Here is a 115,343-nt window from a genome sequence, read left to right on the forward strand (position 1 = left end):
CAACTGGTTTTGTTAATTATTTTTAAACTTATTCAAGACTTCCAGATTCTACCACTTGGGCTAAATCCTTGTTTCTCAACAAGTTTTAATCAACATCACCGCCGATGGATGTGCATTCTACAGCATTTCTAATCCCTTGCAACACCTTTTCTCAATAAATATTTCTGCATGTTTATTTTTCAAACTCATAAAAATATAAGTTACTGTTATTTATATAAAATATTATTTAATAAATTTATATACTTCCTAATTAGCGCCTTAAACCGCACCATCACATTCGCACAAATTAAACTTAATATATTGTTTTAATTCATTTAAATAAAAATATATCGAAATAATATTTAAATATTTTATTTAAATCGCTGTTTCTTTCTACTTTTTATGGTGAATATCCACTCACAATGCTGTTTTCTCAGTCAATTTCTATCTTAGAACCCAAAACAGCCATTCTATTTCTAGAATGGCTGTTTCCAATCATCACAATATATTTAGAACTTCATACTGATACGCGCCCAATAATTACGTCCAATATTATTGAATTGTTCGGTTGCAGCATAACCAAAACCTGAACTTCCAAGTTTATTCAAATGCTCGGCATAGTTTTTATTCAGCACATTATCTATTCCGACTGAAAGGTCTAGATCTTTTTGGATATTATAAGTCCCATTTAAAGACAAGGTTCCAAAACCTTTACTGTCTTCTAAATCGTATCCAATGATATTGCCTTCTCGATAACTGGTACGATCTTGTGCTGCCACCACACGCCATAACAAACCGAGATTATATTTCTCTTGCACATAGCGTAGATTGAAACGTCCTTCTAATGGTGCAATTTGCGGTAAAGCGGTGTGATCCGTTGTATTTTCACCCCATGCATACATGGCACTGATGTCCGCTTGAATTTGATCAGTAAACTGGTATGCCACACCTGCTTCAGCACCTGCAATGGTTGCATCGACATTTCGGCTTTTGGCTTCCAACCGCCCCATTGAACCTGTCGGAGTATATGTCACTAATATATAGTCTTGAATCAAACCTGCATAAACTGAAGCCCAAGATTTAAATGCACCCTGTTCATATTGATAACCTGCATCAAACTGCGCGGTTTTTTCATTCTCTAAATCGGCAAAGGTCGTACCTGTACTTTGATGGTATTTGGTACTAAACAATTCCCAATAATCAGGCACACGCTCTACATAACCTAATCCTGCGTAAGTTTTAACATGTTCCGCAAGTTCACTTTCAATTCGAACAAAACCACTTGGCAGGGTTTCTTTACGCTCTGTATCTGTGGCTAAGTTATCAATCTTCGCTTGATCGACGCGTGCACCTGTCACCAGTTTATGCTGATCATTGAATGCATAACTCAGCTCACCGAAAGCCCCATAAGACTCAAAATCCATATCTCCGACACGAGCTTTATTTTGATAAGGAGACATTAAACTGCCACTACGTTTAGTATGCTCATTTTTTTGACTATCAATACCTGAAATAAGTTGTAATTGCCCCCAGTCCTGCGTCATAGCAATCCGTGCATTTAAAGTCCTACGAGCAACATTTGAAGCCATCGGCATTGACATACCATCTGCAGGATTAAATTTTCGCAAACTAAAATTATCCATGACATGATCGTTATAGCTATAGTCCACTTGCGCTTCGACTTTCTTGATCACCTCACTAATGTTTTTCTTTTCAACATGTAAACCTAGACTTTCACGAGCAAACTTAGAGCCATCCATGCTACGTCCAGCATAGACTGCCTCACCATCACTCTTCCCACCTTTCAGCTCTACCCATGTGTCCTCATTCGGAGTCCAACCCAACGCGAGATCTGCATTCCACTTTTCCCAATCGGACGGAACCGTATTGCCAGCTCCATCTTGATAACTATCTGCAATCGAACGGTTGGCATTTAAACGTGCGTATTTCGTTTCATCACCAACAGCGGCTTCAACATTCTGATCCAAACGACCGTAAGAACCAAGCATGACACTGGCTTGCCCGCGATAAGGTTTCGCGGAAGTGAGCTGCTCCGGCTCACGTTCAAAAATAACAGTTGCAGCTGAACCGGTATGCGCATACTGAACAGTTTGTGGCCCTTTTACGACCGTGATTTTGTCGTAGCTTTCAGGAGAAACATAAGAAGCAGGATTATCCATACGGCTTGGGCATGCACCTAAATTTTCCGTACCATCTGTGAGGATTTTAATACGTGAGCCAAACATACCGCGGAAGGTGACGTCACCATTCGCGCCACCATTTTTGATTTGGTTAAAACCCACAATACTTTGTAGGTAGGCTGCACCATCAACCGCAGGAATTGGCTGAGTGGGTTGTTTAGCGTCGGCATGTACAATCAGACCATGGGCATCATTGCCCTGCTGAGCCGTCACCACGATAGGCGCTAAAATGTGTGCGCTGTCTGCGTCAGCGGCAAATACTACGCTTGAAAAACAAGCAAGGGAAATCGCAGCCGCAAGAGGCTGTAAAAAGAATGTAGGCTGAGCCATTTTTATTCTCACTGAATCTATAAATACAACTAGGCTAGAGTCCGTTAAGACCCGAAAATATATGTCTAGGTTTATACAAACAGTGGCGGTGCTCGCCCTTGCGGTAGTAAAAAGAGTTGTTGCAGTGCAAACCAAACATGCGCAAAGGCTTTTTGGAATGCAATTAAACGGACTTGAATACGGTCCAGTACCGCTTTTAACTCTAAATCAGGCGGCAGCACGAGATTGCCATATACCGTACAGTATTGGCATTGATGACTTGCATCATGATGATTGTATTCGGCAGATTTTGAACCGAGTTCATGCTGAGCCTGCATTTCATGATGATGTGTGGAATGCTTTTCAGCATGAGAACTGAGATGTTCAACTGGTTTGAGTAAAAGCGCACGCGAAATGGTTTCACAGACCGGCGCAATTTGATATTGCGTCGGTAGTAAAGGCTGTAAAAAAACAGCAATCTGTAAAAACACGGCTACACAAGAGAGTAGCAACGCAGCTCTAAAAAACAATCCATTCCATCCGAATTGAGAACGCGGCCAGTATAACAAAGCCCAATCGAAATTGGGCTCACTTTAAAGATGATTTTTAAGCAAAAAAAACTTAACCGCGTTTTACAGCTACTTTGTCTTTTTGGCGCTGACGAGTCAATTTTTCTACTTTTTCACGTGCACGTTGACGCTTCAGTGGTGACAAATAGTCGACGAACAATTTGCCATTTAAGTGATCCATTTCATGTTGAATGCAAACAGCGAGAAGTTCGTCAGCTTCGATCTCAAATGCTTGACCTTCAAGGTTAATTGCTTCGATCTTTACGCGTGACGGGCGCTCAACTTTGTCGTATATTTGGGGAACTGATAGGCAGCCTTCTTCATAGGGCTGCGTTTCTTCAGTCAATGGGGTAACTTTGGGGTTAATGAATACCAAAGGTTGATCTTTATGTTCAGATAAGTCCATGACAATCAGCTGAATATGGCGATCAACTTGTGTCGCGGCAAGTCCAATGCCTGGCGCTTCATACATGGTTTCAAACATATCTGCAGCCAGCTGACGAATTTCATCAGTAACTTCTTCGACGGGTTCTGCAATGGTACGAAGACGGGGATCAGGAAAACTTAAAATAGGTAATAAGGCCATACTGCGTCCTCAATTATGCCATTGATCAAAAAACCAAATGAAGGGAATGCTTGATCAAAAAAATGTGTGTAATATCGTTATTATAACGCAACTACATACATAATTTTAGGAATTATGATAATGAAAAAGGTTTTTATGGGCATGCCATCTTTTAGTGCCTTGGGGTTTAAGCAACACATGTTAGCACTTGCGGTTTGCGTAAGTGTTGGCGCAGGCGTCATTTCAACAGCTCAAGCGGCGCCTACACGAAATTACAATCCACCTGCTTTAAAAGCCAATGCACCGAATGTTTATGTGGTGAAAAAAGGCGATACCCTGTGGGATATTTCTAAACGTTTCCTAAATAATCCTGTGCGTTGGCCTGAAATTTGGGCCAGCAATAGACACGTCAAAAATCCGCATTGGATTTTTCCAGGTGACCGCTTACTGATGTGTACTCATGAAGGCCGTCCAATTATTGGTAAAGACGAAGGCGATGGCTGTGAAGGGATTATTCGTCGTTATACAGGCGGCACTAAACTTCAACCTCAAGCACGCGTTGAGTCTTTAAACAATGCCATTCCTGTCATTCCACTGGAATACATTAAAAACTGGCTTGAACACAGCACTATTCTTTCAGAGGAATCTTTGGAAGGTACACCGTATATCGTTGGTGCTGCCGATCAGCGTGTGATTGCAGGCAAAGGTCAAACCGTTTATGCACGTGGCCAAGGCATTGAAGTCGGTCAACGCTACGCGATTTACCGTGAAGGCGAACCGTACATTGTGACGGATGCAGAGGGCAAAAAACAAAATCTAGGTCTAGAATTGACTCAGGTTGCTTCAGCCATTGCCATTCGTGGTGAAAATGACATGTCCACTTTAGAAATCACAGATTCGTATAATTCTGAAGTACGTCGTGGTTATCGCGTACTGCCTGAATACGACGCCATGCTTCCAACCTTGTTCTACCCAACACATGCACAAGATGTGACTGGGGGTGGACAAGTGATTCGTGTTCAAGGTTCGATTGGTCTAGCTGCGAAGCATTCAGTTGTAACCATTGACCGTGGCACAGTGGATGGCGTTCAATCGGGTTATGTGTTCTCGGTTAGTCAAAAGGGTCAAGAAATTCGTGATCCGAAAACCAATGAAAAACTGACCCTTCCAACGGAGCGTATCGGCAACATCATGGTATTTAAAACCTTTGACCGTGTCAGCTATGCTTATGTGCTCGACAGCGAACTACCAATGAACTTGGGCGCGAAAATTTCTCCCTCTGTAGTGGATGAATAATCCGTTGCCTTAAGGTGTATATATGCTGAACTCTTTATCACATGAACAGATTGCAACAATCACCCTGTGGTATTTAGTTCAGCATTCTTTATCGAGCTTTCAAAAACTACAGCAGCATTTTGGCACAAGCACAAAAGCTGTTGCTGCCTCCAATCTTCAGATCTGGCCAAATCTCGGCTTACACAAAAGCCATCTACAACGTGTCGCAGAAATCCAAACGCCTGCTGGCCAACTCAAATTACAAACTTTACTGCAGGACGTCCAAGCCAGCTGTGATTTTATTTTACTTGATACTGACAGTCATTATCCCTCGCAGCTGCTGCCCTATGCTGACCGACCACCGATTTTATTTGGTCAGGGCAATCCACAAAGTTTACTCCAACCTCAAGTTGCTATCGTCGGCAGTCGAAAACCCAGTCCGCACGGCAAACAAGTGGCTTATGACTTTGCTTATTACCTCGCCGAAAAAGGCTTTTATATTTGCAGTGGTTTAGCTGAAGGCATTGATGCTGCGGCGCATCAGGGCGGCTTAAAATATCAACGTACCATTGCAGTGATGGGCACAGGCTTAAATCTCACTTACCCTTCCCAACATCAAGCCCTGCGTACGCAAATATTAGAAAATAATGGCTGTATTATTACTGAATTTTTACCACATACACCGCCTTTACAGCATAATTTTCCACGGCGGAACCGCATCGTCAGTGCATTGAGTTTAGGGGTTGTGGTTGCAGAAGCCGCACTCAAAAGTGGCTCTCTAGGAACCGCCCAAAGAGCTGCAGAACAAGGGAAAATCATTTTTGCGATTCCCGGTCATATTTACAGCGAACACCATCAAGGTTGTCATCAACTGATCCGAGAAGGGGCGATTTTGGTCGATCATCCTGAGCAAATCATTGAAGACTTGGCACTCCCCACTCAATGGCATAGCCAATCCCAGTCACAAGAAACCACCCCAAGTGCTAGTATTGAGATCCCATCTGATTTACTCGAACTTTATAATCAACTGGATTGGGTTGGACAAAATATGGATCAACTTAATTTCAAACTTAACATCGATATTGCCACACTCACTAGCCAGTTAATGGAACTGGAGATTTTAGGACTCGCACAACAACAGGCTGGCAATTATCTGCGTTGCCGTTCCAACCAATAAGGTTCACAATAACCCTTTATGAATCAATAAAAGGTACAAATTGTAATGATTACCACCTCTGTGACTGAAGCGGCGCAATGTTTAAAACAAGGTCAAGTTTTAGCATATCCAACAGAAGCAGTATGGGGTTTAGGCTGTGATCCGTATAACGAACAGGCCTTTTTAGATATTTTACAGATCAAGCAACGCCCGATTGAAAAAGGGGTGATTTTACTGGCTGGGCAAATTGCTCAAGTTGAACCACTTTTAGAACATTTAGATCCCCACATCCGCCAGCAAGTGATCGAGAGTTGGAGTGATCGCAGTCCATCAGAACGCGCAACCACGTGGTTACTACCAGCGAATGAACACATTCCGACATGGATTAAAGGCAATCATCCTAAAGTTGCTGTACGGGTAACCACACATCCGATTTGTGTGGCGCTTTGTAATGCCTTTCAAGGCTTTATTGTTTCCACTAGTGCCAACCCCGCTGGATTATCACCTGCCCGTTCACTACAAGATGCTAACCAATACTTTGCGCAACAAGTGAATTATCTGAATGGCGATCTAGGCTTGAGCCAAGAACCGAGTCGCATACTCGATGCCGAAACTGGCGCAGTGGTTCGTGCCTAAAAGCATGCTCTTTCTCAGGATTTTTACTGAAAAATAGACAAAAAAAAGCTCAGCCATATAGGGATGGCTGAGCATAAAAAAGGATGTGTAATCACATCCAGAGGGTCTGAAAACTGATGAGCAAACACTTAATACCCGTTTTGACATTGGCCTAAGTTTGCAGTGGGCGTATTATGTAGCAAATTGCATTTCTAAACAAATAGATTTTTTATATTAAAAACAGCGTTAAAACGCTGATTAATGGAGATAATTAAATTATAATTCAAATTATCTACCTATTTTTAATCAGCTTTTGCATACATTAAATACATAAACTATCTGAAATAGCATTAATAAATTAACTTATTAATGAATTATTCTATTAAAAAAACAACTCAAATGATCGTTTTTTAATCAATATCAATCCATCGAGTTTGCTAAAGGTGGCGTTTTTAATACTGTTTTACGCTGTGCCAGTAAAATACCACAGATAATGACCACGCCACCGACCGTATGATAAACCGTCCACGCCTCTTTCAACCAGACATAGGCAATCACTGCGGTAAAGACAGGCATCAAGTTCATGAAAATACTGGTTCGATTCGGCCCTAAATGGGTAATGGCCAACATCCACAGTAAAGGCGCAACCAAAGAAGGGAAAATACTGGCGTACATGACACTTGCCGCGTTTTGACTATTGATTGAATCGAGACCGAAATAGACAATGAAAGGTAAATGGTAAAGCAGTGCGAAAAAGATCTGCACATAGAGACTCAGCATCAAGGGAATTTGCAATTGCCACTTTTTCAAAAACACCCCATAAAAGGCATAGAAGAATACCGCAACCACCATCAGGACATCACCTAAATGCCCGCCCGATTGAACTAGGCCTGCAAGATTGCCCTGCCCAATGATATAAACCAAACCTGCAAAAGATAAAATACTCCCGATCATCGCAAAACGATTTGGAATATCTTTTAAGATCAGCAGTGAAACAAAAATCGTAAAGATCGGAATAAAGGCATTAATCAGCCCCATATTGGTTGCAGTCGTATAATGCGCTGCGGTATAGGCTAAACCCTGATACAACACCAGGCCAAATGCACTTAGCACTGCCAACTGACCTAAATGTGCTCGAATTAATACCCACTGCCGACATAAAGGTCGCACGACAAAAGGCGTTAACAGAATGAAAGCAAAGAACCACCGATAAAAACTAATACTGACTGGCGAAATGAAATCAGCTACATAACGCGTAACGACAATATTGATCGACCAAATGAGTACGGCAATGATAGGGAGACTCAAAGCCCAATACATACGTTGTGGTGTGGTACTCATTCTTTTTCCCGTTTAGCTTTTGTTTGCAAAATTTAAATGAATGGTAAAACATTTTTATGATTTATTCGAATATCATTTGGGTATCACACATAATTGATACATTTATCTTAAAATATAAAATTCATAAAAAACATAATATTAAGATAATGCAAAACTATACATTTCAATAAATTGATGCATTTCAGCAGCTTCACTCTACAAAAACACCATAGAACAATGTCAACGATCTCTGCATCGTATTGATGCTGTTCTAGCGAACGTATTTTTTAATTGATTGGTCATTGCTCTTAGACTCTGGCCTACAAAAACATATTTCCCGATAGAAGGATGTCGTTATGAAAAAGTTACTTTTAACCACAGTTTGTATGGCCACACTTACTTTGGCTGCGTGCGAAAAAAAAGGAACTGAGCCAGCCGTTGAACAAACGACGTCTGCATCTGAAGCGACCTCAACCGAAGCGACCACTATCGTTGCTAATCATAGCAATAATAATATTGCCGATATTCAAGCCGATTTGTTAGCCGTACAAACGCTATCGAATGCCAAAGCTCAAGAAGCCGCCGCGTTTCAAAAAGAAGTGAGTGCAACCTTAGAGAAAAAAGATCCCGCTCAAATTAAAAATATGGTTGAAAAAACAGAAACCTATGTGAAGCAATTTAATGATGAGTTAGATGCCTTAACCTTAAAAAGTGCTGAAGTAGATGCTTTACGTGAAAAAATGCAGGACGCCAATGATCTGGGTGTCAAGCTCACCAAAGAAAGTACAAAAACAACGCCAGATAGCGCGAAAATCACCGAACTTCAAAACAAAGCCACTGAATTGCAGAAATCGATCATTGCTGACGTAACGGCTTTGGAAGCGAAAGTCAAAGCGGCTCCAGCGTCTTAATGACCTCCCTACCCTTTAAAGCAAGCCTTGGCTTGCTTTTTTGTTGCGATCAATCCGCAAATGGGCGTGACTTTGTCGAACGCTTCCAACACAATAAAATGCACATCGTATAAGGACACGCAAATGAGCACTTCGATTTATAATATTCCAGTCAAATCCATTCAGGGCGAAGACATCAACTTAAACCAATACCAAGGTAAAGTTCTCTTGGTGGTGAATGTGGCATCTAAATGTGGCCTCACACCGCAGTACGAAGGTTTAGAAAAACTCTATCAAGACAAAAAATCACAGGGTTTAGAGATTCTAGGTTTTCCTGCCAACAATTTCTTGGCACAAGAACCGGGTTCAGACGCTGAAATTCAAGAATTCTGCTCTTTAAACTATCAAGTGGATTTCCCGCTTTTTTCAAAAATCTCGGTTGCTGGGGATGATAAGCATCCGTTATATGAAACGCTCACCCAAGCGGTGCCTGAACGCATTGGTGAAGGCCCTTGGTGGAAAGACTTGGTGGACTATGGTTTAACACCGAACGAACCACCTGAAGTGCTGTGGAACTTTGAGAAATTCTTAATCAATAAAAATGGCGAAGTGGTTGCGCGTTTTGCACCAGACATTACGGCCAATGATCCGCGTATTGTCGATGCTATCAATGCTGAATTGGCCAAATAAGCCGAAAGCTGTTTATAAGCAGTCAGATTTAACGGCTGCTTATATTTTATTTTTTAAATGAATAATGGCACTCGAATCGGTTCGATCTTCATGATTCCTTCGTTATTTTGATGATTTTACAACACTTCATTCACGATCAATCAAACACTTCACTCTATGATGCATCTATCCGCTCAAGACAACCCGAAGTAAAGCTCATGAATACATTTATAAAAGCAGCTATTTTATCTATCCCAACCGCATTGATTGCCCTTCCTGCACTAGCAGCACCACAAGAACAACATCAGCAACATCAAGCAGCTCAGTCACATGGACATGCGCAAAAGCAGACATCAAATGGACATCAACAGCCAGCCCATGCCACTGTCAAAAAAGCCAACCGTCCATCTCAAGACTGGAAAGCAGGTCAAAAACTCCCAAGCGCTTACCATAGCAATGCCTATAAAGTAGATCACCAAAAATACAAAAAACTCAGTAAACCAGGTAAAAACCAACAGTGGATTAAAGTGAATGGCGACTATGTACTGACAGACATTCGCAATCATTCCATTATTAAAATCATTGCTGGCTAAACTGCTGTAAATGAAGAGTGCTCAGGCACTCTTTTTATTTTAAAAAGTTTTGTTATGACTTTGAAACCCAGCATTTTATCTACACATTTTGCCCTTATATTAAAAAACACATAGCCCAATATTGATTTGATGATGAAAAAGCTTTTACAAAACTTGGTTCTTCCTTTTGCACTGTTTAGTTCAGGCATCCTACTCATTGGCTGTGAGCAAGCAACAGAGCCGAATCAGCAAGACATCCAGACTGAGTCATCTGAGCAACACCAATCAGCGAATACACAAAGTCCTGAAAAAGCTGAACTGAAAAGTGGCAACATGCTCTATATCGTGCGTGATGTGGCAGATATGCAATTAAAAGCAGGCGAATATGTCACTCAGCTGCAAGAAACCCAAAGTGATTTGCAGTCCGCAATTGAACAGCACGATCAGCAACAGTTGCAACACGCCGCGACAGCTTTACAACAACAGCTCACAGGTTTCAATAATGCCTTGAATGGTCTGAATCTTAAAACCCAAGAAATCAATGATATCCGTGAAAAATTACTGTCTGCCAACCAACAAGTGTTAGATTCACCTTTTTTAAATGGACAGGTGGATTTTAGCCAAGTCGACTTTAAAAAGATGCAACAGCAAATGGGCACTATTCAATCTGAAATGTTGAAATTGGCTTCAATGATGATTCCTCAGCAAGCTGAGAATGATAGCTCAAACACAAACCAATCTTAAAACATTTAAATAGTGGTGCTTTCAACAATAGAGTAGGAGAAAATGACTGCAACCATTTTCTCCTAATTTGATTGAGGCACGATTTCACACATGCAGCTGATTATTTTTATGGGTATCCAAGCTTCGGGAAAATCGAGCTATTATCTGCTGAATTTGGCACATAGCCATTTGCGCATCAACCTCGATATGCTGAAAACACGGCATCGTGAAAAAATCATTTTTGAAGCAGGACTGGCCTCAAAAACCAAAATGGTGGTTGATAATACCAACCCTACGCCAGCCGATCGTGCGCGTTATATTGCCAGTGCTCAGGCCGCAGGCTTTGAAATTGTTGGCTATTTCTTTGAGACTGAGCTTAAAGGTGCACTGGAACGCAACCGTCTACGTGAAGGCAAAGCCCGCATTCCTGAAGTCGGAATCAGAGCCACCGCTCAAAAGTTTGAACCTCCACACTATGCTGAAGGCTTTGATACACTGTATAAAGTTCGTATTCTCGGGCAAGGTGAATTTTCAATTTCACCCATACAGATTTGAAGCTTTAATGAAAAAACATTAACTATTTCTCATTTTTAAGCTACCATGTACAAATAAGAAACACAGAAAAACATTTTTATAATGAAAAAAGTCATTCTTGTGATCGCCTGTTTAGCAATCATCGTCTTTGGCGGGATGCACTTTTTAATGCCTGAAAAAACCACGCCACACTTAACCCAGTTTTTTTCTAAAGAGCATAAAGAAGTTCAACGTATTCAGGACTGGCTCAAATACAAACAACAGCAGCAGTTACTTTTGGTAGATGTTACAAGCCCTGTCAGCCCCAAACAACAAGGCGCTTATGCTGAATACATCAAACAAAAAATTGAGTTCAACCGGCAAAATATTCAGCGCCTGCAGCTCAGCCGCTATCAAAGCAAAGCGTTTAAAGAGCTACAACAGCTCGAAATTCATGCGCTAGAACAATGGAATACCTTATTCCAAACGCATATTGTAGATGCCTTCATTGAACAGCAACATTTCACTGAAATTCCAGCCGAAGAATACCAACAATTTGATGCTGAAGCGCGCTATGCCTTACAAAAGCAAGAAGTTTTGGTTCTCGAACACTTACAACAATTGCTGCAACACAACAGCCCATATCTGTCTGACATCGATCATAGCCTACTCAGCGATTGGCTTTATTACCAACTGATGCAACATGAAATTCATCCCGTTATCTCTGAATGGTTGGAAGTCGAAACAGATATGCCTCGACGAAGCCGTCAAGATGCAATGCAAGACTTAAGAATTTATAAACGGTTTAACCCAAACACTGATGAATATAAGTACATCATGTCACTCGAAACACAGCTTTGGCATGCCGAACATCCATCTTCAAATTTGCTTGCACAACCATCCAATACCATGTCCAATTCGGATATCGAAATCGCCCCAGAGATTGTGATTCCTGAAGATGAACCTCAAGTTGAGCAAATCAAAAAGTTGATTGAGACTCAACACAATAGCGTTAGCCGCATGATGTTCAGCCAATTGCGTCAAAGCTTTTTGAAATAAATTTAAAATAATGCTTTGAGCTCACACCTCATCAAAACGAAGACTGTTCTTGAGTTTTGCTCTGTGCTAACCAATCTTTAAAAGCCTTTTGCATGGCGTGACGCTCATATGGCTTGGCTAAACGTGCTTCCATCATTGAGAAATCACCTTTGTAAGCTGCTTCAATCATGGCTTTGGTCAGCTCCTGAATACTCTCGCGACCTCGATGTTCATATTGTAATATTTCTTCTGAAGTCAGTACCAAGTCCCAACATGACACCACTGAGCTCATGTCGACTGCAATACTCAGATAATAATGCTCAAAATCTTGGTAAAGTTCCCAAAAGTGGGATTCATGCGCAATCAGGTTCATCTTCATCTTCGCTTACAGAGAAGTGTTTAAAATATAACTTCTGTTGAATAAAAGATATGCAACTTTAGATAGTCGTGCCCCTGCTAAACGAAATATATCAAGCATAGGAGCGCTGGTTCAGCTGAGTTTCAAAAATTGAGTATTCAAAGTATTCTACAAGCCAGCGTACAGTTAAAGGACGAAGCACTATCATGCAAAACAAAGATTGCATGTATGCAGCAGACCAATCCAGTCCATTTGAACAATGACAGCTAAGAAACCAACAAACTCATCATGAAATAAACAATTGACGCATTTTTATCAACAGACATAAAAAAAGCCACCTTTCGGTGGCTTTTTTTAATCTCAAACCGTCTCTTATTGAGCGCGGTTTTTGATTTTGCGGATGGTTTCCAACTGAGCAGCAGTTTCTGCAAGAGCAGCCAAAGCAGCAGCAGAGTCCAAGTCGCTCTTTTGATTTGCAAGCAATTGTTCAGCGTGTTTACGCGCTTCAAGAATTGCTGCTTCATCTAAGTTTTCTGCACGGACTGCAGTATCTGCAAGAACCGTAACAACATGCGGTTGAACTTCTAAAACACCACCAGATACATAGATTAACTCTTCTGTACCGTTTTCAAGCAGAACACGGATTGTACCCGGCTTGAGTAAAGTTACTAGTGGCGCGTGACCAGGCATAATACCCAATTCACCACCAGCACCTTTAGCAATTAGCATCGTTACAGTGCCAGAGTACAAAGACTCTTGGACACTTACAACATCACACTGCATAGTCGACATGAGAATCTCCTAAATTAGGTAACTAATTAAAGTTTCTCAGCTTTAGCAATTACTTCGTCAATACCACCAACCATATAGAACGCTTGTTCTGGAATGTGGTCATATTCACCAGCTAAAAGACCTTTAAAGCCACGAATCGTTTCTTTAAGCGGTACAAGTTTACCAGGAGCACCAGTAAACACTTCAGCTACGTGGAACGGTTGAGAGAAGAAACGTTGGATTTTACGCGCACGGTAAACAGTCAACTTATCTTCTTCTGCAAGTTCGTCCATACCAAGAATCGCGATGATGTCTTTCAATTCTTTATAACGTTGAAGAACGTTTTGAACTGAACGAGCAATCTCGTAATGCTCAGCGCCCACTACTAGTGGATCTAACTGACGTGAAGTTGAGTCAAGTGGATCGATCGCTGGGTAAATACCAGAAGATGCGATGTCACGGCTCAATACTACAGTTGCATCTAAGTGAGCAAACGTAGTTGCAGGCGATGGATCTGTTAAGTCATCGGCAGGTACGTATACCGCTTGGATTGACGTAATCGAACCAGACTTAGTCGATGTAATACGTTCTTGAAGAACACCCATCTCTTCTGCAAGTGTCGGTTGGTAACCTACTGCAGATGGCATACGACCTAGAAGTGCTGATACTTCAGTACCTGCTAGTGTATAACGGTAGATGTTGTCTACGAACAATAATACGTCACGGCCTTTGCCGTTTTCGTCTTTCTCGTCACGGAAGTACTCAGCCATCGTCAAACCAGTCAACGCTACGCGTAAACGGTTACCCGGTGGCTCGTTCATCTGACCGTAGACCATTGCTACTTTGTCTAGAACGTTTGAGTCTTTCATCTCGTGATAGAAGTCATTACCTTCACGAGTACGCTCACCAACACCAGCGAACACAGATAAACCTGAGTGCGCTTTCGCGATGTTGTTGATCAACTCCATCATGTTTACAGTTTTACCAACACCGGCACCACCGAACAGACCAACTTTACCACCTTTAGCGAACGGGCATAGTAAGTCGATGACTTTAATACCAGTTTCTAAAAGGTCAGTAGAAGCTGCTTGTTCAGCATAAGAAGGTGCTTGACGGTGAATCGGCAAACGCGCTTCAGTCGCAACTGGACCAGCTTCGTCGATTGGGCGACCAAGAACGTCCATGATACGACCCAAAGTCGCTGTACCCACTGGTACAGAGATTGGCGCGTTAGTATTCGTTACGTTCAAACCACGCTTAAGGCCTTCAGTAGAACCCATTGCAATAGTACGAACTACGCCATCACCAAGTTGTTGCTGAACTTCTAATGTAGTTTCAGTGCCATCAACGTGGAGAGCGTCATAGATCTTAGGAACGCTGTTACGTTCAAACTCGACGTCGATAACCGCGCCGATGATCTGAATGATACGACCGCTACTCATTGCTGTCTCCTCAATTCAAAATAATGTTAAACGGCAGCGGCACCACCAACGATCTCAGAAATTTCCTGAGTAATCGCGGCTTGACGCAGCTTGTTATAAATAAGTTGTAGGCTCTTGATCAAATCACCTGCGTTGTCCGTTGCAGCTTTCATTGCAACCATACGAGCTGACTGCTCACACGCGATGTTTTCGATCACGCCTTGATATACCACAGACTCGATATAACGAACCAATAAGCCATTTAAAAGCTCTTCAGCTTCAGGCTCATAGATATAATCCCAACCGTATTGACGGTTAAGGGTCTTGTTTTCTTCAGCAGTTGCTAAAGGAACAAGTTGTTCGATTTTTTGATTTTGAGTCATGGCATTGACAAAGCCGTTTGACACAAGATAAATACGATCTAACTCGCCTTTATCAAATGCGTCTAACATCACCTGTACAGAACCAGATAACTGTTCAAGGCTTGGTGTATCACCGACATTTGTCGTAGCACCCAGCACTTTACCGCCGTAGTTTTTAAAAAACGAAACCGCTTTTTGACCAATTAAAGCAAATTGAACTTCAATTGACTGCTCTTGTTGCTGTTGTACGTGTTTAACCACTTTTTTGAACAAGTTAATGTTCAAACCACCAGCAAGGCCACGATCTGAAGACACAATGATATAGCCAACGCGCTTAACCGGGCGTTCAACCATATAACGGTGTTTGTATTCAGGATTCGCTTGAACCAAGTGAGCAATTACACGGTGCATATTTTCGGCATACGGACGGCCTTGAGCCATGCGCTCTTGCGCACGACGCATCTTAGAAGCTGCTACCATCTGCATCGCGCGAGTAATTTTCTGCGTGCTTTTGATACTAGCTACTTTGGCGCGAATTTCTTTTAAATTTGCCATACGCTTAACCTAGTATTCGAAGGCCCTTTCGAGCCCTCGAAGGTTGATCCGTGAACCAAACCAAAACTAAATCCAACTGAAGTTGAAATTAGTAAGTTTGAGTCGCTTTAAAGCTTTCAATACCTGCTTTGATTGCAGCTTCGATGTCTTTGTTGTAATCACCAGTTTCATCGATGTTTTGCATTAACGCAGCATTTTCTGAACGGAAGTAAGAGATTAACGCAGCATCAAAGTCTACGATTTTCTTCACTTCAACGTCAGCCATGTAGCCTTCGTTAGATGCATAAATTGAAACAGCTTGGTCAGCAATTGAATATGGAGCATATTGTTTTTGCTTCATTAATTCAGTTACACGTTGACCATGTTCAAGTTGCTTACGAGTCGCTTCATCAAGGTCAGAAGCGAACTGAGCAAACGCTGCCAATTCACGGTATTGCGCCAAAGCAGTACGGATACCACCAGACAATTTTTTGATGATCTTAGTCTGCGCTGAACCACCAACACGAGATACCGAGATACCCGCGTTCACAGCAGGACGAATACCTGCGTTGAATAATGATGTTTCAAGGAAGATCTGACCGTCAGTGATCGAAATTACGTTCGTTGGTACGAATGCAGATACGTCACCCGCTTGAGTTTCAATGATTGGCAATGCAGTTAATGAACCAGTTTGGCCTTTAACTTCACCATTCGTGAATTTCTCAACATAGTCAGCAGAAACGCGCGAAGCACGCTCAAGAAGACGAGAGTGAAGATAGAATACGTCACCTGGATACGCTTCACGACCTGGTGGACGACGTAATAACAATGAAATTTGACGGTAAGCAACAGCTTGCTTAGACAAATCATCATAAATGATTAGTGCATCTTCACCGCGGTCACGGAAGTATTCACCCATTGTACAGCCAGAGTATGGAGCCAAGTACAACATTGCTGCTGGATCGGCTGCAGCTGCTGCTACAACAGTGGTATACGCCATAGCGCCAGTTTCTTCTAGCTTGCGCACAACGTTAGCAATAGTCGATTGTTTTTGACCAATAGCTACGTATACACATTTAATGCCAGAGTTTTTCTGAGCGATGATCGCATCGATCGCCATCGCTGTTTTACCAGTTTGACGGTCACCAATGATCAACTCACGCTGACCACGGCCTACAGGGATCATTGTATCTACTGATTTATAACCAGTTTGTACAGGTTGATCCACTGATTGACGCCAAATTACGCCTGGTGCTACTTTTTCAACAGCATCAGTTAATTTTGCATCAATTGGGCCTTTACCATCAATTGGGTTACCTAAAGCATCTACTACACGGCCTAAAAGTTCTGGACCAACCGGAACTTCTAATACACGACCTGTGCAACGCGCTTTTTGACCTTCTTGAAGGCTTAAGTAGTTACCTAAAACAACGACGCCCACTGAATCCTGTTCTAGGTTCAGTGCCATACCGTATAAGCCGCCGTCGAATTCGATCATTTCACCGTACATTGCATCAGCAAGGCCGTGAATACGCACAATACCGTCGGAAACCATAACAATGGTCCCTTCGTTTTTAGCGGTCGCGCTGGTGTCCAGATCGCCGATACGCTGTTTAATGAGCGCACTGATCTCGGATGGATTCAGTTGTTGCATTGCGCTATACCTCAATCTTTTTAAAGTTCAGTCTTCATATGCAATTAAGCAAGAAGACGAGTCCGCATTTTTTCTAGCTTGTTAAGCGCAGAATCATCTATCACTTGGTCGCCTGCACGAATAACAACACCAGCAATAAGCTCTGGTTTAACTTCTACAGAAACATTTACTGCAGCTTCGAATTTTTTCTCTAAAGCATGTGCAAGTAATTGTTCTTGTACAGAAGTTAATGGGAATGCAGATTCAATCACTACATCCACAGTATTGTTATTCTGTGATTTGAGCTGCTCGTATTCAGCAGAAATTTCAGGAAGAAGCGCCAAACGGTTGTTTTCAGCAAGCAATGTCAAAAAGTTTGACACTGCTGCAGTTTGGTCTTCGCCTAATACTTTTGCAAAAAGACTTACCTGCTCAGCAGGAGTAAGCTCAGGGCGAGTTAAGAAAGCTGAAAATGCTTCGTCTTGCACCGCAGCACTGAGCAAGTTCAATGCAGATGACCAAGAGTCAGTTGCATTTTGCTCAGAAGCGTAAGCAAATGCTGCTTTAGCGTACGGGCGTGCCAACGTCAAGAGTTCAGCCATAATCCGCCTCTCTTAAAGTTTAGCAGCCAGCTGAGTCAGCATGGCATTGTGAGCTTCAGCATCAACTTTTTGGCTAAGAATTTTCTCAGCGCCTGTTACTGCAAGATCAGCAACTTGTTGACGTAATTCTTCACGAGCAGAATTGATTTCTGTATCAACAGCTTCTTTTGCTTGTTGACGAATACGCTCACCTTCAGCTGACGCTTGAGTACGAGCTTCTTCTACCAATTGTGCACCGCGACGGTTCGCTTGTTCGATCAATTGAGCCGCTTGCGCTTTCGCTGCATCTAATTCAGCTTTCACTTGAGCTTGCGCATCCGCAAGATCAGCTTTTGCTTTTTCAGCAGCGTTTAAGCCATCAGCGATTTTACGCTGACGCTCACTAATCGCATTGATTAGTGGTGGCCATACAAATTTCATGCAGAATGCGACAAACATCGCAAATGCAATCGCTTGGCCAATCAATGTGAGGTTGATATTCATTGCTATTCCTCAATAGTTTAATTTAGGAATTAAGCTGATTAACCTACAAATGGATTAGCAAAGATGAAGAACAAGCCAATACCAACACCGATCATAGGCACAGCATCAAGAAGACCCGCGATTAAGAACATACGAGTTTGAAGTTGTGGAGCCAATTCTGGTTGACGTGCAACAGCTTCAAGGAAGCGACCGCCTAAAAGACCAAAACCAATCGCAGTACCTAAAGCACCAAAAGCGATCAAGATAGCAGATGCAATTGCAACTAGACCTAAAGTGAGTTCCATGATAATTCCTCAGAGGTTAGGTTTATACCAAATTAAATTAAAAAATTGTGCGCCCAACCATCCAGTGATAGTTAGGCATTACCATTAATGCTTTTCGCTTGCCATGCTCAAGTATACGATAGTCAGCATCATAAAGATGAATGCTTGTAGCGTGATAACAAGAATGTGGAAGATCGCCCAAGGCACAGACAACGCCCATTGGATCCAGAACGGTAATAATGCGATAAGGATGAAGATTAACTCACCTGCATACATGTTACCGAAAAGTCGCAGAGCCAATGAAACTGGACGTGCAAGGAATGTTACTAATTCAAGAATTAAATTCACTGGAATCAATAACGCTTTTGCAACTGGGTTACTTGGGTTAAATGGGTTAAGTGCTAATTCGCCAACGAAACCACCAATCCCCTTTTCGCGAATACTGTAGAACAAGATCAATACAAATACAGATAAAGACATACCTAGGGTAATGTTTGGATCTGTAGAAGGTACAACCTTGAAGTAAACGTGATGAGGATCCATACCAAATACACTTGCACCAATCAGTTGAGCTGTATACGGAATAAAGTCAACTGGGATTAAGTCCATTGCGTTCATGAGGAAAATCCACACGAAAATGGTCAATGCAAGTGGCGCAATTAAGCGTGATTTGCCATGGAAAGTGTCGCGAACACTTGAGTCCACAAACTCAATGATCATTTCAATTGCAGACTGGAACTTGGTTGGAACACCAGAGTTTGCAGCTTTCGCTACGCACCAGAACAACAAACAGAAAATCACACCAAGAGTGATAGACCAACCCATTGAATCCAAGTGAATAGCAGTGAACCCCATCTGTTGAGCTTCTTCAGCAGTCTCAGCCAACTTCCATGAACCGTCTGGCATTTTGCCATAAGTCATATTCGTCAAGTGATGCTTGATATACTCGGTCGAAGTAAGGGCATGTTCTTCAGCAGCCATAAATCACACCTGGTCAATGTCAAATACAAATAGAGAGAACGAACATCGCGTGCTGCTTGATATCTCGTCCATCTCCTAAAAAACTTTTCAATTTTTTGTAGTGCTTATTAAACTCGTTTTTGTTGACGCGACACCCAAAATGGAGCAACCCACGTCATGGTTTGAACGAGCATAAAACCACAAAACAACGCCACCGCTGACAACGGTTTGACATTGCTTAAAATTAAAATGAAACCAACAATCACAATTGCAAACTTACCCATCATGCCTTTATACATGTTCGCAAGAACTTGTTTAGAGGCGCGAGCTCCTGCTGCTCGAAACGACTGCCATGAAAAATAGCAAGTCGCAAGCCAACACACGAGCGCACCTAATGCTGCACTCAGGGCTGCGGTTGAGTCTTTCAGGACCCAGCCGATCAAGGCTGAAACAGGAATCATACATGCTTGTAAGAGGACTAAAGCTTTCGCTAATCGTCGGTCAATCAAGCGACTAGTTCGGCTCATTATTTATTCACTCACAACAATCATGCTTGACAAGTTTAGCTGATGATTATTTTTAATCGCAGGCATTATAGAGTTACACCCCTGAACATGCAATCTTTTCCCGACCTAAGTCGAGTTTTTTTCTATGTTTAAATTGCTTTTAAACTAATCAATTATTGTTTAATTTTTGCGTTACTTTCGCGCATTTAGCACACATTTATGCACATGATCGGCCAATTGCTTCCATGCGCTGACAAAATCCCCTGCCCCAGTCATGCTTTCGTCAACCGCTTGGAAAACCAATGGGTTCAACTTTTGATATTGTGCTTGACTGGCATGCACTTCGGCCAAAAGGCACATCTTTGAATAAGGGCGGCTGTCATTTAAGTATTTGATTTGCGCAACCGTAGGGGCAATATGTGGGTCATCTGTCAAGGCGCCTGCAAAGCGTAAGTTTAAAGGTCGCTCCAGGTATTGATAGGCATCATGAAAAGACCAATACGGGCGAGCTTGGGTACTTTGACTATATATAGCTGAGGCTTGCAACATTTTCTGAGCAAAGATTTTGGCATTGTTCCAGTAGCGCTCCTTATACTCAGGCATCTGCTGTGAACGCAGGCCTGCAATAAAGAAACCGATACGTACCGCATTGTTTGGGTCAAGCCAAACATGGGTATCAATGGTATTTTTTAAGGCATCACCACGGGTATTTCGTAGTGGTAAGGCATTGATAATGCCTGAATCTAAAATAGAAACTGCTTTATCATTGGGGGTCAGGAGTTTATCCAGCGGTGCTTCATGTGCTCGTCCCAACCAAATAACCAAGCCTGCATCCTGAATGATTTTACGATGCATTGGGGTCAAACTCACATCATGTCCAGATTGATCAGCCAACAATAAGGTTGGTTTTTCAATGCCTTTTGTCACTTCCTGTGCAATCAAGTAAATCGGCTGTGTAGAAACAACCAAGTCTTGCGTCCAAGCAACACTACTAAACAGCGCAAACGCAAAAAAAGCCAAGAAACGGGACATGGGGAGCAATCACTAGAAATACAATTAGTGTTATAATATAACAAATCGACAAAAATACCTATGCCTAATCGAAACTCTCTGCGCTTCATGTTAAGATTTAATGTCGTTTTTCTTTTATAAATTTTGCACTTGAGGTTTGTTATGAGCGCTTGTTCTCACGAACACCACCATGCTTTACATGATGTGCATGGTCATCACAACGTTGAGACGCGTTTGGCTGAAGCAGAAGTCTTGTGTGCAGCAACTGGTGCGCGCCTAACCCCCTTAAGAAAAGAAGTTTTGGCACTGATCCTAAATGCGACAGGCCCAATGGGTGCGTATGACTTGTTGGCTAAAATTAAAAGTAATGCCGACCGACCTGCTGCCCCACCGACGGTGTACCGCACCTTAGACTTTTTATTAGAAAAAGGCCTCATTCACCGACTCACCTCGATTAATGCCTATATTCCGTGTTGCCATCCCCGTGAAGGCCATCAAGCAGCCTTTCTCATTTGCACTGATTGCAAATCAGTGACCGAGGCCTCTGCACAAGGATTATTACAACAACTCGATGCACTTTCCGCAGCCGATGGTTTTACGGCACAACATAGCATTATCGAAATTTCAGGAATTTGTCAGCAGTGTCGCCACAAATAAGCCTCGATCCTGTTCTGGTCGAACTCTCCCAAATTAGTGTTCGTATCGATGAACGCGACATTTTAAAGCATGTCGATTTTGTCTTACATGAACGGGAAATTGTGACCCTGATTGGGCCAAATGGTGCAGGGAAATCCACGCTCATTAAAGTGCTGTTGGGTATTGTGCACCCTAATGCTGGCGAAATTAAAACAACAAAGCCACTCAAGTTTTCTTATGTACCACAAAAATTTAATCCCTCACATAGCCTACCGCTTAGGGTGAAAGACCTATTGGCTTTGGAAAAATGTGATCCTGTAATTAAGCAAGAAATTATCCACGATACTGGGATCAGCAAACTTGAAAATTCCAAAGTACAGCAGCTTTCAGGTGGGGAACGACAACGCGTTTTACTGGCTCGTGCACTGTTACGTCAACCCGATATTTTGGTTCTCGATGAACCGATGCAGGGCTTAGACATTCAGTCTGAGGCTGAGCTGTACGACTATGTGCGCAGTTTACCCGCCAAATATGGTTGTGCTGTGCTCATGGTTTCACATGATTTGCAGTGGGTCATGCAAGGAACTCATCGTGTGGTGTGTTTGAATAAACACATTTGTTGTAGTGGCCTGCCTGAAAGTGTGCAACAACACCCTGAGTATCAAGCCATTTTTGGTACTAACCGCGTGTTCTATCAACATCATCATGATCACTGCGCACATGGTGATAGTGCAACGCTTTGTCAGCATGACGCTCGCCCACACATTCACCCTGAACCGGAAGCTTAAGTCATGATGGAATGGTTACAACTGCTGTTGCCTGCATGGATTATGGGCACGCTTCTGGTCTTTTTGACTGCACCACTGGGCTGTTTGATGCTATGGCGTCGCATGTCATTCTTTGCCGACACCATGGCACATGGCACGTTACTGGGTGTCGCGATTGCAGGAGCAATGGCGTTGCCCCTGTGGATGGGTGTGGCTTTTATTGCGGGCTTGTTGGTGGCGATCCTTTGGGTTTTGCATGATCCACGGTTACCGAATGACGCATTACTCGCACTCTGTTCTGCGACCTTGCTCTGCTCGGGTCTGATGTTTATTCAACATATTCCAAGCTTAAGACCTGAGCTACTCAGCTATTTATTTGGTGATTTGCTCACGATCACATGGGCAGACCTGCCCGTTTTTGCCACAGTTATTGTTGTTGCATTGGCAGTGCTTTATAAAAGTTGGCAAGCTCAAATTCAAATCGCGATCGATCCTGATATGGCCGTCAGTGAAGGTGTCAGTGCGAAATGGCAACGTTTGATTTTTATGTTGCTACTGGCTTTATTTACCATTTTAGCGCTTCGTGCAGTAGGTTCTTTACTGATGGGTGCCTTGCTTGTCATTCCAGCACTTACCGCTCGACTGCTTGCCCACTCTCCAAAACAAATGGTGATTTGGGCCTTTGTGATTGCGCAAATTGGGGTGACGGTTGGTTTATGGTCCAGTGCAGGGCTAAATACTTCTACAGGACTCAGCATTGTCTTAACCATGTCGATTTTGTTTGCGTTGATTTTTATCGCGCAGAAGTTTAAAAAACTGACATAACTAAATGAGCCATAAACGTTATTTTATCAGCGCATGTCTACTCGGACAAAAAGTCCGTTATGACGGCAAAGACTGCTTAGTCACTCAGTTAGTTGAAGCCTTGCTCGATAAAAATTATGTCAGCTTATGTCCTGAAGTCAGTGCAGGACTTCCAACCCCGCGTCCCCCAGCAGAAATTCGCCACGGGTCAGGTGCTGATGTTTTATTAGGCCACGCACAGGTTTTTTCCTCAGATGGTCAGCAGATTAGCGATGTCTTTATTCAAGGTGCCTACAAAGCTTTAACATTAGCGCAAGCCAATCACGTTACCCATGCCGTGCTCAAAGCCAATAGCCCATCCTGTGGCAGTGATGGCATCTATGATGGCTCATTTACTGGGCAAAAAATTGTAGGGGAAGGAATCACTGCCGCCCTATTTCGTCAGCACGGTATACATGTGGTTACCGAACAACAGTTTTTAGTAGAATTGACGCAGACTAAACTTACTGATGAACCAAACTAAGCAGTCCCGCCGCACAACTGAACAATACTGCGAAAGTACGATTGAGATATTTTTGCTGTCGCGGTGATGTTAAGAGTTTTAAAACTTTCGCTGCCAATCCCGTATATCCTGCCATCACAATCAAATCAATCGTAACCATCGTGACGGCCATCACCGCATACTGACTCCACTGCGGTTTAGACAAATCCAAAAATTGCGGTAAAACTGCCAATAAAAATACGATTGCTTTGGGATTGCTCATATTGACCAAAAAGCCATACATCACCAATTTGGAACGCGATTTAGTCGGTTGTTCTTGTTGAATTTCAATCGATTGGATGGTTGCCATCCATTGTAAATAAGCCAAATACAACAAATAAGCCACACCAAACCACTTCACGGCCCAAAATGCCCAAGGCGTTGTGGCAAAGAGCACCCCTACCCCAGCCGCCACAATACCGATTTGTACCAACAAGGCGAGTTGTAAACCCAGCGCATTCCAATAACCATGCCGAAAACCGTAGTTGAGGCCACTTGACATTGACGCAATGGCCCCTGCCCCTGGAGAAATACTAATGATCCAACATGCGAGTACAAAGCCCAGCCAAATTTGAAATGACATAGTGGTATTGAGAAAAAAATGACCTTTAGATTATATGATCTTTCATGCTTTTAGGGTTTATTATTCATCAATGAATTTATCACTTAAGGCTATGAAGCTGAAACGGCATAAGGCACAATAAGTACAGCCAATAGAAATAACAATTTTTTTAGGAGCCATGAATGACCGCCCAATCTGTAATTCTACCATTACCTTCAGATCATGCCCGTTTTATTGTTTTACGTTTAAAAGATTTAAGTATTGATGAACTTAAAGAAAAATTAGAAGATTTATTTTCCACCCGTGATCGCCTTATTACACAACATCCACATGCGCAGATTAAAACAGCTGTTGCTTTTGGTCCTGAACTTTGGGCACAACTTCACCCTACTGCGCCTGCAGGGTTTAAACAGCTAGAGCCCATTTATGGCTCTTTCAATATGCCTGTTTCACCTGCGGATGTTTTAATTCATATTGCGTCTCAGCGTACCGATATTTGTTTTGCCCTTAGCCAGTCGTTCTTTGAAGGCATCCAAGATAAAGTTGATGTTTTAGATGAACGAGTCTGTTTCCGCAATTTTGATGGTCGAGATTTGACTGGTTTTATTGATGGTACTGAAAACCCGCAGTTCCCCGATGATCGTGCTGCAACGACTTTATTAAGTGAAGATGCAGGAGTATTCGCAGATGGCTCTTTTATCTTTGCACAGCGCTATTGTCATGATTTGGAAAAGTGGAAAAAATTAAAAGTTGATGCTCAAGAGCAAGTCTTTGGAAGGACAAAACTTGAAAGTATTGAACTAGATGATGACGTTAAGCCTGAAAATTCTCACGTTGCACGTGTCGTGGTTGAAGATGATGAAGGCGAAGAAATGGAAATCCTACGTCACTCGCTTCCTTATGGCGATGGTAAAGGTGAGCAAGGTTTATTTTTTATTGCCTATACGAAAGATTTAAACATTATTGATGCGATGTTACTGCGTATGTTCGGCACCAGTGGTGATGGAATTCATGACCGTATGCTTCATTTTGTGACTCCTGTTGACGGTGCTTATTATTTTGCGCCGAGCGAAGAGTTGTTGGAAGCAGTGTTGGAAGGGTGAGTTTAAATTAGGAGTAACTATCATTTTTAGTTACTCCTAATTTAATCAATTAACAACAAACTCTCCATTATTATTCAGAGTAATTTTCAACAACTTCCCATTCTTTGTATAAAAGATTTCATAGTTTTCATTAATTGTTATATTGTTGGAAGCATCTATAGTGATTTTTTTAAATAGTCCCAATGCATTTACTGAGGTAAGATTAATTACAGCGCGACCAGAGTCAGAAGACGATGGAGATGCTATTAAGATCACACCATTTTTTGATTCAGGAAAGATAACTGAACTACCATAATTTTCATCAAGTTCGTTATAAACTTTCAATAAAGCAGAAACATCAATTAAATTTACTTTATCACAACCAGTCTTACTATTTTTCAAAATACAGTTGATGTGATCATCACTATTATAAGGTAATAAAGTTACAGAAAATCCATCATCATTTTTTTTATTAATTGCTTTTAAAACTCTACCATTATCTCTTCCAATTTCATTTAACCTGTTTATGTATTCCCCCCTATAACACTCTTCCTTTACCAATCCAACACCCTCCCCTAGAGTATAAGATTTTTTACTCTCACATCTATTCTCAATACCTTTTTTCCATAGGGTAAAATCTTTTCTTTCATTGTTTTTTAATTTCTTCAACTCTTTTTCAAGAAGAAAATTTTCTTTTCTAATACATTGAAATTTTTCCTCAACATTATTTGAATTGCAGCCATTTGTGCTAGTTTTTGCACATGCCACATTCAGAAAACCTAATCCTATAAAAAAAATTAAATAAAAAAAATTAAAATTAAACATGGTATTAAATTCCTTTAAAATTATCTGGAAGTCTTAATTTAAATGGTTTTGGAATACTATCTTTTAATTCAGAAACTGTACCATGTGCATGAATTGCTTTTCCATGACCAAAAATTAGACCATCTCTAACAGCTTTATCATGAAAAACATTGACCCATGCTTTTCGATTATATTCATCAGAATAATATTTATTTGCATAATTCAAATGCCCCCCCACAATGGATGGGCGACCATTTGCTCTTTCAATCAAATAACTATTCACGAAATTTTTTATCCTTGAGCTAACAGCAGACATTGGCATATTTTGAACAGAACCATATGGCTCTAAACTTTTAGGTCCTGTTATTTTAGAGAACTGACGATGTGCATTGACAACATTTCTCACAGTACCTCCCCATACACCAGATTTCGTCCTATTTAATATAGTATCTACAACTCCAGCAGCTTGTTGTTTAAAATTATTTTCATTTTTAAATTTAATTACTTCAGTCTCCGTTACCTTCATAATATCAATAATATCTTGATTCGATAAAATCAACTCACTTTCTAAAATATTAGATTTAGGAGCTTCATTTTTAAAGATAATACCAGAACAACTGAGTAAAGATTGCTTATTTATTTCTTTTAGTAGAACAGAGAATAATTCTCCATTTAGATCTTTAACTGTTTTTTTAAAATAAATTTCATTTCTAGCAACCATTGAAAATTTTGTCACATCGTAATGTACCCATGTACTTGCTCCCGAAGAACCATCATTAAACTTTTCTGGCTCCATATAAATTTTATCATCTTGTCTTTGTTCTGAAGCATTCATCTTAGCTACTAATATTCTTTTACGTATTTTATTCATATCTTGAGGAGCTGTAGTTCTAACTCCATTTTTATTAAAATGTATATCTAAAGCTAGTCCCATATGGTTAACACTAGTTCTTTTCTTTTGTTTATTACTCTCGATACACCTATACCCGGACTCTATATATGCTACTTCGATATTTTCAGATTTAAAATCATTTTTTAGATAAAAACTTAATGCCTTCAACACCCATATTAAAGACCTATGTAAACCTGGATACTCATTTGCAGTATTTAATCCTGATTTCACCCCTCTAATATTATTACCATACCCTAAACACTCACCACACGGACAAGAAGCCTTCGCCATAAAACTTGCTATTGGATACTCATAGTAAAACTTATCCAAAGCGGATAAAACACTTCCACAAATTTTTCCAGTTTCAATCACCCCCATATAATCTCTCTGAAATTGCCTAATACAAGCAGCTGTTAAGTTAGTAAACTCATCTGTGGGTAATGCACCACCAAACCCAGCTAAACGAATATTAATTTCTCTAATTAATTCACTTTTACCTGATGAAATACATTGAGGATTGGTTTTACATAAATTTTCAGTATTCGTTTTGGGTGTTCCACTCTCTTGGCTACGGTCTTCAACTGTCGGGATTTTAGAGCCTAAATTGACAGTTTCATTGAGTATATTCTTACCCTCTTCATAAAGCTCATTCACCTTATTTAAGATTTCATTACCTAAATTTCCTGAAAAAAGCCCATCACCTTGCTTTTTTTGCGGGCTCGCCTGAGAAGGCTTTTTTGCTTTTTGCCTCTGAGATATTTTTGATGTTGTACTAGGGGACGATTGATTTTTTGGTTGTGTGGCTGATTTTGCTTTTTGTTGATGCACATGATTTCCTGCAGCTGGAATATTTACTTCCAACTTAATCACTTGACCAATATAAATCTTATTTGGATCATCTATCTTATTTAGGCGTTCTAATGCACGAACTGTCGTATTATTTTTCTGAGCGATATCAAATAAAGTTTCTCCTTTTTTCACAACATGTGTTTTTCTTTTATATTCTCCATTACTTCCCTGATTAGTAAATGTCGTTAAGTTTAAAAGAACTTTAGGGCTCGTAATCTTTACAATCATCCTATCTCTCGACATAACAAAGCTTTGGACTTTTAGCATTAAACCATCAAACATACTTTTGACATGAACATCTAATGCTGTACCTTTATCTCGGCTAATTTCAACAATGCACCCTTTAGAATTTGTTGCACCAGCTGCAATAACCTGTCCAGTCCTTTGGTTCGTCACTTTATATTGAACTTTAGGAATTGGGCTTCCAAATAAATCTAAAATTTGTATAGTAACCAATGATTTTTTATTCATTTCTAATCCTTATTATTTTCATTATGATTTATTTCTAAATTCTCACCATTTACATTTTTATCAATACTAAAATCATCTTCATCAAAACTTTCGACTCGTAAACCCCATTCACCATCAGACCCAACAAGTACTTGGACTTTTGTTGGGTCTGATGTGTTAATTTTTCCTGTACGGCCATGTTCATCTATTACCCCTGCAATAAATGCATTTGTCTCAGGAATAAAAGCTTTGTAACTGAGCTGATTAAAATCACTTGCCCAAAATAAATTATAAATATCTAGCCGATTGCTAAAAGTAGAAGAGCAAGGTAATTCAGGAACCTCATAAGATACTTTTGCACCACCCACAAAACTATGCTGACCCGCCTTACTTTCAAACTTTCCACCTGTTGTCGTAAAAATCCCATCCCCATTAATTTTGAGCTGTGAACCACCAGCAGTCAGTACAATTTCTTTCGGACTGGTTATTTCTATTTTATCTTCTGTTGAAATTAGCTTAATCACCTTACGCGCAATCGCCTCTATCGCATCATCTTGTGCCTGTAATTCGACTTTTCCTTTTGCTGCAAATGCTTTTAGCCCTTTTTGTGCAGCAAATAAGCTCACTTTATCCTGCGCATGCGCAATAATATTCTTCTGGGCACTTAAGTTAATGGACCCCTGTGCGCTTTCAGCAATGTCTTGAGAAGCTTGTAAAACAATATCTTCAGGCGTCGTTAAAGCAATACCATTGGGGGAAGCCAGCAGCATTAAAGCCTGACGAAAGATCTTCGCTTGAGCTTGATTCTGAGTATCCTGCGTTTGCTCTGCCTCTTGAGCATATGTCTCCATAAAACCTTGCATGGAGCCCAATGCCTGCATGGGATTAACATCCAATTTGCTGCCTTTATTAAAGCTTCCGCAAGCACTGGTCAGGTCAAAGTCTCTCATATCAACATTCGCAATCACTTTACCAACATCTTTTAAAGCGCCGAGTGGATCCGCATTCAATTTGTCTTTCACGCCTTGCAACTGACTTTTTAAAGCATCTGTACCATGTTCTTCGAGGTTATCAATAAAGGCTTTTAAATTTTCTATTGAAGCCTCTGCATCCTGAAAATAATCTTTAAATTCATTGATCAAATTGTCTGTGTCTTGACCAAATTTTTGAATATCCTCAATAAAACCACCACACGTTTTTAATGCCGAAATCGGATCCTGACTGACTGCAGTTTTAAATAAACCAACAGTTGCTTGGAGGGCTTGATTGGCCCCTTTTAGCTCTACAGACTGAATCAATTTAGGCAGACGATTGATCACATTCAGTGCATCAGTCTGTTGTTTAACAGCCAAAGTACTCAGCATGTGCATACTGTCATGACCTTGCTGCAAGATGGACTGGGCTTCGGATGCAGCCAAATGATCTGCGACCGCTTGATCCTGTGCATAGGTACTAATCAAGAGGCCTTTGCCTGCACGCATGGCTCCCCATTGATCCGTTCTTAGCTCAAACCCCTCACCACGCCCATCACTGTTCTCAGTTTCTTTTGGATGACTGAGGTTACCGAGATTGAGCTGACTCGCTCCATGACTGCTGTGTAGCTGCACACTAATTTGCCCTGTCGTATCATCAAAACGCAGTTGGTTAAAGCCTTGCCCTGCAACCTCTTGTGAACGAATCCCGCTGAGTTTTTTCGTCGCAGGCAATGTCCCTTTCACATCAAACATGGTTTGGTGGCGCTCGGCCTCATGAATGCGTCCTACTACAAAGGGTCGATCGACATCCCCCTCAAAGAAGTCGATGACCACAATTTCTCCAACACGCGGATGAAAACGTGCGCCATACCCCTCACCCGCCCATGGGGTCAATACATCGACCCAAGCCGAGTCCGTGTCATTGTCATTTGCACCCGCCCCACCATCATGAGCATGGTCATCACTACGTGTAAACATAAAGCGAACTTTAATCCGTCCCCATGCATCCACATAAATTTCTTCCCCTTCAGGCCCGACAACTTTGGCACGTAAAGGATAGGCTGCTGGACGGTGTATCCACGCTTGATATTCAGGAACAATTTTGACCTCACGGCGTACGACAAAGAGTTCATTGGCTTGCCGTTCCTCATTCAGACCTTGCCAGCGACTTCCTTTTAATAACAGATTGATTTGCTGTAATAACTCTTTGGGTAAATTATTTTGGTTATAAAAAACTTTGCCTAAAATGAGAAATTCACGCTCTGCGGACACATGCTGTTCTATTTCAGGATGATCCACCATTTCAAACCAATAGCCCACTTGCGCATCTCGAACGCTACTTTTTGCTGTGAAATATTTGGCCTGAAGCTCATGATATTGGTTCAGTTGTTGGTTGAGACGATCTAGTTGACTGCTATTAGCAGACGTGGCCTGATCCTCACCTTGTAGATCAGCCGTCCATGCTGGACTGACACACCAGACTTGTTCCAGACCCAAACTTTCATTGTCTTGTTGATCACTATGCTGATGTGCACTCAATACAGCCTGACTCTGATCTTGAGCTAAATGTTGCGCTTGCCAACGCTGCGTCTGTACCGTGGTGGATTGTAAGTGACGTTCAGCAATAAAACTGGTGATGCTATCAAAAGGCTCAGTGGCATGGCTGCGGTGGAAACGAATCTTTCGGCGGCCCAGTGCTGTAAAAGCTTGATTATCATCCATCAAACGAAGTTGCTGTGCCTGAATCGGTTCCGACGAACTGAGCACCGTCGGAGCTTGTTCATCGATCAACCAATTAATCCCTTCACTCCGCCATAGTCGAGTGAGAAACTCAGCGTCGGTTTCATTAGACTGCATGACAAAGGGTCGTACATCATAATCACGGCTCAAACCGTCTAAGTTCAGACTTAAGCTGGCTGCAAATAACGTACTGTGACTTTGCCATTCGCTAAACAGAGTTTCAGTGATTTCACGAACACTTTTACTCATAAACACGCGACTGTTTCTGCGCTTATGCCACAGTGCTGTTGCATCTTCAACGGTAAGTTTATAAACAGTTAGCGCACCATCACTTTGCCCCTGACTGGCACTGGTAATCACCCCCGTCAGACGAGAAAGCTGCCCCACATCCGTGACCTGATCAACCGCGACACGCCCACCAATAAACTGTTTTAAAGGCAGATAAGCATTGGTCGATAGACATAGAATTTCAGCTTTTAAGCCTTGATTGATTCTGTGCTCGCCCTCAATGCGCTGAATAAACACCTGTGTGTTCAAAGCCGAATTGGAAAAATGAATATGCAAAGCACGTTTTTGTGAGCCGAATCCAAAGGATTCCAGCATTTTATAAATAGAATTGAACATGATCATTGTTAAGTTATTGGTTTTTATACTTGTGCGCGGAGTGTACAAAATGTCTTTTTTTTAATCTAGTAAAATAATGTTAATGAAGCCGTAGCTCTCAAAAAACAAAAAGGAGCATCATGCTCCTTTTTGTTTGATCTCATTTTAAGCTTTAGAAGGCAACACGTTTATAGTGACGATACTCTGGCTTCCAGAAGTTTTTCTCAATCGCGTGTTGCAATTGCTCATCACTAATAATCGGGGCTACACCTGCATCCATTGCTGCTTTAGCCACTTTAAAGGCTATCAGCTTAGAGACTTTCTGAATTTCATCAATCTCAGGCAATAAATCTGCTGTAGGGTTGGTCAACATCGGTGAGCAATCTGCCAAAGCATTACTCGATGCAATCAACATCGAATCGGTCACACGGGTTGCATTAGCGGCAATCACGCCTAACCCAATGCCCGGGAAGATATATGAGTTATTGCACTGCGAAATATTATAAATTTTGCCTTGATAATTGACAGGGGCAAAAGGACTGCCTGTCGCAATCAAAGCTTTGCCATCCGTCCAGTGAATAATATCTGCTGGTACTGCTTCGACACGCGAAGTTGGGTTAGACAGTGGCAATACAATCGGACGATCACAGTTCGAAGCCAAAGTGCGAATTACTTCTTCAGTGAATAAGCCTGGCTGACCCGATACCCCAATCAACACGGTAGGTTTGGCATTTTTCACAACATCGAGCAGTGAAATCACTTCTTCAGCATTGCCCCATTGCGCTATCACATTTGGCTTTTGCGCCAATTTACGTTGGAAATCGAGTAGATTCGGCTGATTTTCAGTGATTAAACCAAAACGATCGACCATATACACGCGTGCACGCGCTTCGGCATCAGTTAAACCTTCAACTTTCATCTGTGCAACAATTTGCTCAGCAATCCCACAGCCTGCTGAACCCGCACCTAAGAAGGCAACGGTTTGATCTTTGAGCTGTTTACCTGCCGCACGTGATGCAGCAATCAAACTGCCCACAGAAACGGCTGCGGTACCTTGAATATCATCATTAAAACAACAGATTTCATCACGGTACTTATTCAATAACGGCATGGCATTATTTTGCGCAAAATCTTCAAATTGAATTAAGGCTTTCGGCCAACGACGCTTGATCGCAGCAATCACTTCATCAACAAAAGCATAGTACTCATCACCACTGATGCGCGGTTGATTCCAACCCATATAAATCGGGTCATTGAGTAACTGCTGATTATTGGTACCGACATCGAGGGTAATTGGTAACGTATAAGCTGGGCTAATACCCCCACACGCGGTATATAGCGACAATTTTCCAATCGGAATACCCATTCCGCCAATGCCTTGGTCACCCAAGCCTAAAATACGCTCGCCGTCGGTAATCACAATAACTTTGACATTTTTCTTATTGATGTTATGCAAGATGTCATCAATATGCGCACGGTCTGGATAGGAAATAAATGTGCCACGATGGCGGCGATAAATATCCGAGAAACGCTGACAGGCCTCACCCACCGTTGGGGTATAGATGATCGGCATCATCTCACTTAAATGGTTTTCAATGAGGTGATAGAACAAGGTTTCGTTGGTGTCTTGAATGTTACGCAAATAAATGTGCTTATTGATCGCATCATTAAAAGCACAGTACTGTTGATAAGAACGCTGACTTTGTTCTTCAATGCTTTCTTCAACATGCGGAATTAAACCATGCAAGTTGAAGCGAGTGCGCTCTTCTTCCGTAAATGCGGATCCTTTATTTAACAGCGGCAACTCAAGTAAGGTATTGCCCGCATAAGGGATGTATAAGGGTTGTTTTGTCTTTAAATATTCTGTCGTCATTACCTATCTCGTTATACATAGATTTAGATGAACCTATGGGGAGAATCTATGCATCTAATTCGGCTACTAGCTTAGCGCCATTTGCGCATCTTTTGATATTTATAAGCGTGATGCAATTATCAAAGCGATTTAGTCTGAAAATAAAAATCAAGTTTGTGGCAGTCTTTCAGCCAAATAGCGCATGGATAAAATTTGAACTTGAATAAAGCTCAAGCTAAGCTAGCTCTTTTATTTCTTCTTTATATGAAAAATGATCATCAAAAAACTGATGTTGTTAAGCCTTACATGTCTTTGCCTCACACAAATTACAGCATGCCAATCCATTTCTACAACGCAAAATACGCTGAGTGATAAAATTACAGGGGTATTTAGTCATAAAGAAAAATTACCTGAAATCGATCCCAAAGGCATTGTCGATATCAGTAAAGCCACCATCGAGCAATATGAGCAACTCAGTGCAAATTTACCCTTGAACCAATGGGTCTATTTGGAGAATGAAAAACAAGGGATTTATCAGCTACAAAACAAATCGACCGAAGGCTTTGTGCTCTCACTGCGTCTGAATTGTAAAATCAGCAGTCATCCGCCTACGTTTGAGCTTCAAGATGCGCAAGGCAAACGTATCTTATACGGCTATGCTAAAGAAGCAGGACAGATTCAGTTTTTACTCGACAACAAAAACTACGGCAATCCCTTTGATCCATTTCAACGCCAAACCCTGAGTCGTTTTCAACAACAGCTTGCCAGTGCCCAAGTGATTAAGCTCTTTCACGCAGGCAAACTGTATCGTTTTCAAAACCAAAATGCGGAACTCCTGAGCAAACCTGTTTCATGCCGTGAAAATAGCTAAAATGGGGCTTATTTGGGTGGGTTCAAATGTGACATATCGACAAATACACCAGTCAAACGGCGCACAATCGGCAGTACAATGAGCACGACAGGATAGGCCACCACCCAAGACATCATCCATGCGGACAGCCAAACCTGTAGGAAATTGTCCACCCAGCCCAAATTGCGCCAAAGATTGATCATCGAGATAATGCCACTCATAAAAAATGAGATAAAAAACGGCAAAATAAACATGGCATATTTTGCTGGTAACTTGGGAATATTGCCAATGATCATCTGTCGCTGTTCAGACACGTTTTATCCTTAAAAGTATGCGTTTTGGTTTTCATCATACTGCGCTTTTCATGTTTATTGCAGCGCAATCGTTAGCAGTTAGTGAACATTTTTTACTCTATAAAAATGGATTCACCTAAAGACGCGGAAATTTGCTATATTTAGCGTTTTTCTGCGACATTAAATTTTCGACTGAATATGAACACGGCAATCCAAGCAGCTCTCGAGCACGCAGTACAAAACCTTCAAGCTGAAGGTATCCTTCCAGCAGACTGGAACAACAGCAGTACTTTGACGCGTACCAAAGACCGAAGCCATGGTGACTTCGCGTCCAATATCGCGATGATTGCCTCTAAAGCTGCGGGTATGAAGCCACGTGATTTAGCCGAAAAAATTCTTGCTGCACTGCCTGAAGTGGCGGACATCAGCAAAGCAGAAATCGCAGGCCCTGGCTTTATTAACTTCTTTTTAAATGCTGACCAACGTTTTGCTGTACTTGATCAAATTCAAGCGCAAGGCAAGCAATTTGGTCGCACTCAAGCCAATGCTGCGAAAAAAATCCAAGTGGAATTCGTTTCTGCCAACCCAACGTCTAGCTTGCACGTTGGTCATGGTCGTGGCGCAGCCTATGGGATGACCGTTGCAACCTTGCTTGAGGCAACAGGTGCAACAGTAGACCGTGAATATTATGTGAATGATGCAGGTCGTCAAATGGACATCCTTGCAACATCCACCTATTTACGCTACCTCGAATTAACAGGCCAAGAACTGGTTTTCCCTAAAAATGCCTATCAAGGCGATTATGTTAAAGAAATCGCTCAAAGCATTATCGATGCTGATGGCGATGCTTACGTTCGCCCTGTAGCAGATGTGTATAAAGATGTTCCTGAAGATGTGCAATATGCAGAAGAACTCGATGCTGAAGGCAATAAAGTTGTCCTTTCAGGCGACAAAGAAAAGCACATTGATGGTTTAATCCATAATTCACAAAGCTTAATCGGTGAAGCTTACCGCGTATTCCACCAAGCAGCGCTGAATGCGATCTTAGATGACATCAAAGATGACTTGGGCGAGTTTGGTGTCACCTTTAACCAATGGTTCAGCGAAGCTTCATTGACAGACAAAATTGATGAAGCTTTAGAAACTTTAGAACAACGTGGTTTCTTATACGAAAAAGACGGCAACATTTGGTTCAAATCGACTGAGTTTGGCGATGAAAAAGACCGTGTTGTGAAGCGCCGTAATGGACAAACCACTTACTTTGCTTCTGACATTGCTTATCACCTGAACAAATTACAACGTGGCTATACCGATATCATTGATATCTGGGGCTCAGACCACCATGGCTATATTTCACGGGTCAAAGCCGCAATTGATGCCTTGGGTTATGACTCGAAAAAACTCACCGTTCTATTGGTTCAGTTCGTCAGCCTATGGCGTGGTGGTGAGATGGTACAAATGTCATCTCGTTCTGGTCAGTTCGTGACTTTACGCGACCTGCGTAAAGAAGTGGGCAACGACGCTGCGCGTTTCTACTACGTGATGCGTAAGTCTGAGCAACACATTGACTTTGACTTAGACCTTGCAGTTTCACAAAGCAAAGACAATGCGGTGTACTACATCCAGTATGCGCATGCACGTGTCAATCGTATGGTCGATGTGAAAGCACCTGAAAAAGGCATTAGTTTTGATCGTAGCAAAGCAGCTGATTACGATGCGACCTTATTAACTCTTGATGCTGAAACTGAAATTCTTGCCAAACTTGCGGCCTATCCTGAAATTGTGCTTCGTGCTGCAAATAGCTATGAACCACACCAAGTGGGTAACTATTTGAAAGAACTCGCAGCGTTATTCCATGGTTGGTATAACTTGGATAATACAAGAATTATCGACGAACAAAATGTTGCCCTTTCGCAAGCCCGTTTATTACTTTCAATAAACGTACAACAAGTTTTGCGTAATGGTTTAGAGTTACTAGGTGTGTCTGCACCTGAGACGATGTAAATAGCAAAGCAACGCTTTACACATCGTCGCAAGATTGAAAGCTAAGCTTAAAGTAGCCATATCAACCCTAATGTATTTCTCGCTTTGTGAAACTTGAATTTTGCAAAGCGATTCTTTATTTTACGACGACGCCTCTTTTAATTCCTTGAGGCCAAGTACTAAAATAAAGAAAAGAATGGGCCAGTCCCTCATATTGATTAGAAGAAAAGAGGTTTCCACGTGTTTGGAAAAACGCAGCGCGGTGTATCTGAAAGACCGAACAAACCCAAAAAGCCACTGATTCCAGCTTGGCTCGGTACACTTGTGGTCATTTTAATCGTGCTCTGTTTTGCTGTAGCACTGTTACTGTGGAAACCTTGGGCACCAGTGAAGCCGAAAGGGCAAATCACTTCGGAACATTATCAAGAAGAAACCAATAAAGACTACCGTTTCTATGACCTACTGCCACAGCAGCAAGTGACGCCGATTCCTGATCAAGCCATTCCTGAAACTAAAGATAATCCAAGCACCGTGGTGATTGTTGAAGCACCTGCTGCCGAAGAAAGTACCCCTACTGAACCGGGTTTAACCGAAACAGCGCCAGTACCACAAGCACCAAGTTTTATATTGCAAGTCCGCAGTTACCCTGACCCAGACAGTGCCGATGCACGTCGTGCAGAAATTATCTTAAATGGCCTCTCTGCCGATGTAGTCAAAACCGTTGAAGGCGGCCAAACATGGTATCGCGTGATTTCAGGGCCATATGACTCGCAAGAAGCCGCAGTGATTGCGCAACAAACCCTACAACATAGTGGCATTGACTCAATTGTGGTCAAACGCTAAAACAAAAAAAGGATGCCGAGGCATCCTTTTTTATACTCTGAGTTTGGTGAGAAAATTTTGAATCAATTGCGCAACATGCTCTGCATGCACATAAGCCAAATCATGTTGTCCCTGTGACACGATGTGCAATTCTGCATGTGGTATTTGACGGTGTAAGGCCTGCCCCACCGCAACAGGACTAATCGGATCTACATCGCCCCAAATCAACAAAACTGGACACTGGATACGCTCCAGACTGTCTGTCAAATCAGACTGATGCTGAACAAACCAATCAGGAACCGTAAAGCTCTGTTGATAATCCTCTCTCCAATCCGCCACCTGAAAAAAACTTAAATCAATGCCATCTGAGGTTGCCACGAGTACCAAAGCCTGCACCTGCTCAGGCTTTTGTAAGGCAGCTTGTACTGCAAAAATGCCACCCATCGATTGTGCAACGACCACAGAAGGCTGTTGGATTTGATTCAATACATCGTCTTGTAAGCTCTCAAAACTCTGCACATCCACATCATCAGCATAACCACCAAAGCTCGGATAAGCGACGACCATGCTTGAATTGTCCTGTGGAAGGCGCTGGATAACAGGTTGCCAAAATGCCGTATTGCCCGACGCACCGGGCAAAAAAATCAGGTTCAAACTAACCCCTACTAGAATCCACTGAGTTCTTTGGCTTTTTTAAATGCTGGCCGCTGCTGAATGCGCTGTACATAAGCAACCATTTGAGGATTATGGGCTTTTACCCGCTCTTTCATTGCCACCACAGGAAAGCTCATTTGAATATCGGCAAAGGAAAAATCACCTGCAAAATAGTCATGTTGAGACAAATAATTTTCCAAATATGCACTGTGCTCTTTCAAGCGTGGATTAATAAAGCCACCTTTCACCCCATCACAAATTTTATTGGCAAGCGGTTTAATTAGAAAGGGAACATGCTTGGGTACATTACTCATCACCAAGGTCATGACCAAATATGGCATCAACGAGCCTTCGGCATAATGCATCCAGTAGTTGTATTGCATTAAATCCTTTGGATTTTGCGGTTTAAACTTGTGCTCCGTATCGTAGGTGGCTTGTAGGTATTCTAAAATCACCGCAGATTCTGCTATGACCAAATCACCATCAGTCAAAACGGGTGCTTTACCTAAGGGATGAATGTTTTTTAACTCAGGTGGCGCAGCATAGGTCGGTAGGCGTTTATAAAACTTCACCTCATACTCAAGCCCTAACTCTTCCAAAGCCCATAAAATGCGTAAAGAGCGTGAATGTTCCAAATGGTGCAGGGTGATCATTGTTTTGCCTTTTGTTTTAATTGAAATCTAGCACTCACTTTACGCTAAAATTTGGATTTTGCACCTGTCGATACACATGAATATCCAGTCGCACAAAATCCTTTACCGCCTATAAAAAACCGGCAAGCGAGTTAAACAAGTGAGGTTTCAATCTCGACGGAACGTAATAAAGTTTTAGTGACTGGTGTTTTTTGACAGATGTCTAAGATTTTTTGGCGTACTTCTTCTGTCAATGTTTGCTCAAACGACAAACGACGGCTGATCCATTCTCGACCTTCTTTATTGGCATTAAAATCTGCTTCGACACTAAAAGCCCCCCACTCAATACCTTTGTGCTGCGCATACATACGTAGGGTAATCATGGTGCAGGAAATCAAACCTGTACAAATAAAGTCATAAGGTGCTGGGCCTTTATCTTGACCGCCAAAAGACGCTGGTTTATCGGTAATAAATTGGTGTTGTCCACTGCTTACTTCACCAGACCATGCTTCGACGCATGTTTTGACTTCTGCATTCGCAATTATTGCCATTTTTTTATTATCCTATTTTTCATTGATATTATTTTGAATAGGTTTCAAGTATTGAAACTGTCCACCTATTCTGTTGTTAAACGACTTGTCGCAGTATTCAATTTATTTTGAAGCACGCATTTGGTCTGGAAATGCTGGAGCTTCCAAACGTGGACCTTCATAGTCAGGAATGGAACCAAAACGTTCATCTTGTGCAATCCACTGATCACGCGCAATTTTCAATTCTTCTTGAGTACGACCAACAAAGTTCCACCACAGTAAAATTGGACTTTCAAATGGCTCACCACCTAACAGTAACAAGCGGCTGCCAGCATGGATTTCAATTTCAATCGCACTTACACCCTGCTCGAGTACCACCATATTGTCTTCTGTCAGTTCGTGCCCATTAACCGTGGCCGTTCCTTCTAAAGCCATAAAGCCATATTCAAAGTTTGGATTGAGTGTTAAACGGATTTTGGTGCTTTCTGTTGCGCTTAAGTCCACTCCTAACAGCTCGGTATAAACACTCACAGGTGAGGTCGTATTTAAAAACTCTCCGACCAAAACGGTAAATTCCACCCCATCTTTTTCCACCACTGGCAGTTCTGGATAATGATCGAAACGTGGTTCAACAGCAATTTTTGCATCGGGTAATGCAATCCACAATTGTGCCGCATGCATTTTAGTTTCTGTATCTGGTGCGACTTCCGTATGGGAAATCCCGTGTCCTGCGGTCATTAGGTTGACCTGTTTTGGACGAATCAACTGTTTGCTGCCCAAACTGTCGGTATGCATCATGGTGCCTTCAATCATCCATGTAAAGGTTTGCAAACCGATATGTGGATGTGGGCCAACATCTAAACCGTCCCCTTGAGGAAAGGTTACAGGGCCCGCGTGATCTAAGAAACACCATGCACCAATCATTCGTTTATGGCGACTTGGCAGCGCGCGTTTGATGACCGTCCCTTGGCCGATTTCAGCACTTCTCAGTGGAAACTCTTGAATGAATTGATTTACGTATTTTTCACAGTCATCCGAATGTGAAAGTTCAGTATAGTTATTATTCGTCATGTGCTTACTCATTACAGATCTATATGTCCTAGATCATAACAAGCAGATTCCCAACTGCACATCCCTAAAAATAGAATGCTGATTCTTAAACTTGGGACAATATCTTGTGTTTTCAAAACTTAACTACAAGGCAATGCATGGATGTAAAAATATTGTTACATCTTTATAAGGTGTGTTTTAGAGGCGATGGAAAGCAATGACTTAGGAAAAATCAGAAGTTTTCTTCATCAAAACGATCTTGATCAATTTTATAGATATGAAAACTACGCTCCACTTGAACACCTAAACCAAATTCAATCATGAGAGCTGTTAATTTATTACCATCAATTAAAACAATGCCTGATTTTTTAGCCGACTCCATCGCCTCTTTACTAAAATTGGAAGTTGTAATAAAGATACCTTTCTTAGCTACTTGATCTGCCAGTGCGCCTTTAAATTGCTGTATCTCAGGCCGACCCACTGTATTTTCCCAGCGTTTAGCCTGAATATAAATTTTGTCTAAACCTAAACGGTCTTCGCTGAGCATTTAAAAACCAGAAAAAAAGAAATATAATTTAATAACTTATAACCATATTCTTTCCTTAATGTTTAATAAAATTATCTATTCGGAATTCCCCCCTAAGCAAAAAGAAATTTATAATTTCCAGAAAATCTCGGCATATTTAGCAGACTACGGATTCAATTGTATAAAGTTATCAGATGATTGGAATGGCGCCGATTTTCTTGCATATCATTTAAACGGGAAAGACACCTTACGAATCCAGCTAAAAAGCCGCATTACGATTGATAAAAAGTATATAAATAAAAACTTACATATAGCTTTTCCAATTGATAAAGGGTGGTGTCTAATTGACCATGATACTTTAGTAAAAATTGTGCAAGAGAGTACTAATTGGCTTGAAAGTGCATCATGGGTAGAAAATGGTAAATATCACTCAGCAACATTAAATAAGAAGCTCTTTAGTCTCTTAGAACCTTACTTCTTCGTTCATTAAATTTCTGACGCTTTTAAATAAAAAAAGGACGCCTAAGCGTCCTTTTTCAAAAAGTAATTTTCGTCAACTGCCGCGAGCATAGCGCTTGGCGTAAAACTGGCAAGCAGCGTTGCTGCTTGAAACCCCAGTTTTACTCCCATTCAATCGTTGCTGGTGGCTTAGACGATACGTCATAAACAACACGAGAAACATCTTTAATTTCGTTCATGATGCGTGTAGAGATTTTATCTACAAGATCATAAGGAAGATGTGCGAAGCGTGCTGTCATAAAGTCAACCGTTTCAACGGCACGAAGTGCAATCACCCATGCATAACGACGACCATCACCTACGACGCCAACAGATTTCACTGGTTGGAATACAGCAAAGGCTTGCGCAGTTTTATCATACCAACCACTTGCACGAAGCTCTTGCATAAAGATGTCATCTGCAAGACGTAAAATGTCTGCATATTCTTTCTTCACTTCACCCAAAATACGCACGCCCAAACCTGGACCTGGGAATGGATGACGATATAGCATTTCAAACGGTAAACCTAAAGTTGTACCTAAACGACGCACTTCATCTTTAAACAAATCACGGATTGGCTCAACCAATTCAAAAGCCAAATCATCTGGTAAACCGCCCACATTATGGTGTGATTTAATCACATGCGCTTTACCATTTTTAGTTGCAGCAGATTCGATCACATCTGGGTAAATCGTACCTTGAGCAAGGAAGTTTACGCCATCAAGCTTACGCGCTTCTTCAGCAAAAACTTCGATGAACTCACGACCAATGATTTTACGTTTTTTCTCAGGATCAACTTCACCAGCAAGTGCAGTCAAGAAACGCTCTTCCGCATCGGCACGAATCACTCGGATACCCATGTTTTTTGCAAACATGTCCATCACTTGCTCGCCTTCGTTCAAACGAAGTAGGCCGTTGTCAACGAATACACAAGTCAATTGATCGCCAATCGCACGGTGTAAAAGCGCAGCAACCACTGATGAATCAACTCCACCAGACAGACCTAAAAGAACTTTTTGATCGCCAATTTGTTGACGTAATTGTTCAACGCGTAGGTCGATGATGTTTTCAGAGTTCCACAGGCTACGGCAGCCACAAATGCTGTGTACAAAGTTAGATAATAACTCTGCACCTTTTGCAGTGTGCGTTACTTCTGGGTGGAACTGAATACCGTAGAAACGACGAGTTTCATCAGAAACCATCGCAACTGGACAGCTTGGTGTGCTTGCAGTGATTTGGAAACCTTCAGGAATCGCTGTCACTTTATCGCCATGGCTCATCCAAACTTTAAGTTGGTCTTTGGTGTCTTCAAGATCACCAATCAACTTGTCACGAACTTGGATGTTTACTTCGGCATAACCGAATTCATGTACAGTACCCGGCTCAACTTTACCGCCAAGCTGTGCAGACATGGTTTGTAAGCCATAGCAAATACCCAAAACTGGTACACCTAAGTTGAACACAACTTCTGGCGCACGTGGGCTGCCTTCTTCGTGTACGCTCTCAGGACCACCTGATAAGATGATACCGTTTGGATTAAATGCACGAATGTCTTCTTCAGACATGTCATAGGCATACATTTCAGAATATACACCAGCTTCACGTACGCGGCGTGCAATAAGCTGGCTATATTGAGAACCGAAATCCAAAATAAGGATACGATCTTCAGTAATTTGAGTATTGGTAGTCATGACAAACAACTATGAAAGGCAAACGAATATAAGCGCCGTATTCTAGCATTTTTCCGCGCATAACGCACATAATTCGGACAAGCTTTATACAACGCTTAAAACCCAATGGTTTTTATATCAAAAAGCACGCTTTCGCGTGCCTGATGTTTATTTCAAAACTTTTTCTATTTTAACGACTTCAATATCGGTCGGTTTATAACGATGTGTATCCACCTCGCCCACAACCTGCACCTTATCGCCTGCTTTAATATTGGATGCTTTCCATAAATCGTCATCAATATCCAGCAAAATAACTCCTGTACCATCGCTAAACTCGTAGTGGTCTTCATTGAGATGTTTCAGCAGTGTCCCTTTTAAAGTGACCGCCGTTTCATCTTTGAGCTTTGAAATGGCTGACACAGAGACATGATTCTTTGCTGCTGCTTGTAAAATGATATGGTCATCCTTGGCCCATGCACCTGCGGCAAGACTTAAACTTGTAATACATAACCCTATTTTAAAAAGATTTTTCATCTTATTTTCCTCATGTTTTATTGATCTTGATCAAAACAAAAAATGGACGTCCACACCGTACTTTTTTGTAAATAAAAAAGCAGCATCGTGAATGCTGCTTTTCATTTTGAATTATTTTTCAATCAGATGATCTAGACTCATTTTTCCTGCACCATGCAGCATTAGAAAAAATAAACCACCCGCCATTGCAAAGTTTTTCATAAAGTTAATGCTGTCTTGCGCGCCATCGTGAAAAATAAATGCAGTAATCATACTAAATAGACCTAAGCCAAACGCAGCAAAGCGGGCTTGAAAACCAAATAACAGCGCTAAGCCACCACCAAACTCAACTAAAATGGTTAAAGGTAATAGCGCTCCGGGAACACCCATAGACTCCATATACCCTACAGTTGCGCTATAAGCTGAAATTTTTCCCCAACCTGCAACAAGGAAAATATAAGCCATCAGTACACGGGCAATTAAAGCTAAAACTGCATCGGTATTGGGTTGATTGACAATATTTTTGACCACAACATTTGGATTAAACATTTTTACACCTTTAAATACGTTTTATTTGAAGTTGTAGCTATCTTAATGTTCTCTATTTTTAGAATAAATATGCATTTTCATCACGCATCGTTTCAAAATAAGAACACCAGTAGCTAAATTTATTTACGTTTTAATACTGACTTCTGATAACGAGACTGCTAGGATTTCCGCACTCTTTTGCTTATTTGTGCCCCATGGAACTGATTGATTTTATATTACATGTCGATGACCATCTGCTTGAGTTTATCACCAACTATGGGGTTTGGATTTATGCAATTTTGTTTCTCATCATCTTTGTGGAAACAGGTTTGGTGGTCATGCCGTTCCTACCCGGCGACAGTTTATTGTTTGCCGCAGGTGCCTTAGCAGCATCCACAGGTGCAATGAATCCGTGGTTCCTTGGTGTTTTACTTTTTATCGCGGCCGTACTGGGCGATACGCTGAATTATCACATTGGTCGTTATATTGGACCGCGCGTTTTTGAAATCGAATCCCGTTTCATCAATAAACAGCACCTAATTAATACACAAAAATTCTTTGAAAAACATGGGGGTAAAACTATTATTTTTGCGCGTTTTATTCCTTTTGCGCGGACTTTTGCACCTTTTGTAGCAGGTACAGGAAAAATGGATTACAAATTTTTCCTGTCTTATAACCTAATTGGCGCATTCTGCTGGATTGGTTCATTCATTACTTTAGGCTATATTTTTGGTAATGTGCCTGTGGTCAAAGACAATTTCACGCATCTGATTTTCGGCATTATTATTATTAGTGTCTTGCCGGGGATCATTGGTTTTATTCGTGCCAAATTAAAGAAAAAATCAACCACTGAAGCTTAAGCAAAAAAGCGTAGAATCACGGGAAACATACACACCACCAACAACATGGCCGATCCTTTATATAAGAGATCGGCTTTTATTTGCTTGGACTCGCCCGATAAAATGGCACGGCCAAAAGACATCCAGAACAGTGCCGTTGGCAATAACACCAGACTAAACACCGCAAACACCAAAAAGAAATTGGTGGGATTATCCCAAGCTTCATAGGGAAAAATACCCGCAGCAAATAAGACCGCTTTCGGATTTTTCAAAGTAGAAAAAAATAATTGTTTAGGTCGAATCGAGGTAAAACGTTGATTATGTTTTTCTAAGTGCGAGCTTTTCCACAAATGAAAAGCCAACCAGAACACATAGACTGCGCTCAGTGCATGTAAAAGGTCTATCAGATAAGGCCAAGTCGGTGTACTGAGATGAATCAGGAGTGCCCATAAATTGATGGCATAGAAATACCCAAACAGTTCTGCGGGTACAAGTAAGCTGGTCTTCGCCAGACCTTGCTGATGTGCAGAGCTTGCGAGTAAAGCATTGGTTGGTCCCGGAATCATCAAGACAGCAATCATTGCCAATACAAACAGCCAACTCTCAATCATAGACATCCAACAACAGCATTAAAGATGCGCAATTTAGCCGAAAAAGAGCGGTTTCCTCAAGTCAAAGCGGGAAAAAACACAGAACCCATGAGGTAAAAAAGTGCGTATTAAAACGATAGTCCATTGTTTTATTGAAATTATTTTCGAAACATTTTGCTAAGATTTTAATGACTGCTGAAAGGTTGAACCCTTCAGCAGAATGAATAAATGCGGCATTAATTCGTCTTATTTTGCACAGTAATCGCACAGCCTTTGAATTTTGCAGCTTGTACAATCGCCTCTTGCTGACCCAAAAGTCGTGAAATTTCAGTTTTTTTGGTGTTCGATGATTGTCCCATATTGAGTGAAACGCTTGGACCAAAGCCCCAACCACCACCATGACTCCAACCACCGCCCAGCCCTACATCGACTCCCATACCAGTGCGTTTCGCAGTGGGTACACCTTCATCTAAATGTTGCTGAATCCTATTATATTCCGCTTGTAACTGTTGGCAGTTCAAAGCTTGATACTGTGTAGGAGAGACATAAGTTGGTTTAACCGTTGTGGCACAGGCGCTCAATAACAGCGTACTGCCCACTAAAAAAGCAATTGTGATATTTTTCATGCTGAATCTCGCAGTTTATTATTCTCAATCTCATTGAACAATGATTGATAGGCCTGCGTCAATTTATGATCGTGTGCTAAATGAATTAAGGGTAAATTTTTGTGGTGCGATTCTTTCATCAACACCGATGGGGGCAACATACTTTCTAGTACAGGAAGACCTTCATCCTTCAGCTGTTGCACCACTTCACGCGGCAGTTTGGCCTGCGCTTGGAACTGATTCACCACAATGCCTTCAATTTCCAAATGATCATTATGATCATCTTGAGTTTCGAGCACATTTTCGATCAAAGTTTGCAGTGCGCGTTTAGAAAAGACATCACAATCAAACGGAATCAGGACTTTATTGGCTGCAATCAACGCCGACAAAGTAAAGAAGTTAAAGGCTGGCGGTGTATCGATATAAACACGATCATATTTTCCAGCAAGCTGTTGTAACGCATCGCGCAGTTTATAAATTTTATGTTTTGACTCTAACGCATAAGCCAATGCTCCCAGGCTTGGGCTGGCTGGAATCACATCCAAATTTTTAAAAGGGGATTGGTGTACATAACTTTCTAAGCCTTTAGCTCGTCCTTTGAGGATCGAACCAATGGCACTGCCCAATAGACTTTTATTTTGAGCCGTTCCAAGCACTTCTTCAAAATAGTTTTCAATATTGGGTTCTAAAGCTGGCTTGTCTGCCGAATACGTTGCGTCATCGCCCAGCACATACTGACTCGAATTCGCTTGCGGATCGAGATCAATCAGTAAGGTTTTTAAACCTTGATGTGCACTTATTGCTGCCAAATTCACTGCAATACTGGATTTGCCGACACCACCTTTTTGATTAAATACCACACGTGTATGCATGAAATCCCCTCCCTCTTGTTATTTTTCCGCTATAGATAGCAGTGTAGCGCAGAACAATCGCTGTGCCGATAATTATGTCTAACAATTAGCCAAAGTTTGGTTTAATCATAACTAAACCTAAAATGGATATCATCGCAACCACCGCCAAGAATAAGCCCGCTCGACGCTGTGCAAGTAAAATGCTGTCTTCTTTTTTATAAGCTTTCGACAAAGAGGACAAGATCACTAAAAATAAAACCACTTTGGCATAAAACCATGTTTGCACATCAAAGTTTTTCATGACCAAAAGTGCAATTCCAGTCAGTACAATCACCAGCATACTTAAGTGCTGAAGGGCTACAAAAGCTGTTCGACCCGCTGGATTGGGCTGATTGCCTTGAACGCCTTTAAATAGCGTCATGGCACGCGCCAAAATCACGACACATGCCAAGCTGACCGCACTCATATGCACGATCTTAATCAATAATTGTGTTTCCATAACTGAATCTCTGCTTAGCTTTTCGGGGCATGTGCGCAATTTGGACTAGAAGTGTCTTGTCCTTGCCATTCTTCAGGTAGAAAGGCATGAATAGCTAAAGCATGAATTTTACCTGGACTGAGTAAGTCTCCTGCTACCGCATAAATTTTTTGATGGCGCTGAACTAAACGTAATCCCTCAAAAATATCACTCACCACGATTACTTTAAAATGTGACTCTTTCCCTGGAAAATAACCGCCATGACCAGAAGATTCATTCACAACTTCTAAATATGATGGGGAAAGCTGTTGTAAGCGTTCAATCAATTGCTGCTCCAAGCTCATACCTGTCTCCAAAAATAATGATTCGTTCAGAGTATACCTGTTCCTTCGAGATGTTGAATGCGTAAAACTCTTTTCACTAACATGAGGCACAACGTTTCGTGAACAAAAGTTAAAAAAGCTCAATACGCAGTCTAAAACTGGCTTTATTTTATGCAATTAAACTCAGCTTTTTCATAAAGCTATTGACCCTGAACTTGCTTGCTGTATCATACAGCGCTATGCGGGAATAGCTCAGTTGGTAGAGCACAACCTTGCCAAGGTTGGGGTCGCGAGTTCGAGTCTCGTTTCCCGCTCCAAATTTTTTTCAGTGTAAGTTTTAGCAAAAACTGCTCAATACGCGGGAATAGCTCAGTTGGTAGAGCACAACCTTGCCAAGGTTGGGGTCGCGAGTTCGAGTCTCGTTTCCCGCTCCAAATTCAAAAAAGCCCTCATCGAAAGATGGGGGCTTTTTTATGTATTTCTGAACCTTACTCAAATTATCAATACTAACTCTGACAATCAAAAAATGCTGAATTAAGACATCGAACCAATGAGGGATGTCTAAAAATAGAGCATCCCTTGTTGTAAGAATCCATCCTAATATTGCTGCTATACAATGAATTTGGAATTAGATTGTTCTTATTTGGAAATTCATCTCACGCATCCAAACATATTAAAACTTCACCAAATCCCCTTTCAATGCCACACCCGCCATCGCAGTGCCTTTCGCGCATTGGTAAGTCGTCGTACTCCGTGTTTCATTCGACTTATAAAAACTCACCAGATTGGTCACAGCATTTGCACCATTGGCTTTAGCGGTATTTTGGAATTGAATCAATGCTGAACGAAGTACATGATCACATGAAGTTTCCGCAGATTTGGCAAAACCATTGGTCTTTTTATTGGTCACTAAGCCCTTTTCAATCGCCTTTCCGCCCGACTTGGTGCCTGCCAAATAAAATTTTACTGAGCCATCTAGCACGCCATCTGCAACAGCACGGTTCACTGCTTCTTGAAATTTAAAATCATACATTTTGTCAGCCGCTTGAGCCGATGCGATTGCACCGAAAGACAACACAACGACTGCACAAATATTTTTGAATAACATCGTTCTACCCTTATCTAATTAGACACATTTAAAAATCAGGGAGGTATTAATTCCCCCAAAAGCAAAATTATTGCTCATCACCATTTGCGTTTCTGCTGAACGCATATCTGAAACGATATAATCCAGATCGCCACAAGCACTGTCAATCTGATCTAAATTCAGCGTCGGCACCAACTGATTGCGTCGCATCATTTCAATACTCAGCCAAGCCTCAATAGCTCCACACGCCCCGAGTGTATGACCAAAATAACTTTTTAATGAACTGATCGGCTTTTTCCCCAAGATGCGCGCGGTTGCTTGTGATTCAGCAATATCCCCCTGATCGGTCGAAGTGCCATGTGCATTGACATAATCAATATCCGCAGCAGTGAGCTGTGCATCTTTCAGTGCCAACTGCATACAACGGCCCATCATTTCAGAATCAGGTCGAGTTACATGCTGACCATCGGTATTACTGCCATAGCCAACGATCTCGGCATAAATGGTGGCCCCGCGTGCTTGGGCATGTTCATATTCTTCTAAAATCAAACAGCCTGCGCCTTCACCGACCACCAAACCATCCCGGCCTGCATCAAACGGGCGTGGCGTTGTCTCAGGTCGATCATTTTTCACACTAGTCGCCAACAGCACATCGAACACGGCTGAACCGGCAGCACTGAGCTCTTCTGCCCCACCTGCAATCATCACAGTTTGTTTGCCATATTTGATCGCTTCATAAGCTTGACCAATGGCCATGGAACCTGAAGTACAGGCACTTGAGGTCGGCAGCGTTAAACCTTTTAGACCGAAATACACCGTCATATTGACCGCACTGGTATGCGACATCATACGAATGTAGGTCGTGGCATTCAGTTGACTCATATTATGCTCAATCAACATCGCACCAAACTCACGCACCGCATCCACACTGCCCGCAGAGGAACCAAAAGCCACGCCTGCATCGCCACTTTTTAAGATATCAGCATGTAGTAAACCTGCATCTTCCAATGCTTTTTCAGCACATACAGCAGACATTAAAGCAACACGCCCCATGCCACGGGTCACCTTACGGTTAAAATGCTTCGGTACAGTAAATGACTCTACTGGACCAGCCAATTTACTGCGTAAATCAGGATAAATTTCCCAGTCAGGCATATAGCGAATACCGCTGTTGCCTTGTGCAAACTGCTCAAAAATTTGCTCTGCGGTTTCCCCCAAAGAGGTAATCCCAGACATGCCTGTCACAACAACACGTTTCATTAGATTAGGCCTCCATTGACGGAGATCACTTGGCGGGTGATATAACTGGCATCATCACTGCATAAAAACTTCACCGCTTTTGCGACTTCTTCCACCTGCCCCATGCGCTGCATCGGGATCATTTTCAAAGCATGTTCTTTCACTTCTTCGGTGACCATTTCTGTTTCAATCAAGCCTGGAGCCACACAGTTCACCGTGATTTTGCGTTTTGCTAGCTCTAGTGCCAATGCTTTGGTCGCACCAATCAAGCCTGCTTTGGCAGCACTATAGTTCACCTGACCACGATTACCCATGATTCCAGACACTGAAGACAAGGTCACAATACGTCCGCCCTTTTTCAAGCGAATCATCGGCATCATCAAGGGTTTCAGCACATTATAAAAACCGTTCAGAGAGGTCGAGACCACGTCATCCCAGTCTTCATCAGTCAGTGCGGGGAAAGCACCATCACGGGTTAGTCCTGCATTCAACACCACACCGTAAAAAGCACCATGCTGTGCCATATCTTGCTCTAAAATGGCAGCAATCTTTTCACGCTCATTCACATCGAACATCAACACATGGCTGGCCTGCCCAAGCGCTTGAATCTCCTGAGCCACGACTTCAGCCTCAGACTGTCTTGAACGGGCATGCACCGTGACATCAAAGCCTGCCTTTGCCAACTCCAAAGCAATCGCTTTACCTATTCCACGACTCGAACCCGTGACTAAAATTCTTCTGTTCACACTAATTTCCCAATGATTTCATTCATATTTTCAGGCTCAAATACGCTCAACATAGCGCTGAACAGATGTTCTTGATATTCAATTTCACAATTAAACTGCCCCAAACCTTCGTGCAGATAACTTTGTTCTACTCGAATCCGCACGGTTGTGCCCAAACTAAAATAAGCACAAGGCAACTGCATTTTACGCGTTCCCAATAAAAAGCCAATTTTCGGTGGCAAGCCCTGAGTTTGCCCTTTATAGCCTGCATAAGCACTAATGGTCTGCGCCATCAGCTCAATACTGCTCCATGTCGGCAAGCCTTCTGGCTCACAAAACATCAAATCAGGTGTGATGTGAAGTTCTGCAATCGCAAACTGATCATTGGCTTCAATCAAATGACTCACGAAAACCATCGGTTTCGCATGTGGAATAAACTGTACTGCGTCCATCATGACAACGCCGTCCCGAAAATTAAACTGATATTGCTGCCGCCAAAAGCAAAAGAATTACTCATCGCATAGCGAATGGGTGTCTTCAAATGCGGTGTAAGCACATAGTTTTGCCTAGCCAAAGCCTCGTCCAATTCACCGGCATGATGCAGCGGCAACCATGATTGATCTAATAAAACCTGCTGGCAAATAAAGGCTTCAATTGCACCCGCTGCCCCCAGACAATGCCCCGTTTTATGTTTGGTGCTGCTCAAGGCCACAACTGCATCAGAGAAAACAGTCTGTACAGCCTTAATCTCCATCGCATCATTTTGCGGTGTGGATGTGCCATGCAAATTCAAATAGCCGATATCATGGGTTTGAAGCTGTGCCATATCTAAAGCTTTTTGCATCGCCTCCGCAGCCCCCCGTCCTTCTGGATGCGGTGCTGAAATATGCCATGCATCCATTGACTCGCCACTCGACAGTAGCATCACAGCTGCAGGCGCTTTGGAGAGTAAAAACAGTCCTGCAGCTTCACCAATATTGATGCCGTCACGGCTGGCACCACAGGGCTGACAAATTCCGCTCGATAAGCTTTCTAAACTATCAAATCCATTTAAGGTCAGCTTGCATAGGGTGTCGACTCCACCGACTAAGACCGCATCAGCCAGATCTGCATTCAGCAGACGTTGCCCCACTGCCAGTGCCTTGGCTGCCGAGGAACAAGCGGTAGAAATGGTATAGGCAGGCCCTTCCCAGCCCAAATACTGTTGTAAGGCTTTCGCTAAACTGCCCATTTCTTGCTTTTGGTGCTGTACAGACTGCGATGTTGGTTGTTGAAACTGCGTTTTTAAGACCGGCTCATTATCCGCGATGCCTGAGGTTGACGTGCCGATAATCACCGCAAGGCGCTGCTTGGGAAACTGCGCAGTATAGGCACGAATCTCGGTTTCAATCTGCGACAAAGCCGTCAGGGCAAAGCGTAAATTCCGTGAGTCTGCACCGCTCAAGCTTTCAGGCACTGCTTGAACCAAGGCTTGGTCAGATGCACCGACCCAGACCCTACGCCCCGCAATCAGATCCTCTCGTTGGGATAAAGTATTTTCGGTGCTTGTTAAGGCATGTTGAAGCTCAGCGGCATTGTGTCCCAAAGCCGACAGCGCCGCACTGAACTGAATACCAACGGCTGAAATAGGTTGTACATTTTTAGTCATGATGGTCGCCTTGATCATCTTCTAAAGTATTGCTCACTGTACTAATGACCATCTGATAAGGCACTTGCAGATTATCCAGTTCAATTGCCCCCTCATTTTCCTGAATTTTCAACACAGGCTGCTGCTGTATATAAATGGTATCAGCTTTCTGTACGACCGCATTTTGAGCCGCATGTAACGCAGCAAAATTTGGATAGGTTGCATACAGAATATCGCGCACCACATAATCAAAAGGCAACAGTTTCATCGGCTCAATCCGTTGTTCAACGTCTACCTTTTGACCATCAAAACTGAGCTTAAACAACTGCTGCCCCGTAAGGCTGAGCGCTAACATGTCAAGCGACTGTCCCCGCTGTTGCTGGTACAGTAAAAAGCTGAAACTCTGGCTTTTCCACTGCACTTCGATTTGATCTTGGCGTTGGTAATTCTTCGCAACCCACTCTGGGGTCACGAGTCCTTGCGCTTTGGGAATCCAACTTTGACAGGCACTACAGAGCAAAGCACTGGCTAAAACCCAACTGACAGTTTTCAAATGCAGCTTAAGTTTCATCGGTCAGCGGCTCTTTCTGAGGTTGTTCTTCTCGGCAATATTCTGCCAAAGTACTTAAGCGTTGTTTGGCATTACGGTGCATGGGGTTGTTCGTATCCCATGCATAGCCAGCCAATAAAGAAGCTATCATGCGACGAATTTTTTCATCTTGTCTGTTCGAGAACACTACATCCTGAAATTCACCTGAATACCATAACTCGACATAGGCACGGAACACTTGAATGCCTTTACGCAGCGGCTTTTCATATTGCTCCATCCAGTCGATCGCCTGACCTTGCAGTACTTGCTCGACCAAAGGTACGGCTAGACTAGACGATTTTAAGGCAATGGTTACCCCTGAAGAAAAGACAGGATCGAGAAACTCCCCTGCATTGCCAAGTAGTGCATAGTTTTCAGATGCCAAATGTTTCACATCGGCAGAGTAGCCCACCAAAGTACGCACAGGCGTATCATGTTTAGCATGACGCAGTACATGCGACAAACTGGCATCATCGGCCAAAATACGCTTCTGCAAGGCTTCTAAATCATAGTCCGCACTGCCGTCATAACCATATTTTTCAAAGAAATCTTGCTCTGCCACGATGCCAAATGAAGAGCGTCCATCGGCAAAGGGAATCAACCAATACCATGCACGGTGGTCTTTTTCATGCACGGTAATTAAGATTTTCTCACGGTCAAACTCAGGATCATCCAATAGGCCATCTTCAATATGGGTAAAGACTGCACGGCGCACCGGAAAGTCCGACGGACTTTCTAAGTCAAGAAACTTTGGCAAAATGCGCCCAAAACCGCTGGCATCCAATAAAAATTCACCCTGAATTTGATAGTTGTTGCCTTGCTCATCTTTGACCGTCAAAATCGGCTGTGTGGATGCCACATCGACCGCCAAAACTTCATGACCAAAACGGATGTCTGCCCCCATTCTTTCGGCTTGCTGTGCCAAAAGCTGGTCAAAGTTGGCACGTCGTACCTGCCATGTAGTGCCTGGGCCTTCACTAAACTTTTGAGTAAAATCATAAAAACTACGCTGTGTGCCTCTTAAAAAAGCCGCGCCATTTTTAAACTGAAAGGCATATTCGTCAGCATGGGCACGCACCGTTTCCAATAAACCCGCTTCTTCTAAAAACACCATACACTGCGGCAATAAAGACTCGCCGATGGAAAAACGCGGAAAATATTGCTTTTCAATCACCGTAACCTGATAGCCTTTTTGGCGTAGCAAAGCTGCGGCTGAACTACCTGATGGTCCTGCCCCAATAATTAAAACATCTGTTTGTTGCATGGTGCTCATTGCACTGTACCCTTTGACTCAGCTCTTTGGCTGATATTGTTGAACCACCACATGTTTTGCATCGGAAGATGTAAAAAGTGTGGCGTAAATAAATGAAAAAATAACGCCCAATAACACCGTTAAGCCGAAACTATGAATGGCATAAGTATGACTAAAAGACAGCAAACCAAAGCCAAAGAACGTCGACATCATGCACAGAAACAAAGCCATGCCCACCACCTGCGGGTGATCATGTCCGTGACGGTAGAAAATCGCATAGTCCACCCCAATCCCAATGATCAGGAAGGTGCCCATAATGCTGAATAAATTAATCTCGACACCCAACCAGGCTTGAATCGCAAACGTGGTCATTAAGGCCATGCTGACAGGCAACACCAAAGGCAGAATGGATTTTTTGCCATACAGTGCCCCTAAGCCAATGGCTAAAATCAGCAAAGCGCTGAGCAATAGCCACTGTGCCTGCTCACGGTGCTGTTTAAACAATTCAGACAGTTGATGAACTGGACGTAACAGTTGTACATCCGCATTTTCAAGCTGTTGCACAGCATGTACATCATGCACATTTTGCAGCATCACTAAACGTTGTGTCGGGCTCATCTGCAAAAAATGCAATGGATGATCTTTAAAGACGGCTTCGGTCAGCAACGGTTGGTCTTTTAAATGCGCTTGCCAGTTTAAAACATCGGCTGCGTTAAGCTGTAGTGCTTGCGCATATTTCACCAAAGCGGATTGAGGAATCGCCTGTAACATCGCGATATTGTGTTTTTGCTGTTCAAGCGAGGGAATCCACTGCCCTAAGGCTTGCACTGTATCTAACTTACCAGCCTGTTGTAAGGGTTCAAGCTCTGCCAGTAGTTGCTGTTCATGCTGCTCTAACTCTGCTGGGATTCTGCCCTGTACCACAAAATATTCACTGCTTTGCTGTTGCATAAAGCGCGAACGAATATATTGATCTTCTTGCTTTAAGGTGGCATCCATACTTTGCAAATTACGGATGTCATCATTGCTTTTCAGCAAGGCGAGGCTGCTGCCTGTCCCCAGTACAATTAGTGCAATCATGCCATAACGCAGCGTATTTCGACTCTGCACATAACTGCGTGCTTTGCCAATAAAACCCAGTGTATGTATCGCGGGTTCCGCATTCAGCGCAGGCAAACGTGGCAGCAGTAAAATACTGGTCACCCATGCGGCACTCAGGCCAACCATAGAAAAGACTGCAATCTGTTTAAAGCCCGGGAATGGGGTAAAACTCAGCACCACATAGGCCAACAGCGTGGTCATTAGCCCCACAAATAAACTCGGCAATAATGGCTTTAGAACAGCAAATCCATCCACCTGTCGGTGCTGAGATTGCATGGCCATAAAGTAAAATGAAAAATCGACACAGACCCCAATCAGACTGGCGCCAAAGACCAATGTCATCAGATGAATTTCGCCGAAAATCCAATAGGTCACCGCAAAGGCCACCAAGCTGCCTGTGCCGACCGCGACCATTTCCGTCAGCATCGGTCGTATCGAACGGAAGCCAAACCAGACTAGAAGCAAAATCCCGATGGTCGAACCGACGCCAATGGTGGAAATTTCCTCTTTGGCAGAGTTAGTGCCGAACTGTGCAAACAGCAGCGTACCTGTCCAGTGCGGTTTAACTTGCAACTGGTTGAGCTGCTGATTGATATTTTGGATAAACGCAGCGGTCTGCTCTTGGTAGGCAATATTATAAGGGCTGTTATTGAGCTGAAGTACCATCAGGCGCGAGATACCCTGCTCATCACGAATCGTAGCAAAGCCCTGCTCTAAATTGATATCGGCATTGCTTTGTAAAGCGCTTAAACCCACTGCATAACGCGGGAACAGCAGCAAGGGATCTTGCTTGAGCATTTCAGCCGTGATCGGCATGCCGGGACTCATCAGTTGCAATAAGCCTTGCTCTATCAGTGCGGCATCATCCTGCTCCTGCACCATCCGCTGATCGGTCTTGGATAATAGCCCTGCTTTGTGTTGATACAGCGCTTGGGCAAATTGATCAGGATCAAGCTGCGGCCGAACAGGTAAAAACAGCCGACTTTGGTCAGCCTGGGTTTTGAGTGCTTGCGTTGCCTGTTCGAGTTGCTGATCCGTTTTGGCATCCAGCACCACAAAGACTTTGTCATTTAACTGCTGACTGACATATTGCTGTGCTTGTTCCAGATGCGCATCTTGATGTGCCTCAGGCAGCAAAGCAAAAATATTGGTCTCAATCTTAATGCCTTTATTCAGCCAAGCCGCGCCCAGTGCCAAAGCAATGACACACAGCACCAACAGCCACAGGGCGCTAAATTTATTTTGCCAATTGGAAAAGCGCATTTTCCGCAACCGTTAAAGTTTGAGGTTGAGCCGTTTGCTGGCTAAAACGAATGATGGTGCGGTTATTGGCTTGTTCCAAAATCGTGATACGGTCCACATAACGCTGACCTTGCGCATCGACTTGGACAAAAAGCTTTTTAAATAGACTGCTTTTCGGCGTTAAGCTGACATTCCACTGCATCGGGCTGTAGTTGGCAGATACCACATTAAAGTTTTTAGCGAGTGCCGCTTCGTTGCCCGACATCAACTGTAAAAACATTGTCGCTACAGAGCCATAGGGAGTCTTATCGACTTCAATTTGACTGCTAGTCCGCTGTGTCTTTTGTACCAACTTACGCGGTGTCACCACCAAATCGGCTTTGACTGGACTTTGAATCTGCCACAGCACGCCTTGGTTTTTGCTGAACAGCACCGTGCCTTTGGACACATAGGTTTTATTTAAAGAGGCCAGTTTTTTCTGTTGCTCAAATTGAGCACGCACCACAGGCGTTGCACCGAGCTGAGCAAACACCTGCTTCAATTCAGTATTTTGAGCATTCACTGTAGGAGCAAGCACAGTCATCATGCTGGCTGTACACGCAACCAAAATCGGCTTAGAAAATTTGTCTCGAATCATGCTCGCATTACTCCGCCTTAAACTCAGGCCATGTATTTAAACAGTCCAACAACACCTGTGGCGACTGGAAGCACATTTCACGTTTTTCAATGTGTACCGCCACTTGCGAGGTATAGCCCTTGGTCAGCTTTCTGCCCGAAACCGCATCGAAAATCAGATATTCAATTTTTAGGCGATTTTCCCATTCTTTTAAAATGGCACGCACGCGAATTTTTTGTTCAAACTCAATGCCTTGTACATAGCGGACATGACTTTCAATCACTGGCCATGCATAGCCCGATTCGCGCATTTGGTTATAGTTATAGTGAAATTGATCCAGCAGTTTGCAGCGCGCAATTTCAAAATATTTTAAATAATGCCCGTGCCACACCACGTTCATGGTATCGACATCATGAAAGGGCACTTCAATGATTACATCAGCATGCATGCTCATTTCCTATGAATATTGAACAGCAATGCTGTCTAACAATTCTAAATGCTCAAAGCGATTGACCAACGCCTGAAGTTCATATTGTAAAGGACGATCTTCCTCCACATAGGTGAAGCTCTGAAGCACCCAGTGTTGAAATGCTGTTAAAACAGGGCTGAGTTCTGTATCTACACCTTTGAGTTTAACCGCCTGAACTGCTGCACAGCTAAGTGCCGCAACCACTTGTTCGGTCAGAGTAATGACACGACTGGCATCACGCGCAGCAATGGTGCCCATACTGACTTTGTCTTGATTATGACATTCGGTTGAGCGTGAGAAAATCGACGCAGCGAGCGTCTGTTTTAAGGCTTCTGCCGTCCATGCCGAAACCCCGATTTGCACCGCTTTAAAGCCATGATTCAAGGGCAAGCGCTCAGGACTTGAGCCAGTTAAATTACGCGGTAAACCATTGTTCATTTTATAGTCCACCAACTGCGCCAACTGACGATCCATCAGGTCAGCAATATTCGCGATCATGATTTTTAGACTATCCATGGCTTGAGCAATATGTCCGCCATAGAAATGTCCCCCATGCAGTACCCGCAGGTTCACTGGGTCAATCAATGGGTTGTCATTACTTGAATTCAGCTCATTTTCAATAAACTGACGCAGCCACAGTTTAGAGTCTTCAAACACCCCAATCACATGCGGTGCACAGCGCAGTGAATAACGGTCTTGCAGGCGCGAACTTTGGTGTTCGGTTTGTACTTCACTGTTTAACCAGTCACGTAACTGCGCTGCAATATGTTGCTGTCCCGGATGTGGTTTCTGCGCAAACAAGACTTCATCAAAATGGCTTGGATTCCCTTCTAAAGCTAAAACATTCAATGCAGTAATCAAAGTACTGGCAAAAGAAATCTGTTCTGCTTTTTTATAATTCAGGCAGGCAATCGCGGTCATGACCGCTGTACCATTCATCAGGGCCAAACCTTCTTTGGGACGCATCACCAAAGGCTGCACACCTTTTTGGGCATACACTTGTGCAATCGGTACGATTTGGCCTTGATAGTACACATCGCGCTCACCGACCAATGCCCCAGCGATATAAGACAAAGGGGTCAAGTCACCACTGGCACCGACCGAACCCTCCGATGGAATCACAGGAATCACATCTTCATTCAACATCCAGACCAACCGCTGCAACAAGGCGTGCGAAACACCCGAATAGCCGCGTGCCAAAGAACATAAACGCACCACCACAACAGCACGTGCGGTAATTAAGTCTAAGTTTTGCCCCATGCCACAGCCATGAAAACGCGACAAATGTAGCGGCAGCTCATGCACTTGGTGGGCTGGAATTTCAACCAAGCACGAGTCTCCATAGCCCGTGGTCACGCCATAAATGACGCCTTCGTCTTGCAACAGCTGATCTAGGAAATCTGCGCCGCGTTGAATCAATGCTGTCCATTCAGCAGAGGTAGGCAATGCCACCTGTTTTTCTTTACGCGCTACAGCCACAACATTTTCAATACTGAGCGGAGTTTCCCCAACAATTAACACAAGACTTATCCTTTATTCCAAAAATTATAAAAATTAAACCATTGATAGGGCGCGCGTATGCAATGCTGTTCCAACAGTTCCACATACTGGCGTGTGGTCTGTTGCATGACCTGTAAACGCTCTTTACGTGGCCAATTTAACTGCTCCGCTACTTGGTGAATATGCACTTCAAAATGTGTATCGACCCGATAGCAAAACACCGCCAGCACAGGAGCTTTTAATAAACTGGCCAAAATCCATGCACCCTGAGGCCACAGCGCTTGCTCACCTAGAAAAGCAACCGATTGTACCCGATCCGACTGCACGGGTACGCGGTCTGCCGCCACAATCACCCATTCACCCTGATCCAATTTATCCTGCAAAATCAGTGCTGTTTCGATTCCTAGCTCATCCACCGAAACCAAATTAACATCGGCATGTTCATTCAGTTTTTTTAAAAATGCATTGAATTTGGTGGCATGTTTTTGATAGACCAACACATTAATTTTCTGCGGATGCTCTGCTTTGACGGCGCGCAGCAATTCAATATTGCCAAAGTGTGACACCACTATCACCGCACCTTTTTGATAGTGCGACCGAAAGTGCGCATGACCATGTAGCTTTAAGTTTTGCTCAGGAATATGCCCAAGCCAACCTTCAATTTTATCTAAAATACATTCGCCAAATTGCATCAAATGCGTATAGCTGTGCCACAGCTGCGGCTCAGCCTGAAACGGCGACTGCGCACCGGCAAAATGATGTAGTTTTTTTAAGTACAACAGGGAAGCCTGACGCGCGGTATTGGAAAAGAGCCAGTACCATAAAATCACAAAGTACAAGATGACTCGGCACAGCCAGCGCCCACCTAAACGGTAGAAACCCAGCATCAGCATCAGCGGTAACATCCCGCCCCGCTCTTTCACGGCGCTCCATTTCTGCATATGCTTCTCTGACCGCCTTAGCCTTTGACTTTCTGATAAATCAGCTTGGGGAGCCGCAGCAGCATGCCACCCAATAAGCGACTGTGCGCGCGCGCCATGCCCAAATTGTCACGCCAAACATCAAAATGTGAAATGCCACCTTCGGGGTAAATCACATGCGTGGGCAGATTGATAAACGGCACATTGTCCCATTTCAAACGCACCAAAATTTCCGAGTCAAAGCCCATCCGCGGTTGAAACTTGGCTGTATTTAAAATGTTCACCGTCTGTGCCAAAGGATAAACACGAAAGCCACACATACTGTCTTTAATGTCAAAAGACAGGCTATTAATCCACACCCAAATATGTGTTGCATAACGGCCATAGAGACGTTTTTTCGGCACAGTCGCATCAAAGATCGGCTGACCAATAACCATGGCATCAGGATGCTGGATAGATGTGTCTAAAAAGCGCTGTACATCCTGCCAGTCATGTTGTCCATCGGCATCCAGTTGCAAGGCATGGCTATAGCCGCATTGAAAGGCATGCTTGAGACCCGTGATCACCGCCTGCCCCTTGCCCTGATTATAGGTATGTTCAACCAAATCGACCCTTGGGTAGTCCTGCGCGAGCTGATCTAACACCGCCGTACAATCGGCATCACTGCCATCATTCACCATAATGATAGGCAACTCAAAAGTGCTTAAATGTGACAATAACGCGGCCAAATAATGCGGATGGTTATACACAGGAATCACAAAGCAGTGTTTCATTTTGTCTCTCGGCTTAAACGTCTGAAGGGACAGCAAACAGTAAGCGTCCTGATGCCAATATTTTGTCATGATTTTTCAGCTCAAAGCTGACCTTATGCGCTTTACGGCTAAGCACCAGTTCCACCGCTTGATAGGGTTGGATCAATCCTTGAAATTTTAACTGCTCAAAACCATTACACCACAGTAAATCCGCCCAGTTTTGTTTGGCAAAATGTTGAATAAATCCAATTTGCCCTACGCCCGGATAAATCGGGAAGTTCGGGAAATGCCCTTTAAAGCATTCCAGCTCAGGAATAAATTCCAAAGCATAACTGATCTGCGTATCCTGAGACTGCTGCGTCAATACCACAGGCAAGATCATCGGTTGAAAGAGTGATTTTAAATACTGTTTATTCAGCTTCGATTGTGCATTTTGTGGCATTTGCGTTAAAAACCGCCACTGCCGCGGAATCGCGATACTTTCCAGCTTCTGTTGTAATTGTTTTTTCAATTGTGCGGTAAATACAGCTTTGCCCTTTTCGGTGAGCAGTGCCCGAGCATCCTCGGTCAACACCGCCACCACCGCCAAAATCTGGCGCTGTTCTTTTTCATGAATTAAGACATGGCAGTGTTGTATTTCGACCAACTCAGCAATTTTTGCTTCAATGGCATCGAGACTTAAACGCTTTTCTTCGAGTTTGACAATACGGTCCAAACGCCCCAATAACTGAAACGGACTTTTGGGATTCTGTACATCTGCAACCTGCACTTTATCTCCAGTTAAAATCCAATCCGCGCTAAAGGCATGGTTGGTTTTGACGGCTAACTCTTGCTGATCGGCACAGTTAATTTCGACATTGGCAAAGGGTGTCCATAGCGCATCATCCGCCTGACGGTGGGCGATCCCGCCTGTTTCAGAACTGCCAAACACTTCGGTAATCGGGCGGTTCAGCAAGGGACGCACGCCTGTATCCAACTTTCCACCAGAAGAATAGACTCTATGGCAGTCCTGCAATACCACATCTGTAGTCCAGCGCTTCAACAACGCAGGACTTGAAATGACATAATTGGGTAGTTGCAGATGGGCTATTTTCTTTTGAAGATCGACCACATCTTCAGGGAAAGCCAGTTGTCTTTGATAGAAACTGCGCCCACTGGCTAAGGGCCACAACAACTTAAACAACAAACCATAAATATGTTGATGGCTCACCGTAGCAATCGCGACCGCCTGCTCAGGCAAGTCAAAGCTGGCCTCTAAACCGCAGACTTCATTGAAAAGCTGTTGCAAGGTGCGCGGAATCTTTTTCGGCTGCCCAGTTGAACCCGAAGTATAAAAATACAGCTGGGCCTGATTGAAAAAAGCAGCATCAAATTGAAGCACTAATGTAGATGGCACTGTCGACGGCAAACGTTTTAAAAAATAAATCTGCTGTTCAGCCAATTCTTTTTCTAAGTCGCTGACCCGATGCGGCGGCAACAGCACTTGCTTGCTTGCTTGCAATGCCGCAAACAATAATACTAAAAACTCATAACTGTCTTCTTGCCAAAGCGCCCATACAGACTGTTCCAACGGCTGAATTTGCGCAGCCTGTTCAGCCACATCTAGCCAAAAAGTGTGAAAGGAAACGAAACTTAAGTCCGCCTGAATACACAAGGGACGCGATGAATGGAGATGCTGCTGAAAATGACAAGACATATAATTTGTTTTTAAAACCGTATTTCTAATCGCTATAGTTCGGGGCCACTGTTTTAAGTTAACCTGACGGAGATGCTGTTATTTCTGAACTTGATGCAGTCGCTGCTGGCGTTTGCGCAACACAAACTCACCCAGTAACAGTCCACCCATCAAGACATAAGAGATCAAGCCGTTATACAGCACCCAAATCTTCATCGGTGCAAAGAAAACAGTGATCAAAGCAAGGACCGCATTGATGCAAAAAAAACCACACCAAACTTTGGTGACTTGACGGGTCCATTGTACCCCTTCTTCGGGCAAATTAGGTTCTGCCAAACGTGCAAAACGTTCAATCATTGAAGGGGGTCGAATCAAGGTGCTGGCAAAAATAAACAACGCCCCGAGACTCATAAAGACAGGATAGAGTTTAAGCCACGCATGATCTTTTAAAATCAAACTCAGCCCGCCACATAAAATGGCAAAACCCGTCAATGGCCACAGCAGGGCATTGCCCTTACTCAAGAGACGTAAAATGCCCAGTGCAATCAATACCGCACTGACCCAGACATACTGTCCATGCGCCAAAGCATAAGCCACAAAAAAAGGATAGAGGATCAATCCGACCCCTGCTATCCCTTTTAAAATGTTGTTCATGCAGCCGACATATTCTGAATCACGGCCACCACATCTTGAACGGTACGCACATTTTTAAAGTCTTCAGGATTAACTTGTTTACCTGTCAGCTCTTTAATTTTTACGACCAAATCAATGGCATCAATACTGTCGACATCGAGGTCTGAAGCTAGGTTTGATTCTAACTGCACATCTTCAGGCGCAATTTCAAACAGCTCTTCCATCCACTCACGTAATTTTTCTAACACGGTTTCTTGTGCAAGCATAGCAACCTCTTATGCTGTTTTCTGTGCTTCAACCAAAGCCACTAAGCTTTGAATTGATTTAAAATGTTCTTTGGTTTCTGCAGACTCTGCATTTAGATGAATGCCATAGCGCTTTTTCAATGCCAAACCCAGTTCTAAAGCATCAATCGAGTCCAAACCCAGACCATCACCAAACAAAGGCGCGTCTGTATCAATATCTTCAATACGGATGTCTTCAAGGGCGAGGACATCAATAATCATTTGCTTTAATTCATCAGCAAGATTGCTCATTTACGGATAACTCTTGGTTAAAAAACCACTGTAATTGTTGATTTAATTGACGCACATTTTTGGGATTGACCGTTACATCATCCAATACGTCTTCCACTCGGATCGCATCCAACACTTTCACATGGATATGAAAAGGCTGTTCTGGAATGTGATACCACTTTTCATTTTTAGTCAGGGTCGATGGCGTGCAGCTAATCAGCACAGGGCGAATCGGCACACCAGCACGCAAAGCAATATTGGCTGCACCACGCTGAAAGTCATTCAATTGCTCGCCTTTTGCTGTCCGTGTCCCTTCAGGAAAGATCAACAAGGACGCCGCATGATCCTGCTGTAATTTGTGTACACAGTCCTGAATAAACTGTTCAGAACCTGCATTTAAAATATAGCCTGCGCTTTGCACAGGGCCTTTGGTAAATGGATTTGACCACAGCGCCTGCTTGACGACGCAGTTTGCTTGTTCCATTAAACCAATTAAAACCACCACGTCAATCAGTGTCGGATGATTGGCAATGACCAACTCTTGTTGACTGTTTTGTAATTTCTCCAAACCTTCAACCGTATAGGTCATAATGCCCAGTTTCACCATCATTTCGGTGAAACCTTTAAAACTGTGTTTAATCACCTTTTGAGTACGTTGCTTGCGAAGCTCAAGGTCTGCTGAGCTCAGCTTGACCAGAGGTGCAATCAAACCACCAATCGCCACACCGCCTAAGCCAAAGCTGGCAAAACTAAACCCTGTCGCTCCAACACGCCAGACATAGTTGGCTTTTTGCTTGATTCGATTTAATTTCAGCATTTCGTCCACGCTTCAGATTCAGTTTGCTCAGGATTATTCCAAAACGTATTAAATGCTAAAGCCTGCTGATAAGTAGGCATTGCATCCGCATGCTTTGGCGCCAACATCAAATTGGCAGGCGCTAGTGAAATCACCGTGGCCATTGCAAAAGCAGCAAATGACTGATGCTCGATATAAATGTCCGGCAAGGCTTCATCATAATACACCAGCAAAACCTGACGAGCTTCTGGCCTTGTTTTTAACCATGCATAGGCTTCAATCAACCCATCATTCCACGAACCCGCCAAACTGGTCGCAGGTGTCGCATCCTGACATAAAATAGAATATAAGCCTGAAATTGCATTATGTACCGAGGTTGAAAATTGAGTCGGTGAAGGGGTTTGCTCGCGTAACACATCTGCTAAAATATTCAGTGTTTTTGCTTCATCGCCATATTGCGACACCCACACAATATAATCGACTTTGTGGGTATCTAAAGTCTGCATTGCGCTATTCAAAGCCAGCTTTGCCAGACGCGATAAGCGCCGGCGTTGCATCGCAGGAATGTACTCTATAGCTGATAATTCTTGATCAACCAAGCTCATATTCAAGCGGGATACGTGGAGTTGCATCATCATGATCAGTGTTTAAAAGTTGACAAATTATCAGGCGCGCAATTATAGCACTGAGCCACATTTTTCACAAAAAATAACAAGCGCTGATAGGTTCAAAAAAGGAGGATGCAGCAACACTGATCCCCCTCCTTAAAACAAGAGCAACTAGATATAATATTGCGTTCTTTTCTTGGCAAATTTATCCAGTTGTTTTAAAAAGCCTTCGAAATAATCCTTCTCTTTTTCCTCAGTACGATAGCCTGCATAAAGAGTACGACGCAAACCTTCAGGCGCTACGCAGTCCAAACGACGCGAAGTCACCCAACCCTTTTGTTCATATTCGTTCACCACCCAATCGGGTAATGCCCCAATACCACGCCCACTTGCCACCAGTTGAATCAACATTTGGGTGAGGTCGGTGGTGCGGATCTGTTTCGGCAGGATATTGGCCGGAATAAACAGACGCGACATAATATCTAAACGGTGCTTATCCACTGGATAGGTCACCAAGGTTTCTTCTGCAAGTTCTTGCACGGTAATGTCTTTGGCACGAACCAAAGGATGGGTATTGGATAAAACCAAACGCGATTCATACTCAAAAATCGGAAAATACTCCACCCCTTTTAACGCAATCGGGTCGGCTGTAATCAATAAATCAAACTCACCCGTCTGCAATAACTCATGCGGATTGGCCTCAAAACCTGAAGCGAAGTCCAGATCAACATCTGGATATTGTTGGCGATATTGATTTAATAACGGCATTAACCAATCGAAACAGCTATGACACTCTGAGGAAAAAGTAATACGTCCAGTTTGACCATGCACAATACGGGTGATGTCGCTTTGTGCAATTTGCACCTGCGGCAACACTTCATCAGCCAGTTTTAACAAACGCTGTCCCACATTAGAAAAGCTAACGGGACGGCTACGACGGTTTACCACTTCAACCCCAAACCACTGGTCTAACTCACGCAACTGGTGCGACAAAGCTGAAGGCGTTAAGCATAGGTCTCCCGCAGCAGCCACCAATGAGCCATGCTCTCTTAAAGCGGTTAAGGTTTTTAAATGGCGGAGTTCTAACATCTGGCGCGGCCCAATTTTTTAATCTTGATGAATACGGTATAGCTTAACCTATAAAAGTGAGATTCACTTATTTTTTTTCACCTTAATATATTTTTAATTAGTTTATTTCATTTTAATATCTATGATCTGCAACAAAAACACTCGCCCCATTTACAGAGAATGAAAAAATTTAAGCATTCAAATTCACAATCTTCATGATCCGTACATGTGCGCCAATCGAGAAGTAAGGCTTTCTTTTATAACTGTGGATGACTTTTAAGCCCATCTCTTAATCATGCCTAGGTTGAAGCGTGATTCCTTCAGTTTTTTGAGAGGTACAACGACCGAATCCAGCCCACCAACTGTCCTATTTAACTCGTGGCTATGCATCGAACTCTTGTGATATCTCTACTTTGATACAACGAAATCATGTGAGAGCAAGCAGCATGCTCTTGTACCTGAGTTAAATTCAGCTCAAATATTGAGAACTGATGATTCTGATCTTTCATCGAAATTGAGGGGCTAAGCGCTGAAAAAGCATACCGTGCTGACAGCAGAACTTCTCACCACCCTAGTCTTCGGGCTTTTTTATGTTCCACGTGAAGCATTATGTAAATATCGAATCAAAGTCGCTTGTCTCTCAAACTGATGAAATGCAAAACAGAGCATACAAAAACAAAAAAGCTTCCGACTAGGAAGCTTTTTTAGATCTTAGATTTAACCATCAATCGTGAGCTTTAAAATCTCAGCTTTGGTATAACCCCGTTCTTTTAAAAGATGTTGAATGGCTTTTTTCTCATCTTGATCTTCAAGGAATTTACAGCGTTGGATCAAACGCATATCGGTCTCATACTGAAAGTTATGACGACACTCCAATTCCTTATTGGAAGGCGTAGTAAAAAAATGAAGCACAGCTAGATACTCTCTTTCTTGCTGTTGAAGTGGCCCGCCTTCAACGAATACCTATCTAACACAACTGTTAAACACCCTTTGTGTAAATGATGACGAATCTCGCTCCATTATGCAAGTTTGGGCCTCTCAAATGTTCTCTCTCTACTCATCTTCAGCGCTCAATACAGGTCTTAATCATCGGCCAAAGTCGATTTTAATCATGAAAATTCATCAGCTCATCCTGAGAATTCTTCATCCAATCGCCGCTAATCCGCTCGTTAGACGTTTTAAACTGTCAGGTTTAAATAGATAAAAATCATTCAATATGTCGAAGCTCGAACGTCAGAAACTTAGCCTCCCCACAGGTCATGACAAACTGCTCTTGCATTCCTGCTGTGCACCTTGCTCAGGTGAAGTCATGGAAACCCTGATTGAATCAGGTATCGATTTTTCCATCTTTTTCTATAACCCCAACATTCACCCTGTAAAGGAATATCTGATTCGCAAAGAAGAAAATATTCGCTTTGCAGAAAAACATCATATTCCATTTATTGACTGTGATTACGACACAGACAACTGGTTTGCACGTGCCAAAGGTATGGAAAATGAACCAGAGAAAGGCATCCGTTGTACCATGTGTTTTGATATGCGTTTTGAACGGACGGCGTTATATGCAGCAGAACATGGCTTTAGTCTAATCAGCAGCTCTCTCGGTATTTCCCGTTGGAAGAATATGCAGCAGATCAATGAGTGTGGCCACCGTTCTGCTTCACATTATGCGGGCATTCACTACTGGGACTACAACTGGCGCAAACATGGCGGTGCGGTACGCATGCTGGACATCAGCAAACGTGAAGAATTTTATCAACAAGAGTACTGTGGCTGTGTGTATTCACTGCGGGATAGCAACCGCTGGCGCATAAGCCAAGGCCGTGAACGCATCAAACTCGGACAAAAGTTCTATTCCAATGCCATGGATCAGGACAGCTGATTTCAGCCCGCAGCCTCCACATACCAATTTTTCCAAGAGCTGGTTCCACGCACCGCAATCGACACGGTCGGAATCAGCTTTTCTTTTAAGATCTTGGTTTGTCCAACGGCTTTGGCTAAGCGTGCTTTGACTGAATGAATGCATTCACGGTCACCAAATTCACAGCGGTCTAAGCTGGTTCCACCACAGGGCCCATTGGCCAAGCCTTTGGGGCAAGTTTCAGGGCAAATATACAAGGTTTCGCCTAAACGGCATTGACCGCAACTTTCACAGCCCACCACCGCATGTTTACTCAAATGCTCTGTTTTCAGTAGCGCTTGATTGGCACGCAAGCGATCCCAAACATTAAAATTAAAAATAAACCGCCCCACGCCTTTGGCCAGTTTAGATTCGAATAAAACATCATGCATCAAATGCAGATGTTGGTATTTAATAATCTGACTTGAAGTCGCAGGCCGTGAATAATAAGCCAGCTTTGGATGAAACTCTGTACTGGTTTGCACCTGCCAAAGCGTATTCCAAAGTTGTTCACACTCAGCAAAACTCAAATGCCGATATTCTTCAATATAGCTTTCTAGCAACACTTGCTCTTCAGGCTGATGGCAAGCCGATAAATGCACCCCCGCAAAACCCAAATGTCGACACATTAGAATCTGTAATGCGCAGCGCACATAAACGCGATCACTTAAACCCTGTTCTTTTTCCTGTTGCAACACCTGCAACATATGCGGGGTGATCACAATGCCGGCCACATTATGCTTCAGCATAAACTTAGCCCGTGCCAAGGTCAGTGGCATGACACAGGCTAACATTTTTTGAGCATACTGATGCCGCGCTAAAAATGCATGTGCATCTTGCAAAGCAGCCATGTCATAGCCCAATTGGGTAATCACATAATCGGCCCCTGCTTTCATTTTTTTATGCAGTTTTAAATATTGCGCCTCTTTTTCCGCTTCCGCATATTTAAATGGATTAAACGCTACACCGATATGAAAACCGCCTTGGCGTTTGGCTTCCATGACAGCATTCACCGACTCCAAATAACGTGTTCGGGGTTCTAGGTCGTGGCTATAGCAGTGCTGTTTTAATTTATCACCCGTTAAGAGCAACAAGTTCTTTTGACCCCGTGTTTTTGCATCTTGCAAAAACTGCTCAAAGTCTTGTATATCGCGTGCCTTCCCCGAAAAGTGAATGACTTTCTCAATCTCTTGTGGATACTGTTTGGCGACTTGCAAAGGCGCTTCATCGTCATCCGCATGTACCCGATCAGCCAAAGTCATACAAGCAGGAAAACCTGCAAATTGAGTTTTCACAGGCCACTGGGCTTGGTGTGCGCTTAAGTATTCAACCAATACGCAAAATTGTTGCTGTGCAAAATATTGAGCAAGTAAGGACATCACAGGAGAAATAATCCAGAGGATTAAAAAAGAAGAATTATAGTACAAATCAAAAATAGATGACGAATCGTATGGTTTTTCGCGACGGCACATTCAATATTTTTTAACTCATCCTCTACCCGATGAGAGAACTCAAATATCCACCCCGATCTGATTCATCAGTTGCAGCACCCTGCTCAAAATGAACCTGATGGTCAATTTCAAAAAAAGAAGGTACTCTAGCGCTCAACCACACGCCGCCAATAGCGCAACATTTTTCTAGACTACCTATTCACTAAGCCGATTGATCTATTTTCGATAAAATTATTCTTTTTTATGCTTTTCAATTGCTTAAAGACTAAGCACATTTCAGCTTTTTAAAATAAAGGCATCTTTTCAAGCTGGGACTGACTGTGTATAACAATGGACGACTCAAGGAAATGATTCGCACATAGGCAAAAGCCAGAAAAAAGCTTAAACTATGTGCCAATGAAAACAAATGATATGTCGTCCATGGCGACAACGATGAAGGTGAAGGTTGATGCCGCTCAATACCGTTGAAGAGCTAGTTGCAGATATCCGTGCAGGTAAAATGGTCATCCTGATGGATGACGAAGATCGTGAAAATGAAGGTGATTTAGTTATCGCAGCGACCCATGTTCGCGCAGAAGACATCAACTTTATGATCACCCACGCACGTGGTTTGGTGTGCTTAACGCTCAGCCGTGATCGCTGTAAACAATTGAATCTTCCATTGATGGTCGATGCCAATGGCGCACAACATGGCACCAACTTCACGCTCTCCATTGAAGCGGCAGAAGGTATTTCTACAGGGATTTCACCTGCAGAACGTGCGCATACTATTCAAACGGCAGTAGCGGCACATGCAAAACCATCAGATATCGTTCAACCAGGACATATTTTCCCATTGATGGCGCAGCCTGGTGGCGTTCTACACCGCGCAGGTCATACCGAAGCAGGTTGTGATTTATCTCGCCTAGCGGGTCTAGAGCCTGCATCGGTCATCTGTGAAATCATCAATGAAGATGGCACGATGGCGCGTCGTGCCGATCTTGAAATTTTTGCTGAAAAGCATGGTTTAAAAATTGGTACCATCGCGGATCTGATCCACTATCGTATGACCAATGAACAAACCGTTGAACGGATTGATCAGCAAAGCATTGATACCGAATATGGCACTTTTGACTTATATCGTTACCGCGAATTAGGCAATCCAGATATTCACTTGGCTTTGGTGAAAGGCGAACCAAAAGAAGGGGTAACCACCGTTCGTGTCCATGGTTTCAACCCTGTTCGTGACCTGCTCAAACTCAACAAAAAAGACGGCGAGCCCGCATGGAATCTCGACAAAGCGCTGCAAGAAATCGCAAGCAGCGATCGGGGTGTTTTGGTTTGGATTGGCCAGCGTCATTTACAAGACTTAGGCCCAGCCTTAGACAGCCTTACAGCACCAAAACCAACCAAATCCAATGCTGCTTTATCTCAGCAGTACCAAACCATTGGGGTGGGCGCACAAATTTTACGTGATTTAGGCGTAGAAAAGATGAAGCTTTTGAGCTCACCTTTACGCTTTAATGCACTCTCTGGGTTTAATTTAGAAGTGGTGGAATATATCACCGCACATCAAACAACTTAAAAAATCATCGAGGTTGCTATGGCAATTCGCCGTATTGAAGGTATGTTACATCTCGCTAGCGAAGGCCGTTATGCGATTTTAGTGGGTCGTTTTAATAGTTTTGTTGTCGAACATCTATTAGAAGGTGCAATTGATACATTGAAACGTCATGGTGTATCAGAGGATAATATCACTGTTGTTCATGCACCAGGCGCGTGGGAACTTCCTGTCGTGGCTAAAAAATTAGTGGCGTCTGAACGCTTCGATGCCATCATTGCACTGGGTGCTGTGATTCGTGGTAGCACACCGCACTTCGACTTTGTTGCAGGTGAATGTGCCAAAGGTTTAGGTGTGGTTGGCCTAGAATCTGGTCTTCCAGTGATTAATGGTGTATTGACTACGGATAGTATTGAACAAGCGATTGAACGCTCGGGTACAAAAGCAGGTAATAAAGGCGGCGAAGCTGCTCTTACTGCAATTGAAATGGTTAACTTGTTAAAGGCTATTTAACGCTATGTCGCAAACATTGCAAGCAACTTATGCAGCAAAACGTAAAGCACGTCGCTTTGCTGTACAAGGAATTTACGAATGGCAAATGAGCCACAATCCAGTCCATGAGATTGAAGCACGTACGCGTGTGGAAAATGCCATGCACAAAGTGGATCTGAGCTATTATCATGAATTGTTAACCCAAGTGGTTGCCAATCATGAAGCATTGGATGCGCTCTTAATCCCTGTGCTTGATCGCGAAGTTTCTGCGCTTGATGGCGTTGAACTTGCGACCCTTCGTTTAGGCGCATATGAACTCAAGGAACATCTTGAAATTCCATATCGTGTCGTTTTAGACGAAGCGATCGAGCTTGCTAAACATTTTGGCGGTGCAGACAGCCATAAATACATCAATGGTGTATTAGATCGTTTAGCAACAACTTTACGTGCAGCAGAAAAGCAACAAGCGAACTCACAGTAGTAGATTTGTTGTATGGCTGAGTTTTCGATCATTGATACCTATTTTAATCGTAAGAGTCCTCATTCTGTCGATTTAGGCGTCGGTGACGACTCAGCCTTGCTCACCCCACCACCACAGCAACAATTGGTCATTTGTGCCGATACCTTGGTTGCTGGACGTCACTTCCCGCTTGATACTAGCCCACATGCGATTGGCTGGAAATCTGTCGCGGTCAATTTATCTGATATCGCCGCAATGGGCGCGAAACCTCAGAGTATTTTACTGGCTTTGAGCTTACCCCAAATTGATCATGACTGGCTCAAAGGTTTTAGTCAGGGTTTATATGATTGCTGTGATCAATTTGGCGTGAGTTTAATTGGTGGAGACACCACCCAAAGCCCACATCTCACCATTTCCGTGACAGCACTGGGTTGGGTCGATATCGGTCAAGCCATCACTCGCTCTGCCGCTCAAGTGGGTGATTTGATTTGTGTCAGTGGTACTGTCGGCGATGCTGCTTTTGCCCTGCAACACTTAGGCCACCCTCTCCAACACCGTTTGGACTACCCTACCCCACGCTGTGAACTGGGGCAAGCACTCAAAGGCTTAGCGCACAGTATGATTGATGTGTCAGATGGCTTAGCACAAGACTTAAGTCATATTTTAAAAGCATCCCATGTGGGCGCGACCCTACAGCTTGATCAATTGCCCATCAACACCACGCTACAAGATTTAACACGAGAACAACAATGGCAATATGCTTTGGCGGGTGGCGATGACTATGAATTATGCTTTACAATAAGCCCGCAGAATTATGAAAAACTTTTGCAACAACAAAACCATAGCAGCATCAGTGTCATTGGAAAAATTGATGCCGAAAGTGGTCTGCGTTTTCAACAAAATGGCTTAGACCATTCCTTGCAATTTAATGGATATCAACACTTTGCATAAGCCCCCTATCCTCTTTCGTCAGATGTCTTGGTATGACCGTTTCATCGTATTTTGTGGTGTAGGGTTTGGCTCAGGGCTAGCACCCAAAGCACCAGGAACGTTTGGTTCTGCATTCGCACTGCTGTTCGTCCCGATTTGGCTTGCAATTGGCTTATCGAACACCATTATTGCCATCATCCTCATGTCTCTAATTGGCATTTATATCTGTGGGCATACTGCCAAAGTGATGGGCGTCCATGATGATGGGCGTATTGTATGGGATGAGTTTGCTGGCCAGTCCATCACCTTTTTGCCTGTCCTGTATTTAGGGCAAATGAATTGGCTCTGGCTGCTGCTGGGTTTTATTTTATTTCGTATTTTTGATGTGTGGAAACCGTGGCCGATTCGTGTCATTGACCAAAAAGTCGAAGGTGGCTTTGGTATTATGCTCGACGACCTGATTGCAGGACTTTGGGCTGCACTTTGTATTTGGATTTATTTTTATTTCACTGTGGCTTAGGCCATTTTTAGGATTAGAACATGTCAACGACTGTTATTATTCTTGCTGCAGGTAAAGGAACACGTATGCGTTCTTCTTTACCCAAAGTACTACAACCACTTGCAGGACGTCCTTTACTTGGTCATGTCATCGACACTGCAAAAAAATTAAATGCAGCCAATATTATTACAATTTATGGGCACGGCGGAGCACGAGTTCAAGAAACATTTACTCATGAAAAGATTGAATGGGTGGAACAAGCTGAGCAACTCGGAACAGGTCATGCAGTGCAAATGACACTCCCAGTCCTTCCACAGGAAGGCAGCTCACTGATTTTATCAGGCGATGTACCTTGCATCTCTCAAAACACGCTACAAAAATTACTCAATGCAACTGCCGAGACAGGCATTGGTCTAGTGACTTTAACTTTAGCCGATGCAACTGGTTATGGCCGTATAGTGCGTGAGAATGGTCAGATTCAGGCGATTGTTGAACATAAGGATGCGACCACAGAGCAGCACCAGATTAAAGAAATTAATACTGGTATTTACTGTGTCAGCAATGCCAAATTACATGAGTGGTTACCTAAACTCAGCAATAACAATGCGCAAGGTGAATATTACCTGACTGATATTGTAGCAATGGCCTTAGCTGATGGGATGCAAGTCGCATCGGTTGAGCCTGAACAAGCCTTCGAAGTTGAAGGAGTCAATGATCGTATTCAGCTCGCCGCATTAGAACGCCAATTCCAAACCGATCAAGCCAAAAAGTTGATGCAGCAAGGTGTGCATTTAATTGATCCTAGTCGCTTTGACCTTCGTGGAAATTTAACCGTTGGACAGGACGTACGCATTGACATCAATGTGATTATTGAAGGCGAATGTGAATTCGGCGACCATGTAGAAATTGGTGCAGGTTGTATCATCAAAAACACCAAGATCGCAGCAGGTACAAAAGTTCAGCCGTATAGCATCTTTGATAATGCTATGGTCGGCGAAGATGCGCAGATTGGTCCTTTTGCTCGTTTACGACCAGGTGCAAAACTGGCTGCTGAAGTGCATATTGGTAACTTCGTTGAAGTCAAAAACACCAGTATTGGCCTCGGTTCAAAAGCCAACCACTTTACCTATTTAGGTGATGCTGAAATTGGTGCAGGCTCGAACATTGGTGCTGGGACTATTACCTGTAATTATGATGGTGCAAATAAATTTAAAACCATCATTGGTGATGCCGCATTTATTGGTTCTAACAGCTCATTGGTTGCACCTGTCACGATTGGCAATGGGGCAACCGTCGGCGCAGGTTCAACCATTACCCGTGATGTTGCAGAGAATAGCTTAGCGGTAGAACGCTCTAAGCAAGTTGAAAAAGAAAACTATCAACGTCCACAAAAGATGAAGAAATAAGAGGATTAAATTATGTGCGGTATTGTCGGTGGCGTTGCAGAACGTAGTATTACCAATATTTTAATTGAAGGTTTAAAGCGTCTTGAATATCGTGGCTATGACTCTGCGGGTTTAGCGCTGGTCAATCAAGGCCAAGTTTTACGCGAAAGACGTGTCGGTAAAGTTTCAAATTTAGAAGAAGCCGTTAATCAATCCAATATTCTCGGTTCTCTGGGTATTGCGCATACCCGTTGGGCAACCCATGGTAAACCCACTGAAGATAATGCACATCCGCACATTTCTGGCGATGTTGCTGTAGTCCATAACGGTATTATTGAAAACTATCAAGAACTTAAAGATGATCTTGAAGCTTTAGGCTATGTATTTACCTCACAGACCGATACCGAAGTAGTTGCTCACTTGGTTAAAGATGCCTTAAAGTCAACTCCAAGCTTGCTGGAAGCTGTGCAACAAGTCGTGCCTCAGCTTAAAGGGGCTTATGCACTGGGTATCGTACATACAGACCATCCAGATGAACTGATTACCGTGCGTGAAGGTTCACCTTTGGTCATTGGGGTCGGTATTGGCGAAAACTTTATTAGTTCAGATCAATTGGCTTTACTGCCTATTACCAATCGTTTTATTTACCTTGAAGAAGGTGATATTGCTCGTTTAACCCGCAATAGCATTGAAGTTTTTGTCGCTGGTCAACGGGTCGAGCGCCCAATTAAAGAATTAGATGCTGCGGTCAGCAATGCATCTAAAGGTGAATATAAACATTACATGCTCAAAGAAATTTATGAGCAACCTGAAGCAATTCAACAAACCATTTCTCAAGCCCTAGATGGCAATGCACTGCGTGGAGACTTTCTTGCCCATGCAGTCGCGGATTTCCAAAAAATTCAGCAAATCCAAATCATTGCCTGCGGGACCAGCTACCATGCAGGGATGATTGCCAAATATTGGTTTGAACAACTGATTGATCTACCGTGCCAAGTAGAAATTGCGAGCGAATTCCGCTATCGCAGCCCTGTCATTGTCAATCACACACTTTATGTCTGCATTTCACAATCTGGTGAAACCGCTGATACTTTAGCCGCACTGCGTGATACCCAAAAGCGTGCTGCAGCAAAAGGTACTGACATCACCACCATGACTATTTGTAATGTCGCAACATCGTCTATGGTACGTGAGACCAATCATAGTTTGCTTACACTGGCGGGTCCTGAGATTGGTGTAGCATCAACCAAGGCGTTTACCACGCAGCTTGCAGCACTGATGTTATTGGTCCTAAAAATCGGTACAGTTAAGAAGAGCATTTCTGTACAGCATGTGGCTGAGATTACGGCTGAACTTTGGCATACCCCTAAAGTAATTTTAGATACCTTACGTAATGACCCTGAAATTTTACGTTTATCTGAACTCTTCGTAGAGAAGCAGCACTGCTTATTCTTAGGTCGTGGCACGAATTTCCCGATCGCACTTGAAGGGGCATTGAAACTCAAAGAGATTTCATATATCCATGCTGAAGGCTATGCCGCAGGTGAACTTAAACATGGTCCGCTCGCTTTAGTCGACAATGACATGCCTGTGGTCATTCTCGCACCGAAAGATGATATGCTCGATAAACTCAAATCGAATATGGAAGAGGTTCAAGCTCGTGGTGGTGAGCTCTTTGTCTTTGCCGATGAAAATAGTGGCATTAAAGCCAAAGACCGTCAGCATGTGGTTTATGTACCAAGCATTAGCCCAATATTGGCTCCAATTGTTTATAGCGTACCTGTACAACTGCTGTCTTATCATGTTGCAGTCCTTCGTGGCACGGATGTCGACCAACCTCGAAACCTCGCTAAATCGGTCACTGTAGAATAATTATTTAAATAAAGGCTGGGTATCCAGCCTTTATTCTTTATCTAAATAGAGAATTGCATATGTCGCAACTTACCTGCTTTAAAGCCTATGATATTCGTGGCAAGCTCGGGACAGAGCTAAATGAAGAAATTGCCTATAAAATTGGCCGTGCATATGGGCAAATTTATCAACCCAAAACTGTGGTTATCGGTTGCGATATTCGTCTGACCAGTGAAAGTCTCAAACAAGCCACTATTCAGGGCTTAAATGATGCTGGGGTGGATGTCCTTGATCTTGGTATGACAGGTACAGAAGAGGTTTACTTTGGCGCATTTCATCTCGATGTTCAAGGCGGTATTGAGATTACGGCGAGCCATAACCCCATGGATTACAATGGGATGAAATTGGTTCGAGAACAAGCACGCCCTATTGGTGCAGATAGTGGTCTGGCAGAAATCCAAGCCTTAGCAGAATCGGGGGCATTTACAGAAGTCACGCAAAAAGGCTCAACCACACCATATAATATTCTGCCTGAGTTTATTGAACACCTTATGGGGTATATTAATCCTGCAAAAATCCGCCCATTAAAATTGGTCGTAAATGCAGGAAATGGCGCCGCAGGTCATGTCATTGATGCGATCGAAGAAAAATTTAAAGCCCTAAATATCCCTGTTGAATTTATTAAAATTCACCATGAAGCCGATGGCCATTTCCCCAATGGCATTCCCAACCCAATTTTAGTTGAAAATCGTGATAGCACACGCCATGCTGTACTTGAACATCACGCAGATATGGGTATTGCATGGGATGGTGACTTCGACCGCTGTTTCCTGTTTGATGAAAAAGGACAGTTCATTGAAGGTTATTATATTGTTGGCCTTTTAGCACAAGCCTTCTTACTCAAACAATCAGGCGAAAAAATTGTCCATGACCCACGTCTAATTTGGAACACCTTTGATGTCGTAGAGAAATATCAAGGTATCCCTGTTCAGTCTAAATCAGGACATTCCTTTATTAAAGACAAAATGCGTGAGCACAATGCTGTTTATGGCGGTGAAATGTCTGCACACCATTATTTCCGCGATTTTTCTTATTGCGATAGTGGAATGATTCCATGGTTGTTGGTTGTTTCCGTACTGTCTGAAACTGGACAATCATTGTCCTCATTGGTTGAAGAGATGATCACTAAATTCCCCTGCTCTGGGGAAATCAATTTTAAAGTCGCAGATACTCAAGCCACGATTCAAAAGCTTTTTGACCATTTCGCAGATCAAAATCCAAGTATTGACCACACAGATGGCGTAAGTTTAGATTTTGGTGCTTGGCGCTTTAACGTACGTGCTTCAAACACAGAGCCCCTATTACGTTTAAATATTGAAACTCGTTTAGACCAACATCCAAAGCCGATGCAAGACTATGTTGATGAATTGACTCGGTTGATTCAAAATTAATTTCTCGGTTTTAAATATAAAAATAGGCACCTTAAGTGCCTATTTTATTGTGCGGAAAAATCTTATAGAAAATTATGCTTTGTAGCCTGTGGGATTCTGCTTTTGCCAATTCCAACTGTCTGCTAACATATCTTCTAATGTCAATTCAGGTGTCCAGTTTAATTCACGATTGGCTCTTGAAGCATCTGCATAGAAGCATGCTAAATCACCAACTCTTCGCTCAACAAACTCGGAATTAACGATAACGCCATTCACTTTTTCAAAAGTCTCTTTAATTTTTAATACTGAAATTGGAATGCCTGTCCCAATATTCCACGCACGACAACCTTTATGCTTCAGTCTATTTTCAACAGCTAAAACATGCGCCTTTGCCAAATCAACCACATGAATAAAGTCTCTTTCACAGGTTCCATCATCAGTTGGGTAATCTTGTCCAAAAATAGACAGTTTTTCTCTGCATCCCACTGCAACCTGTGTCAAATAAGGCATTAAATTGTTTGGAATTCCTTGAGGATCTTCACCAATTTGAGCGCTTTTATGTGCACCCACAGGATTAAAATAGCGCAACAAGGCAATTGACCACTCATCATTTGCCTTTGACAGTTTTTCTAATAACTGTTCTACAATCAATTTGGTATAGCCGTAATTGTTGTTTGGCATCCCCAAAACCATATTTTCTTGATATGGCGGTGAGTTTTCTTCTCCATAAACAGTTGCAGATGAACTGAACACCAAGTTAAAAACGTGTGCACGCTCCATCGCTTGCACTAATTGTATTGATCCTGAAATATTATGATCAAAATAAGTTAGTGGTATTTGCTGGCTTTCACCTACTGCTTTTAACCCTGCAAAATGAATCACCGCATCAATTTGATTTGCATAGAAAGTTTGATCCAAATCACTTTGATTACGAATATCGCCCTGAATAAATTTAAGGGCCTTTCCAGTCAATTCTTGAACGCGTTTTAACGACTCTTCCGAGCTATTAGAAAGGTTATCGAGCACAATCACATCATGTCCAGCTTCAAGGAGTTCAACACAGGTATGTGAACCGATATAACCCGCCCCACCAGTCACTAAAATATTAGCCATCTATTTTTCCTAATAAGATTTTTAATAAACCCTGAGTCGAAACATCTAATGTAGATAGATCTTGTTGATGACCATTTAAAATGGGCAGTAACTGATTGGCAATTTCCTTGCCCTTTTCAACACCCCATTGATCGAAAGGGTTAATATTCCAAAGTACGGATTGTACAAATACTTTATGTTCATACATCGCGATAAGCATACCTAAGCTATAAGGATTGAGCTCCTGCATTAAAATAGTTGTACTAGGCTGGTTACCCTCATATTTTTTATATTCAGGCAACGAGGCTAATTCGCTCTGATCTAGCGCTTGATTGCCAAATGCCAATAAACGTGACTGTGCTAAACAATTTGACAGTGCCAAATGATGCTGTTCAATCAATGCCTCAGCATTATCCACATAGGTAAACTGATTTGCGTTATAACGTTGTATTGGTGCAATGAAGTCACAACTCACCGAATGTGTTCCTTGATGCAACAGCTGATAAAATGCATGCTGCGCATTCGGTCCCACCTCGCCCCATACAATCGGACAGGTATCCCATTCAACTTTTTCACCATTGCGTTGGATCGACTTACCATTCGATTCCATCTCAAGCTGCTGTAGATAGGATGCAAAGTACTTGAGGCGACCGTCATACGGTAAAACAGCATGGGTTTGAATGTCTAAGAAATTATTATTCCAAGCCCCTAAAAGCCCCATCAAGACAGGAATATTCTGCTCAAAAGGGGCATTTTGAAAATGCTGGTCAATGGTATAAGCACCCGCTAAAAACTGCTTAAATCCATTCACTCCAATAGTTAAAGCAATTGGAAGTCCAATACATGACCACAGAGAATAACGACCACCCACCCAATCCCACAATAAAAATTGATTCTCTGGCGCGATCCCCCAAGCAGTCATTTTTTCAGGCTTGGTCGATACCCCAATAAAATGATGCTTTAAGGTTTGGGCCTCTTGACCCAATGCTTTTTCAAGCCACTGACGTACCGTTTGAGCATTGGAGAGTGTATCAATCGTACCAAATGACTTTGACGAGATAATAAATAATGTGGTTTCTGGACGAAGCTTATGCAGAAGTTCTGAAAGCTGACTTCCATCTATTGTTGAAACAAAATGCAGATTTAAAGGCTTTTGTGTCGATTTTTTAAAATCAGATAAAGCATGGCTGACCATCAGCGGCCCTAAGTCAGACCCCCCCACACCAATATTGACCACATCTTGAATCACTTCACCAGTCGCGCCACGGTATTGGCCCTCGTGAATTTTGTTGACCAATCCATACATTTTTTGCAATTGTTCATGAACCTGATCAGCAATAGCCTGATGCTGTTGATCACATTTTGGTAAACGTAAAGCCCAATGCATGGCTGAGCGCTGTTCAGTATAGTTAATTGCTGTACTTGAGAATAAGTTTTTAATCCAGTTGGTTAAATCTCGTGTTTGCGCCCACTGTACTAAAGAATCAACTACACTTCGGTCAATACGATGTTTACTAAAATCAAAAATAATCGGCTCTAATACGACAGAGAGCTGCTCAAAACGAGTCGAATCATCTGCAAAAAGATCATTCAGATGATGCTGTTCAAAATGATCTTTCAAGCCCTGCAGTCGGGCAATGGCTGTATTAATATCTTCAACGGGATATGGTTTATTTTGATGCTTCATCGCCCTACTCCCTGATAGGCAAAGCCTTGGGCTTTGACATAGCATGGATCATAAATATTGCGACCATCTAGAATCAGTGGGTGCTGCATTTTTTTGAGTAGTTCTGGATAATTAGGGCTCCAATACTGCTTCCAAGCGGTTAATAAGCACAAAGCATGTGCTCCCTCAACTGCTTCATATTGATCGGTACAGTAAATCAAATCTTCTCGATGCCCATAATGTTTTTCAATTTCGGCCAATGCCTGAGGATCATGCAATTTGACCACCATATTTTGTGCCCAAAGCGCTTTTAACATGGCATGAATTGGAGATTGCTGAATGCGAGACGTGTTTTCTTTAAATGATGCACCCCAAATCGCAATCACCTTACCCGCCAAATCCCCATGATAATAATTCCATAATTTACGAAAGAGAATTTCTTTTTGCTGCTCATTAATATCCCAAACTTGTGCCAATAATTGGCTCTTCGCTCCAGTCCCCGAAACAGTATTTGCCAATGTTAAGACATCATGAGAGAAATTTTCACCGCCAAAGCCAGCACCTGGATAAAGATATGAAGCCCCGATTCGACTATCCGCCGCCAAGCCTTGACGTACATGCTCAATATCGATACCTAGCTTTTCAGCCACCACAGCTAAATCGTTAATATAACTGATGCGGGTTGCCAACATGCCTGAAACACTAAGTTTAGTAAACTCGGCATCTAAAACGGGCATAAACAAATATTGTTGTTCTCTTGGAAATAATGGGCGAAGTAACTCTCGAATTTTAATTTGACTCGTTTCACTTGAACAGCCCACTGTCAGTTGTTTTGCCTGCACTAGGCTTTGTAAAGCATTACCTTCTTGGATTACGTCAGGCAAATACACCCAATCATCGTCCGATAATATTTTTTCAAATTTTTCAGTGCCATGTAACCCTAAAGTCGAGGCATTGATCATCAATTTAGGATGAATAATAGGCCGCTGTTTGAGTTCTTTTAAAATTTCAATGCCTTGAGATTCTTCTGTCGGACTCAGACTAAAAAAGTAAGCATCGATATCGAGAGGAATCGCATTAAAATTGCAGTATTGCAGAAATCCACTTTTTTCTTGCTTATGGAGTAGATTGATCACAGCATCATCTTGGGTATAGGCTTGCTCTGAAGCCGACCTTTTTAAGATATCGCACCAAAAGACCTGATGTCCACATTCAGCTAGCAATGCCGCCATAACACCTGAATACAGGGTTTGTCCAAATACTGCAACTTTCATAAGAGTTTCCCGCTGATCATTAAAGCTCTTGGATAAGCGCTTTAAATGCCTCACCCAACGTCGGGTGATCAACCCCATAATGTAGAACGGCTTTTAAATAACCCAGTTTACTACCACAATCAAAAGTTTGACCTTTCATACGATAGGCTTCAACCGTATTGGTCTGTTGTAGCATGGCAATTGCATCGGTTAATTGAATTTCGTTACCTGCACCTTTCGGTGTTTGTTCCAAAAGTTGCATAATCTCAGCGGGCAAAATATAACGCCCGACCACGGATAAATTAGACGGTGCTGAACCCACTGCTGGTTTTTCAACAATACCTTGCATCACTATACTTTGACCTTCATTGGGTACAGAAGCTACATCAACAATACCATACTGATCAACCAAATGGTCAGGCACCGCTTCAACCATAATTTGTGAAGCATGTGTTTCATTGAAACGCTGAATCATTAAGCTCAAATCATTAGTTAGATCAGCATCTTTAACTAGAACATCAGGTAACAGCACAGCAAAATCATCATTTCCCACAATCGACTTTGCACATAAAACTGCATGTCCAAGTCCTAAGGGTTGCGGCTGGCGCACACTGACTACGCTGACATGTGCGGGCAGAATATCCTTAATCTCTTTGAGTAAATCAAATTTTTGCTTCTGCTCGAGCGTTGTTTCAAGCTCAAAGTTACGATCAAAATAGTTTTCAATCGATGCTTTAGATGAATGCGTGACTAAAATGATCTGCTCAATACCCGCCGCGACAGCTTCTTTCACAACGTACTCAATCGCTGGGCGGTCAACGACTGTCACCATCTCTTTCGGAATGGACTTACTTGCAGGTAAAAAACGGGTTCCTAGACCCGCAACAGGAAGAATGGCTTTTTTAATTGTCATCACAGATCCAGACATTTGCGTTCATTAAATCATTAAAGCTTAGTTTACCTTAACTTCTCGACTTCGGTGATAGCCATCAACATAATGTTCTAACTGAGTAAGTGCCCAGTCAATGTCTTGATCAATTGCAGTTAAGCCATAAATGCGTTCGAAAATCGGCAATAATTCATCTAAAGAGAAATGCTTTTCAAATGAACGTAAGATTCGACTATGCTCAGTTAACTGTGTATCTTCATGATCAATTAGCAACTCTTCATATAACTTTTCACCTGGACGTAATCCAGAGTATTCAATGGCAATGTCGCCAATATCCGACCCTTCTTCACGCATTTTTAAGCCACTCAACGCGATCATCTGACGGGCCAAATCTTGAATACGAACAGGCTCTCCCATGTCCAGTAAGAATACATCTCCGCCAGCACCTAGAGCACCAGCCTGAATGACTAACTGTGATGCTTCTGGAATCGTCATAAAATAACGCGTCACTTCAGGGTGTGTCACTGTAATTGGGCCACCTTTTGCTATCTGCTGTTTGAACAGAGGAACAACGGAACCTGAAGAACCTAATACATTCCCAAAACGAACAATACTAATTTGAGTTTGCTGCTGTGCTTCTGCCATCGCTTGACAGTAAAGCTCAGCCATTCGCTTAGATGCCCCCATTACATTGGTCGGACGCACAGCTTTATCTGTTGAAATCAGTACAAAAGTCTCTACACCTTTTTTAATCGCCGCATTCACACTAAAGGCTGTACCAATAGAGTTATTTTTTAGTCCCGCAATGGGATTACACTCGACCAATGGAACATGCTTATAAGCCGCTGCATGGTATACAGTTTGTACATTATACTGCTCAATCACACGCTCAAGTTTAGCTTCGTCGAGGACTGTTCCTAAAATCGGAATAATTTCTACTTGTGACTTAAGACGTAACTCTTTATCAATACTATACAGCGCAAATTCACTAAGCTCATAAATAACCAATTTCTGCGGGTTATTCTTTATAATTTGTCGACAAAGTTCTGAACCAATAGAACCACCTGCCCCTGTGACCATCACTACTTTATGTTGAATATTTTTGGCCAATAATTCAGGGATCGGCGGAACAGGGTCACGTCCAAGTAAATCAATAATGTCTACTTCTCGGATGTCTGAGACTTTAATGTCGCCATCTACAAGCTTGGTAAGGCCAGGAATTTCGGTAATTTTAATATGTGCAGGTTCAAGAAATTGAACTATTTCACTTTTGCGCGTACGCCCTACAGATGGTAAAGCAATGAGAATTTCATCAACTGTTTCTCTTTCCAGACGTTTAAGCGCATGTTCAGCATTATAAACTTTTAAACCACCAATAATTTGCCCTGATAATGACTGTTCATCATCAATAAAAAATAAAGGAAAATGCTCATCAGAACGATTCAACATTGCTGCAATTTGTTGGCCTGCATATCCAGCCCCATAAATCACGATTTTTCTTTTTGGAATATCCGTTTGCAAACATGCTCGCACAATAAATCGAATAGCACCACGGCTGAACCAAATCCAGGAAAACATAAAGAAACCAAACATCAAAGGAATTGATGTCGGAATAAAAGCCTCTGTACAATATGCCAGCCCAAAAAGTCCAAGAACGGTTAACCCTGTTGCAATCGCTAAGCGTGTAAAGAACACCTCATTGAATGTACGAACAATAAAATGATATGTTCCACAAATCAATAACATAGTGATTGCTAAAACACTTACCCAGAGTGATCCAAATGAGATATTAGGAACAACTTCTGCCCCTAGGTTAAATTCACGTAATGCGTAGCTCAACCAAATCAAGACAGGAAAAACTAAAAAATCCAAAAGGATTAAAAATAATTGTTTGGCATATCGTGGCGATGTAACCAAAGGCAGAATGACTGATTTCACAGGGTGAGTCTTCTCTATGCTATTTATATAAGTAAACTAAATGTGTTTTTAAGTTATTTGCTACCCACAAACAAATGTAAAAATGTAAAGTGAATGCAAAAGCGAAGCATTCACTTTACATCAGAGCATTTAAATTCTAGTAAGTACTTGTTCAATAGCAGAAATAGTTTGATTAATACTATCTTCACTCAAAGTTGGATGAACTAAAAACATTAAACTATTTTCACCTAGTTTTTGTGCGTTCTGAAGTCGTTGAGTAGGGCGCCAAGGCGTATTGTCAAAAGCATGCTCTAAATACACTTCTGAACAAGAACCACTAAAGCAAGGAACACCTAATTCAGCAATTTCATTCATAATACGATCACGAGACCACCCTTCCGGTAATTGATCTACATTTACTTGAACATAACACTTATAAGCAGCATGTACATAATCATTCGAAGGCTGAAAAAAGGTTATATATGGGGTCTTTTCAAATGCTGAATAAATGCGCTGCATATTTTGATTACGAATTTCAGTCCATTCAGTCATTTTTTTCAATTGAATGCGACCAATAACCGCTTGCATTTCCATCATACGCCAGTTGGTACCAAAAGAGTCATGTAGCCAACGAAAACCTGGTGGATGCTGCTTGTTATAAATACTATCGAAGTTTTTGCCATGATCTTTATAAGACCACATTTTTTTCCACAACGCTTCATCATTGGTGGTGACCATGCCTCCTTCACCGCCCGTTGTCATAATTTTATCTTGGCAGAAAGACCAGGCAGAAATATGCCCAATAGAACCCGCAGGTTTGCCCTTATATTGTGCGCCATGTGCTTGCGCACAATCTTCAATCACATATAAACCACGCTCAGCTGCAAGTTGCATGATTGGATCCATATCACACATCCAACCTGCCAAATGGACACAAATAATCGCTTTAGTATTGGGCGTTAGTACAGCTTCAATTGTCCGAGCCGAAATATTTTGTGAATCCAACTCAACATCTGCGAATATAGGATTAGCACCAGCAGTCACAATTGAGCTGGCAGAGGCTAAAAATGTCCGCGAAGTAACAATAACATCATCACCGGCACCAATATTTAAAGCCTTTAATGCAACATCAAGCGCTACTGTCCCATTTGCTAAAGCCACTGCATATTGTGTTCCTGCAAATGTTGCGAATTCTTTTTCAAATTCACGGCATTCTTGACCCGTCCAATAGTTTACCTTATTCGACAACAGTACTTTAGAGACAGCATCTGCTTCTTTTTGTGTAAAGCTTGGCCATGGTTCAAATGCAGTGTTTAACATATCTCTTTCCTAAATTGATTTTTTAAAAATCTTTATTTCTTCTCTAAAATTCGGGCTGGATTACCCACGACGGTAACACCTGCGGGAACACTTTTGGTCACGACTGCGCCCATACCAACCACAGCACCTTTACCAATTACCAATGGTTTATCTGGTGTGCCTTGTTTGATCACCGCACCAGTACCGATATAGGCATGGTCTTCAATATGAATATTGCCATTGCATTTTACACCTGGTGCAAAAGTAACATAGTCGCCAATGATGCAGTCATGCGCAACATAGCTATAAATGTTTGCATGAAAGAATTTCCCAATTTTAATATTTGAAGTAATACATGTAAAAGGACACAGTAAACTGCCCTCACCCATTTCTACTTCATCTAAAATAACCGTATTCGCTGCTTGAATTTCTAAATGTTGAACACTGTCCTGATCTAAACGAGCCACCAATTTTTCACGTACTTGGCTATTTGCGATTGCAATTGTCACGCGTTTATCGGTTTTAGAATTATTTATAAAATCAGTGTAACTTAATACTTGATATCCATTTAAATCTGTATTTGCCTGACCGTCATCAATAAATACAAAATGTTCTTTATTTAATTCAGTAAATTGCGCACGTACCAGAGGCATAACCTCTTTACCAAATCCGCTTGCACCATAAACACCAATCAATTTATCCGACATTATTCTTTATCCTTATGTTTCGATCCTATAAAGCGAGTCATCGTCGCTTCACCTTCTGCACTAATGTCATCTTTAGCAATCACTTTCTGTACAGTCTTCAACATGATTTTAAAGTCGAGCCAGATGGACTGGTTTTCAACATACCATGTGTCTAATTTGAATTTTTCTTCCCAACTAATTGCATTACGCCCATTGACCTGTGCGTGTCCAGTCATACCTGGACGTACATCATGACGTTTGGCTTGTTCTTTGTTGTATAAAGGTAGATATTCCATCAGTAATGGACGTGGACCTACAACACTCATATCCCCTTTAATCACATTCCAAAGCTCAGGCATTTCATCCAGACTGGTCGAACGTAACATTTTGCCAAAAGGTGTTAAACGCTCACTATCTGGTAATGGATTGCCCTGTTCATCCAGTGCATCCTTCATGGTACGAAACTTAATCATTTCAAACGGTTTACCATGCAAACCTGGACGAACCTGACGAAACAAGACTGGCGAGCCTAGGTTCTTTTTTACTTTATAAGCAACGAATGCATATAACGGTGAAAGCAGGATCAGGGCAATAGAGGCAATAATAATATCAAGCAATCTTTTCATTAATTGGAATCACTTTGGAAAAACAATACTTTCAAGTTTGGTTGCAATTTTGGAATAATCTAAATGTTGTAAAACGTATTCCTTCCCACGTAGCCCCATGTCTTGGCGCTCATATTCAGGTAAGTGGTATAACTGCAAGATTGATTCCGCAATCAATGCAGGATTTTCAGCATCGATAGTTAAACCTGCATCTGCCAGTTCAACAATGTCACCTTTTCCAGAAAAAGCATGAATCACAGGTTTAGCTGAAAAAAGATATTCAGGCAGCTTATTCGGTGCTATACCAAAGCGATAAAGTGAATTTTTTTGCCAGCCTATATAGCAGATATCAAATGTACTTAACATAGATTGAATTTGCTTCTTGGGAATGGCATCAATAAACGTAATATTATCCAAGCCTAGATCTAATGCCTTTTGAACCAAATGCTCTTTTTCTTTCCCTGAACCGACAAGTACGAAATGAATATCTTTATAAGCCAACAATAATTTAGCAGCATCAATTAGATCATCTATCGCATTTGCTACACCTATTGTACCTGTGTAGCCAACAATAAATTTATTCTTTGGTAACTGTGATAGAACTTCTAGAGATAATTCTTCTTTATTCATGACCTCATTTATTGATATTCCATTTGGAATCCAATTAAATTTTTTAGGGTTTAGTCCCCTACTCGTCATATGTTCTACAGCATTGAAGAGATTAGAGAATACATATTCTGACTTTTGGTATGCTCGATCTTCAATCCATTGCATGAATCTAACAAATGGATGTTTGGGAGAATGTCCACCTAGCTCTATTAATGTCAGAGGCCAAATATCACGGACTTCAAAAATAAATTTTGCCTTAAATTTATTTGCAAGATATTTAGCCCCTAAGTAACCTATAGGCGAAGGAGATGAATACAAAATTGCATCAGGTCGGTCTGTAATAACGGATGGTAATTTTGTGAGTGCCCAAGAAAATTTGAACCAATTCAGCACACGTTGTTTGCTGTGTGCTTCTTGGTATTCAGGTAAATTTACCCAGACAAAGAAAAAATTAGTATCAATTTTTTCTAACAGATAAGGCTCTGAAAATTGTTTCGGTTGACGTAGTAAATGACTATATCGACCCGCAATTAAATAGACTTTATATCCTTTTTTTGCTAATTCTTGTGCAAGATAATAATGTCTTCCGCCCATAGCTGTTTCAGGTGTTGAGCTATATTGGTTGATGAGCCAAATGGTTTTTTTATTATTCATTTTAAATTAACTGCTAGCTAAAACATTAGCGATATTTTGCGATGCTTTACCGCCGCCATATAAATTCGAGGGATCTTCAATGGTTTTATTTAACATGGCTTGTGTAAGATCAATAATTTTTTGAGTATCTGCACCGGCCAAAACATTAACCCCGTGCTCAATCAACTCAACCCATTCAGTTTGGTCACGCATAGTAATACATGGCTTTTTAAAGAAAAATGCTTCTTTTTGAACACCTCCACTATCTGAAACTACAGCATTACAATGCTTTAACAACCAGATCATTTCTAAATAACCCACAGGCTCTAGAACTAACATTTCCAATTGTAGCCCCAATGCTTTCACAACTTTTTGTGTACGTGGGTGTAATGGAAGCACTACTGGCAAAATCTTGTTATGAATGTAATTCAGTGCATCCACAATCGCTTTTAGGCGTACAGGATCATCGGTATTTTCTGCACGATGTAATGTAGCAACAATAAAATTACTTTCAGGTACATTTTTGAGTGTTTTACCTTTTACCGCACGTTCAGCAAAAAACATCGATGAGTCTTGCATCACATCACCCACATTTAAAACTTGAATCGACTTTTGGTCAAACCCTTCATTTTTAAGGTTTTTAACTGCGGTTTCTGTTGGGCAAAATAAAATATCGCTGACCTGATCCGTTAAAATACGATTAATTTCTTCTGGCATACGCATATTAAAACTACGTAAACCCGCTTCAATATGTGCAACAGGAATATGTAGTTTAGAAGCTGCTAAAGCTCCTGCTAAAGTAGAGTTAGTATCGCCATAAACCATTAAACGATCTGGTTTTGACTCTAAGCAAATTTTTTCAATCGCTTCTAGCATACGACCAGTCATAGAACCATGGCTACCGCTATTAATATCTAGCTGGTAATGTGGTTTCGGGATACCCAATTGATCAAAGAAAATATTAGACATGTTTGCATCAAAATGCTGACCTGTATGAATAATTTCTTCTGACAAACCCACTGTATTTTTAATCGCAGACGATACTACACTTGCCTTAATAAACTGAGGACGTGCACCAATCACCGTAAGAATTTTCATGCTAATTACCTATCTTAAAAATATTTTGATAAACATCTGACATTTTTTTTGCACACGATTGCCATGAAAAATTCGAATGTGCAAATTGTTTAGCTTCTACAGACATTGATCGTCTCAGCTCAGTATCTAAAATCAGTGTTTTAATAGCATTTGCTGCTTGTTGCGGATTTTCACTATCGACAATAAAACCTGTTTTTCCATTTTGCACAACTTCAGGTAAGCCACCTACATTTGAGACAACTACCGGAATACCCATAGCTTGAGCTTCTACCACAGCAACACCGAAGCTTTCCTGCCGACTTAGTGCAACATATATATCTAACTGATTTAATTCATTTGGAACATCATCATGGGAAACAGAACCAACGAAACTTGTTAAATGATCTATACCCAATTCAATAGCAAGTCTTTTAAGCTCGCTCATATCTATACCACCGCCAACGATTCTAAACTTTAATCGGTTAGATAGCTCAGGGAACTCACTTTTCATATCTTTGTAAACAATAGATAAGGCTTTTAATAAGATATCAATACCGTATACATGTTTAAGCGTTTTGACAGTACCAATACAAATCGTTTCGGCTCTTGAATTACGCATAAAATTGGAAGAACTAAATTTATCTAAATCCACACCAAAAGGTGTTATTTCAATTTTCTTGTTATCAATGAATAGTCGAGTCTGTGAGGCCATACTAAGGCTCGTAGAGGCTATAACATCCGCACTTTTGAGATTTTTCTGCAGTAGCTTTTTATGGAAAAATGAGCGGTAAGGAAATTCAAAAACGTCACTTCCCCAAACTGAAAGTACATAGGGATGAAAATTAACTAGCCGAGCAGTCGTACCATAACCACTAGCATAATGAGCATTCAAGAGATCTGGTTTAATTTCTTTTAAAAGCTTTTTCAAGGCAAACACATTTAGGAAATATCCAAGAAATCCTTGAAATGGAAGGATTGATAAAGGAATGTTCTTTGGAAAATCCGCGCCCATTGGTTGCTGAGAAACAACATGGACATTCATACCTTGTTCAGTTAAGTATTTTGCCCATTGTATAGTATGTATACTATTAGCATTAGAAAGTAATAATATCTTATTTACCACCAAGCTTACCCTCTTTATCAAGATGAACTATAGAAAGTGCCAAACCTACAACTGTCCAAGCAGTTAAATTGTAAACAATGGAACTTGGAGCAATAGATGCAAAAGGCATAATAACCAATGTATAAAAAATTGATAAAGAAATATTTTTGTTAACTTTATCAACTATTCTTAAACTTACTCTGTAAACATTAAAAATTAATTTAATATAAAAAATTATAAAAAATAAATAAAAAATAAAACCATAATTAATTAGAACTTCTAGGAAATAGAAATGAAAAGATTGAATTGGAGAATTCATATTAAGTAAAACATTTTGAATCCCACCCAAACCCAATCCCAGAATAGGGTTTTCGAATAAATTAATTATACCCAATGTATAAACTGAAGCCCTTACATCTGTTGAGTTTGAGTACAAGTCCACATTTTTGTTCAAAATATTATTAAAACCTGTTTGTATACTTTCAAAACTACTTGATATTCGCAAATCTGTAAAATCATAATTCAGAAATGGAATAAATAATAATACTCCAAAAATTAAAACCAAAAAGTAAAAGAAATTATTTCTAAAATTAAGAAAAAAATAGACCAAAAAAAATACAATACTTGCAATAAATACACCTCTAGACTGTAAGTAAAAATTAAAGAAAACAACAAAAATCAAGGACAAATATTTCAAATACTTATTATAAAAAAACAAAAAAGGGAATGTTAAAATAAATACGAATCCAAATGTATTTGGGTTACCATTAAAACCTGTTGGCTTACTTAAAATACTATCCAGCTGAAAAGTATAGAATTCATTCAAATCAGATTCTTTATATCCAAAAAAAGAGGCATACTGAGAATAAGGAGACATAGGCAGCCTAAATAAGCCCAAAGATTCACAAAAACCAATGATAAAATTAATTGTTGCAATAACTACTAATACCTTATAAATCTTTTGCAATTTTTCAGAATTTTTACTTGACAACACAGAAAAAACAACTGCAAAAAAACCGCAAAAAATATAAAATAAATTTATTAATCCTAATTCAATATTTTTCACCCACAAAAGAGTAATTGCAGAAAATAAAAAGAATATTAATACTGGGTATACGATCTTTAAAGTTCGAATGCTCAAACCTTTACTAGCAATAAGAGTGTAAATAAAAAAAAGAGCAATCACTAGGTGAAAAAAATAAACACTATAAAAACTTAATGCGTAACCAAATAGTGCAGATACAACACCCAATTGACCTATTTTATACTCAATATCTTTGATGACCATAATACACCACTTCAGAATTTTGTTATAAAAATCTGAATTTCAATAAAATTTCAGCAATTAAAATCTAAAGTGTTTTCCTTTATATAGAAAAACACACTTTATAATCATGATTCAACACATTTAATTATTATAATGTGCGTACTAAATTTTCTTCCTTACTTAATCTTTCATCCCATGTATTCAATCGTTCTTTTTCAACAATATATAATTCATCTAGCATATTTTTTCTTAATACATTATCAAAAACTAATGTCTGTATATCAATAGCAGCTTTATCAAAAAAAACATCATTAGGATTGTAAATTAGTCCATTTATTTGGTGCTTAATCCAAGATCCCGTATCGCCATTATCGAGTGTTACAATAACTTTATTAGCTCTTATAGCCTCTAATAATGGGTTTCCTACATTAGAAGAATCATACATCGAGAAAAATATCTGTGATTTCTTTAATCTATTTAAAGCCTCACCATGTGGCAAAGCACCCGAAAATTTCACATAAGGTTCAAGAGAGAGCGATTTCACCATTTGTTCTAATTTTTCTTTTAATTCTCCCCCTCCAATGATCTCGTACTCAAAATTAGTAAAACCATTAGCAACGAGTTGTTCTATAACCTTAATACATCGATCAACTCTTTTCCATCCTACCAATCTGGAAATAGATACAATCTTTATTTTGTCTTTAGATATGTCTGGCCAATTATTATGCTCAATTACATTTACACCATTTGTCCAAAATTTAATATTTCCTAAATTTTCAATACCTCTTATTTTTTTGAGTGCTTTATCACCCTCCGTACCATCATCTGTCATAATAGTTAAATCAGACTTCACTTTTAAAGCTAAAATCAAGTCCGCATTAAAAAGCAATCTCAACCATTGCTTATTTTCTAGCATTTCATTTACAAATGTTCCTTGGAATCTTGTTACAATTTTTTCATTTTTTAAAAATGGTTTAATAAGCATTAATGCAAGAACGCCATGTAGCTCATAGCCATACACTACATCATAATTACTTGATTTTATTTTCCTGTAGCCCTGTAAAGCTAGTGAAAGAATCACAATTAAGCTTGCTATTTTTGAAAAAATTAACTTTAAGTAGCGATTGGGCATCTGGCGAACTTTCACAAGTGGCCAATAGAAGCGAGAAACATTCACACCCTCTGGATTTATCTCTTTTTCATAAGAGTAATTTCCGCCGGCAACATTATCGCGAGCAACAATATAATCTACATTCCAACCAGATGAAGCGTAATACTCTGGTGTTTTCCTAATAACTTGAATAGATTTTTCTTTAAAATCAATTCCAGACAAAAAGAGTATTTTCTTTCGTTCATTTAAATTTTTCATTATAAACCTATAAATTTTTTATTGGCTTAGCGGGAATACCCGCTAAAACAACATTTCCATCAGGATAACTTTTTGTAACTACAGCTCCTGCTGCAACAATAGTTTTTTTTCCTAAAACTACTCCAGGCAAAAGCACAACATTCATACCTATCCATGATTGATCACCAATTACTACGTTTTCACCTTCTGTATGACCATCCAAAGAATTAAAATCATGATTAGCTGTAATTATTCCAACATTCGGGGCAATATATGTTCCACGCCCGATCTCAATTTTCCCTTTAAAATTCTGAAAATACGTACCAGGAGATTGAAAATTATTTATATCATCCGGATGAAAGGATAAGTTTTGAGGATTTGAAACAATTACATTCAATCCTGCTGGAAAAGGTAAAGGTGGTGCTAACCTTAATATGTTTCGGGTCCAAATAGCTCGTATTGACCATCGATATCCATTAAAGCCTTTATCGAAATGTCGACCCGTTAGATATTTTCTATCAAAAAAAATACTGAAAAAAACAATTAATAAAGGCCTAAATATATCCAAAATGCTTTTTAATGTTTTCTTAATACTCATAAATACCCAATTATAAAAGAAATGATTAAACCAGCAACGCTCCATATACCAACTATTGGTATTGAGGACGTGAATATGTTAAATACATGGCGCAAATTAATTTCTGAACATCTGAAAAATACAATATTACAAATCAAGTAGAATACTGCACCAGAAAAAATATACCATTCAGATAATGAATTTCGATCAATATTATATGCAATATATAAGGCGCCTATACGCAATATTAGTCCAAATACAGTTAAGGCCAACATGGGTCTTTGCCATCCCCGCACATGCATACACATAGAAATTGGCGATGCAATAAATTGCAATACCATCCATGGTATCATCCATAGTACCAACTCCCCCGCTCTCCTCCATTCATCGCCAAATACTAAGGGAAAAATGACAGGTGAAATAAAACCTATAAATATTAAAGGTCCTATACCAATCTTTGTAAGACTTAATACTACGTTCGCTGTAAAGTTACCTAAATTATTGATACGGTATTCTTCAGCGGCTCTTGATAAATAAACTTGAGAAATTGCTCGCCCGATTAGACCTAGCGGCGCACTCATTACTTTTGATGCTAATAGTAAATAACCCGCTTCTGGACCTATCGCCATGGCTGCAATTAATATTAAGGGTATTTGAATTGCAGCTGTATTTGCAAATGACTCAAACGTTGAATATTTAGGAAATTTTTCATATTCTTCCAGCTGAGTTTTCATACTTGTCCAACTTACAAGCTGGAATTTTTTATTGTCTTCTTGCCACGCCTTTTTAATTAATCCCCAAATTCCAGCCCCACTTAAAAAGAGTTGACCAAATAGCAAGCCAATTGGTGTAAAACCTAGCAAGCCTGTACCAATTTGTGCACCAGAACCAATCGTCGACTGCATTATTTTAGTTTGAGCAATAGAAGAGAAATCTTTTTTCCTTGTAGCCCAATTTTGGGCAGCTGCATATACAGCTGTTAACCATATACCTAATGGCAACATCCATAAATAGCTATATAGCTCTGGCGCTCTAAACAAGTTAGCTAATTCATTTGGCCAAATTACTAATACTAAAGAAAAAATAATCGTTAAAATTGTTGCGAACACTAAGGATAAAACAAATAGACTTGCTGCATCTTCATCTTTCTCTGGTAATGAGATGGCTATTTCTAATCTAAGACATGCAACAACTGAGCCCATTCCAACAATAGCAGTATAAATTGCAAATAGAGCAAAATCATTCGGACTATATAAACGGGTCAATATTGGTAGAGCTAAAAAAGTAATACCTTGTGCGAAGGCTGTGCTCCCCGCCAAAAGCCCTACTGCCTTCAAAAAGCCCCCTTGTGCATTTAACTTTGCATTAACTTTATCAAGAAGGCTTTTCACAACTTATTTACTCAAAAGTGACGCAACAATCTTTTCTTGAGCTTCTGCAGCCAAGTAAGGATGCATTGGCAAACTCATGACTCTTTCAGCAATTGCATCACCGACGGGTAGTATTACACTTTCATCAGCTACAGCAGGTTGCTTATTTAAAGGAATTGGATAATGTACCGCTGTAGGAATATCCTGCTCTTTCAACTTCGCTTGCACATCATCACGGTTTTCAACTTGAATGGTATATTGCGCCCATGCACTCTGATTATGTGCTTCAATACATGGTGTAGTATTAATACCCGCGTCATTAAACAATTTGGTATAGGTTTCTGCGACACGCTGACGCGCTTGCATTTCTTCATCCAAAATTTCTAATTTTGGTAAAAGAATTGCAGCCTGCAATGTATCCAAACGACTATTCATACCTACACGAATATGATGATAACGACGGTCTTGACCATGTCGTGCAATTTGGCGAATCACTTTTGCCAGTTCATCATCATTGGTAAAAATCGCACCACCGTCCCCATAGCAACCTAAAGGCTTACTTGGGAAAAAACTTGTACAAGCAACAGTGGTCAGGTTACAACTTTTACGACCTTTATACGTTGCACCAAAGCTTTGCGCTGCATCTTCTATTACTGGAATGCCATGCTTTGCAGCAATCGCGTTAATCGCATCAAAATCTGCACATTGACCATATAGACTAACAGGAATAATCGCTTTAGTACGCGGTGTAATCGCTGCCTCTAATTGTTCAACATCCAAATTATATGTTTTTGGATTGACATCGACATAGACAGGCGTCGCACCTAATAATGCCACCGTTTCAGCTGTTGCAATATAGGTAAATCCGGGCGTAATCACTTCATCACCCGGACCGATACCAAACGCCATTTGGGCAATTTGTAAGGCATCGGTACCATTTGCACAGGTAATACAGTATTTTGCCCCTACATAAGCAGCAAGTTTTTCTTCCAACTCAATTACTTCTGGGCCTAAAATGTATTGACCATGGGTTAAAACATTTTGAATACCCGCTTCAATCTTATCTTTTAAACGAGCTTGCTGAGCTTTTAAATCAATAAATTCAATCATGTTTATGCCTGTTCTTTGATTACAGTGCTACCAGATAATCGGTATATCGCACCTGTATGTGAACACACAGATTCTGCGTTACCGGTTAAAGGTAAATCTAACTGTTCACCAAACTCACTCATCCAACCAATTTGTTTTGCTGGAACACCCACCATCAATGCATATGCCGGTACGTCTTTATTAATTACCGCACCTGCACCAACAAACGAGTATTCACCAATCGTCACACCACAAACAATCGTACAGTTTGCACCTAGTGTGGCACCTTTTTTAACCAATGTATTACGATATTGGTCTTTGCGTTCAATTAAAGAGCGTGGGTTATACACATTGGTGAAAACCATGCTTGGTCCACAAAATACACCTTCTTCCAAGGTCACGTTATCGTATACCGACACGTTATTTTGAACTTTACAATGATCGCCAATAACGACTTTATTGCCAACGAATACGTTTTGTCCTAAAGATACGCCTTGACCGATTTTGGCACCGCCACATACGTGAACAAAATGCCAAACTCGTGAATCGCTTCCTATTTGCGCACCTTGATCAACAATCGCTGTTTCATGTTGATAAAAGCTCATGCTTTTTTCACCTTTGCCAATAATGGATGTGGATTTTCTGGGTTTTCAACAATAGGAGAAACACGAATGACTTCCACTGTTTCAATTGCTGCTCGGTTTTCTTCCACACCGTAACCTTTGCCTTCCAAAATACGTTGATAACTCTGCGTATGTAAATCTGTAAAACCGCCTGAAAATTCTAATTCTTCATTTTCAATCGTAATACTACGGTAAGTTAGTTTTTCACCTTGTACTGCATTGTCCGGAAGGTTATTCGCGTCAATAGACAAGAACCAACGCACACGTGCACGCTCATATTCTAAATAACCAGAAGAGGTTTTTTCATCACGGAAATGCACTTCATTTTTAACGATTTTTCCAAAAATAAAATGCAACATATCGTAGAAATGTACACCAATATTAGTTGCTACACCGCCAGATTTGTTGTCCACGCCTTTCCACGACTTTAAATACCATTTACCGCGAGAAGTTAAATAAGTGAGATCAACATCAAATACTTTATCTGTTGGTGCAGCCTGAACTTTATCGCGGAGGGCAATAATAGACGGATGTAAACGTAACTGTAATATTGAATTTACCTTGGCACCATATTGTTTTTCATATTCAGAAAGCATGTTTAAATCCTCTGAACTCAGTACCAATGGTTTTTCACAAATCACTTCAATGCCATTTTTCAACGCATACTTCATGTGCGGCGCATGTAAATAGTTCGGTGAGCAGATTGCAACGTAATCCAGCTTTTCTCCTTTTAATTTTTGGTCTTCTACATAGGCCTCAAATTCTTCAAACTCAGTAAAGAATTCCGCTTCAGGAAAATGACTGTCCATAATCCCGACAGAGTCATTTACATCCATGGCAACAGCTAAAGTATTACCCGTTTCTTTGATCGCTTTAAGATGGCGTGGTGCGATATATCCAGCCGCACCAATAAGAGCAAATTTTTTCATCGTTTCACTTCTTTTCAATTTTTAAATTAGAGACGGAATACTGTAAAACCTTGTTCAGCCAGAGTTGTACGATCGAATAAACCTTTGACATCTGCAAGAACTGGCTTATTACTACGCACATAGCTTTTTAACTCGGCTGCAGGCAAGCTACGGAATTCATTATGCCCAACAGCAATCACCAGTGCATCGACTGGGTGCTCAGCATTGACCTGCCCTAACTCAATACCATATTCGCCTTTCACTTCTTCAGCATCTGCCCATGGATCTGCAACGACCACTTGCGCACCCCAAGCTTCAAACTCTTTAATTAAGTCTGCAACCTTACTGTTACGGATATCGGGACAGTTTTCTTTAAATGTAACGCCAAGTACACCTACTTTTGCACGAGGGACATCAATACCATTTTGTAACATACGCTTGATGGTATTACGTGCCACATAACGTGCCATATTGTCATTAATACGACGGCCCGCCAAAATCACTTGTGGGTGATAACCGACCTCTTCTGCTTTATGGGTTAGATAGTAAGGATCGACACCAATACAATGCCCACCAACCAAACCAGGGCGGAATGGTAGGAAATTCCACTTACTGCCAGCGGCCTCAAGTACGTCAATGGTATCAATACCTAAACGATCAAAAATCACCGAGAGTTCATTCACTAAGGCAATATTTAAATCGCGCTGGGTGTTTTCAATTACTTTAGCTGCTTCTGCAACCTTGATACTTGAAGCTTTATGTGTACCCGCAGTAATGATACTGGCATAGACTGCATCTACTTTATCTGCGACTTCAGGCGTGCTGCCGCTGGTAATTTTCTTAATTTTGGTTAAGGTATTTACTTTATCACCAGGGTTAATACGTTCAGGACTATAACCCGCAAAGAAATCCTGATTGAATTTTAGGCCTGAGATTTTCTCAAGCACAGGAATACATACTTCTTCTGTAGCGCCAGGATAAACGGTTGACTCATAGACAACAATATCGCCTTTTTTTATCACCTTGCCTAATGTTTCGCTCGCTTTCTTTAAAGGCGTCAGATCTGGGCGATTTACCTCATCAACAGGGGTCGGGACAGTCACAATAAAAAAGTTACAACTTTTTAAGTCTTCTAAATTTGCGCTATAAGTTAAGTTTGTTGCTTGACTTAGTTCTTCTGGTGAAACTTCCAAAGTATGGTCTTGACCAATTTTTAATTCTTCAATCCGTGTTGTATGGATGTCAAACCCAACAACCGGTACTTTTTTACCAAATTCGACTGCCAATGGCAAACCAACATAGCCTAAACCAATCACTGCTATTTTTAGATCAGAGAGTTGTAGCATTTTAACGCCTTAATTTATTTCTGTTATGAACATGAATCAATCGGCAGAAATACTATCAGAAAAACATGAACTTTCTGTTATGATTTTTTACCAAATTCTTAGTGCGGTTCTGTTTGGTTATACTTGGAGACTAGATGGACCTTGCTATTTTGCTCAATACAGTAAAATCCGCAAAATTTGCATCCATAGCAATCAACAAAAATTCTTACTATAAAAATTGATTACAATTTGCTATATACCCAAAAGCTAAGTTCGGTAAAATGCTGTTTAATTGAAGTGATTTTAAAAAATCTAAAATGGGAATTTTTGTGCGACATTTTAAATCTATAATTCTATTGTCCTTTATCATGACATCCTCTGGATGCGCTCTGACATCTGGGCTACAAACTTATGATTTACCTGATGAAGGTATGTATCAAACAGAGTTAGGCACACAAGTCAATGTTGTGAAACTCACCCAAACATCATTACCAGCTGTCCAACCTGCCCAATACAATCAAGAATATTTTTCTCATTTGTTCAACATTCCTCAAAAAAATTACAAGCTCAGTGCTGGAGATATTCTCTCGATTTATCTCTGGGCATATCCAGAAATTACTCCACCTACAAATACCATCAGTAATGAAGAAGCCATCAAGTCCAATGGCTATCAAATTGATCAAAGTGGTTATATCCAATTTCCTATTATTGGTCGCTACAAAGCCTCAGGAAAGTCTTTAACACAAGTGAACCAAGAATTACGTAGCCAACTTTCACGGTATTTAAAAACACCGGACGTCATTGCTCGTGTTCTATCGTATCAAGGACAACGCTACTCTGTACAAGGCAGTGTCATGAAAGGTGGGCAGTTTACTTTAACTGACCAACCCACCAGTGTTTATACTGCATTAGGTTTAGCTGGCGGTATCAATACTCAGTTAGGAGATAACACCTCTATTACACTTGTCCGCCAAGGTAAAACTTATAATCTCAATAGCATTTCGCTTGAAAAGTCTGGTTATTCACTACACAATTTATTGATTCAGCCTAACGATACACTTTATGTAAACTCAAAAGAAAATCAGAAAATTTATGTAATGGGTGAATCGGGACAAAACAAACCGATCCCGATGCGAGATCAGGGTATTAGCTTAAGTGATGTCATTGGGGAAAGCCTCGGTTTGAATCCACTTTCAGGCAGCCGAAGCAAAATTTATGTGGTTCGTAGTCATCGAGATGCAGGGATCACTGATGTCTATCACCTAGATTTAACCAGTATTGGTGATTTTGGACTGGCAAATAAATTTCAAATGCAAAGCAATGATATTGTGTATATCGATGCCTCAGGTTTAACGCGCTGGCAACGTGTTATCAACCAAGTCATTCCATTCTCAAATGTTATTTATAATATTGATCGCATGGGACAATAATGCAATTCAAAAATATTTTGGTAGTGTGCGTAGGTAATATCTGTCGTAGCCCTATGGCAGAGTACCTACTCAAACAAAACCATCCACAGCTCACAATTCACTCTGCAGGCATTTCTGGCATGATTGGATATGCGGCTGATGACAAAGCAAAGCTTTGCATGCAACGTATAGGGGTTGACATGAGCCCTCATATTGCAAGGAAACTTAATGCTGAACTGATTAAGCAAGCTGATTTGATTTTAGTCATGAGCCAAAATCAACAGAAGCACATTGAGCAAACATGGCCATTTGCAAAAGGAAAAACATTTCGCTTAGGTCATTGGCAAGGAAAAAATATTCCTGACCCCTATCAACATGATCAAGCTTTTTTTGATGAAACTTCCCTGCTTATACAAGCCTGTGTAGCAGATTGGACTAAACATATTTAACTTTGATGTACGATTATGAGCCAAACTACAAATACAGAAGATACTATTGATTTAAAAGAATTATTTTTCTCATTGATCGCACAATGGAAGTTAATTGCGCTGTGTATCCTTTTGAGTCTAATTTGTGCCCTACTATACTTAAGAGCAACTCCAGATACCTATTCGGTGGACGCCTTGGTACAAGTAGAAGAAAATAAAGGCGCTTCCGCAGCTCTATTAGGTGATCTCTCGAGCATGGTTGAGCAAAAACAACCCGCTCAAGCAGAAATCGAAATTTTAAAATCGCGTTTGGTATTAGGCAATGTTATTCAACATTTGAATTTAGATCTTAAAATTTCGGGCACGCAAAATTCATTTACTGATCGTCTATTATCTCCACACCATTATCAAACAGAGTACCAGCCGAAATCAGTGTTGTTTAAAGATGATGAAAAAGCATTCGATATTCGCCAGTTTAATGTTCCATCAAACTTCCGTGATAAAAACCTTGAACTTCGCTTTAAAGATGGTCAGTTTAGTTTAACGAATACACAAACTGAACAAGTCATTTTAACAGGAAAAACGAACCAATCGAATACCTTACGTACAGCGGATGGCTTGTGGAATATTTCTATTTATACACAAGACCAGCTGAATGATGTTTATCTCATTCAAAAACAATCTCTACCAGCTGCTGTCAATAATATCTTGACAAATTATTCAGTCGCAGAAAAAGGAAAGTTAACAGGTATTCTTGGGCTCAATTATCAAGGTACAGACAAAACTCATATTACCCAAGTACTCAATGCTATTCTGGTTTCTTATAGTCAACAAAACATTGAACGTCGTTCAGCTGAAACAGCGCAAACACTTAAATTCTTAGATGAACAACTACCAGAGCTGAAACAACAACTTGATGTAGCAGAGCGTGAATTCAATAAATTTCGCCAACAATACAACACTGTAGATGTCACGAAAGAATCTGAGTTATTTTTAACCCAAAGCGTAACCTTAGAGACACAAAAAGCACAACTTGAACAACAAGTGGCTGAAGCTGGTGCCAAATATACTTCTGAACATCCAGTCATGCAGCAAATGAATGCGCAACTAGGAGCTATTAATAAAAAAATTGGGGAGTTAAATGCGACATTAAAAGAACTGCCAGATTTACAACGTCGTTATTTACAGCTTTACCGTGAAGTTGAAGTCAAACAGCAATTATATACTGCCCTACTTAACTCTTATCAACAGCTACGTATTGCAAAAGCGGGCGAGATTGGAAATGTTCGTATTGTCGATACAGCAGTGGAACCAATTGAGCCGATTGCACCGAAGAAGCTACAGATTTTAATTCTCTCTATTTTCTTAGGTGGTTTCTTAGGTACGCTCTTGGCGTTATTACGTAATATGATGCGTTCAGGGATCAAAGACTCAGCTCAAATTGAAAATGAGTTGGATCTGCCCGTGTATGCAACGGTTCCACGTTCACCTGTACAAGAAAGCCGTATTAATATTTTAAAGAAGAAAAAGAATATTCCTATTCTGGCTGTTAAAAATAGTGATGATATCGCTATTGAGAGCTTAAGAAGTATGCGTACAGCCATTCATTTCGCGCTAAGCTCTGCCCGAAATAATCTAATCACAATTTCAGGCCCTGCGCCAGAAGTTGGTAAATCCTTTATCTCAACCAACTTAGCCACAATTTTGGCGCAAAGCGATAAACGTGTATTAATCATAGACGCAGACTTACGTCGCGGTTATTTACACAAGTATTTTAATCTCGACACACAACCTGGCTTAACAGAGTTACTCAATGGTCAACAAAGTTTAGAAACAGTCATTCGTCATACAGAAGTACCTGGCTTAAGTGTAATTTCTCGCGGGAAAAGTCCTGCGAATCCTTCTGAACTACTAAGCTCTAACCAGTTCAAAAATCTATTAGAGCAAATGTCAGAGAAATTTGATCATGTGATTATTGATACCCCACCAGTCTTAGCCGTGACGGATGGCATCATTATTTCTCAATACACAGGGGTTAACTTAGTGATTGCCCGTTATGCGAAAACGCAGATGAAAGAGTTAGAATTAACCCTGAATCGTTTTGAACAAGCTGGTGTGAAAGTCAATGGATTCATTCTAAACGATATTCAACGTTCAAGTGCAGGCTATGGCTATGGCTATAACTATGCTTATGCCTATAAAGCCAATAAAGAATCAGACTAAATACATCCTCTAACCGATAAAAAGCCAGAACTTGATTTCTGGCTTTTTATTTTGTATGACAAACGTTTATATATTCAAATCCTTATAGTTTTTTTAAGGACTTCGGCATATATTAATTTGAAAATGTACTGGTGGTACAAAACACGTCATTCATGAAGTCTGCTAAGATGCTAAAAAACTTTTTGAATGTAATAGAATTAGGAAAAATTTCACATGAGTAAAGCCTTACCCATTGCTGTAGCTGTTATTCTAGGCGGTGCTGCACTTGTTCCCGTTTATTATGCATCTCAACACCCAGCTTCAGCCGAAGCCCAAGTTTCAAAAAATGCATCTGCCGTAGAAAAAATTAGCTATGCACTCGGTTATGAGGTTGCTCATCAAACCCCACCAGAACTCGATATTAACAGTTTTGTAACTGGTGTCCGTGCAGGTCATGCTCGTAGCCAACCTGCCTATACTGAAGAAGAATTAAAACAAGCCTATGAGCAGTTCCAACAAGAAATGCAGCAAAAACAGGCCAATGATGCGAAGCAAGCACAAACAACTAGTGACAGCTTCTTAACCGAAAATGCAAAAAAACCTGGGGTGAAAACTACAGCGTCAGGCTTACAGTACAAAATTACGCAAGAAGGCACAGGCAAGCAACCCACTGCCAGCTCTGTCGTGACCGTGCATTACAAAGGCCAACTGGTCGATGGTAAAGTCTTCGATAGTTCGCTTGAACGTGGCGAACCGATTGAGTTCCCTTTAAACCAAGTGATTCCAGGTTGGACTGAAGGCCTACAACTCATGAAAGAAGGTGGGAAAGCGACCCTCTACATCCCTTCGAACTTAGGTTATGGCCCACAAGGTGTACCTGGCATGATTCCAGCCAACAGCACGCTTATTTTTGATGTTGAACTGATCAAAGTAAAATAAGACAAGTCAATCAAAGGAGAGCTTTTGCTCTCCTCTTTTTATTGAGAATACAAGATGAAAATTCAAACAACATTACTCTGCGGCTTGTTGCTCTCTGCACCTGTTTTTGCTGCACCGATTAACAATAAAAGTAGTATCAACCAACAAGTCGGTTATAGCTTTGGCTACCTCATGGGTCGGAGCAATGCCGAGTCTATTCAAGATTTAGATCTCGATGCTTTTGTGCAAGGGTTACGTGAAGCATCTAAAGGTCAAGCAGCTTCATTAAGTGATGAGGACATGGCGCGAGTGCTTACCCAATATAAACGCCAAGCCGAGGCAAAACAGTTATTAGAAGTTAAACAACTGGCTGATAAAAATGCCAAAATTGGTGCGGCCTTTTTAGCTGAAAATGCGAAAAAACCCGAGGTGAAAACCACGACTTCAGGCTTGCAATATATGGTTTTACAACAAGGCCAAGGCAAGTCACCTAAGGCCAACAGCAAAGTCAAAGTCCATTATGAAGGACGTTTGATTGATCAAACTGTTTTTGACAGCTCGATTGCACGTCAGCAGCCTGCGGAGTTTCAAGTCAGCCAAGTAATTCAAGGTTGGACTGAAGGCTTACAGCTAATGAAAGAAGGTGCTAAATATCGTTTCTTTATTCCCGCTAAACTGGGCTATGGCCAAATTGGTTCAGGTGATGTGATTGAACCAAATAGCACCTTGATTTTTGATGTGGAACTGATTGAAGTGTTGCCAAAATAAGGCAGCAATGCAAATGCAATGCTATATACAAAATAAAAAGCCTGATCTTCGTGATCAGGCTTTTTATTAATTTCAATTGTTCTTCAATCAAGCCATGCGTTTTTAAGCTACGCGCTTCGCTTGCAGTATAAATAAAGTACTGCTTTGTTTTATGCTTCATGTTTGAGATGACGTGGTCTAAACCCGGTAAAGAGCAAACCAACCGCATAAGCCACAACGCCGACCATGCATAGCCCGATCACTTCGGCAACGCGAATCCACTGTGACACGTCACCATTATACCAAGTCAATGCATACCACAAAGCCACAATCATCACGGCGTTAGAAATACCAAACTGAATAAACAGTTTTTTCCAGTGTGCACCAAAACGGAAAATATCGCGCTTGTGTAGATAGAAATACAGCATCCCCGCATTCACTAGAGCAGAGCCCGAAGAAGCTAAAGCTAAAGCCATATGCTCTGCCTGCCAGTCAATCAGTTTAAAGAAGCCAATAAACACCACGTTTAAAATCGCATTTGCGGCAACGGCCATTAAACCGACACGGACTGGCGTTTTGGTGTCTTGCTGCGCATAAAATCCGGGTGCAAAGACTTTAATCAACATAAATGAAATCACCCCAGCACTCATACATTGCAGTGCTAAAGCCGTCATTTGCGTATCTTCAATGGTGAATTGACCGCGTTGGAACAGAGCTTGAATAATAGGGGTCGATAACATAAACAACGCAATACTAGCAGGCACACCAACCAAAACAATGACCTTCGCAGCCCAATCCATCATGCCACGGAACTTCGACATATCTTGCTCTGCATGACGGGTCGACAAAGCAGGTAAAATCACCGTGCCGATCGCTACCCCAATCAAGCCCAAAGGTAATTCAGTCATGCGTTCCGCACTGTACAACCATGACACTGAACCATCTTGCATAAACGAAGCCCAAATGGTGTTCAGGAGTAAGTTGATTTGCGTGACAGAAACACCAAATAGCGCAGGCAGCATCAATTTCATGATGCGATCCACCCCTTCATGTTTAAAATCAACTTTCGGCGGAATCAGTAACTTTTTATGCCAAAGTTCAGGAATTTGGATCGCCAGTTGCAATACACCCGCAGCAATAACTGCCCAACCGAGTGCCATAATCGGCTCCGCCATATACGGCGTCAACCACCATGCCCCGGCAATCATCGCAACATTCAGCAATACTGGTGAAAAGGCGGGCGAAGCAAAGGAACCATAACTATTTAAAATACTGCTGGCAAATGCCGTCAACGACATAAACAATAAATAAGGAATGGTGAGGCGGAACATTGAAACCGCGAGGTCGAACTTCTCTGGATCGGCATGGAAGCCCGGTGCATAGATGTAAAGCACTGCTGGAGCTGCGACCATAGCGATGAAAGTTAAAGCCGTCATAACCGTCATCAAACAACCAAAGACACGGCTAATCAGAATCTGAACTTCCGCATGGGTACGTCCAGTTTTATATTCGGTCAGTACTGGAATAAACGCCTGTGAGAATGCTCCCTCAGCAAATAGCCGACGGAAGAAGTTCGGGATACGAAAGGCCACCACAAAGGTATCAAAATCTTTCCCCGCACCAAAGACATTTAGTAAGACAATGTCTCGTACCAAACCCAAGACCCGAGAAAGCATGGTCATTGCACTTACAATTACGGTTGACCGCCACAGCGCCATCGTATCCACCTAGTTTTTCATTTGCCGCTATTGTAATGAAACTTCAGCGAATATTTGATTGTTTAATGTTGTTGCCGACTCTCAATTTATTGACTTTTTAACTGCTGCAAACGATGTCGATAGCCTAACCAATCAAAAAATGGACCAGGATCCGTTTTTCGACCTGGTGCAATATCGGAGTGTCCCGCCAAATGCTGTTGAATTTGAGGATAGGTTTGCTGTAAGCAGGCAGTCACATGTACCAATGTTTCATATTGGGCATCTTCAAAAGGCAAGTCATCACTGCCCTCAAGCTCAATGCCAATCGAATAATCATTACACTCTTTCTTGGCCAAATAGCTTGAACGCCCTGCATGCCATGCACGGTCGTTAAAATTGACAAATTGTAAGACTTCACCACTTCTTAAAATCAGTAAATGCGCTGAAACTTGCATGCCTTGAATGGTTTGAAAATAAGGATGTACTGACCAATCCAATTGATTTTTAAAAAATTGTTCAATATAGCCGCCGCCAAACTGTGAGGGAGGCAAGCTGATATTATGGATGACAATCAGTTGAATCTCAGTATCCACAGGACGTGCGTTAAAATTAGGCGATGGAATTTGTCTCGCTCCTAGCAGTTGCCCTGCTTGCACTTGAAACGACGGAATGACCTGCATCTTTTTATTCCTCAAATCCATTGCGCCCTTTGGGCAATCTTTTTTAATGTCTCTCATGCTAAATCTTTCCCCGTCATTTCTCAAATTGGTCAGCGTTTGATTCTGAAATTTTCACGCCTTTTTCAGGAAAAATGCTAATATATTGCGCAATTTTCATGGCTTCTATAAAGATACGGACAATCGGATGAGCATATCGCAACAACTGCTTGAACAATCTATTCAACTGAATATTCAACAAGCATTACAAGAAGACATCGGTGATGGCGATATTACGGCACTTTTGACGCCTGAAGATGAACAAGCGACTGCGACCATTATTAGCCGTGAAGACATGATTCTTGCAGGTCAACCTTGGGTCAATGCATTAATTGCAGCTTTTGATCCAAGCGTACAAATCACGTGGCTAAAAAACGATGGCGATCTGGTTTTTGCCAATGAAACCATTTTTAAACTGTCGGGTTCAGCACGCAGCTTACTTACGGTTGAACGCCCTGCACTCAACTTTGTGCAAACGCTATCTGCTGTGGCCAGCAAAACGGCGGAATATGTCAAACAGCTCGATGGCTTAAACACCAAATTGCTGGATACCCGTAAAACCCTCCCGGGTCTGCGTATTGCCCAAAAATATGCTGTCGCTGTCGGTGGCGGTCAAAACCATCGTTTAGGTTTATTCGATGCTTTTTTAATTAAAGAAAATCACATCATGGCGGCAGGCGGCATCGCACAAGCCATTACCAAAGCGCATCAAATTGCCCCAGGCAAACCTGTCGAAGTCGAAGTTGAAACCTGGGCGGAATTAGAGCAAGCATTGGAAGCCCAAGCTGATATCGTGATGTTAGACAACTTTAGCCAGCAACAAATGATTGATGCGGTCAAGCATGTTGCAGGACGTTGTAAATTGGAAGCATCAGGGAATATCACCATTGCCAATTTACGTGAAGTCGCAAGCACAGGCGTGGATTATATTTCGATGGGTGTGTTGACCAAAGATGTCAAAGCAGTCGACCTTTCTATGCGTTTTAATGCTTAATTTCAACAGTTCGCATTCAATCCACACGCAATAAAAAACGCACTCTAGAGTGCGTTTTTTATTGCGTTAAAACTTACCAGCCCAGTGCTTGCTGTTGTTTTTTCACCAATTCTTGAATGCCCTTTTCCGCCATTTCTAACATGGCATTGCACTGTACACGGGTAAATGGTTTATCTTCTGCCGTACCTTGAATTTCAATAAACTCGCCAGCTTGAGTCATCACCACGTTTAAATCCGTTTGGCAGTTTGAGTCTTCTTCATAGCACAAGTCTAAAAGCACTTCGTCTTGGAAAATACCGACTGAAATGGCAGCCACTAAGCCTTTTAATGGATCTTGCTTAATTTTCTTTTTCTCAAGCAATGTGTTCATCGCATCAATCAGGGCCACGGCAGCACCAGTGATCGCAGCAGTACGTGTACCGCCATCTGCCTGAATCACATCACAGTCGATGGTAATGGTATTTTCACCGAGTTTTTTTAAATCCACCATGGCACGCAGACTACGGCCAATCAAACGTTGAATTTCTTGAGTACGACCACTTTGCTTACCACGCGCAGCCTCACGGTCACTACGGGTATGCGTCGAACGTGGCAACATGCCATATTCAGCGGTTACCCAGCCCTGACCCTTGCCTTTTAAAAAGCGTGGTACGGAGTTATCAATACTTGCCGTACAAAGAACTTTGGTATGACCAAACTCAACCAATACCGAACCTTCCGCATAACGTGTGTAGTTACGAGTAATGGTGACATCACGTAATTGATCTAATGTTCGTTGGTCGATACGCATAATACGCCCTTCATCTGACTAAATAGGTTGGCGCATAGTATAGCAGAAGCAGACCCAAAGCATTTGTCTGACTGCATTGCATTTGTAATTGATCGCCTGTTTCCCTACCTAGCCATATTCTTTGTTAAACTGAAGCTTAAAAGAGGCTGAGGCAATCATCTATGTCGATTCGAGAAGAACGTAAACAACAAAGCCGCCAAGCTTTGCTGAATGCTGCATTACAACTCAGCACCTCCGGACGTTCCTTTGCTCGCATTAGTCTCCGTGAAGTCACTCGCCAAGTGGGTTTAGTACCGACCGCTTTTTATCGCCACTTTAATGATTTGGATGAGTTAGGACTTGAGCTGGTCGATCAAGCAGCGCTCCACATCAAAAGCATGTTAACCCAATTGGGGCAAAGCTATGTTTATGGTCCACATGCTACGATTGAGCACAGTTTAGATCTATTTTTTCATGCTGTAGAGCAACATCCTGAACAGTGGATTTTCTTGATTGGAGAACGTTGGGGTGGTTCAGCCTTGATCCGTGCTGCCGTTGAGCGAGAAATTGCCTTTTTAATCGATGACTTCGCCCATGAATTAACCCGTATTGAAAGCATGCAACATATTCATGACAGCGAAGACCTCAAAGTTTTGGCCAATATTCTAATGGATGCCTCCTTTAACTGGGCCATGTGCTGGATTGGTTTGAGTCGAGATGTGGCTCCCGATAAGCTCCAACAGCAGCAGGCTGCATTTAAACTACAAACCATCGTGCAGATTCAACTCATGTTCCGTGGAATCTCCAATTGGCAACGACCATCTGCTCAAACCAAACACGCCAATACGACCTTGCATTAAGCCGCTCACAGACGCAATTTTGGTGTATTACAAAATTTTTAATGCGCTTTACTCAAACTTGGATGCTTTTTCACTATCATAGAGCCAGTTTTTTCATCTGTAGCTCCTATGCGTTTTTTTCTTTTTTTAGCGGCGAGTGTCTGTATTGCCTTGGCATGGCTATTGCCCATTCATTATCGACCTTGGGTCACCTATACAGGTGAATTGTTTGCATTTTTATCTTTATTTGCACTCTCTGCCTTATTTTTAAAAGAAAAACTCTTGCTCCCTAAAGTGAGCCTGCCGCTATTGCTGTTGAGCCTCGTGCCCTTCATTCAGTACGGTTTTGGCGAGCTGTTCTTTTTCAGCAAAGCGCTAATGTGTGGCTTATATATCTTTGCATTCTGGCTGAGTATGGTTTTAGGTTTTAACCTGAGCCAAAAAACCTTGGAACGTGAGCAATTATTTAGTGGTCTGTGTAGTGTATTTTGGTCGGTCGGTCTGATAACAGCGCTCATCGCCACTTGCCAATGGCTCAATATTGAACAGTACATTCCTGGTATGACTGCCTTAAAAGGCGATCGTCCTTATGCCAACTTTGCTCAGCCGAACAATATGGCGAGCTTTCTGATTCTGTCCTTACTCGGCACACTGTACCTATTTGAAAAGAAAAAACTCAACTCGATTCTGCTGTGCGCAAGTGCTGCATTGATGTTATTTGCGGTAGCCCTGAGTCAGTCCCGCACATCATGGGTCGCAAGCATTTGTGTACTGCTGTATTTGCTCTATCAACAGTACACGGGTGTGGTTCAACTGAAGTGGTATAGTGCCCTCGCATGGTTTGCGTTGTTCATTGCATTTACTGCCTTTATTCCGCAGCTCAATCATCTATTGGCTCAGCTGTCTAATGTCGAAGTGACCCAAACTCGGGATGCGGTTGCGCGAGCAACGGGTGATATGTCACGTCTTGTCATTTGGCAACAGATGCTTCATGCCATTGCTGAGCGACCTTGGTTTGGCTATGGTTGGCATCAAACCAGTGTGGCTTACACCCTAATCAGTGATCAGTTCCAAGGCCCCGTTTGGGTGAAAAGTGCGCACAACTTCATTCTCGACTTCATTGTGTGGAATGGTTTAGTGATTGCGATTCCATTTTTTGCCTATCTCAGTTATTGGGGCTATCAACTGCAAAAGCATGCGACATCACTCGAATCTGTGATTGGCCTTCTGATGGTCGGCGCTTTACTGATTCACGGTATGCTCGAATTTCCGTTGTTCTACGCTTATTTCTTGCTGCCAATCGGATTGATTCTAGGCATTATTCAATCTCAGCAAAAAGTGAAAACGTGGACTTTACCGAGCTTTGCCATGCCGATTACATTTACTGTCTGTGTGGTCTTGGTCGCACTGATTATTCGTGACTATGAGTTGATGGTACCGAAGCTGAATCAAGCTTCACGTTATGAACAGACTCCTGAAAAGTTCACCAATCACGATCATATTTTACTGCTGTCGGAGTTTAACCGCCGCATTGAATGGATTCAGTTAAATCCGTACAGCAAAGTCAGCCCTGAGCAAATACGTGACTATGAGGAAATGGTGCTGAACTACCCGATTCCCTATGATTTGACCAAATTTGCCAAACTCTTGGCCTTTAACGGCTATGAAGCCGAAGCCCGTCATCAACTTTGGCGCTTAAAAACCTTAAGAAAAATTGAGCTGCGTTATGAGGATTTATTGCAGCCGGCATCAGCTGCGCAATAAACATCGTTAACGCATAAAAAAGCCTGCATCAGCAGGCCTTTTTAACTGAATAACGACTTAAAACACATTCAGCTTATTTTGCAGCACGTTCTTTTTCAATTAAGTAGTCCACGACTTGAGTCACTTTAGCATCTTCACCTTGCACAATATATTTACCATTCACCGTCACCGCAGGTACGCCACTGAGTTGATAGCGCTTGGCTAAGTCTTGTGCTTGTGCAATTTTTGAAGTGATCGCAAATGATTTATAAGTGCTGTTAAATTTCGCTTCTGGAATACCAAACTGAGTATAGAACTTGGCTAAAGCAGGTTGCTCTAGAATTGGTTGATTTTGATCATGAATGGCATGGAATAACGTCAAGTGGGTCTTTTTACGTACACCCAAGGCCTCAGACACATAATAAGCTCGCGCCGCTTGCTCCCACACTGGATTCATGGCTGCTGGGGTACGCACAAAACGCACATCTTTCGGTAGCTTTTTCAACCAAGTCTGCATATGAGGTTCAAGTTTAAAACAGTGACCACAGCCATACCAAAAGAATTCGCGGACTTCAATTTTTCCTGGCACTTCCACCTGTACAGGTGTTGGTACAACGATATAGTCCTGACCTGCCACAAAATTTGCAGCCATTGCACTGCCCGAAATTGCTAAAACAGCGGTTGCTAAGCCACTCAAAAGGAGTTTTTTCATTGAACTTATTGTCCTCAAAATCATTATGATAAGTTTATGCAAATACTATAAATCAAATATGCCAAATTCGTTTTCATTCTGTGAACTTTTTTCAGGCTTTTATCGCTTTTTCTAGAATAAACGCTACACTAAGCCCTATTGAACGTTTTAAATATCATGACTTAAATTGAGGTGCCGACGATGTCGCAACTGAATGTTGATCCACAAGAAATTGCCAAATTTGAAGCATTTGCTGCCATATGGTGGGATCAGCACTCGGAGTTCCGCCCTTTACATATGATCAACCCACTACGCTTAAACTGGATTGATGAACATGCAGGTGGACTCAATGGAAAAAAAGTCCTTGATGTCGGCTGTGGTGGCGGAATTTTAGCTGAAAGTATGGCACGTCGTGGTGCAAATGTGCTCGGCATTGATATGGGCGAAGCCCCCCTGAATGTGGCACGTTTACATGCAGAACAAGAAGGTGTTGAGCATATCGAATATCGCCAAATTCCAGTGGAGCAGCTCGCAGAAGAACAAGCTGGACAATACGATGTCGTGACCTGCATGGAAATGTTGGAACACGTGCCCAATCCAGCCTCAATCATTGAAGCCTGCCATAAACTGGTGAAACCAGGTGGTCATGTATTCTTCTCAACCATTAACCGTAATCCCAAAGCCTACCTGTTTGCCATTATTGGCGCTGAATATGTACTGCGCATGTTAGCCAAAGGCACTCACGATTATCAAAAATTCATTAAGCCCTCAGAACTGGCACATGATATTCGCGGCGCAGGGCTCAAACTGAAAAACATGACGGGTTTACATTACAATCCATTGACCAAACGCTATTGGTTAGCGCCGAATGTCGATGTCAATTACATGGTCTATACCGTCAAAGAAGGTGCTGCATGAAAGCCGTCTTATTTGATCTTGACGGCACACTGATCGACACTGCCGCCGACTTTATTCGCATTATTCAAGACATGTGCCGTGAAAAAGGCGTTGCTGTGGTCGATGCAGACCTGATCCGTAGCCAAGTCTCTGAAGGTGCACGGGCGATGGTGAAATTGGTTTATCCAGAACTTACAGTCGAAGACCCGATTTTTCTGGCACATCGTCAGCGTTTTTTAGATACCTACGGTGCCGATATCGCAGTAGATACTGACCTGTTTTCGGGCATGTATCCGCTTATTGAAAAACTGGAAAGCCAAGAGATTCCTTGGGGCATCGTCACCAATAAACCGCGCTGGCTCAGTGAAACATTATTAGATGCGCTGAATTTGACAGAACGCTGTGCTGTTTTGGTCTGCCCAGAAGATGTCTCGCAGACCAAGCCTGATCCTGAACCGATGTATTTGGCTGCCAAGCACATCGCGATTGCGCCTCAAGACTGTATCTATGTTGGCGATCATCCACGTGATATCGATGCGGGTCGTAACGCGCAGATGTATACCATTTTGGCGGCTTATGGTTATTTACCATTCGCGCACAAAGATGACTTAACAGCGTGGCAAGCAGATTGTATAGTGAAGACTGTGGCTGAATTGGACGATGTTATTCAGTCTCTTGTGAGTCAAACTACACCATCCAACTCACTGACTTGATCACAATTAAAAAATCAAAATAACGAGGAGGTAATGATGAAATATTCAGAATATCAACCTCGCCCCGATCTGCTCAAAGATCGCATCATCTTAATTACAGGTGCGGGCGATGGTATTGGTCGTGCTGCTGCATTAAGTTACGCCCTACACGGCGCAACTGTGGTGCTGCATGGGCGTACCTTAAATAAGCTCGAAGTCATTTATGATGAAATTGAAGGCTTAGGTGCGCCGCAACCTGCAATTTTACCCTTGCAGCTGTCGAGCGCCTCTCCTCGTGATTATGAATTACTGGTCGACACCTTAGAGCGTCAGTTTGGGCGCCTAGATGGCATTTTGCATAATGCGGGCATTTTGGGTGAGCGCACCGAACTGGAAAATTATCCTGTCGATGTCTGGGATGATGTCATGGCCGTCAACTTGCGTGCGCCATTCGTTATGACTCAAGAGTTAATGCCACTCCTGAAAAAATCTGAGCATGCCTCCGTGGTTTTTGCCAGCTCAGGTGTCGGACGTGAAACGCGTGAACGTTGGGGCGCATATTCCGTGTCTAAGATCGCGATTGAAGCGGTCAGCCAACTATTTGCTAAAGAAAATACCTCACCGAATATCCGCTTTAACTGTATCAATCCAGGGGCGACCCGCACTGCAATGCGTGCCAAAGCCTATCCCGATGAAGATCCAAAAACATTGCCAACGCCTGAAAATATCATGCCTGCCTATCTGTACTTGATGGGCGATGACAGTTTGCATATGAATGGTCAAAGTATTGATGCACAAGACTAAAAGCATTCGCTCAAAAGGAAG

General features: G+C 41.8%; 117 protein-coding genes, 2 tRNA genes and 1 pseudogene. 41 read left to right on the top strand and 79 right to left on the bottom strand.

From position 1 onward, the window contains the following. Nucleotides 1-488: 488 nt before the first annotated feature. The 3 genes from JZ787_RS14045 to def form a co-directional block, all read right to left on the bottom strand. Entirely contained in the window at nt 489-2,510 is a 2,022-nt protein-coding gene (locus JZ787_RS14045; RefSeq protein ID WP_346312638.1) for a TonB-dependent copper receptor, read from the bottom strand. A 71-nt stretch (nt 2,511-2,581) separates the two neighbouring features. Next, entirely contained in the window at nt 2,582-3,019 is a 438-nt protein-coding gene (locus JZ787_RS14050; RefSeq protein ID WP_346312639.1) for a DUF2946 family protein, read from the bottom strand. Nucleotides 3,020-3,110: 91 nt separating this feature from the next. Next, entirely contained in the window at nt 3,111-3,644 is a 534-nt protein-coding gene (def, locus tag JZ787_RS14055) for a peptide deformylase (protein WP_004684452.1), read from the bottom strand. Nucleotides 3,645-3,764: 120 nt separating this feature from the next. Here def and JZ787_RS14060 point away from each other — a divergent pair, with 120 nt between their 5' ends. The 3 genes from JZ787_RS14060 to JZ787_RS14070 are packed head-to-tail and all read left to right on the top strand — an operon-like array spanning nt 3,765 to nt 6,690. After that, nucleotides 3,765-4,919, top strand: coding sequence for a LysM peptidoglycan-binding domain-containing protein (locus JZ787_RS14060; RefSeq protein WP_168159500.1), 1,155 nt, complete (start codon nt 3,765-3,767; stop codon nt 4,917-4,919). Nucleotides 4,920-4,941: 22 nt separating this feature from the next. Beyond that, nucleotides 4,942-6,075 carry a DNA-processing protein DprA gene (gene dprA, locus JZ787_RS14065; protein WP_346312640.1) on the top strand — a complete coding sequence of 378 codons (1,134 nt, stop codon included), beginning with the start codon at nt 4,942-4,944 and terminating at the stop codon, nt 6,073-6,075. Nucleotides 6,076-6,120: 45 nt separating this feature from the next. Further along, entirely contained in the window at nt 6,121-6,690 is a 570-nt protein-coding gene (locus tag JZ787_RS14070) for a Sua5/YciO/YrdC/YwlC family protein (protein ID WP_346312641.1), read from the top strand. Nucleotides 6,691-7,089: 399 nt separating this feature from the next. Here the strand turns inward: JZ787_RS14070 and JZ787_RS14075 are convergent, their stop codons facing one another. After that, nucleotides 7,090-8,010 carry a DMT family transporter gene (locus tag JZ787_RS14075; protein WP_218289113.1) on the bottom strand — a complete coding sequence of 307 codons (921 nt, stop codon included), beginning with the start codon at nt 8,008-8,010 and terminating at the stop codon, nt 7,090-7,092. Between the two features lie 335 nt (nt 8,011-8,345). Here JZ787_RS14075 and JZ787_RS14080 point away from each other — a divergent pair, with 335 nt between their 5' ends. The 6 genes from JZ787_RS14080 to JZ787_RS14105 all read left to right on the top strand — a co-directional run bounded on the left by JZ787_RS14080 (nt 8,346) and on the right by JZ787_RS14105 (nt 12,415). Next, on the top strand, nt 8,346-8,900 hold the full coding sequence (locus JZ787_RS14080; RefSeq protein WP_346312642.1) for a hypothetical protein: 555 nt from the start codon (nt 8,346-8,348) through the stop codon (nt 8,898-8,900). Between the two features lie 123 nt (nt 8,901-9,023). Next, nucleotides 9,024-9,569, top strand: coding sequence for a glutathione peroxidase (locus tag JZ787_RS14085; protein WP_004984048.1), 546 nt, complete (start codon nt 9,024-9,026; stop codon nt 9,567-9,569). A 197-nt stretch (nt 9,570-9,766) separates the two neighbouring features. Continuing rightward, on the top strand, nt 9,767-10,141 hold the full coding sequence (locus tag JZ787_RS14090; RefSeq protein WP_346312643.1) for an RcnB family protein: 375 nt from the start codon (nt 9,767-9,769) through the stop codon (nt 10,139-10,141). 132 nt (nt 10,142-10,273) lie between these two features. Beyond that, a complete protein-coding gene (locus JZ787_RS14095; RefSeq protein WP_346312644.1) occupies nt 10,274-10,864 on the top strand; it encodes a hypothetical protein in 591 nt (196 codons plus the stop codon). 90 nt (nt 10,865-10,954) lie between these two features. After that, nucleotides 10,955-11,398, top strand: coding sequence for an AAA family ATPase (locus JZ787_RS14100; RefSeq protein ID WP_184118735.1), 444 nt, complete (start codon nt 10,955-10,957; stop codon nt 11,396-11,398). Between the two features lie 81 nt (nt 11,399-11,479). Then, nucleotides 11,480-12,415 (top strand): hypothetical protein, encoded by a 936-nt coding sequence (locus JZ787_RS14105; protein ID WP_346312645.1) that lies wholly within the window; start codon nt 11,480-11,482, stop codon nt 12,413-12,415. 31 nt (nt 12,416-12,446) lie between these two features. On the opposite strand, the gene JZ787_RS14110 is transcribed toward JZ787_RS14105, so the two are convergent. From JZ787_RS14110 to JZ787_RS14160, 11 genes are all read right to left on the bottom strand, one after another. Next, complete coding sequence (locus JZ787_RS14110) at nt 12,447-12,767, bottom strand: hypothetical protein (RefSeq protein WP_148826933.1); 321 nt, start codon at nt 12,765-12,767, stop codon at nt 12,447-12,449. A 357-nt stretch (nt 12,768-13,124) separates the two neighbouring features. Beyond that, nucleotides 13,125-13,544 (bottom strand): F0F1 ATP synthase subunit epsilon, encoded by a 420-nt coding sequence (locus JZ787_RS14115; RefSeq protein ID WP_058868679.1) that lies wholly within the window; start codon nt 13,542-13,544, stop codon nt 13,125-13,127. 26 nt (nt 13,545-13,570) lie between these two features. Then, entirely contained in the window at nt 13,571-14,965 is a 1,395-nt protein-coding gene (gene atpD, locus JZ787_RS14120) for a F0F1 ATP synthase subunit beta (RefSeq protein WP_004684425.1), read from the bottom strand. 26 nt (nt 14,966-14,991) lie between these two features. Continuing rightward, nucleotides 14,992-15,861: a F0F1 ATP synthase subunit gamma gene (gene atpG / locus JZ787_RS14125; protein ID WP_004984038.1), complete on the bottom strand. Its 870-nt coding sequence runs from the start codon at nt 15,859-15,861 to the stop codon at nt 14,992-14,994. A gap of 88 nt (nt 15,862-15,949) precedes the next feature. Further along, the gene (atpA, locus tag JZ787_RS14130) at nt 15,950-17,494 is read right to left on the bottom strand and encodes a F0F1 ATP synthase subunit alpha (protein WP_004684423.1); all 1,545 of its coding nucleotides are present in this window, start codon (nt 17,492-17,494) and stop codon (nt 15,950-15,952) included. Nucleotides 17,495-17,538: 44 nt separating this feature from the next. After that, nucleotides 17,539-18,075, bottom strand: a complete 537-nt coding sequence (locus JZ787_RS14135; protein WP_004984037.1) for a F0F1 ATP synthase subunit delta — start codon at nt 18,073-18,075, stop codon at nt 17,539-17,541. Nucleotides 18,076-18,087: 12 nt separating this feature from the next. Continuing rightward, complete coding sequence (locus JZ787_RS14140) at nt 18,088-18,558, bottom strand: F0F1 ATP synthase subunit B (protein ID WP_004684420.1); 471 nt, start codon at nt 18,556-18,558, stop codon at nt 18,088-18,090. Between the two features lie 38 nt (nt 18,559-18,596). Then, nucleotides 18,597-18,842: a F0F1 ATP synthase subunit C gene (gene atpE, locus JZ787_RS14145; protein WP_000424060.1), complete on the bottom strand. Its 246-nt coding sequence runs from the start codon at nt 18,840-18,842 to the stop codon at nt 18,597-18,599. Between the two features lie 84 nt (nt 18,843-18,926). Continuing rightward, nucleotides 18,927-19,802, bottom strand: coding sequence for a F0F1 ATP synthase subunit A (gene atpB, locus JZ787_RS14150; RefSeq protein ID WP_004684418.1), 876 nt, complete (start codon nt 19,800-19,802; stop codon nt 18,927-18,929). A gap of 107 nt (nt 19,803-19,909) precedes the next feature. Beyond that, the gene (locus tag JZ787_RS14155) at nt 19,910-20,308 is read right to left on the bottom strand and encodes an ATP synthase subunit I (RefSeq protein ID WP_086210813.1); all 399 of its coding nucleotides are present in this window, start codon (nt 20,306-20,308) and stop codon (nt 19,910-19,912) included. Between the two features lie 171 nt (nt 20,309-20,479). Further along, on the bottom strand, nt 20,480-21,319 hold the full coding sequence (locus JZ787_RS14160) for a zinc ABC transporter substrate-binding protein (protein ID WP_125274321.1): 840 nt from the start codon (nt 21,317-21,319) through the stop codon (nt 20,480-20,482). Nucleotides 21,320-21,460: 141 nt separating this feature from the next. On the opposite strand from JZ787_RS14160, the gene JZ787_RS14165 reads away from it, so the two are divergent. Genes JZ787_RS14165 through JZ787_RS14180 form a run of 4 tightly spaced genes read left to right on the top strand, consistent with a single transcriptional unit; the run spans nt 21,461 to nt 24,028 of the window. Next, the gene (locus JZ787_RS14165; RefSeq protein ID WP_058868677.1) at nt 21,461-21,955 is read left to right on the top strand and encodes a transcriptional repressor; all 495 of its coding nucleotides are present in this window, start codon (nt 21,461-21,463) and stop codon (nt 21,953-21,955) included. Then, nucleotides 21,940-22,722 (top strand): zinc ABC transporter ATP-binding protein ZnuC, encoded by a 783-nt coding sequence (gene znuC, locus JZ787_RS14170; protein ID WP_346312646.1) that lies wholly within the window; start codon nt 21,940-21,942, stop codon nt 22,720-22,722. The genes JZ787_RS14165 and znuC overlap by 16 nt, the downstream gene beginning before the upstream one ends. Nucleotides 22,723-22,725: 3 nt before the next feature. Then, entirely contained in the window at nt 22,726-23,526 is an 801-nt protein-coding gene (znuB, locus tag JZ787_RS14175) for a zinc ABC transporter permease subunit ZnuB (protein ID WP_004984031.1), read from the top strand. Between the two features lie 4 nt (nt 23,527-23,530). Beyond that, on the top strand, nt 23,531-24,028 hold the full coding sequence (locus JZ787_RS14180) for a DUF523 domain-containing protein (RefSeq protein WP_346312647.1): 498 nt from the start codon (nt 23,531-23,533) through the stop codon (nt 24,026-24,028). On the opposite strand, the gene JZ787_RS14185 is transcribed toward JZ787_RS14180, so the two are convergent. Beyond that, a complete protein-coding gene (locus JZ787_RS14185; RefSeq protein ID WP_346312648.1) occupies nt 24,009-24,629 on the bottom strand; it encodes a LysE family transporter in 621 nt (206 codons plus the stop codon). The genes JZ787_RS14180 and JZ787_RS14185 overlap by 20 nt on opposite strands. 161 nt (nt 24,630-24,790) lie before the next feature. On the opposite strand from JZ787_RS14185, the gene JZ787_RS14190 reads away from it, so the two are divergent. Next, nucleotides 24,791-25,711 (top strand): Dyp-type peroxidase, encoded by a 921-nt coding sequence (locus tag JZ787_RS14190; protein WP_346312649.1) that lies wholly within the window; start codon nt 24,791-24,793, stop codon nt 25,709-25,711. Between the two features lie 45 nt (nt 25,712-25,756). Here the strand turns inward: JZ787_RS14190 and JZ787_RS14195 are convergent, their stop codons facing one another. The 4 genes from JZ787_RS14195 to JZ787_RS14210 form a co-directional block, all read right to left on the bottom strand. Next, nucleotides 25,757-26,515: a hypothetical protein gene (locus tag JZ787_RS14195; protein ID WP_078389781.1), complete on the bottom strand. Its 759-nt coding sequence runs from the start codon at nt 26,513-26,515 to the stop codon at nt 25,757-25,759. Between the two features lie 4 nt (nt 26,516-26,519). After that, complete coding sequence (locus tag JZ787_RS14200) at nt 26,520-28,706, bottom strand: LysM peptidoglycan-binding domain-containing protein (protein ID WP_125281506.1); 2,187 nt, start codon at nt 28,704-28,706, stop codon at nt 26,520-26,522. A 2-nt stretch (nt 28,707-28,708) separates the two neighbouring features. Beyond that, on the bottom strand, nt 28,709-32,023 hold the full coding sequence (locus tag JZ787_RS14205) for a type VI secretion system Vgr family protein (protein ID WP_346312650.1): 3,315 nt from the start codon (nt 32,021-32,023) through the stop codon (nt 28,709-28,711). 151 nt (nt 32,024-32,174) lie between these two features. Beyond that, nucleotides 32,175-33,875 (bottom strand): NAD-dependent malic enzyme, encoded by a 1,701-nt coding sequence (locus tag JZ787_RS14210; protein ID WP_279679140.1) that lies wholly within the window; start codon nt 33,873-33,875, stop codon nt 32,175-32,177. A gap of 250 nt (nt 33,876-34,125) precedes the next feature. Between JZ787_RS14210 and JZ787_RS14215 the strand changes: the two genes are divergently transcribed. Next, nucleotides 34,126-34,725, top strand: coding sequence for a hypothetical protein (locus JZ787_RS14215; RefSeq protein ID WP_346312651.1), 600 nt, complete (start codon nt 34,126-34,128; stop codon nt 34,723-34,725). Between the two features lie 8 nt (nt 34,726-34,733). On the opposite strand, the gene JZ787_RS14220 is transcribed toward JZ787_RS14215, so the two are convergent. Continuing rightward, complete coding sequence (locus JZ787_RS14220) at nt 34,734-35,018, bottom strand: DUF2798 domain-containing protein (protein WP_346312652.1); 285 nt, start codon at nt 35,016-35,018, stop codon at nt 34,734-34,736. Between the two features lie 177 nt (nt 35,019-35,195). On the opposite strand from JZ787_RS14220, the gene argS reads away from it, so the two are divergent. Together argS and JZ787_RS14230 are read left to right on the top strand one after the other, a co-directional pair. Continuing rightward, nucleotides 35,196-37,001: an arginine--tRNA ligase gene (argS, locus tag JZ787_RS14225; RefSeq protein WP_346312653.1), complete on the top strand. Its 1,806-nt coding sequence runs from the start codon at nt 35,196-35,198 to the stop codon at nt 36,999-37,001. Nucleotides 37,002-37,220: 219 nt separating this feature from the next. Beyond that, a complete protein-coding gene (locus JZ787_RS14230) occupies nt 37,221-37,823 on the top strand; it encodes an SPOR domain-containing protein (RefSeq protein ID WP_125274328.1) in 603 nt (200 codons plus the stop codon). Nucleotides 37,824-37,853: 30 nt separating this feature from the next. On the opposite strand, the gene JZ787_RS14235 is transcribed toward JZ787_RS14230, so the two are convergent. The 5 genes and pseudogenes from JZ787_RS14235 to JZ787_RS14255 form a co-directional block, all read right to left on the bottom strand. Continuing rightward, nucleotides 37,854-38,456 carry an alpha/beta hydrolase gene (locus JZ787_RS14235; protein ID WP_346312654.1) on the bottom strand — a complete coding sequence of 201 codons (603 nt, stop codon included), beginning with the start codon at nt 38,454-38,456 and terminating at the stop codon, nt 37,854-37,856. 11 nt (nt 38,457-38,467) lie between these two features. Next, entirely contained in the window at nt 38,468-39,109 is a 642-nt protein-coding gene (locus tag JZ787_RS14240) for a glutathione S-transferase (protein WP_346312655.1), read from the bottom strand. Nucleotides 39,110-39,240: 131 nt separating this feature from the next. Then, the gene (locus JZ787_RS14245) at nt 39,241-39,639 is read right to left on the bottom strand and encodes an OsmC family protein (RefSeq protein WP_346312656.1); all 399 of its coding nucleotides are present in this window, start codon (nt 39,637-39,639) and stop codon (nt 39,241-39,243) included. Nucleotides 39,640-39,741: 102 nt separating this feature from the next. Next, nucleotides 39,742-40,689 carry a pirin family protein gene (locus tag JZ787_RS14250; RefSeq protein WP_346312657.1) on the bottom strand — a complete coding sequence of 316 codons (948 nt, stop codon included), beginning with the start codon at nt 40,687-40,689 and terminating at the stop codon, nt 39,742-39,744. A gap of 211 nt (nt 40,690-40,900) precedes the next feature. Next, nucleotides 40,901-41,215, bottom strand: a pseudogene (locus tag JZ787_RS14255) (restriction endonuclease); the annotation flags it as partial. A 58-nt stretch (nt 41,216-41,273) separates the two neighbouring features. On the opposite strand from JZ787_RS14255, the gene JZ787_RS14260 reads away from it, so the two are divergent. Continuing rightward, a complete protein-coding gene (locus tag JZ787_RS14260) occupies nt 41,274-41,684 on the top strand; it encodes a hypothetical protein (RefSeq protein ID WP_346312658.1) in 411 nt (136 codons plus the stop codon). Nucleotides 41,685-41,814: 130 nt separating this feature from the next. Here the strand turns inward: JZ787_RS14260 and guaA are convergent, their stop codons facing one another. The 3 genes from guaA to JZ787_RS14275 form a co-directional block, all read right to left on the bottom strand. Further along, nucleotides 41,815-43,383, bottom strand: a complete 1,569-nt coding sequence (guaA, locus tag JZ787_RS14265; RefSeq protein ID WP_004684379.1) for a glutamine-hydrolyzing GMP synthase — start codon at nt 43,381-43,383, stop codon at nt 41,815-41,817. A gap of 147 nt (nt 43,384-43,530) precedes the next feature. After that, nucleotides 43,531-43,896: a NirD/YgiW/YdeI family stress tolerance protein gene (locus tag JZ787_RS14270; protein WP_168159525.1), complete on the bottom strand. Its 366-nt coding sequence runs from the start codon at nt 43,894-43,896 to the stop codon at nt 43,531-43,533. 111 nt (nt 43,897-44,007) lie between these two features. Then, nucleotides 44,008-44,424, bottom strand: a complete 417-nt coding sequence (locus JZ787_RS14275; protein ID WP_087013888.1) for a DoxX family protein — start codon at nt 44,422-44,424, stop codon at nt 44,008-44,010. A 194-nt stretch (nt 44,425-44,618) separates the two neighbouring features. Between JZ787_RS14275 and JZ787_RS14280 the strand changes: the two genes are divergently transcribed. Continuing rightward, entirely contained in the window at nt 44,619-45,263 is a 645-nt protein-coding gene (locus JZ787_RS14280) for a DedA family protein (RefSeq protein WP_346312659.1), read from the top strand. On the opposite strand, the gene JZ787_RS14285 is transcribed toward JZ787_RS14280, so the two are convergent. The 5 genes from JZ787_RS14285 to JZ787_RS14305 form a co-directional block, all read right to left on the bottom strand. After that, nucleotides 45,260-45,853, bottom strand: coding sequence for a LysE family transporter (locus tag JZ787_RS14285; RefSeq protein ID WP_005401909.1), 594 nt, complete (start codon nt 45,851-45,853; stop codon nt 45,260-45,262). The genes JZ787_RS14280 and JZ787_RS14285 overlap by 4 nt on opposite strands. Nucleotides 45,854-46,068: 215 nt before the next feature. Beyond that, nucleotides 46,069-46,458, bottom strand: coding sequence for a hypothetical protein (locus tag JZ787_RS14290; RefSeq protein WP_168159528.1), 390 nt, complete (start codon nt 46,456-46,458; stop codon nt 46,069-46,071). Then, the gene (locus JZ787_RS14295; protein ID WP_104221872.1) at nt 46,455-47,309 is read right to left on the bottom strand and encodes a ParA family protein; all 855 of its coding nucleotides are present in this window, start codon (nt 47,307-47,309) and stop codon (nt 46,455-46,457) included. The genes JZ787_RS14290 and JZ787_RS14295 overlap by 4 nt, the downstream gene beginning before the upstream one ends. Before the next feature lie 85 nt (nt 47,310-47,394). Continuing rightward, nucleotides 47,395-47,787, bottom strand: a complete 393-nt coding sequence (locus tag JZ787_RS14300) for a SirB2 family protein (protein WP_168159529.1) — start codon at nt 47,785-47,787, stop codon at nt 47,395-47,397. A 14-nt stretch (nt 47,788-47,801) separates the two neighbouring features. Then, nucleotides 47,802-48,110 carry a BolA family protein gene (locus JZ787_RS14305; RefSeq protein WP_184118718.1) on the bottom strand — a complete coding sequence of 103 codons (309 nt, stop codon included), beginning with the start codon at nt 48,108-48,110 and terminating at the stop codon, nt 47,802-47,804. Nucleotides 48,111-48,330: 220 nt separating this feature from the next. On the opposite strand from JZ787_RS14305, the gene JZ787_RS14310 reads away from it, so the two are divergent. Both JZ787_RS14310 and JZ787_RS14315 read left to right on the top strand, forming a co-directional pair. After that, a tRNA-Gly gene (locus tag JZ787_RS14310) sits at nt 48,331-48,406 on the top strand. A gap of 41 nt (nt 48,407-48,447) precedes the next feature. Further along, a tRNA-Gly gene (locus tag JZ787_RS14315) sits at nt 48,448-48,523 on the top strand. 239 nt (nt 48,524-48,762) lie between these two features. Here the strand turns inward: JZ787_RS14315 and JZ787_RS14320 are convergent. The 21 genes from JZ787_RS14320 to JZ787_RS14420 form a co-directional block, all read right to left on the bottom strand. Then, the gene (locus JZ787_RS14320) at nt 48,763-49,197 is read right to left on the bottom strand and encodes an excinuclease (RefSeq protein WP_234950875.1); all 435 of its coding nucleotides are present in this window, start codon (nt 49,195-49,197) and stop codon (nt 48,763-48,765) included. An 18-nt stretch (nt 49,198-49,215) separates the two neighbouring features. Continuing rightward, complete coding sequence (locus JZ787_RS14325; RefSeq protein WP_346312660.1) at nt 49,216-50,436, bottom strand: beta-ketoacyl-ACP synthase; 1,221 nt, start codon at nt 50,434-50,436, stop codon at nt 49,216-49,218. Further along, nucleotides 50,436-51,161: a 3-ketoacyl-ACP reductase FabG2 gene (locus JZ787_RS14330; protein ID WP_346312661.1), complete on the bottom strand. Its 726-nt coding sequence runs from the start codon at nt 51,159-51,161 to the stop codon at nt 50,436-50,438. Before JZ787_RS14330 ends, JZ787_RS14325 begins: the two co-directional genes overlap by 1 nt. Then, the gene (locus JZ787_RS14335) at nt 51,158-51,595 is read right to left on the bottom strand and encodes a 3-hydroxylacyl-ACP dehydratase (RefSeq protein WP_346312662.1); all 438 of its coding nucleotides are present in this window, start codon (nt 51,593-51,595) and stop codon (nt 51,158-51,160) included. The genes JZ787_RS14330 and JZ787_RS14335 overlap by 4 nt, the downstream gene beginning before the upstream one ends. Then, nucleotides 51,592-52,788, bottom strand: a complete 1,197-nt coding sequence (locus JZ787_RS14340) for a beta-ketoacyl-[acyl-carrier-protein] synthase family protein (protein ID WP_346312663.1) — start codon at nt 52,786-52,788, stop codon at nt 51,592-51,594. The genes JZ787_RS14335 and JZ787_RS14340 overlap by 4 nt, the downstream gene beginning before the upstream one ends. Continuing rightward, nucleotides 52,781-53,338 carry a DUF3261 domain-containing protein gene (locus JZ787_RS14345; protein WP_346312664.1) on the bottom strand — a complete coding sequence of 186 codons (558 nt, stop codon included), beginning with the start codon at nt 53,336-53,338 and terminating at the stop codon, nt 52,781-52,783. The genes JZ787_RS14340 and JZ787_RS14345 overlap by 8 nt, the downstream gene beginning before the upstream one ends. Then, nucleotides 53,328-54,629: an NAD(P)/FAD-dependent oxidoreductase gene (locus JZ787_RS14350; protein ID WP_346312665.1), complete on the bottom strand. Its 1,302-nt coding sequence runs from the start codon at nt 54,627-54,629 to the stop codon at nt 53,328-53,330. The genes JZ787_RS14345 and JZ787_RS14350 overlap by 11 nt, the downstream gene beginning before the upstream one ends. 18 nt (nt 54,630-54,647) lie before the next feature. Next, nucleotides 54,648-56,972, bottom strand: a complete 2,325-nt coding sequence (locus JZ787_RS14355; RefSeq protein ID WP_346312666.1) for a hypothetical protein — start codon at nt 56,970-56,972, stop codon at nt 54,648-54,650. Next, nucleotides 56,947-57,534, bottom strand: coding sequence for an outer membrane lipoprotein carrier protein LolA (locus JZ787_RS14360; RefSeq protein ID WP_346312708.1), 588 nt, complete (start codon nt 57,532-57,534; stop codon nt 56,947-56,949). The genes JZ787_RS14355 and JZ787_RS14360 overlap by 26 nt, the downstream gene beginning before the upstream one ends. Before the next feature lie 61 nt (nt 57,535-57,595). Continuing rightward, a complete protein-coding gene (locus JZ787_RS14365; RefSeq protein ID WP_346312667.1) occupies nt 57,596-58,015 on the bottom strand; it encodes an acyl-CoA thioesterase in 420 nt (139 codons plus the stop codon). A gap of 9 nt (nt 58,016-58,024) precedes the next feature. Then, on the bottom strand, nt 58,025-59,557 hold the full coding sequence (locus JZ787_RS14370; protein ID WP_346312668.1) for an aromatic amino acid ammonia-lyase: 1,533 nt from the start codon (nt 59,555-59,557) through the stop codon (nt 58,025-58,027). A gap of 5 nt (nt 59,558-59,562) precedes the next feature. Continuing rightward, entirely contained in the window at nt 59,563-60,477 is a 915-nt protein-coding gene (locus JZ787_RS14375; protein WP_346312669.1) for an acyltransferase, read from the bottom strand. Between the two features lie 17 nt (nt 60,478-60,494). Then, nucleotides 60,495-61,229 (bottom strand): glycosyltransferase family 2 protein, encoded by a 735-nt coding sequence (locus tag JZ787_RS14380; RefSeq protein WP_346312670.1) that lies wholly within the window; start codon nt 61,227-61,229, stop codon nt 60,495-60,497. A gap of 13 nt (nt 61,230-61,242) precedes the next feature. Then, nucleotides 61,243-62,904 (bottom strand): AMP-binding protein, encoded by a 1,662-nt coding sequence (locus tag JZ787_RS14385; RefSeq protein WP_346312671.1) that lies wholly within the window; start codon nt 62,902-62,904, stop codon nt 61,243-61,245. A 78-nt stretch (nt 62,905-62,982) separates the two neighbouring features. Next, the gene (locus tag JZ787_RS14390) at nt 62,983-63,537 is read right to left on the bottom strand and encodes a septation protein IspZ (RefSeq protein ID WP_346312672.1); all 555 of its coding nucleotides are present in this window, start codon (nt 63,535-63,537) and stop codon (nt 62,983-62,985) included. Further along, complete coding sequence (locus tag JZ787_RS14395; protein ID WP_234965112.1) at nt 63,534-63,782, bottom strand: acyl carrier protein; 249 nt, start codon at nt 63,780-63,782, stop codon at nt 63,534-63,536. The genes JZ787_RS14390 and JZ787_RS14395 overlap by 4 nt, the downstream gene beginning before the upstream one ends. A gap of 9 nt (nt 63,783-63,791) precedes the next feature. Continuing rightward, nucleotides 63,792-64,052: a phosphopantetheine-binding protein gene (locus JZ787_RS14400; protein ID WP_005012584.1), complete on the bottom strand. Its 261-nt coding sequence runs from the start codon at nt 64,050-64,052 to the stop codon at nt 63,792-63,794. Then, nucleotides 64,036-64,848: a lysophospholipid acyltransferase family protein gene (locus JZ787_RS14405; protein ID WP_346312673.1), complete on the bottom strand. Its 813-nt coding sequence runs from the start codon at nt 64,846-64,848 to the stop codon at nt 64,036-64,038. The genes JZ787_RS14400 and JZ787_RS14405 overlap by 17 nt, the downstream gene beginning before the upstream one ends. Continuing rightward, a complete protein-coding gene (locus tag JZ787_RS14410) occupies nt 64,842-65,462 on the bottom strand; it encodes a beta-ketoacyl synthase chain length factor (RefSeq protein WP_346312709.1) in 621 nt (206 codons plus the stop codon). The genes JZ787_RS14405 and JZ787_RS14410 overlap by 7 nt, the downstream gene beginning before the upstream one ends. Before the next feature lie 144 nt (nt 65,463-65,606). Next, nucleotides 65,607-66,524, bottom strand: coding sequence for a LysR family transcriptional regulator (locus tag JZ787_RS14415; protein WP_004684302.1), 918 nt, complete (start codon nt 66,522-66,524; stop codon nt 65,607-65,609). Between the two features lie 696 nt (nt 66,525-67,220). Continuing rightward, complete coding sequence (locus JZ787_RS14420) at nt 67,221-67,343, bottom strand: hypothetical protein (RefSeq protein ID WP_004684300.1); 123 nt, start codon at nt 67,341-67,343, stop codon at nt 67,221-67,223. A gap of 376 nt (nt 67,344-67,719) precedes the next feature. Between JZ787_RS14420 and JZ787_RS14425 the strand changes: the two genes are divergently transcribed. Next, nucleotides 67,720-68,385: an epoxyqueuosine reductase QueH gene (locus tag JZ787_RS14425; protein ID WP_087013739.1), complete on the top strand. Its 666-nt coding sequence runs from the start codon at nt 67,720-67,722 to the stop codon at nt 68,383-68,385. A gap of 2 nt (nt 68,386-68,387) precedes the next feature. On the opposite strand, the gene JZ787_RS14430 is transcribed toward JZ787_RS14425, so the two are convergent. Then, nucleotides 68,388-69,782 (bottom strand): methylenetetrahydrofolate reductase C-terminal domain-containing protein, encoded by a 1,395-nt coding sequence (locus tag JZ787_RS14430; protein ID WP_104221760.1) that lies wholly within the window; start codon nt 69,780-69,782, stop codon nt 68,388-68,390. 520 nt (nt 69,783-70,302) lie between these two features. Between JZ787_RS14430 and ribBA the strand changes: the two genes are divergently transcribed. Genes ribBA through JZ787_RS14470 form a run of 8 tightly spaced genes read left to right on the top strand, consistent with a single transcriptional unit; the run spans nt 70,303 to nt 78,462 of the window. After that, nucleotides 70,303-71,418: a bifunctional 3,4-dihydroxy-2-butanone-4-phosphate synthase/GTP cyclohydrolase II gene (gene ribBA / locus JZ787_RS14435; RefSeq protein WP_004983924.1), complete on the top strand. Its 1,116-nt coding sequence runs from the start codon at nt 70,303-70,305 to the stop codon at nt 71,416-71,418. An 18-nt stretch (nt 71,419-71,436) separates the two neighbouring features. Further along, complete coding sequence (ribE, locus tag JZ787_RS14440) at nt 71,437-71,907, top strand: 6,7-dimethyl-8-ribityllumazine synthase (protein ID WP_004684294.1); 471 nt, start codon at nt 71,437-71,439, stop codon at nt 71,905-71,907. Nucleotides 71,908-71,911: 4 nt separating this feature from the next. Beyond that, nucleotides 71,912-72,367, top strand: a complete 456-nt coding sequence (nusB, locus tag JZ787_RS14445; protein ID WP_004983920.1) for a transcription antitermination factor NusB — start codon at nt 71,912-71,914, stop codon at nt 72,365-72,367. A gap of 12 nt (nt 72,368-72,379) precedes the next feature. Next, nucleotides 72,380-73,297: a thiamine-phosphate kinase gene (gene thiL, locus JZ787_RS14450; RefSeq protein ID WP_160362077.1), complete on the top strand. Its 918-nt coding sequence runs from the start codon at nt 72,380-72,382 to the stop codon at nt 73,295-73,297. After that, a complete protein-coding gene (locus JZ787_RS14455) occupies nt 73,275-73,796 on the top strand; it encodes a phosphatidylglycerophosphatase A (RefSeq protein ID WP_004983912.1) in 522 nt (173 codons plus the stop codon). The genes thiL and JZ787_RS14455 overlap by 23 nt, the downstream gene beginning before the upstream one ends. Nucleotides 73,797-73,816: 20 nt before the next feature. Continuing rightward, nucleotides 73,817-75,181 (top strand): bifunctional UDP-N-acetylglucosamine diphosphorylase/glucosamine-1-phosphate N-acetyltransferase GlmU, encoded by a 1,365-nt coding sequence (gene glmU / locus JZ787_RS14460; RefSeq protein WP_346312674.1) that lies wholly within the window; start codon nt 73,817-73,819, stop codon nt 75,179-75,181. Nucleotides 75,182-75,193: 12 nt separating this feature from the next. Beyond that, entirely contained in the window at nt 75,194-77,032 is a 1,839-nt protein-coding gene (gene glmS / locus JZ787_RS14465) for a glutamine--fructose-6-phosphate transaminase (isomerizing) (RefSeq protein ID WP_346312675.1), read from the top strand. 59 nt (nt 77,033-77,091) lie between these two features. Then, nucleotides 77,092-78,462, top strand: a complete 1,371-nt coding sequence (locus tag JZ787_RS14470; protein WP_346312676.1) for a phosphomannomutase CpsG — start codon at nt 77,092-77,094, stop codon at nt 78,460-78,462. A 72-nt stretch (nt 78,463-78,534) separates the two neighbouring features. Here JZ787_RS14470 and galE read toward each other — a convergent pair whose 3' ends face one another. The 19 genes from galE to JZ787_RS14565 form a co-directional block, all read right to left on the bottom strand. After that, nucleotides 78,535-79,554, bottom strand: a complete 1,020-nt coding sequence (galE, locus tag JZ787_RS14475; RefSeq protein WP_346312677.1) for a UDP-glucose 4-epimerase GalE — start codon at nt 79,552-79,554, stop codon at nt 78,535-78,537. Then, a complete protein-coding gene (pgi, locus tag JZ787_RS14480) occupies nt 79,547-81,220 on the bottom strand; it encodes a glucose-6-phosphate isomerase (protein WP_218289157.1) in 1,674 nt (557 codons plus the stop codon). Before pgi ends, galE begins: the two co-directional genes overlap by 8 nt. After that, the gene (locus tag JZ787_RS14485) at nt 81,217-82,473 is read right to left on the bottom strand and encodes a nucleotide sugar dehydrogenase (protein WP_346312678.1); all 1,257 of its coding nucleotides are present in this window, start codon (nt 82,471-82,473) and stop codon (nt 81,217-81,219) included. Before JZ787_RS14485 ends, pgi begins: the two co-directional genes overlap by 4 nt. A 19-nt stretch (nt 82,474-82,492) precedes the next feature. Beyond that, entirely contained in the window at nt 82,493-83,365 is an 873-nt protein-coding gene (gene galU / locus JZ787_RS14490; RefSeq protein WP_218289158.1) for a UTP--glucose-1-phosphate uridylyltransferase GalU, read from the bottom strand. A gap of 39 nt (nt 83,366-83,404) precedes the next feature. Then, nucleotides 83,405-85,279, bottom strand: coding sequence for a nucleoside-diphosphate sugar epimerase/dehydratase (locus JZ787_RS14495; protein ID WP_346312679.1), 1,875 nt, complete (start codon nt 85,277-85,279; stop codon nt 83,405-83,407). A 129-nt stretch (nt 85,280-85,408) separates the two neighbouring features. Then, entirely contained in the window at nt 85,409-86,578 is a 1,170-nt protein-coding gene (locus tag JZ787_RS14500; protein WP_346312680.1) for a DegT/DnrJ/EryC1/StrS aminotransferase family protein, read from the bottom strand. Between the two features lie 32 nt (nt 86,579-86,610). Continuing rightward, nucleotides 86,611-87,264, bottom strand: coding sequence for an acetyltransferase (locus JZ787_RS14505; RefSeq protein ID WP_279740766.1), 654 nt, complete (start codon nt 87,262-87,264; stop codon nt 86,611-86,613). Next, entirely contained in the window at nt 87,264-87,869 is a 606-nt protein-coding gene (locus JZ787_RS14510) for a sugar transferase (RefSeq protein ID WP_346312681.1), read from the bottom strand. The genes JZ787_RS14505 and JZ787_RS14510 overlap by 1 nt, the downstream gene beginning before the upstream one ends. Before the next feature lie 9 nt (nt 87,870-87,878). Further along, nucleotides 87,879-89,111, bottom strand: coding sequence for a glycosyltransferase family 4 protein (locus JZ787_RS14515; RefSeq protein ID WP_346312682.1), 1,233 nt, complete (start codon nt 89,109-89,111; stop codon nt 87,879-87,881). Nucleotides 89,112-89,117: 6 nt separating this feature from the next. After that, nucleotides 89,118-90,188, bottom strand: a complete 1,071-nt coding sequence (gene wecB, locus JZ787_RS14520) for a UDP-N-acetylglucosamine 2-epimerase (non-hydrolyzing) (RefSeq protein ID WP_346312683.1) — start codon at nt 90,186-90,188, stop codon at nt 89,118-89,120. A gap of 1 nt (nt 90,189) precedes the next feature. After that, nucleotides 90,190-91,290, bottom strand: coding sequence for a glycosyltransferase (locus tag JZ787_RS14525; RefSeq protein WP_346312684.1), 1,101 nt, complete (start codon nt 91,288-91,290; stop codon nt 90,190-90,192). Beyond that, a complete protein-coding gene (locus tag JZ787_RS14530) occupies nt 91,280-92,557 on the bottom strand; it encodes an O-antigen ligase family protein (protein ID WP_346312685.1) in 1,278 nt (425 codons plus the stop codon). Before JZ787_RS14530 ends, JZ787_RS14525 begins: the two co-directional genes overlap by 11 nt. A gap of 127 nt (nt 92,558-92,684) precedes the next feature. Continuing rightward, a complete protein-coding gene (locus tag JZ787_RS14535) occupies nt 92,685-93,905 on the bottom strand; it encodes a glycosyltransferase (RefSeq protein ID WP_346312686.1) in 1,221 nt (406 codons plus the stop codon). 7 nt (nt 93,906-93,912) lie between these two features. Then, nucleotides 93,913-94,482: an acyltransferase gene (locus JZ787_RS14540; protein WP_346312687.1), complete on the bottom strand. Its 570-nt coding sequence runs from the start codon at nt 94,480-94,482 to the stop codon at nt 93,913-93,915. Next, nucleotides 94,479-95,852 carry an oligosaccharide flippase family protein gene (locus JZ787_RS14545; RefSeq protein ID WP_346312688.1) on the bottom strand — a complete coding sequence of 458 codons (1,374 nt, stop codon included), beginning with the start codon at nt 95,850-95,852 and terminating at the stop codon, nt 94,479-94,481. The genes JZ787_RS14540 and JZ787_RS14545 overlap by 4 nt, the downstream gene beginning before the upstream one ends. 3 nt (nt 95,853-95,855) lie before the next feature. Continuing rightward, complete coding sequence (locus tag JZ787_RS14550) at nt 95,856-96,941, bottom strand: DegT/DnrJ/EryC1/StrS family aminotransferase (protein WP_346312689.1); 1,086 nt, start codon at nt 96,939-96,941, stop codon at nt 95,856-95,858. A 2-nt stretch (nt 96,942-96,943) separates the two neighbouring features. Continuing rightward, on the bottom strand, nt 96,944-97,525 hold the full coding sequence (gene wbpD, locus JZ787_RS14555) for a UDP-2-acetamido-3-amino-2,3-dideoxy-D-glucuronate N-acetyltransferase (RefSeq protein ID WP_218289169.1): 582 nt from the start codon (nt 97,523-97,525) through the stop codon (nt 96,944-96,946). Then, nucleotides 97,522-98,472, bottom strand: coding sequence for a Gfo/Idh/MocA family oxidoreductase (locus JZ787_RS14560; protein ID WP_218289170.1), 951 nt, complete (start codon nt 98,470-98,472; stop codon nt 97,522-97,524). The genes wbpD and JZ787_RS14560 overlap by 4 nt, the downstream gene beginning before the upstream one ends. Before the next feature lie 26 nt (nt 98,473-98,498). Next, complete coding sequence (locus JZ787_RS14565; RefSeq protein ID WP_279740808.1) at nt 98,499-99,797, bottom strand: nucleotide sugar dehydrogenase; 1,299 nt, start codon at nt 99,795-99,797, stop codon at nt 98,499-98,501. A 308-nt stretch (nt 99,798-100,105) separates the two neighbouring features. On the opposite strand from JZ787_RS14565, the gene JZ787_RS14570 reads away from it, so the two are divergent. The 5 genes from JZ787_RS14570 (at nt 100,106) to JZ787_RS14590 (ending at nt 105,501) form a co-directional block, all read left to right on the top strand. Continuing rightward, entirely contained in the window at nt 100,106-101,206 is a 1,101-nt protein-coding gene (locus JZ787_RS14570; RefSeq protein ID WP_346312690.1) for a polysaccharide biosynthesis/export family protein, read from the top strand. Then, a complete protein-coding gene (locus tag JZ787_RS14575; protein ID WP_131229764.1) occupies nt 101,206-101,634 on the top strand; it encodes a low molecular weight protein-tyrosine-phosphatase in 429 nt (142 codons plus the stop codon). The genes JZ787_RS14570 and JZ787_RS14575 overlap by 1 nt, the downstream gene beginning before the upstream one ends. Nucleotides 101,635-101,649: 15 nt before the next feature. Further along, nucleotides 101,650-103,836: a polysaccharide biosynthesis tyrosine autokinase gene (locus JZ787_RS14580; RefSeq protein ID WP_346312691.1), complete on the top strand. Its 2,187-nt coding sequence runs from the start codon at nt 101,650-101,652 to the stop codon at nt 103,834-103,836. Between the two features lie 213 nt (nt 103,837-104,049). After that, complete coding sequence (locus JZ787_RS14585) at nt 104,050-104,754, top strand: FKBP-type peptidyl-prolyl cis-trans isomerase (protein WP_125274497.1); 705 nt, start codon at nt 104,050-104,052, stop codon at nt 104,752-104,754. 54 nt (nt 104,755-104,808) lie between these two features. Then, nucleotides 104,809-105,501, top strand: a complete 693-nt coding sequence (locus JZ787_RS14590; protein WP_004983850.1) for an FKBP-type peptidyl-prolyl cis-trans isomerase — start codon at nt 104,809-104,811, stop codon at nt 105,499-105,501. Between the two features lie 149 nt (nt 105,502-105,650). On the opposite strand, the gene murJ is transcribed toward JZ787_RS14590, so the two are convergent. Together murJ and ampD are read right to left on the bottom strand one after the other, a co-directional pair. Continuing rightward, a complete protein-coding gene (gene murJ / locus JZ787_RS14595; protein ID WP_346312692.1) occupies nt 105,651-107,207 on the bottom strand; it encodes a murein biosynthesis integral membrane protein MurJ in 1,557 nt (518 codons plus the stop codon). Between the two features lie 77 nt (nt 107,208-107,284). After that, a complete protein-coding gene (gene ampD, locus JZ787_RS14600; RefSeq protein ID WP_346312710.1) occupies nt 107,285-107,857 on the bottom strand; it encodes a 1,6-anhydro-N-acetylmuramyl-L-alanine amidase AmpD in 573 nt (190 codons plus the stop codon). Between the two features lie 184 nt (nt 107,858-108,041). On the opposite strand from ampD, the gene nadC reads away from it, so the two are divergent. Continuing rightward, entirely contained in the window at nt 108,042-108,887 is an 846-nt protein-coding gene (nadC, locus tag JZ787_RS14605) for a carboxylating nicotinate-nucleotide diphosphorylase (protein ID WP_346312693.1), read from the top strand. A 73-nt stretch (nt 108,888-108,960) separates the two neighbouring features. Here the strand turns inward: nadC and rph are convergent, their stop codons facing one another. Next, nucleotides 108,961-109,677, bottom strand: a complete 717-nt coding sequence (gene rph, locus JZ787_RS14610) for a ribonuclease PH (protein WP_004684198.1) — start codon at nt 109,675-109,677, stop codon at nt 108,961-108,963. Between the two features lie 161 nt (nt 109,678-109,838). On the opposite strand from rph, the gene JZ787_RS14615 reads away from it, so the two are divergent. Together JZ787_RS14615 and JZ787_RS14620 are read left to right on the top strand one after the other, a co-directional pair. Then, entirely contained in the window at nt 109,839-110,516 is a 678-nt protein-coding gene (locus JZ787_RS14615) for a TetR family transcriptional regulator (protein ID WP_160362098.1), read from the top strand. 108 nt (nt 110,517-110,624) lie between these two features. Then, nucleotides 110,625-112,259 (top strand): Wzy polymerase domain-containing protein, encoded by a 1,635-nt coding sequence (locus tag JZ787_RS14620; protein WP_346312694.1) that lies wholly within the window; start codon nt 110,625-110,627, stop codon nt 112,257-112,259. A 73-nt stretch (nt 112,260-112,332) separates the two neighbouring features. Here JZ787_RS14620 and JZ787_RS14625 read toward each other — a convergent pair whose 3' ends face one another. Next, nucleotides 112,333-112,950, bottom strand: coding sequence for a thiol:disulfide interchange protein DsbA/DsbL (locus tag JZ787_RS14625; protein ID WP_346312695.1), 618 nt, complete (start codon nt 112,948-112,950; stop codon nt 112,333-112,335). A 180-nt stretch (nt 112,951-113,130) separates the two neighbouring features. Between JZ787_RS14625 and ubiG the strand changes: the two genes are divergently transcribed. The 3 genes from ubiG to JZ787_RS14640 are packed head-to-tail and all read left to right on the top strand — an operon-like array spanning nt 113,131 to nt 115,322. Beyond that, complete coding sequence (gene ubiG / locus JZ787_RS14630; protein ID WP_346312696.1) at nt 113,131-113,847, top strand: bifunctional 2-polyprenyl-6-hydroxyphenol methylase/3-demethylubiquinol 3-O-methyltransferase UbiG; 717 nt, start codon at nt 113,131-113,133, stop codon at nt 113,845-113,847. Then, the gene (locus JZ787_RS14635) at nt 113,844-114,539 is read left to right on the top strand and encodes an HAD-IA family hydrolase (protein ID WP_346312697.1); all 696 of its coding nucleotides are present in this window, start codon (nt 113,844-113,846) and stop codon (nt 114,537-114,539) included. The genes ubiG and JZ787_RS14635 overlap by 4 nt, the downstream gene beginning before the upstream one ends. A 36-nt stretch (nt 114,540-114,575) precedes the next feature. Continuing rightward, complete coding sequence (locus JZ787_RS14640) at nt 114,576-115,322, top strand: YciK family oxidoreductase (RefSeq protein ID WP_005401600.1); 747 nt, start codon at nt 114,576-114,578, stop codon at nt 115,320-115,322. The last annotated feature ends 21 nt before the right edge of the window (nt 115,323-115,343 follow it).

The organism is Acinetobacter sp. BWR-L5 (genome assembly GCF_039655985.1).
Lineage (GTDB): Bacteria > Pseudomonadota > Gammaproteobacteria > Pseudomonadales > Moraxellaceae > Acinetobacter > Acinetobacter johnsonii.

Bases quoted from the DNA above. Each gene is read 5' to 3' on its own strand.
- JZ787_RS14045 (WP_346312638.1), bottom strand. From the start codon at position 2,510: ATGGCTCAGCCTACATTCTTTTTACAGCCTCTTGCGGCTGCGATTTCC.
- def (WP_004684452.1), bottom strand. From the start codon at position 3,644: ATGGCCTTATTACCTATTTTAAGTTTTCCTGATCCCCGTCTTCGTACC.
- JZ787_RS14060 (WP_168159500.1), top strand. From the start codon at position 3,765: ATGAAAAAGGTTTTTATGGGCATGCCATCTTTTAGTGCCTTGGGGTTT.
- dprA (WP_346312640.1), top strand. From the start codon at position 4,942: ATGCTGAACTCTTTATCACATGAACAGATTGCAACAATCACCCTGTGG.
- JZ787_RS14070 (WP_346312641.1), top strand. From the start codon at position 6,121: ATGATTACCACCTCTGTGACTGAAGCGGCGCAATGTTTAAAACAAGGT.
- JZ787_RS14075 (WP_218289113.1), bottom strand. From the start codon at position 8,010: ATGAGTACCACACCACAACGTATGTATTGGGCTTTGAGTCTCCCTATC.
- JZ787_RS14080 (WP_346312642.1), top strand. From the start codon at position 8,346: ATGAAAAAGTTACTTTTAACCACAGTTTGTATGGCCACACTTACTTTG.
- JZ787_RS14085 (WP_004984048.1), top strand. From the start codon at position 9,024: ATGAGCACTTCGATTTATAATATTCCAGTCAAATCCATTCAGGGCGAA.
- JZ787_RS14090 (WP_346312643.1), top strand. From the start codon at position 9,767: ATGAATACATTTATAAAAGCAGCTATTTTATCTATCCCAACCGCATTG.
- JZ787_RS14095 (WP_346312644.1), top strand. From the start codon at position 10,274: ATGAAAAAGCTTTTACAAAACTTGGTTCTTCCTTTTGCACTGTTTAGT.
- JZ787_RS14100 (WP_184118735.1), top strand. From the start codon at position 10,955: ATGCAGCTGATTATTTTTATGGGTATCCAAGCTTCGGGAAAATCGAGC.
- JZ787_RS14105 (WP_346312645.1), top strand. From the start codon at position 11,480: ATGAAAAAAGTCATTCTTGTGATCGCCTGTTTAGCAATCATCGTCTTT.
- JZ787_RS14110 (WP_148826933.1), bottom strand. From the start codon at position 12,767: ATGAACCTGATTGCGCATGAATCCCACTTTTGGGAACTTTACCAAGAT.
- JZ787_RS14115 (WP_058868679.1), bottom strand. From the start codon at position 13,544: ATGTCGACTATGCAGTGTGATGTTGTAAGTGTCCAAGAGTCTTTGTAC.
- atpD (WP_004684425.1), bottom strand. From the start codon at position 14,965: ATGAGTAGCGGTCGTATCATTCAGATCATCGGCGCGGTTATCGACGTC.
- atpG (WP_004984038.1), bottom strand. From the start codon at position 15,861: ATGGCAAATTTAAAAGAAATTCGCGCCAAAGTAGCTAGTATCAAAAGC.
- atpA (WP_004684423.1), bottom strand. From the start codon at position 17,494: ATGCAACAACTGAATCCATCCGAGATCAGTGCGCTCATTAAACAGCGT.
- JZ787_RS14135 (WP_004984037.1), bottom strand. From the start codon at position 18,075: ATGGCTGAACTCTTGACGTTGGCACGCCCGTACGCTAAAGCAGCATTT.
- JZ787_RS14140 (WP_004684420.1), bottom strand. From the start codon at position 18,558: ATGAATATCAACCTCACATTGATTGGCCAAGCGATTGCATTTGCGATG.
- atpE (WP_000424060.1), bottom strand. From the start codon at position 18,842: ATGGAACTCACTTTAGGTCTAGTTGCAATTGCATCTGCTATCTTGATC.
- atpB (WP_004684418.1), bottom strand. From the start codon at position 19,802: ATGGCTGCTGAAGAACATGCCCTTACTTCGACCGAGTATATCAAGCAT.
- JZ787_RS14155 (WP_086210813.1), bottom strand. From the start codon at position 20,308: ATGAGCCGAACTAGTCGCTTGATTGACCGACGATTAGCGAAAGCTTTA.
- JZ787_RS14160 (WP_125274321.1), bottom strand. From the start codon at position 21,319: ATGTCCCGTTTCTTGGCTTTTTTTGCGTTTGCGCTGTTTAGTAGTGTT.
- JZ787_RS14165 (WP_058868677.1), top strand. From the start codon at position 21,461: ATGAGCGCTTGTTCTCACGAACACCACCATGCTTTACATGATGTGCAT.
- znuB (WP_004984031.1), top strand. From the start codon at position 22,726: ATGATGGAATGGTTACAACTGCTGTTGCCTGCATGGATTATGGGCACG.
- JZ787_RS14180 (WP_346312647.1), top strand. From the start codon at position 23,531: ATGAGCCATAAACGTTATTTTATCAGCGCATGTCTACTCGGACAAAAA.
- JZ787_RS14185 (WP_346312648.1), bottom strand. From the start codon at position 24,629: ATGTCATTTCAAATTTGGCTGGGCTTTGTACTCGCATGTTGGATCATT.
- JZ787_RS14190 (WP_346312649.1), top strand. From the start codon at position 24,791: ATGACCGCCCAATCTGTAATTCTACCATTACCTTCAGATCATGCCCGT.
- JZ787_RS14195 (WP_078389781.1), bottom strand. From the start codon at position 26,515: ATGTTTAATTTTAATTTTTTTTATTTAATTTTTTTTATAGGATTAGGT.
- JZ787_RS14200 (WP_125281506.1), bottom strand. From the start codon at position 28,706: ATGAATAAAAAATCATTGGTTACTATACAAATTTTAGATTTATTTGGA.
- JZ787_RS14205 (WP_346312650.1), bottom strand. From the start codon at position 32,023: ATGTTCAATTCTATTTATAAAATGCTGGAATCCTTTGGATTCGGCTCA.
- JZ787_RS14210 (WP_279679140.1), bottom strand. From the start codon at position 33,875: ATGACGACAGAATATTTAAAGACAAAACAACCCTTATACATCCCTTAT.
- JZ787_RS14215 (WP_346312651.1), top strand. From the start codon at position 34,126: ATGATCATCAAAAAACTGATGTTGTTAAGCCTTACATGTCTTTGCCTC.
- argS (WP_346312653.1), top strand. From the start codon at position 35,196: ATGAACACGGCAATCCAAGCAGCTCTCGAGCACGCAGTACAAAACCTT.
- JZ787_RS14240 (WP_346312655.1), bottom strand. From the start codon at position 39,109: ATGATCACCCTGCACCATTTGGAACATTCACGCTCTTTACGCATTTTA.
- JZ787_RS14245 (WP_346312656.1), bottom strand. From the start codon at position 39,639: ATGGCAATAATTGCGAATGCAGAAGTCAAAACATGCGTCGAAGCATGG.
- JZ787_RS14250 (WP_346312657.1), bottom strand. From the start codon at position 40,689: ATGACGAATAATAACTATACTGAACTTTCACATTCGGATGACTGTGAA.
- JZ787_RS14260 (WP_346312658.1), top strand. From the start codon at position 41,274: ATGTTTAATAAAATTATCTATTCGGAATTCCCCCCTAAGCAAAAAGAA.
- guaA (WP_004684379.1), bottom strand. From the start codon at position 43,383: ATGACTACCAATACTCAAATTACTGAAGATCGTATCCTTATTTTGGAT.
- JZ787_RS14270 (WP_168159525.1), bottom strand. From the start codon at position 43,896: ATGAAAAATCTTTTTAAAATAGGGTTATGTATTACAAGTTTAAGTCTT.
- JZ787_RS14275 (WP_087013888.1), bottom strand. From the start codon at position 44,424: ATGTTTAATCCAAATGTTGTGGTCAAAAATATTGTCAATCAACCCAAT.
- JZ787_RS14280 (WP_346312659.1), top strand. From the start codon at position 44,619: ATGGAACTGATTGATTTTATATTACATGTCGATGACCATCTGCTTGAG.
- JZ787_RS14285 (WP_005401909.1), bottom strand. From the start codon at position 45,853: ATGATTGAGAGTTGGCTGTTTGTATTGGCAATGATTGCTGTCTTGATG.
- JZ787_RS14290 (WP_168159528.1), bottom strand. From the start codon at position 46,458: ATGAAAAATATCACAATTGCTTTTTTAGTGGGCAGTACGCTGTTATTG.
- JZ787_RS14295 (WP_104221872.1), bottom strand. From the start codon at position 47,309: ATGCATACACGTGTGGTATTTAATCAAAAAGGTGGTGTCGGCAAATCC.
- JZ787_RS14300 (WP_168159529.1), bottom strand. From the start codon at position 47,787: ATGGAAACACAATTATTGATTAAGATCGTGCATATGAGTGCGGTCAGC.
- JZ787_RS14305 (WP_184118718.1), bottom strand. From the start codon at position 48,110: ATGAGCTTGGAGCAGCAATTGATTGAACGCTTACAACAGCTTTCCCCA.
- JZ787_RS14320 (WP_234950875.1), bottom strand. From the start codon at position 49,197: ATGTTATTCAAAAATATTTGTGCAGTCGTTGTGTTGTCTTTCGGTGCA.
- JZ787_RS14325 (WP_346312660.1), bottom strand. From the start codon at position 50,436: ATGAAACGTGTTGTTGTGACAGGCATGTCTGGGATTACCTCTTTGGGG.
- JZ787_RS14335 (WP_346312662.1), bottom strand. From the start codon at position 51,595: ATGATGGACGCAGTACAGTTTATTCCACATGCGAAACCGATGGTTTTC.
- JZ787_RS14340 (WP_346312663.1), bottom strand. From the start codon at position 52,788: ATGACTAAAAATGTACAACCTATTTCAGCCGTTGGTATTCAGTTCAGT.
- JZ787_RS14345 (WP_346312664.1), bottom strand. From the start codon at position 53,338: ATGAAACTTAAGCTGCATTTGAAAACTGTCAGTTGGGTTTTAGCCAGT.
- JZ787_RS14350 (WP_346312665.1), bottom strand. From the start codon at position 54,629: ATGAGCACCATGCAACAAACAGATGTTTTAATTATTGGGGCAGGACCA.
- JZ787_RS14355 (WP_346312666.1), bottom strand. From the start codon at position 56,972: ATGCGCTTTTCCAATTGGCAAAATAAATTTAGCGCCCTGTGGCTGTTG.
- JZ787_RS14360 (WP_346312708.1), bottom strand. From the start codon at position 57,534: ATGACTGTGCTTGCTCCTACAGTGAATGCTCAAAATACTGAATTGAAG.
- JZ787_RS14365 (WP_346312667.1), bottom strand. From the start codon at position 58,015: ATGCATGCTGATGTAATCATTGAAGTGCCCTTTCATGATGTCGATACC.
- JZ787_RS14375 (WP_346312669.1), bottom strand. From the start codon at position 60,477: ATGCAGAAATGGAGCGCCGTGAAAGAGCGGGGCGGGATGTTACCGCTG.
- JZ787_RS14380 (WP_346312670.1), bottom strand. From the start codon at position 61,229: ATGAAACACTGCTTTGTGATTCCTGTGTATAACCATCCGCATTATTTG.
- JZ787_RS14385 (WP_346312671.1), bottom strand. From the start codon at position 62,904: ATGTCTTGTCATTTTCAGCAGCATCTCCATTCATCGCGTCCCTTGTGT.
- JZ787_RS14390 (WP_346312672.1), bottom strand. From the start codon at position 63,537: ATGAACAACATTTTAAAAGGGATAGCAGGGGTCGGATTGATCCTCTAT.
- JZ787_RS14395 (WP_234965112.1), bottom strand. From the start codon at position 63,782: ATGCTTGCACAAGAAACCGTGTTAGAAAAATTACGTGAGTGGATGGAA.
- JZ787_RS14400 (WP_005012584.1), bottom strand. From the start codon at position 64,052: ATGAGCAATCTTGCTGATGAATTAAAGCAAATGATTATTGATGTCCTC.
- JZ787_RS14405 (WP_346312673.1), bottom strand. From the start codon at position 64,848: ATGCTGAAATTAAATCGAATCAAGCAAAAAGCCAACTATGTCTGGCGT.
- JZ787_RS14410 (WP_346312709.1), bottom strand. From the start codon at position 65,462: ATGATGCAACTCCACGTATCCCGCTTGAATATGAGCTTGGTTGATCAA.
- JZ787_RS14415 (WP_004684302.1), bottom strand. From the start codon at position 66,524: ATGTTAGAACTCCGCCATTTAAAAACCTTAACCGCTTTAAGAGAGCAT.
- JZ787_RS14420 (WP_004684300.1), bottom strand. From the start codon at position 67,343: ATGCGTTTGATCCAACGCTGTAAATTCCTTGAAGATCAAGATGAGAAA.
- JZ787_RS14425 (WP_087013739.1), top strand. From the start codon at position 67,720: ATGTCGAAGCTCGAACGTCAGAAACTTAGCCTCCCCACAGGTCATGAC.
- JZ787_RS14430 (WP_104221760.1), bottom strand. From the start codon at position 69,782: ATGTCCTTACTTGCTCAATATTTTGCACAGCAACAATTTTGCGTATTG.
- ribBA (WP_004983924.1), top strand. From the start codon at position 70,303: ATGCCGCTCAATACCGTTGAAGAGCTAGTTGCAGATATCCGTGCAGGT.
- ribE (WP_004684294.1), top strand. From the start codon at position 71,437: ATGGCAATTCGCCGTATTGAAGGTATGTTACATCTCGCTAGCGAAGGC.
- nusB (WP_004983920.1), top strand. From the start codon at position 71,912: ATGTCGCAAACATTGCAAGCAACTTATGCAGCAAAACGTAAAGCACGT.
- thiL (WP_160362077.1), top strand. From the start codon at position 72,380: ATGGCTGAGTTTTCGATCATTGATACCTATTTTAATCGTAAGAGTCCT.
- JZ787_RS14455 (WP_004983912.1), top strand. From the start codon at position 73,275: ATGGATATCAACACTTTGCATAAGCCCCCTATCCTCTTTCGTCAGATG.
- glmU (WP_346312674.1), top strand. From the start codon at position 73,817: ATGTCAACGACTGTTATTATTCTTGCTGCAGGTAAAGGAACACGTATG.
- glmS (WP_346312675.1), top strand. From the start codon at position 75,194: ATGTGCGGTATTGTCGGTGGCGTTGCAGAACGTAGTATTACCAATATT.
- JZ787_RS14470 (WP_346312676.1), top strand. From the start codon at position 77,092: ATGTCGCAACTTACCTGCTTTAAAGCCTATGATATTCGTGGCAAGCTC.
- galE (WP_346312677.1), bottom strand. From the start codon at position 79,554: ATGGCTAATATTTTAGTGACTGGTGGGGCGGGTTATATCGGTTCACAT.
- pgi (WP_218289157.1), bottom strand. From the start codon at position 81,220: ATGAAGCATCAAAATAAACCATATCCCGTTGAAGATATTAATACAGCC.
- JZ787_RS14485 (WP_346312678.1), bottom strand. From the start codon at position 82,473: ATGAAAGTTGCAGTATTTGGACAAACCCTGTATTCAGGTGTTATGGCG.
- galU (WP_218289158.1), bottom strand. From the start codon at position 83,365: ATGACAATTAAAAAAGCCATTCTTCCTGTTGCGGGTCTAGGAACCCGT.
- JZ787_RS14500 (WP_346312680.1), bottom strand. From the start codon at position 86,578: ATGTTAAACACTGCATTTGAACCATGGCCAAGCTTTACACAAAAAGAA.
- JZ787_RS14505 (WP_279740766.1), bottom strand. From the start codon at position 87,264: ATGTCGGATAAATTGATTGGTGTTTATGGTGCAAGCGGATTTGGTAAA.
- JZ787_RS14510 (WP_346312681.1), bottom strand. From the start codon at position 87,869: ATGAAAAGATTGCTTGATATTATTATTGCCTCTATTGCCCTGATCCTG.
- JZ787_RS14515 (WP_346312682.1), bottom strand. From the start codon at position 89,111: ATGAATAATAAAAAAACCATTTGGCTCATCAACCAATATAGCTCAACA.
- wecB (WP_346312683.1), bottom strand. From the start codon at position 90,188: ATGAAAATTCTTACGGTGATTGGTGCACGTCCTCAGTTTATTAAGGCA.
- JZ787_RS14530 (WP_346312685.1), bottom strand. From the start codon at position 92,557: ATGGTCATCAAAGATATTGAGTATAAAATAGGTCAATTGGGTGTTGTA.
- JZ787_RS14535 (WP_346312686.1), bottom strand. From the start codon at position 93,905: ATGAAAAATTTAAATGAACGAAAGAAAATACTCTTTTTGTCTGGAATT.
- JZ787_RS14540 (WP_346312687.1), bottom strand. From the start codon at position 94,482: ATGAGTATTAAGAAAACATTAAAAAGCATTTTGGATATATTTAGGCCT.
- JZ787_RS14550 (WP_346312689.1), bottom strand. From the start codon at position 96,941: ATGATTGAATTTATTGATTTAAAAGCTCAGCAAGCTCGTTTAAAAGAT.
- wbpD (WP_218289169.1), bottom strand. From the start codon at position 97,525: ATGAGCTTTTATCAACATGAAACAGCGATTGTTGATCAAGGTGCGCAA.
- JZ787_RS14560 (WP_218289170.1), bottom strand. From the start codon at position 98,472: ATGAAAAAATTTGCTCTTATTGGTGCGGCTGGATATATCGCACCACGC.
- JZ787_RS14565 (WP_279740808.1), bottom strand. From the start codon at position 99,797: ATGCTACAACTCTCTGATCTAAAAATAGCAGTGATTGGTTTAGGCTAT.
- JZ787_RS14575 (WP_131229764.1), top strand. From the start codon at position 101,206: ATGCAATTCAAAAATATTTTGGTAGTGTGCGTAGGTAATATCTGTCGT.
- JZ787_RS14580 (WP_346312691.1), top strand. From the start codon at position 101,650: ATGAGCCAAACTACAAATACAGAAGATACTATTGATTTAAAAGAATTA.
- JZ787_RS14585 (WP_125274497.1), top strand. From the start codon at position 104,050: ATGAGTAAAGCCTTACCCATTGCTGTAGCTGTTATTCTAGGCGGTGCT.
- JZ787_RS14590 (WP_004983850.1), top strand. From the start codon at position 104,809: ATGAAAATTCAAACAACATTACTCTGCGGCTTGTTGCTCTCTGCACCT.
- ampD (WP_346312710.1), bottom strand. From the start codon at position 107,857: ATGCAGGTCATTCCGTCGTTTCAAGTGCAAGCAGGGCAACTGCTAGGA.
- nadC (WP_346312693.1), top strand. From the start codon at position 108,042: ATGAGCATATCGCAACAACTGCTTGAACAATCTATTCAACTGAATATT.
- rph (WP_004684198.1), bottom strand. From the start codon at position 109,677: ATGCGTATCGACCAACGAACATTAGATCAATTACGTGATGTCACCATT.
- JZ787_RS14615 (WP_160362098.1), top strand. From the start codon at position 109,839: ATGTCGATTCGAGAAGAACGTAAACAACAAAGCCGCCAAGCTTTGCTG.
- JZ787_RS14620 (WP_346312694.1), top strand. From the start codon at position 110,625: ATGCGTTTTTTTCTTTTTTTAGCGGCGAGTGTCTGTATTGCCTTGGCA.
- JZ787_RS14625 (WP_346312695.1), bottom strand. From the start codon at position 112,950: ATGAAAAAACTCCTTTTGAGTGGCTTAGCAACCGCTGTTTTAGCAATT.
- ubiG (WP_346312696.1), top strand. From the start codon at position 113,131: ATGTCGCAACTGAATGTTGATCCACAAGAAATTGCCAAATTTGAAGCA.
- JZ787_RS14635 (WP_346312697.1), top strand. From the start codon at position 113,844: ATGAAAGCCGTCTTATTTGATCTTGACGGCACACTGATCGACACTGCC.
- JZ787_RS14640 (WP_005401600.1), top strand. From the start codon at position 114,576: ATGAAATATTCAGAATATCAACCTCGCCCCGATCTGCTCAAAGATCGC.